At 72.8% G+C, this 107,692-nt stretch carries 110 protein-coding genes and 1 tRNA gene (1 of these 111 running past the window's edge); 40 read left to right on the plus strand and 71 right to left on the minus strand.

Annotation, left to right across the window (positions count from 1 at the left end):
• The 4 genes in view from ACZDWJ_RS04420 to ACZDWJ_RS04435 are tightly spaced (at most 52 nt apart) and all read right to left on the minus strand, a layout consistent with a single transcriptional unit that may run on beyond the window.
• Positions 1–552 carry the 5' portion of a competence/damage-inducible protein A gene (locus tag ACZDWJ_RS04420; RefSeq protein WP_463519706.1) on the minus strand. It extends 726 nt beyond the left edge of the window, so 552 of the gene's 1,278 nt are visible here — the first part of the coding sequence; it begins with the start codon at positions 550–552; its stop codon lies off the left edge, out of view.
• A gap of 52 nt (positions 553–604) precedes the next feature.
• Positions 605–1,327 (minus strand): SGNH/GDSL hydrolase family protein, encoded by a 723-nt coding sequence (locus ACZDWJ_RS04425; protein WP_463519707.1) that lies wholly within the window; start codon positions 1,325–1,327, stop codon positions 605–607.
• Between the two features lie 5 nt (positions 1,328–1,332).
• On the minus strand, positions 1,333–1,626 hold the full coding sequence (locus ACZDWJ_RS04430) for a putative quinol monooxygenase (RefSeq protein ID WP_463519708.1): 294 nt from the start codon (positions 1,624–1,626) through the stop codon (positions 1,333–1,335).
• 47 nt (positions 1,627–1,673) lie between these two features.
• Positions 1,674–3,032, minus strand: a complete 1,359-nt coding sequence (locus tag ACZDWJ_RS04435) for a flavin monoamine oxidase family protein (protein ID WP_463519709.1) — start codon at positions 3,030–3,032, stop codon at positions 1,674–1,676.
• A 97-nt stretch (positions 3,033–3,129) separates the two neighbouring features.
• On the opposite strand from ACZDWJ_RS04435, the gene ACZDWJ_RS04440 reads away from it, so the two are divergent.
• Positions 3,130–4,314: an ATP-binding protein gene (locus tag ACZDWJ_RS04440; protein ID WP_463519710.1), complete on the plus strand. Its 1,185-nt coding sequence runs from the start codon at positions 3,130–3,132 to the stop codon at positions 4,312–4,314.
• Positions 4,315–4,340: 26 nt separating this feature from the next.
• Complete coding sequence (locus tag ACZDWJ_RS04445) at positions 4,341–4,952, plus strand: response regulator (RefSeq protein WP_463519816.1); 612 nt, start codon at positions 4,341–4,343, stop codon at positions 4,950–4,952.
• Here ACZDWJ_RS04445 and ACZDWJ_RS04450 read toward each other — a convergent pair.
• The 6 genes from ACZDWJ_RS04450 to ACZDWJ_RS04475 form a co-directional block, all read right to left on the minus strand.
• Positions 4,922–5,380, minus strand: a complete 459-nt coding sequence (locus tag ACZDWJ_RS04450; RefSeq protein WP_463519711.1) for a hypothetical protein — start codon at positions 5,378–5,380, stop codon at positions 4,922–4,924. The two genes, ACZDWJ_RS04445 and ACZDWJ_RS04450, sit on opposite strands and share 31 nt — an antisense overlap.
• 173 nt (positions 5,381–5,553) lie before the next feature.
• Positions 5,554–5,928, minus strand: coding sequence for a hypothetical protein (locus ACZDWJ_RS04455; protein ID WP_463519712.1), 375 nt, complete (start codon positions 5,926–5,928; stop codon positions 5,554–5,556).
• Positions 5,928–6,212 (minus strand): YiaA/YiaB family inner membrane protein, encoded by a 285-nt coding sequence (locus ACZDWJ_RS04460; RefSeq protein ID WP_463519713.1) that lies wholly within the window; start codon positions 6,210–6,212, stop codon positions 5,928–5,930. The genes ACZDWJ_RS04455 and ACZDWJ_RS04460 overlap by 1 nt, the downstream gene beginning before the upstream one ends.
• 136 nt (positions 6,213–6,348) lie before the next feature.
• The gene (locus ACZDWJ_RS04465; RefSeq protein WP_463519817.1) at positions 6,349–7,230 is read right to left on the minus strand and encodes a metal ABC transporter permease; all 882 of its coding nucleotides are present in this window, start codon (positions 7,228–7,230) and stop codon (positions 6,349–6,351) included.
• Between the two features lie 2 nt (positions 7,231–7,232).
• Complete coding sequence (locus ACZDWJ_RS04470; protein ID WP_463519714.1) at positions 7,233–8,051, minus strand: metal ABC transporter ATP-binding protein; 819 nt, start codon at positions 8,049–8,051, stop codon at positions 7,233–7,235.
• 1 nt (position 8,052) lies between these two features.
• A complete protein-coding gene (locus ACZDWJ_RS04475; RefSeq protein WP_463519715.1) occupies positions 8,053–8,985 on the minus strand; it encodes a metal ABC transporter solute-binding protein, Zn/Mn family in 933 nt (310 codons plus the stop codon).
• A gap of 139 nt (positions 8,986–9,124) precedes the next feature.
• Here ACZDWJ_RS04475 and ACZDWJ_RS04480 point away from each other — a divergent pair, with 139 nt between their 5' ends.
• The 4 genes from ACZDWJ_RS04480 to ACZDWJ_RS04495 all read left to right on the plus strand — a co-directional run bounded on the left by ACZDWJ_RS04480 (position 9,125) and on the right by ACZDWJ_RS04495 (position 13,256).
• Complete coding sequence (locus ACZDWJ_RS04480; RefSeq protein WP_463519716.1) at positions 9,125–10,030, plus strand: aminoglycoside phosphotransferase family protein; 906 nt, start codon at positions 9,125–9,127, stop codon at positions 10,028–10,030.
• A 280-nt stretch (positions 10,031–10,310) separates the two neighbouring features.
• Entirely contained in the window at positions 10,311–11,441 is a 1,131-nt protein-coding gene (locus ACZDWJ_RS04485) for a tyrosine-type recombinase/integrase (protein ID WP_463519717.1), read from the plus strand.
• Complete coding sequence (locus ACZDWJ_RS04490; RefSeq protein WP_463519718.1) at positions 11,434–11,787, plus strand: helix-turn-helix domain-containing protein; 354 nt, start codon at positions 11,434–11,436, stop codon at positions 11,785–11,787. The genes ACZDWJ_RS04485 and ACZDWJ_RS04490 overlap by 8 nt, the downstream gene beginning before the upstream one ends.
• Positions 11,788–12,071: 284 nt before the next feature.
• The gene (locus tag ACZDWJ_RS04495; protein WP_463519719.1) at positions 12,072–13,256 is read left to right on the plus strand and encodes a hypothetical protein; all 1,185 of its coding nucleotides are present in this window, start codon (positions 12,072–12,074) and stop codon (positions 13,254–13,256) included.
• A gap of 85 nt (positions 13,257–13,341) precedes the next feature.
• Here ACZDWJ_RS04495 and ACZDWJ_RS04500 read toward each other — a convergent pair whose 3' ends face one another.
• Genes ACZDWJ_RS04500 through ACZDWJ_RS04510 form a run of 3 tightly spaced genes read right to left on the minus strand, consistent with a single transcriptional unit; the run spans position 13,342 to position 14,539 of the window.
• Positions 13,342–13,662 (minus strand): DMT family transporter, encoded by a 321-nt coding sequence (locus tag ACZDWJ_RS04500; RefSeq protein WP_463519720.1) that lies wholly within the window; start codon positions 13,660–13,662, stop codon positions 13,342–13,344.
• The gene (locus ACZDWJ_RS04505; RefSeq protein WP_282429410.1) at positions 13,662–14,015 is read right to left on the minus strand and encodes a DMT family transporter; all 354 of its coding nucleotides are present in this window, start codon (positions 14,013–14,015) and stop codon (positions 13,662–13,664) included. The genes ACZDWJ_RS04500 and ACZDWJ_RS04505 overlap by 1 nt, the downstream gene beginning before the upstream one ends.
• A complete protein-coding gene (locus tag ACZDWJ_RS04510; RefSeq protein WP_463519721.1) occupies positions 14,012–14,539 on the minus strand; it encodes a TetR/AcrR family transcriptional regulator in 528 nt (175 codons plus the stop codon). Before ACZDWJ_RS04510 ends, ACZDWJ_RS04505 begins: the two co-directional genes overlap by 4 nt.
• Before the next feature lie 657 nt (positions 14,540–15,196).
• Between ACZDWJ_RS04510 and ACZDWJ_RS04515 the strand changes: the two genes are divergently transcribed.
• Complete coding sequence (locus tag ACZDWJ_RS04515) at positions 15,197–15,487, plus strand: hypothetical protein (protein WP_463519722.1); 291 nt, start codon at positions 15,197–15,199, stop codon at positions 15,485–15,487.
• On the plus strand, positions 15,487–15,666 hold the full coding sequence (locus ACZDWJ_RS04520; RefSeq protein ID WP_463519723.1) for an alpha/beta fold hydrolase: 180 nt from the start codon (positions 15,487–15,489) through the stop codon (positions 15,664–15,666). The genes ACZDWJ_RS04515 and ACZDWJ_RS04520 overlap by 1 nt, the downstream gene beginning before the upstream one ends.
• A 42-nt stretch (positions 15,667–15,708) precedes the next feature.
• Here the strand turns inward: ACZDWJ_RS04520 and ACZDWJ_RS04525 are convergent, their stop codons facing one another.
• Together ACZDWJ_RS04525 and ACZDWJ_RS04530 are read right to left on the minus strand one after the other, a co-directional pair.
• Positions 15,709–16,212 carry a hypothetical protein gene (locus ACZDWJ_RS04525; RefSeq protein ID WP_463519724.1) on the minus strand — a complete coding sequence of 168 codons (504 nt, stop codon included), beginning with the start codon at positions 16,210–16,212 and terminating at the stop codon, positions 15,709–15,711.
• A 105-nt stretch (positions 16,213–16,317) separates the two neighbouring features.
• Positions 16,318–17,139 carry a phosphotransferase family protein gene (locus ACZDWJ_RS04530; RefSeq protein WP_463519725.1) on the minus strand — a complete coding sequence of 274 codons (822 nt, stop codon included), beginning with the start codon at positions 17,137–17,139 and terminating at the stop codon, positions 16,318–16,320.
• A gap of 76 nt (positions 17,140–17,215) precedes the next feature.
• Between ACZDWJ_RS04530 and ACZDWJ_RS04535 the strand changes: the two genes are divergently transcribed.
• The gene (locus ACZDWJ_RS04535; RefSeq protein WP_463519726.1) at positions 17,216–17,536 is read left to right on the plus strand and encodes a hypothetical protein; all 321 of its coding nucleotides are present in this window, start codon (positions 17,216–17,218) and stop codon (positions 17,534–17,536) included.
• Between the two features lie 13 nt (positions 17,537–17,549).
• Here ACZDWJ_RS04535 and ACZDWJ_RS04540 read toward each other — a convergent pair whose 3' ends face one another.
• Positions 17,550–18,107: a TOPRIM nucleotidyl transferase/hydrolase domain-containing protein gene (locus tag ACZDWJ_RS04540; protein ID WP_463519727.1), complete on the minus strand. Its 558-nt coding sequence runs from the start codon at positions 18,105–18,107 to the stop codon at positions 17,550–17,552.
• A 38-nt stretch (positions 18,108–18,145) separates the two neighbouring features.
• A complete protein-coding gene (locus ACZDWJ_RS04545; protein ID WP_463519728.1) occupies positions 18,146–18,319 on the minus strand; it encodes a hypothetical protein in 174 nt (57 codons plus the stop codon).
• Positions 18,320–18,564: 245 nt separating this feature from the next.
• Between ACZDWJ_RS04545 and aspS the strand changes: the two genes are divergently transcribed.
• Entirely contained in the window at positions 18,565–19,869 is a 1,305-nt protein-coding gene (aspS, locus tag ACZDWJ_RS04550) for an aspartate--tRNA(Asn) ligase (RefSeq protein WP_463519729.1), read from the plus strand.
• 58 nt (positions 19,870–19,927) lie between these two features.
• On the opposite strand, the gene mraY is transcribed toward aspS, so the two are convergent.
• From mraY to ACZDWJ_RS04565, 3 genes are all read right to left on the minus strand, one after another.
• A complete protein-coding gene (mraY, locus tag ACZDWJ_RS04555; protein ID WP_463519730.1) occupies positions 19,928–21,013 on the minus strand; it encodes a phospho-N-acetylmuramoyl-pentapeptide-transferase in 1,086 nt (361 codons plus the stop codon).
• Between the two features lie 106 nt (positions 21,014–21,119).
• Positions 21,120–23,486 (minus strand): ATP-binding cassette domain-containing protein, encoded by a 2,367-nt coding sequence (locus tag ACZDWJ_RS04560; protein WP_463519731.1) that lies wholly within the window; start codon positions 23,484–23,486, stop codon positions 21,120–21,122.
• 4 nt (positions 23,487–23,490) lie between these two features.
• A complete protein-coding gene (locus ACZDWJ_RS04565) occupies positions 23,491–23,982 on the minus strand; it encodes a DinB family protein (protein WP_463519732.1) in 492 nt (163 codons plus the stop codon).
• Positions 23,983–24,163: 181 nt separating this feature from the next.
• On the opposite strand from ACZDWJ_RS04565, the gene ACZDWJ_RS04570 reads away from it, so the two are divergent.
• Genes ACZDWJ_RS04570 through ACZDWJ_RS04585 form a run of 4 tightly spaced genes read left to right on the plus strand, consistent with a single transcriptional unit; the run spans position 24,164 to position 27,317 of the window.
• The gene (locus ACZDWJ_RS04570) at positions 24,164–25,279 is read left to right on the plus strand and encodes a Leu/Phe/Val dehydrogenase (RefSeq protein WP_463519733.1); all 1,116 of its coding nucleotides are present in this window, start codon (positions 24,164–24,166) and stop codon (positions 25,277–25,279) included.
• A gap of 59 nt (positions 25,280–25,338) precedes the next feature.
• Entirely contained in the window at positions 25,339–26,268 is a 930-nt protein-coding gene (locus ACZDWJ_RS04575; RefSeq protein WP_463519734.1) for a serine/threonine dehydratase, read from the plus strand.
• A gap of 34 nt (positions 26,269–26,302) precedes the next feature.
• Complete coding sequence (locus tag ACZDWJ_RS04580; protein WP_463519735.1) at positions 26,303–26,707, plus strand: DoxX family protein; 405 nt, start codon at positions 26,303–26,305, stop codon at positions 26,705–26,707.
• A gap of 13 nt (positions 26,708–26,720) precedes the next feature.
• Positions 26,721–27,317 (plus strand): YczE/YyaS/YitT family protein, encoded by a 597-nt coding sequence (locus tag ACZDWJ_RS04585; RefSeq protein ID WP_463519736.1) that lies wholly within the window; start codon positions 26,721–26,723, stop codon positions 27,315–27,317.
• Here the strand turns inward: ACZDWJ_RS04585 and ACZDWJ_RS04590 are convergent.
• Positions 27,283–28,161 carry an aldo/keto reductase gene (locus tag ACZDWJ_RS04590; RefSeq protein ID WP_463519737.1) on the minus strand — a complete coding sequence of 293 codons (879 nt, stop codon included), beginning with the start codon at positions 28,159–28,161 and terminating at the stop codon, positions 27,283–27,285. The two genes, ACZDWJ_RS04585 and ACZDWJ_RS04590, sit on opposite strands and share 35 nt — an antisense overlap.
• Before the next feature lie 106 nt (positions 28,162–28,267).
• Between ACZDWJ_RS04590 and ACZDWJ_RS04595 the strand changes: the two genes are divergently transcribed.
• The 3 genes from ACZDWJ_RS04595 to ACZDWJ_RS04605 are packed head-to-tail and all read left to right on the plus strand — an operon-like array spanning position 28,268 to position 30,530.
• Entirely contained in the window at positions 28,268–29,200 is a 933-nt protein-coding gene (locus tag ACZDWJ_RS04595; RefSeq protein WP_463519738.1) for a quinone oxidoreductase family protein, read from the plus strand.
• Positions 29,197–29,679 (plus strand): GNAT family N-acetyltransferase, encoded by a 483-nt coding sequence (locus tag ACZDWJ_RS04600; protein WP_463519739.1) that lies wholly within the window; start codon positions 29,197–29,199, stop codon positions 29,677–29,679. Before ACZDWJ_RS04595 ends, ACZDWJ_RS04600 begins: the two co-directional genes overlap by 4 nt.
• Positions 29,680–29,738: 59 nt before the next feature.
• Positions 29,739–30,530: an Fpg/Nei family DNA glycosylase gene (locus tag ACZDWJ_RS04605; protein ID WP_463519740.1), complete on the plus strand. Its 792-nt coding sequence runs from the start codon at positions 29,739–29,741 to the stop codon at positions 30,528–30,530.
• Positions 30,531–30,545: 15 nt separating this feature from the next.
• Here ACZDWJ_RS04605 and ACZDWJ_RS04610 read toward each other — a convergent pair whose 3' ends face one another.
• Together ACZDWJ_RS04610 and ACZDWJ_RS04615 are read right to left on the minus strand one after the other, a co-directional pair.
• Positions 30,546–32,975, minus strand: coding sequence for an SCO7613 C-terminal domain-containing membrane protein (locus tag ACZDWJ_RS04610; protein WP_463519741.1), 2,430 nt, complete (start codon positions 32,973–32,975; stop codon positions 30,546–30,548).
• 30 nt (positions 32,976–33,005) lie between these two features.
• Positions 33,006–33,872 (minus strand): acyl-CoA thioester hydrolase/BAAT C-terminal domain-containing protein, encoded by an 867-nt coding sequence (locus tag ACZDWJ_RS04615; RefSeq protein WP_463519742.1) that lies wholly within the window; start codon positions 33,870–33,872, stop codon positions 33,006–33,008.
• Positions 33,873–34,000: 128 nt separating this feature from the next.
• On the opposite strand from ACZDWJ_RS04615, the gene ACZDWJ_RS04620 reads away from it, so the two are divergent.
• A complete protein-coding gene (locus tag ACZDWJ_RS04620; protein ID WP_463519743.1) occupies positions 34,001–34,720 on the plus strand; it encodes an MOSC domain-containing protein in 720 nt (239 codons plus the stop codon).
• Here ACZDWJ_RS04620 and ACZDWJ_RS04625 read toward each other — a convergent pair.
• The gene (locus ACZDWJ_RS04625; protein WP_463519744.1) at positions 34,713–35,318 is read right to left on the minus strand and encodes a GrpB family protein; all 606 of its coding nucleotides are present in this window, start codon (positions 35,316–35,318) and stop codon (positions 34,713–34,715) included. The two genes, ACZDWJ_RS04620 and ACZDWJ_RS04625, sit on opposite strands and share 8 nt — an antisense overlap.
• Before the next feature lie 168 nt (positions 35,319–35,486).
• Between ACZDWJ_RS04625 and ACZDWJ_RS04630 the strand changes: the two genes are divergently transcribed.
• Entirely contained in the window at positions 35,487–35,648 is a 162-nt protein-coding gene (locus ACZDWJ_RS04630; RefSeq protein WP_463519745.1) for a hypothetical protein, read from the plus strand.
• 34 nt (positions 35,649–35,682) lie between these two features.
• Here the strand turns inward: ACZDWJ_RS04630 and ACZDWJ_RS04635 are convergent, their stop codons facing one another.
• Positions 35,683–36,699: a zinc-dependent alcohol dehydrogenase family protein gene (locus ACZDWJ_RS04635; RefSeq protein ID WP_463519746.1), complete on the minus strand. Its 1,017-nt coding sequence runs from the start codon at positions 36,697–36,699 to the stop codon at positions 35,683–35,685.
• A gap of 128 nt (positions 36,700–36,827) precedes the next feature.
• On the opposite strand from ACZDWJ_RS04635, the gene ACZDWJ_RS04640 reads away from it, so the two are divergent.
• From ACZDWJ_RS04640 to ACZDWJ_RS04655, 4 genes are all read left to right on the plus strand, one after another.
• Positions 36,828–38,354: a UDP-N-acetylglucosamine 1-carboxyvinyltransferase gene (locus ACZDWJ_RS04640; RefSeq protein ID WP_463519747.1), complete on the plus strand. Its 1,527-nt coding sequence runs from the start codon at positions 36,828–36,830 to the stop codon at positions 38,352–38,354.
• A 59-nt stretch (positions 38,355–38,413) separates the two neighbouring features.
• Positions 38,414–39,253, plus strand: a complete 840-nt coding sequence (locus tag ACZDWJ_RS04645; RefSeq protein ID WP_463519748.1) for a glycerophosphodiester phosphodiesterase — start codon at positions 38,414–38,416, stop codon at positions 39,251–39,253.
• Complete coding sequence (locus ACZDWJ_RS04650; RefSeq protein ID WP_463519749.1) at positions 39,232–40,611, plus strand: MFS transporter; 1,380 nt, start codon at positions 39,232–39,234, stop codon at positions 40,609–40,611. The genes ACZDWJ_RS04645 and ACZDWJ_RS04650 overlap by 22 nt, the downstream gene beginning before the upstream one ends.
• Positions 40,612–40,787: 176 nt before the next feature.
• Entirely contained in the window at positions 40,788–41,168 is a 381-nt protein-coding gene (locus ACZDWJ_RS04655; RefSeq protein ID WP_463519750.1) for an RNA polymerase-binding protein RbpA, read from the plus strand.
• Positions 41,169–41,198: 30 nt separating this feature from the next.
• Here the strand turns inward: ACZDWJ_RS04655 and ACZDWJ_RS04660 are convergent, their stop codons facing one another.
• From ACZDWJ_RS04660 to ACZDWJ_RS04675, 4 genes are all read right to left on the minus strand, one after another.
• Positions 41,199–41,663, minus strand: a complete 465-nt coding sequence (locus ACZDWJ_RS04660) for an FxsA family protein (RefSeq protein WP_463519751.1) — start codon at positions 41,661–41,663, stop codon at positions 41,199–41,201.
• The gene (locus ACZDWJ_RS04665; protein WP_463519818.1) at positions 41,663–42,397 is read right to left on the minus strand and encodes a polyprenol monophosphomannose synthase; all 735 of its coding nucleotides are present in this window, start codon (positions 42,395–42,397) and stop codon (positions 41,663–41,665) included. The genes ACZDWJ_RS04660 and ACZDWJ_RS04665 overlap by 1 nt, the downstream gene beginning before the upstream one ends.
• A 26-nt stretch (positions 42,398–42,423) precedes the next feature.
• The gene (gene lnt, locus ACZDWJ_RS04670; RefSeq protein ID WP_463519752.1) at positions 42,424–43,944 is read right to left on the minus strand and encodes an apolipoprotein N-acyltransferase; all 1,521 of its coding nucleotides are present in this window, start codon (positions 43,942–43,944) and stop codon (positions 42,424–42,426) included.
• A 487-nt stretch (positions 43,945–44,431) separates the two neighbouring features.
• Complete coding sequence (locus ACZDWJ_RS04675; protein ID WP_463519753.1) at positions 44,432–45,037, minus strand: TetR/AcrR family transcriptional regulator; 606 nt, start codon at positions 45,035–45,037, stop codon at positions 44,432–44,434.
• Positions 45,038–45,124: 87 nt separating this feature from the next.
• Here ACZDWJ_RS04675 and ACZDWJ_RS04680 point away from each other — a divergent pair, with 87 nt between their 5' ends.
• Genes ACZDWJ_RS04680 through ACZDWJ_RS04700 form a run of 5 tightly spaced genes read left to right on the plus strand, consistent with a single transcriptional unit; the run spans position 45,125 to position 51,070 of the window.
• Positions 45,125–45,871: an enoyl-CoA hydratase/isomerase family protein gene (locus ACZDWJ_RS04680; protein ID WP_463519754.1), complete on the plus strand. Its 747-nt coding sequence runs from the start codon at positions 45,125–45,127 to the stop codon at positions 45,869–45,871.
• Entirely contained in the window at positions 45,864–47,318 is a 1,455-nt protein-coding gene (locus ACZDWJ_RS04685) for an AMP-binding protein (RefSeq protein ID WP_463519755.1), read from the plus strand. The genes ACZDWJ_RS04680 and ACZDWJ_RS04685 overlap by 8 nt, the downstream gene beginning before the upstream one ends.
• Positions 47,315–48,928, plus strand: coding sequence for an amidohydrolase (locus ACZDWJ_RS04690; protein ID WP_463519756.1), 1,614 nt, complete (start codon positions 47,315–47,317; stop codon positions 48,926–48,928). The genes ACZDWJ_RS04685 and ACZDWJ_RS04690 overlap by 4 nt, the downstream gene beginning before the upstream one ends.
• The gene (locus ACZDWJ_RS04695) at positions 48,925–49,551 is read left to right on the plus strand and encodes a GNAT family N-acetyltransferase (protein WP_463519757.1); all 627 of its coding nucleotides are present in this window, start codon (positions 48,925–48,927) and stop codon (positions 49,549–49,551) included. Before ACZDWJ_RS04690 ends, ACZDWJ_RS04695 begins: the two co-directional genes overlap by 4 nt.
• Before the next feature lie 52 nt (positions 49,552–49,603).
• Positions 49,604–51,070, plus strand: a complete 1,467-nt coding sequence (locus ACZDWJ_RS04700; RefSeq protein WP_463519758.1) for a KamA family radical SAM protein — start codon at positions 49,604–49,606, stop codon at positions 51,068–51,070.
• A gap of 109 nt (positions 51,071–51,179) precedes the next feature.
• Here the strand turns inward: ACZDWJ_RS04700 and ACZDWJ_RS04705 are convergent, their stop codons facing one another.
• A complete protein-coding gene (locus ACZDWJ_RS04705) occupies positions 51,180–51,644 on the minus strand; it encodes an Lrp/AsnC family transcriptional regulator (protein WP_463519759.1) in 465 nt (154 codons plus the stop codon).
• An 85-nt stretch (positions 51,645–51,729) separates the two neighbouring features.
• On the opposite strand from ACZDWJ_RS04705, the gene ACZDWJ_RS04710 reads away from it, so the two are divergent.
• The gene (locus ACZDWJ_RS04710; protein WP_463519760.1) at positions 51,730–52,674 is read left to right on the plus strand and encodes a 5'-3' exonuclease; all 945 of its coding nucleotides are present in this window, start codon (positions 51,730–51,732) and stop codon (positions 52,672–52,674) included.
• A 36-nt stretch (positions 52,675–52,710) separates the two neighbouring features.
• Positions 52,711–53,370 carry an SDR family oxidoreductase gene (locus ACZDWJ_RS04715; RefSeq protein ID WP_463519761.1) on the plus strand — a complete coding sequence of 220 codons (660 nt, stop codon included), beginning with the start codon at positions 52,711–52,713 and terminating at the stop codon, positions 53,368–53,370.
• A gap of 12 nt (positions 53,371–53,382) precedes the next feature.
• On the opposite strand, the gene ACZDWJ_RS04720 is transcribed toward ACZDWJ_RS04715, so the two are convergent.
• From ACZDWJ_RS04720 to ACZDWJ_RS04800, 17 genes are all read right to left on the minus strand, one after another.
• Entirely contained in the window at positions 53,383–54,030 is a 648-nt protein-coding gene (locus ACZDWJ_RS04720) for a GNAT family N-acetyltransferase (protein WP_463519762.1), read from the minus strand.
• A complete protein-coding gene (locus tag ACZDWJ_RS04725) occupies positions 54,027–54,512 on the minus strand; it encodes a PHP domain-containing protein (RefSeq protein ID WP_463519763.1) in 486 nt (161 codons plus the stop codon). The genes ACZDWJ_RS04720 and ACZDWJ_RS04725 overlap by 4 nt, the downstream gene beginning before the upstream one ends.
• 43 nt (positions 54,513–54,555) lie before the next feature.
• Positions 54,556–57,345: a DEAD/DEAH box helicase gene (locus tag ACZDWJ_RS04730; RefSeq protein WP_463519764.1), complete on the minus strand. Its 2,790-nt coding sequence runs from the start codon at positions 57,343–57,345 to the stop codon at positions 54,556–54,558.
• A complete protein-coding gene (locus tag ACZDWJ_RS04735; RefSeq protein ID WP_463519765.1) occupies positions 57,342–57,773 on the minus strand; it encodes a hypothetical protein in 432 nt (143 codons plus the stop codon). Before ACZDWJ_RS04735 ends, ACZDWJ_RS04730 begins: the two co-directional genes overlap by 4 nt.
• Positions 57,770–58,603 (minus strand): twin-arginine translocase subunit TatC, encoded by an 834-nt coding sequence (gene tatC, locus ACZDWJ_RS04740; protein ID WP_463519819.1) that lies wholly within the window; start codon positions 58,601–58,603, stop codon positions 57,770–57,772. The genes ACZDWJ_RS04735 and tatC overlap by 4 nt, the downstream gene beginning before the upstream one ends.
• A 43-nt stretch (positions 58,604–58,646) precedes the next feature.
• On the minus strand, positions 58,647–58,907 hold the full coding sequence (tatA, locus tag ACZDWJ_RS04745) for a twin-arginine translocase TatA/TatE family subunit (RefSeq protein WP_463519766.1): 261 nt from the start codon (positions 58,905–58,907) through the stop codon (positions 58,647–58,649).
• A gap of 67 nt (positions 58,908–58,974) precedes the next feature.
• The gene (locus ACZDWJ_RS04750; protein ID WP_463519767.1) at positions 58,975–59,979 is read right to left on the minus strand and encodes a helix-turn-helix transcriptional regulator; all 1,005 of its coding nucleotides are present in this window, start codon (positions 59,977–59,979) and stop codon (positions 58,975–58,977) included.
• A complete protein-coding gene (locus tag ACZDWJ_RS04755; RefSeq protein ID WP_463519768.1) occupies positions 59,976–60,950 on the minus strand; it encodes a helix-turn-helix transcriptional regulator in 975 nt (324 codons plus the stop codon). The genes ACZDWJ_RS04750 and ACZDWJ_RS04755 overlap by 4 nt, the downstream gene beginning before the upstream one ends.
• A gap of 25 nt (positions 60,951–60,975) precedes the next feature.
• Positions 60,976–61,911 carry an FKBP-type peptidyl-prolyl cis-trans isomerase gene (locus tag ACZDWJ_RS04760; protein WP_463519769.1) on the minus strand — a complete coding sequence of 312 codons (936 nt, stop codon included), beginning with the start codon at positions 61,909–61,911 and terminating at the stop codon, positions 60,976–60,978.
• 93 nt (positions 61,912–62,004) lie between these two features.
• Positions 62,005–63,366: a Pup--protein ligase gene (gene pafA, locus ACZDWJ_RS04765; RefSeq protein ID WP_463519770.1), complete on the minus strand. Its 1,362-nt coding sequence runs from the start codon at positions 63,364–63,366 to the stop codon at positions 62,005–62,007.
• A gap of 24 nt (positions 63,367–63,390) precedes the next feature.
• Positions 63,391–64,083 carry a proteasome subunit alpha gene (gene prcA, locus ACZDWJ_RS04770; RefSeq protein WP_463519771.1) on the minus strand — a complete coding sequence of 231 codons (693 nt, stop codon included), beginning with the start codon at positions 64,081–64,083 and terminating at the stop codon, positions 63,391–63,393.
• The gene (gene prcB / locus ACZDWJ_RS04775) at positions 64,080–64,949 is read right to left on the minus strand and encodes a proteasome subunit beta (RefSeq protein WP_463519772.1); all 870 of its coding nucleotides are present in this window, start codon (positions 64,947–64,949) and stop codon (positions 64,080–64,082) included. The genes prcA and prcB overlap by 4 nt, the downstream gene beginning before the upstream one ends.
• Entirely contained in the window at positions 64,946–65,143 is a 198-nt protein-coding gene (locus ACZDWJ_RS04780) for a ubiquitin-like protein Pup (RefSeq protein ID WP_463519773.1), read from the minus strand. Before ACZDWJ_RS04780 ends, prcB begins: the two co-directional genes overlap by 4 nt.
• A 97-nt stretch (positions 65,144–65,240) precedes the next feature.
• Complete coding sequence (gene dop / locus ACZDWJ_RS04785; protein ID WP_463519774.1) at positions 65,241–66,755, minus strand: depupylase/deamidase Dop; 1,515 nt, start codon at positions 66,753–66,755, stop codon at positions 65,241–65,243.
• A 408-nt stretch (positions 66,756–67,163) separates the two neighbouring features.
• A complete protein-coding gene (gene arc, locus ACZDWJ_RS04790) occupies positions 67,164–68,918 on the minus strand; it encodes a proteasome ATPase (RefSeq protein WP_463519775.1) in 1,755 nt (584 codons plus the stop codon).
• Positions 68,919–69,087: 169 nt separating this feature from the next.
• Positions 69,088–70,065: a tRNA (adenine-N1)-methyltransferase gene (locus tag ACZDWJ_RS04795; protein WP_463519776.1), complete on the minus strand. Its 978-nt coding sequence runs from the start codon at positions 70,063–70,065 to the stop codon at positions 69,088–69,090.
• A 72-nt stretch (positions 70,066–70,137) separates the two neighbouring features.
• The gene (locus ACZDWJ_RS04800; protein WP_463519777.1) at positions 70,138–71,286 is read right to left on the minus strand and encodes a site-2 protease family protein; all 1,149 of its coding nucleotides are present in this window, start codon (positions 71,284–71,286) and stop codon (positions 70,138–70,140) included.
• Positions 71,287–71,374: 88 nt separating this feature from the next.
• Between ACZDWJ_RS04800 and ACZDWJ_RS04805 the strand changes: the two genes are divergently transcribed.
• The gene (locus ACZDWJ_RS04805) at positions 71,375–72,256 is read left to right on the plus strand and encodes a RecB family exonuclease (RefSeq protein ID WP_463519778.1); all 882 of its coding nucleotides are present in this window, start codon (positions 71,375–71,377) and stop codon (positions 72,254–72,256) included.
• A gap of 4 nt (positions 72,257–72,260) precedes the next feature.
• Here ACZDWJ_RS04805 and ACZDWJ_RS04810 read toward each other — a convergent pair whose 3' ends face one another.
• Positions 72,261–72,998 carry an HAD family hydrolase gene (locus ACZDWJ_RS04810; RefSeq protein WP_463519779.1) on the minus strand — a complete coding sequence of 246 codons (738 nt, stop codon included), beginning with the start codon at positions 72,996–72,998 and terminating at the stop codon, positions 72,261–72,263.
• 92 nt (positions 72,999–73,090) lie between these two features.
• Between ACZDWJ_RS04810 and ACZDWJ_RS04815 the strand changes: the two genes are divergently transcribed.
• Entirely contained in the window at positions 73,091–73,501 is a 411-nt protein-coding gene (locus ACZDWJ_RS04815; RefSeq protein WP_463519780.1) for a VOC family protein, read from the plus strand.
• Between the two features lie 85 nt (positions 73,502–73,586).
• Here ACZDWJ_RS04815 and metH read toward each other — a convergent pair whose 3' ends face one another.
• Complete coding sequence (gene metH, locus ACZDWJ_RS04820; RefSeq protein WP_463519781.1) at positions 73,587–77,324, minus strand: methionine synthase; 3,738 nt, start codon at positions 77,322–77,324, stop codon at positions 73,587–73,589.
• A 140-nt stretch (positions 77,325–77,464) separates the two neighbouring features.
• On the opposite strand from metH, the gene ACZDWJ_RS04825 reads away from it, so the two are divergent.
• Positions 77,465–78,313: a PAC2 family protein gene (locus tag ACZDWJ_RS04825; RefSeq protein ID WP_463519782.1), complete on the plus strand. Its 849-nt coding sequence runs from the start codon at positions 77,465–77,467 to the stop codon at positions 78,311–78,313.
• Positions 78,314–78,337: 24 nt separating this feature from the next.
• Here the strand turns inward: ACZDWJ_RS04825 and mshC are convergent, their stop codons facing one another.
• From mshC to ACZDWJ_RS04850, 5 genes are all read right to left on the minus strand, one after another.
• Positions 78,338–79,576 carry a cysteine--1-D-myo-inosityl 2-amino-2-deoxy-alpha-D-glucopyranoside ligase gene (gene mshC / locus ACZDWJ_RS04830; protein WP_463519783.1) on the minus strand — a complete coding sequence of 413 codons (1,239 nt, stop codon included), beginning with the start codon at positions 79,574–79,576 and terminating at the stop codon, positions 78,338–78,340.
• Positions 79,577–79,650: 74 nt separating this feature from the next.
• Positions 79,651–80,436, minus strand: coding sequence for an SCO1664 family protein (locus tag ACZDWJ_RS04835; RefSeq protein WP_463519784.1), 786 nt, complete (start codon positions 80,434–80,436; stop codon positions 79,651–79,653).
• Entirely contained in the window at positions 80,426–81,001 is a 576-nt protein-coding gene (locus tag ACZDWJ_RS04840; protein ID WP_463519785.1) for a DUF3090 domain-containing protein, read from the minus strand. The genes ACZDWJ_RS04835 and ACZDWJ_RS04840 overlap by 11 nt, the downstream gene beginning before the upstream one ends.
• Before the next feature lie 12 nt (positions 81,002–81,013).
• Positions 81,014–81,745, minus strand: a complete 732-nt coding sequence (locus tag ACZDWJ_RS04845; RefSeq protein WP_463519786.1) for a histidine phosphatase family protein — start codon at positions 81,743–81,745, stop codon at positions 81,014–81,016.
• A 37-nt stretch (positions 81,746–81,782) separates the two neighbouring features.
• Positions 81,783–82,976, minus strand: coding sequence for an NAD(P)/FAD-dependent oxidoreductase (locus ACZDWJ_RS04850; protein ID WP_463519787.1), 1,194 nt, complete (start codon positions 82,974–82,976; stop codon positions 81,783–81,785).
• A 106-nt stretch (positions 82,977–83,082) separates the two neighbouring features.
• Between ACZDWJ_RS04850 and ACZDWJ_RS04855 the strand changes: the two genes are divergently transcribed.
• The gene (locus ACZDWJ_RS04855) at positions 83,083–84,063 is read left to right on the plus strand and encodes a magnesium and cobalt transport protein CorA (RefSeq protein WP_463519788.1); all 981 of its coding nucleotides are present in this window, start codon (positions 83,083–83,085) and stop codon (positions 84,061–84,063) included.
• 99 nt (positions 84,064–84,162) lie between these two features.
• Here ACZDWJ_RS04855 and ACZDWJ_RS04860 read toward each other — a convergent pair whose 3' ends face one another.
• A complete protein-coding gene (locus ACZDWJ_RS04860; RefSeq protein ID WP_463519789.1) occupies positions 84,163–84,417 on the minus strand; it encodes a hypothetical protein in 255 nt (84 codons plus the stop codon).
• Positions 84,418–84,580: 163 nt separating this feature from the next.
• Positions 84,581–85,405: an undecaprenyl-diphosphate phosphatase gene (locus ACZDWJ_RS04865; protein ID WP_463519790.1), complete on the minus strand. Its 825-nt coding sequence runs from the start codon at positions 85,403–85,405 to the stop codon at positions 84,581–84,583.
• A 59-nt stretch (positions 85,406–85,464) separates the two neighbouring features.
• Between ACZDWJ_RS04865 and ACZDWJ_RS04870 the strand changes: the two genes are divergently transcribed.
• Positions 85,465–86,412: an aldo/keto reductase gene (locus tag ACZDWJ_RS04870; protein WP_463519791.1), complete on the plus strand. Its 948-nt coding sequence runs from the start codon at positions 85,465–85,467 to the stop codon at positions 86,410–86,412.
• A 24-nt stretch (positions 86,413–86,436) separates the two neighbouring features.
• On the plus strand, positions 86,437–86,655 hold the full coding sequence (locus ACZDWJ_RS04875) for a DUF5703 family protein (RefSeq protein WP_463519792.1): 219 nt from the start codon (positions 86,437–86,439) through the stop codon (positions 86,653–86,655).
• A gap of 7 nt (positions 86,656–86,662) precedes the next feature.
• On the opposite strand, the gene ACZDWJ_RS04880 is transcribed toward ACZDWJ_RS04875, so the two are convergent.
• The 4 genes from ACZDWJ_RS04880 to ACZDWJ_RS04895 all read right to left on the minus strand — a co-directional run bounded on the left by ACZDWJ_RS04880 (position 86,663) and on the right by ACZDWJ_RS04895 (position 91,867).
• On the minus strand, positions 86,663–88,009 hold the full coding sequence (locus ACZDWJ_RS04880) for a M20/M25/M40 family metallo-hydrolase (RefSeq protein ID WP_463519793.1): 1,347 nt from the start codon (positions 88,007–88,009) through the stop codon (positions 86,663–86,665).
• A 75-nt stretch (positions 88,010–88,084) separates the two neighbouring features.
• Positions 88,085–89,425, minus strand: coding sequence for a methyl-accepting chemotaxis protein (locus ACZDWJ_RS04885; protein WP_463519794.1), 1,341 nt, complete (start codon positions 89,423–89,425; stop codon positions 88,085–88,087).
• A complete protein-coding gene (locus ACZDWJ_RS04890) occupies positions 89,422–90,012 on the minus strand; it encodes a PAS domain-containing protein (RefSeq protein ID WP_463519795.1) in 591 nt (196 codons plus the stop codon). Before ACZDWJ_RS04890 ends, ACZDWJ_RS04885 begins: the two co-directional genes overlap by 4 nt.
• 58 nt (positions 90,013–90,070) lie before the next feature.
• A complete protein-coding gene (locus ACZDWJ_RS04895; protein ID WP_463519796.1) occupies positions 90,071–91,867 on the minus strand; it encodes a BCCT family transporter in 1,797 nt (598 codons plus the stop codon).
• 151 nt (positions 91,868–92,018) lie between these two features.
• On the opposite strand from ACZDWJ_RS04895, the gene ACZDWJ_RS04900 reads away from it, so the two are divergent.
• Entirely contained in the window at positions 92,019–92,915 is an 897-nt protein-coding gene (locus ACZDWJ_RS04900) for a glycosyltransferase family 2 protein (protein ID WP_463519797.1), read from the plus strand.
• A 16-nt stretch (positions 92,916–92,931) separates the two neighbouring features.
• Here the strand turns inward: ACZDWJ_RS04900 and ACZDWJ_RS04905 are convergent, their stop codons facing one another.
• From ACZDWJ_RS04905 to ACZDWJ_RS04930, 6 genes are all read right to left on the minus strand, one after another.
• Positions 92,932–93,699, minus strand: coding sequence for an isocitrate lyase/PEP mutase family protein (locus ACZDWJ_RS04905; protein ID WP_463519798.1), 768 nt, complete (start codon positions 93,697–93,699; stop codon positions 92,932–92,934).
• A gap of 111 nt (positions 93,700–93,810) precedes the next feature.
• A complete protein-coding gene (gene katG / locus ACZDWJ_RS04910) occupies positions 93,811–96,054 on the minus strand; it encodes a catalase/peroxidase HPI (protein WP_463519799.1) in 2,244 nt (747 codons plus the stop codon).
• Positions 96,055–96,091: 37 nt separating this feature from the next.
• Positions 96,092–96,541 (minus strand): Fur family transcriptional regulator, encoded by a 450-nt coding sequence (locus ACZDWJ_RS04915; RefSeq protein ID WP_463519800.1) that lies wholly within the window; start codon positions 96,539–96,541, stop codon positions 96,092–96,094.
• A gap of 228 nt (positions 96,542–96,769) precedes the next feature.
• Positions 96,770–96,854 (minus strand) — tRNA-Leu (locus ACZDWJ_RS04920).
• A 53-nt stretch (positions 96,855–96,907) separates the two neighbouring features.
• Complete coding sequence (locus ACZDWJ_RS04925) at positions 96,908–98,197, minus strand: DUF1501 domain-containing protein (protein ID WP_463519801.1); 1,290 nt, start codon at positions 98,195–98,197, stop codon at positions 96,908–96,910.
• A complete protein-coding gene (locus ACZDWJ_RS04930; RefSeq protein ID WP_463519802.1) occupies positions 98,194–99,639 on the minus strand; it encodes a DUF1800 domain-containing protein in 1,446 nt (481 codons plus the stop codon). The genes ACZDWJ_RS04925 and ACZDWJ_RS04930 overlap by 4 nt, the downstream gene beginning before the upstream one ends.
• Before the next feature lie 131 nt (positions 99,640–99,770).
• Here ACZDWJ_RS04930 and ACZDWJ_RS04935 point away from each other — a divergent pair, with 131 nt between their 5' ends.
• The gene (locus ACZDWJ_RS04935) at positions 99,771–100,364 is read left to right on the plus strand and encodes a LysR substrate-binding domain-containing protein (protein WP_463519803.1); all 594 of its coding nucleotides are present in this window, start codon (positions 99,771–99,773) and stop codon (positions 100,362–100,364) included.
• A 23-nt stretch (positions 100,365–100,387) separates the two neighbouring features.
• Complete coding sequence (gene galK / locus ACZDWJ_RS04940) at positions 100,388–101,545, plus strand: galactokinase (RefSeq protein WP_463519804.1); 1,158 nt, start codon at positions 100,388–100,390, stop codon at positions 101,543–101,545.
• Positions 101,546–101,575: 30 nt separating this feature from the next.
• Here galK and ACZDWJ_RS04945 read toward each other — a convergent pair whose 3' ends face one another.
• The 3 genes from ACZDWJ_RS04945 to ACZDWJ_RS04955 form a co-directional block, all read right to left on the minus strand.
• A complete protein-coding gene (locus tag ACZDWJ_RS04945) occupies positions 101,576–102,310 on the minus strand; it encodes a hypothetical protein (RefSeq protein ID WP_463519805.1) in 735 nt (244 codons plus the stop codon).
• Positions 102,311–102,501: 191 nt separating this feature from the next.
• A complete protein-coding gene (locus ACZDWJ_RS04950; protein ID WP_463519806.1) occupies positions 102,502–103,716 on the minus strand; it encodes an acyl-CoA dehydrogenase family protein in 1,215 nt (404 codons plus the stop codon).
• Positions 103,716–105,101 carry an acyl-CoA dehydrogenase family protein gene (locus ACZDWJ_RS04955; RefSeq protein WP_463519807.1) on the minus strand — a complete coding sequence of 462 codons (1,386 nt, stop codon included), beginning with the start codon at positions 105,099–105,101 and terminating at the stop codon, positions 103,716–103,718. The genes ACZDWJ_RS04950 and ACZDWJ_RS04955 overlap by 1 nt, the downstream gene beginning before the upstream one ends.
• Positions 105,102–105,228: 127 nt before the next feature.
• On the opposite strand from ACZDWJ_RS04955, the gene def reads away from it, so the two are divergent.
• On the plus strand, positions 105,229–105,825 hold the full coding sequence (def, locus tag ACZDWJ_RS04960; RefSeq protein ID WP_463519808.1) for a peptide deformylase: 597 nt from the start codon (positions 105,229–105,231) through the stop codon (positions 105,823–105,825).
• Positions 105,826–106,069: 244 nt separating this feature from the next.
• On the opposite strand, the gene ACZDWJ_RS04965 is transcribed toward def, so the two are convergent.
• Positions 106,070–106,894 (minus strand): TrmH family RNA methyltransferase, encoded by an 825-nt coding sequence (locus ACZDWJ_RS04965; RefSeq protein WP_463519809.1) that lies wholly within the window; start codon positions 106,892–106,894, stop codon positions 106,070–106,072.
• 4 nt (positions 106,895–106,898) lie between these two features.
• Positions 106,899–107,618, minus strand: a complete 720-nt coding sequence (cobA, locus tag ACZDWJ_RS04970) for a uroporphyrinogen-III C-methyltransferase (RefSeq protein ID WP_463519810.1) — start codon at positions 107,616–107,618, stop codon at positions 106,899–106,901.
• Positions 107,619–107,692: the final 74 nt, after the last annotated feature.

Here is a 107,692-nt window from a genome sequence, read left to right on the forward strand (position 1 = left end):
CACCGCGCGCACGGGGGCGGACGCGACCGCGTCCTCCCACATCGGCTGCAGCTCGCTCGGCGGGCCGGGCAGCACGACGACGGGCACGCCGCCACCGGGCGGGGTCACCACGAGGCCCGGCGCGGTGCCGACCGGACCGAGCACCACGGCGTCCTCGGGCACCAGGGCCTGCTTGCGCACGGCGCGCTCGGTGACCTCGGCCGGCGGGTTCCAGCCGCGGCGGGCGTTGAGGGCGGCGACGATGGCGGCGATGCGGGCCTCGAGCTCCTCGTCGAGGGTCACGGTGCGCCCCTGCACCTCGGCGACGACCTCGGCGGTGAGATCGTCCTCGGTCGGCCCGAGGCCACCGGTGGTCAGCACGAGGTCGTGGTCGGCGAGCAGGAAGCGCAGCGAGGCCACGAGGTCCTCGCGCCGGTCGCCGACCACGACGGTGCGCCCCACGTCGATGCCGAGTCGCCGCAGCGACTCGGCGAGGAAGGGGCCGTTGAGGTCGGTGACGCGGCCGGTCAGGACCTCGGTGCCGGTGACGACGATCGCTGCGCGTGCGGACATGGCGCGATCGTAGGCACGCTTCGCGCGGACGCCGGGAGCCGGAGGGGGTGGGTCAGCGGCCCTCGGCGAGCAGGCCGTCGCGCAGCGCCCGGTGCACGACCGGCGCGATGGCGTCGGCCAGCGCCTCGTACCCGGCGTCGTTGGGGTGGAACATGTCCGCGGCGATGCGGCCCTTCCAGCTGTCGGGGCCGGTGGTGCGCAGGTCGATCACCCGGATCCGGCCGACGGCCGCCTCGATCGCGCGGTTCGCCGCGCGTGCGGCGGCGCGCGGCTGGGGGAGCGTCGCCACCACGGAACCGTCCGGCAGCCGGTCCATCAGGTCGCGCATGGCGCCGGGCAGCGCGCTGCTGTGCACGCGTCCACCGAAGAGGTCGTTGGAGCCGATCACGACAGCGACGCCCGCGACGTCGTCCTCGGCGAGCAGGGCGTCGAGCACCGGCAGCTGCTGCGCCAGCACGTCGGGAACCCGGGCGCCGGTCGCGGAGAGGTTAATCAGGTCCAGCTCCTGGCCCGCGGCCCGCAGCCGAGTCTCGACGACGCCGGCCCACCCGCGCTCGGGAGCCGTGGCACCGACGCCCTGCGCCATCGAGTCGCCGAGCACGACCCAGCGTCGGCCGGGACGCGCCAGCACCGCGCGGTTGTGAGCGGCCCAGTGGTCGGCGCACGGCCCGGCCTGCGCGCGGACGCGCCGGACCCCGGGCAGCACGAGGCCGAGCGCGGTGACGCCACGACCGGGCGGGCGCCCGGTGCGGTTGTCGTAGGTCAGGTCCACCACGGCGCTCAGGCGTCGACCGGCACCAGCGGGTGGATCGCGACCTCGCCGGCGAGGCCGTCGCCGACGGCCGCGAACGCCGCGGCGACGTGCGGCGTGGTCATGTGCGCGTCGAGCGAGGCCTGGTCGGCCCACTCCTCGACGGTGACGAAGACGCCGGGTGCGGCGCCGGACTCGAAGAGGTCGTAGGCCAGGCAGCCCGACTCCTGGCGGGTCGCGGCCACGAGGGTCTGGAGGGCCTCGCGCAGCGACGCGGCGGCCTCGGGCTTGGCGGGGATGGTGGCGATGACGCGCAGGCTCATGTCGTGATCGTAGAGCGGCGCTCCACGCCGGGGGCGCGCACGGAGGATCAGACGCCGATCGCGCGAGCGACGCGCAGGCCCGAGAGGTAGGCGCCGTGCACGGTCGCGTACGACGACCCGTGGGTGGCCTCCCCGGCCAGGTGGATCCGCCCGTCGACGGGCTCCCGCAGGGCCGCCCGGTCCTCCGGGGAGGAGCCGACCTCGTAGCAGGAGTAGGAGCCGCGGGCCCACGGGTCGGCGGCCCAGCGCGTCACCGCCGACGCCGTCGGCGCGGGCACCGAGCCGTACATGCCGCGCAGCCGCTGCATCGCGGCCTGCACGGTGTCGGCGTCGGAGAGCCGTTCGAGGGCACGGGCGTCGTCGGCGGCGTTGAAGCCCATGAGGATCGGCGCCCCGGTCGGCCCGGACAGGTCGACCCACTGCGCCCAGCGTCCGGCCGACTCCGCGGGGCCGACGTGCTCGATCCAGTCCGAGCGGTCCCAGAAGCGGCGCGGGAAGCGCAGCACGCACTTGTCCAGCAGCCCGACGCCGAGGCGCTCGACCGCCCGCTCCGTCCGCGCGGGCAGCTCGAGCTCGAGATCACCGCGCTTGAGCACCCCGAGCGGCACCGTGACGACGACGTGGTCGGCCCGCAGCCGCCCACTGTCGGAGATGATCGTCACCCCGTCACCGTCCCGGGCGATCGAGCGCACCGGCGCCCGCAGCCGCACGTCGAGTCCCCGCGCGAGGTGCTCCGGCAGCGCCACGTAGCCGCCGGGCAGCAGCACGTCGCCCCCGCGCAGCACGGCGTCGTCGTCGAACCAATATGCCGAGAGCGCGTCGGCGCTGCCCGCGTACTCCTGCTCGACGTCGTTGATCGCGTAGGCCACCATCGCCCGGTCCTCGGCGCTGAGGCGCGCCCAGCCGAGCCCACGCTCGACCACCGACCGCACGCTCGCGTCCTCCTCGCCCTCGTCCTGGAAGCGTGCGACGACGGCCTCGGCGCGCGACTGCCAGGCGTAGAGCCGCTCCAGGTACGCGGGGGAGGCGACCGCCCCGCCGGCCAGCCGCACCGTGGTGTCGTCGGCGTCGGTCGCCACGGTGCGCGCTCCGGCCGCCCGCGCCAGCGGCACCAGCGGGTTGCCGGTGACGCCGTGGATCCACGACGCCCCCAGATCCACCGGCGTCCGGCCGAGGCGCGCGGTGTGGATGCGACCGCCGATGCGGTCGCGCGCCTCGAGCACCGTCACACCGTGCCCGGCGTCGTGGAGGGCGCGGGCGGCGGCGAGTCCGCTCATCCCTGCGCCGACCACGACCACGCGCTGCGGCTCGACGACCTCCGAGCAGCCGCCGAGGGTCGACGCCACGCCCACGGAGGCCCCCAGCGACACGGGGCCGGCGAGCAGGGTCCGCCGCGAGATCCGCATGCCCTGCTCCCTCCGCTCCGACGACCGGCCGACCGACTGCGCTGAACCTAGCGCCGCGGCAGGGGCGGCGCGGGCGATCGACGTGCCAGGATGACGTGTGCCTCTCGGACCCCGCGTCGTGTCGTCGCCGGCCGCGGCGCCGGCCCTGCGCTCCGAGCTCTTCGGCGTCCTCGCGATCCTGCGCCTCCTGCTCGCCGCCTACGTCGTGCAGCTCGACCTCGGTCGGCTCGATGACTTCCAGCGTCCGGCCCTGGCCCTCGCGGCCGTCGGCGTCGTGGTGGTCTGGTCGTTCCTCGCCGTCCTGGCCTACCGCACGCCGTGGCGCGACACCTGGGCGCTCCAGCTCACCGACCTCGGCATCGTGCTCGGCCTCATGCTCCTCAGCCTGGCGACCCATAGCGACGTCATGCGGGCCGACCACGCCCCGACTCTCGTGTCGTTCTGGTCGTGCGTCCCGGTGCTCGCGATCGCCGCCTCCCGCGGAGCTCTGCCAGCGGCCGGCGCCGCGCTGGCCGTCGCCGCCGCCGACCTCGCCACCCGCGTCGACCTCGACGCCGGCGTCATCCGCACCCTGATGCTGCTGCTGGTCGCGGCCGTGATGGTGGGGCACGGCGCACGCCTCATCGATCGCACGGCGGCCGCCGAGGTCGCCGCGGAGGCCCAGCGCTCCGCGTTCGCCGAGCGTGCCCGGGTCTATCGCGACATCCACGACGGGGTGCTGCAGGCCCTCGCGCTGGCGGGGCGCATCGCCGACGCCCACCGCGACGTCCACCCCGACCTCGCCGCCCTCGCGCAGGAGGCGCGCACCCAGGAGCGCGCCCTGCGCCACCTCATGCAGGAGGCCGACCGCGGCCCCGGGCCCGCCTCGTCCGAGGCCGCGACGAGCATCGACCTCGTGCCGGCGCTGGCCGACCTCGCCGCCGGTCCCCGCGTCGAGCTCGCAGCCCCCGCCCACGCCTGCCCGGTGCCGACGCCGATCGCCACCGAGCTGCTCGCCGCCGCCCGCGAGGCGCTTGCGAACGTCGAGCGCCACTGCCCGCCGGGCACCTCGGCGTGGCTGTTCCTGGAGTGGTGCGCCGACGCCTGCGCCCTGAGCATCCGCGACGACGGACCGGGCATCGCCCCGGGCAGGCTCGGCCGCGCCCTCGACGACGGCCACCGCGGCGTCGCCCACTCCATCCAGGCCCGCCTGCACGATCTGGGCGGCGAGGCCCGCCTGCACACCGGACCCGACGGCACCGAGTGGGAGCTCAGCGTGCCCCTGCCCCAGGAGACCTCGTGACCGACGCCCCGACCCCGCTGCGGGTGATGGTCGTCGACGACCACCCGATGTGGCGCGACGCCGTCAGCCGCGACCTCGAGGCCGCCGGGCTCGACGTCGTCGCCACCGCCGCCGACGGACCGGGCGCCGTCGCCCGGGCACGGGCCACCCGCCCCGACGTCGTCGTGCTCGACCTCAACCTGCCCGGCCTCGACGGCGTCGCCGTCACCGCGGCGGTCGCCACCCACAGTCCCGAGACCCGCATCCTGATCCTGTCGTCCTCCGGCGAGCAGCAGCACGTCCTCGACGCCGTGAAGGCCGGCGCCACCGGCTACCTGGTGAAGTCGGCCTCCGCCGAGGAGCTGCTGGAGGCGGTGCGCGCCACCGGCGCCGGGGAGAGCGTGTTCACGCCGGGACTCGCCGGCCTGGTGCTGGGGGAGTATCGCGCCCAGGACGACTCAGGCCCTCGGCTCACCGAACGCGAGACCGAGATCCTGCGTCTGGTGGCCAAGGGCCTGGGCTACAAGCAGATCGCCGAGCGGCTGGTGCTCTCGCACCGCACGGTGCAGAACCACGTGCAGAACACGCTGCGGAAGCTGCAGATGCACAACCGCGCTCAGCTGGTGCGCTACGCGATGGAGCGAGGGCTCACCGACTGACGCGGCGCGTTGCGTCGGGGGGCGAGGCTGAGCCCCAGCGGCGCCAGGGCGATGAGCACGGCGAGCACCACCATGCCGGCGGCAGCGACGCTGTGGGTGCCGATGCGGGGGATCGTCAGCGTCAGCGCGCAGACGCCGCCGATCACGCCCACGACGGCGGTGTAGACGGCGGCCGCTCGAGCCACCCGGTGCGCGTTCGGCGCTGTCGAGGGCCCGCCCGCGACCGCGAGGAGGAACGACGGGAGGAGCCAGGTGACGCTGGCCATCGCGAAGACGATGTAGCCGATCAGGTCGAGGCCGTCGGAGACGTAGCCGGGCTCGGCGTAGGAGTCGACGAAGTAGGCCTGGACGACGAGCGCCGACGCGACGACGAGGGCCAGGAACGATGCCCAGCGGAGGGCGACGGGACGGAGTGTCGGAGCGGACATGAGGGACCTCGGTTCGGTGGGGCTGGACGGGTGACCCGTCCAGCCTCACCTCGCCGGTCCGCCAGCGCCTGAGCACGCGTGCTCAGATCCCTCGGCCCCGGACGTGACGAAGGGCCCTCGCGTCCCGAGATCGCGAGGGCCCTTCGTGGGGGTGGGGAGTGGATGAGGCGAGATCAGCGGCCGGTGGCCACCCAGCCGCGGGGGACGGCGGTGCCGGAGGGGATGCAGTCTCGATCGCCCTGGTCGGGGCGGGTCTTCGTCGTGCTCAGCGGCTCGATCTCGACCCAACGCCAGCGCCCGTCGCAGTCGAGCGGGCGGTTGCCGAGCGGGTCGAGGTGGGCGCCGGAGGGAAGCGCCTGCCCCGGGGCGAGGCACTGGCTGCCGCCCTCGTCGAAGTAGACCGGACGCTCGCCTTGGGAGCAGTACCACTCGTCGATGATCCCGCCGTTGTGCTTGACGAAGACCAGCCCCGCGGCGACGGTGCCGAGCACCAGGATCATCGAGGCGACGATGCCGAAGCCGATCGCCTGCGCACGGCGGGAGGCCATCAGATGCTGCCCAGCAGGTCGTGCTCGGAGAGCAGCTTGTCGACGCGGGCCTGGTCCATGCGGGAGGCGATGTACTTCTCGTCCTGCGCGTCGCGGATGACCTTGGCGAGGGTGAAGGCCGAGGAGACGAGGAAGAGCGTCGTCATCGCGAAGAAGGCGCGGACCCAGGGGTCGACGGGGACGTAGAGGATGGCCCAGACGAGGCCGAGGAGGGAGACCGCGAAGGCGATCCCGGCCTGGAGGGCGAAGGCGGGGCTGTTCTTGGTCGGAGCAGGAGCGGACATCGTCGAATCCCTTCTAGGAGCGGTGCGTCCGGCTCGGACGCCGGCCTGACTGGCCTGCGTCCAGCCTCTCCTTCAGGTGACCCCCGGCACATGAGTGCCGATACTCAAACCCGCTCCGTCGACCGGGTCGCGGCACTCAGGCCGCGACGACCGCCTCGCGCGAGACCCGGCGCAGCGACCGCTCGCGGCGCGAGCCCACGATGCGGCACACGACGTAGATCGTGAAGGCCAGCGTCGTGACGTAGGGGCTGATCGGGATCGTGGTGCCCAGCGCGAGGAGGATGCCGCCGACCATCGAGACGAACGCGAAGGTCATCGAGAGCACCGGCACCCAGAACGGCGACGACGTCACCTGGAGGGCGGCTGCGGCCGGGGTGCAGAGCAGCGTCAGGATCAGCAGGGCGCCGATCACCTGGATCGACACGGCCACCGAGCAGCCCAGCAGCACCACGAACAGCGGGCCGAGCAGCCGCACCGGGACGCCGCGGGCGGCTGCGACGTCGGGGTCGACGCTGGCGAACATGAGCGGGCGCCAGATCGCGACCAGCACCGCCAGCACCGCCACCGACGTGCCGACCAGCACGTTGAGGGAGGTGTCGTCGATGGCGACGATCTGCCCGGTGAGCAGGCCGAACTTGTTGGCGGCTCGGCCCTTGTAGAGGGCGAGGAAGAGGATGCCGAGGCCCAGCCCGAAGGGCATGAGGACGCCGATGATCGAGTTGCGGTCCCGCGCCCGCAGCCCGAGGACGCCGAGGGCCACCGCCGCGAGCAGCGACCCGACGAACGACCCGACGACCACGCTCGCGCCGAGCAGGAGCGCACCGGAGGCGCCGGCGAAGGAGAGCTCGCTGATGCCGTGGACTGCGAAGGGGAGGTCGCGCGTCATGACGAACACGCTGACCAGGCCGCCGACGATGCCGAGGACGGCGCCCGCGATGAGCGAGTTGCGCACCAGGGGGAGCAGCTCGCCGTAGTTGTCGAAGTTGACGACGTCGGTCCAGGTGACGGAGGCGACCATGCTCATGCCGACACCGGGAGCGTCGGGTCGCAGTGCGGCGCCGGAGCGGCGTCGGCGCCGATGACGATGATGGAGTCCTTGCGGCGGATGACCTCGACGGGGGAGTGGTAGAGGTCGGTGAGGACCTCGTTGGTCATCACCTCATCCGGGGTGCCGGCCCGGAAGCGGCCGTCGTTGAGATAGAGGACGGTGTCGGTGACCGGCAGGACGGGGTTGATCTCGTGGGTCACGAACAGCACGGCCGTGCCGCGCTCGTGGCGCTGCTCGGCGATCAGGTCGACGACTGTGCGCTGGTGGCCGAGGTCCAGGGACAGCAGCGCCTCGTCGCACAGGAGCACGGCGGGCTCGGTGGCCAGCGCCTGGGCGACCCGGAGCCGCTGCTGCTCGCCGCCGGAGAGGCGTCCGAGCGGGCGATCGGCGTAGGAGGTGGCGCCGACGCGCTCGATGAGCTCGTCGACCCGGCGGCGCAGCGCGGCCGAGCGCCAGGGGCGGGCGATGCCCCACGTGCTGCCGTCGACGCCGAGGCGGACGAGGTCGCGCCCCCGCAGCGGGACGTCGGCGGCGAAGCCGACCTGCTGGGGGATGTAGCCGATGTTGCGGTTGCCCCGCCGCGTCGGCTGGCCGCAGACCTTCGCCGTGCCCTCCGAGAGCGGCACCAGCCCGAGCAGCGCCTTGAGCAGCGTCGACTTGCCGGAGCCGTTGGACCCCAGGACGGTGACGAACTCGGCAGGCGCGACGGTGAGGTCGAGGTGCGACCACAGCGTGCGGGAGCCGAAGGAGATGCGGGCGTCCGAGAGCTCGACGACGGGAGGCGGCGTCATCTCAGGCGAGGGCCTTCGCGATGGCGTCGATGTTCTTCTGCATCCAGCCAACGTAGTCCAGGCCCGCCGGCATGGTCTCGGTGACTCCGACGACCGGCACGCCGGCGCTCTTGGCGGCGTCGAGGACGCGCTCGGTGATCGGGCCGCTGGTCTGCTCGTTGTAGACCAGGACGTCGACCTTCTTGGTGGCGTAGAGGTCCTCGGTCTGCTTCAGCACGGCCGGGGCGACGTCGTCGCCCTGCTCGATGGCCTCGCTGAACTTCTCGGGGGTGCGGTTGACCAGGCCCATGGCCGCGGTGAGGTAGAGCGGCACCGGCTCGGTGATGCCGACGCCGTCGCCGGCGTCCTTCTTCTTCGCCGCGGCCTCGTCAGCGATGAGCCCGTCGACCTTGGCGTTGAACGCCTCGGCGTTCTTGGTGAAGGTGTCGGCCTGGTCGGGGTCGATGGTGCCGAGCTGCTCGGCGATGCGGGTGGCGATCTTCTGCACGCTCGGGAGGTCGTACCAGACGTGCTCGTTGAGCTCGCCGCCCGCGGGAGCCTTCTGGCCGGAGATCTCGACGGCGTTGAGCACCTCGGCCTTCGAGCCGTTGGAGTCGAGCAGCTGCTCGACGAAGTCGTCGTAGCCCCCGCCGTTCTCGATGACGACCTGCGCCTTCTTGATGGCCAGCGACGTGGTGGCGTTGGCCTCGTAGGAGTGGGGATCCTGGTCGGGGTCGGAGATGATCGAGGTGACGTCGACGGCGTCGCCGCCGACGCTCTTGGCGACGTCGCCCCAGACGTTGGTGGAGGCCACGACGCCGATCGCGCCGCCGTCGGCGGCCGACCCGGAGTCGGACCCGCAGGCGGTGAGCCCGGCTCCGGCGAGGGTGACGAGGGTGGCGAGCGCGCCGACGCGGAGGCGGCGGCTGCTGGTCGAGACGACCGTGTTCCTCATGCTGGTGACCTTCCCGATCAGACGTGCGACGCCGGTCCGACGCCGGCCACCAGATGATAATCGTTCTCATTGCGATCAACGAATCCGGGTGCGGAAAGGCGGTCGACCGGGGGAGCGGCCGACGGCTAGCGTCCCGCGCATGGACGGGCTCCCGGGGATCGAGGTCGCCCGAGCGCTGCTGCGCGAGCAGGTGCCGCACCTGGCGGATCTGCCATTGGCGCCGAGCCCGGCCAGCGGGAGCAGCAACGTCGTCCTGCGGCTGGGGGAGCAGCTCGCGGTCCGGCTGCCGCGCACCGACGCCTACGCGGTCGACCTCGCGAAGGAGCTGACCTGGCTGCCGCGCCTCGCCGGCTCGCTGCCGGCGCCCGTGCCGGAGATCGTGCACGCGGGGGAGCCGACGACGGCCTTCGACCGGCCCTGGAGCGTCGTCACCTGGGTGCCCGGGGACATGCCGGGCGATCTGGACCCTGACGCGCAGACGCTGTTCGCCGCCCAGCTCGGCGCCTTCCTCGCCGCTCTCCATGCAGTGGACGTCGGCGATGTCCCGAGCGGCCCCGAGCACTGGGGCTACCGGTGCGGAGAGCCGGTGACAGCGCAGATCGACGGCTGGCTCGACGAGGCGGCCGACGACCTGGCTGACCTGCTCGATCCGGCGCAGGTGCGTCGCGCCTGGGCCCTGCTGCGCGACGTGCCCGAGGCCAGCGAGCCGCCCTGCTGGGCGCACACCGACGTCTCCGCGGAGAACGTGCTCGTGCATCCCGACGGCCGGCTCGCCGGCGTCATCGACTTCGGCGGGCTCGGCGTGGGGGACCGCTCGATCGACCTCCTCTACACCTGGAGCCTGCTCGACGCTCCTGCCCGTCGGGCGCTGCGCGAGGCCTCAGGCGTCGACGAGGCGACGTGGCTGCGAGCACGGGCCTGGGCGTTCGTCGGCCCTGGCCTGCTCACGATCAGCGACTACCGGGCGACGATGCCCGCTCGCGCCACTCGACTGCTGCGGATGGTCGAGGCGGTCGCGGGCGAGGTGGGCGTGCGACTGAGATGAGCGACTCGCGGACACGACCCGGATCCACGTGCGGGCGAGGTCGAGAGTAGGCGTCTCAACCAACACTGAATGACATAATGTCGCTTATCGGCGCAGAACTCCGACGAGTTCAAACAGATGAGAGAACTCGTCGCACACGGCCAAAGGCCTGTTTCCGCAGGTCACAGGCAAGATCCCTGGCCGCGACCAGGTTCCTCCGGGTGTCCCGACCGCTGCGTTGTGACTGCTCAGCACGGGTTACTCTCGTTTATTGAGAGGTTCTCGCGTACGGTGTGCGCTCGTGGAGCTTGTTCCTGGACGGATCCCCGACTATCTGCTCGACGACTCGATCGGGCTGCTGCGGGCTGATGACCGCGTGTTCGAAGCGATGCTGGACGGCTGGCGTGCGCAACAGCTGGCGCGTGGCCTGACGACGGCCCACATCAAGACCTCGTCCCGGATGGTGACGCGATTCCAGGCGCACACCAACGAGTACCCGTGGACTTGGATGGCTCATCACTTCGAGGAGTTCCTCGCCGACTTGCGCACCAGTGAGCCGCCGTTGAAGGTCTCGACGCTGCGTTCCTACACCACGGCGATCCGGGCGTTCACGCGTTATGTCAGCGATACCCGGTACGGCTGGGTGGCGTTCTGCGACCGAGTGTTCGACGACATCCCAGCGCAGATCGTCTTCGACTGGAACAGTCCACGCCACAGCACCGACGACGACGTGCCCACCGCGCGACGGGCCCTGACGCGCCACGAGATGCAGAGCCTTTTCGACGCTGCCGACGACTTCGTCGATGCCGAGTACGCCAAGGGCACCAAGCGGTGGCTGCCGGCCCTGCGTGACTCGACCGCGCTGAAGGTCGCCTACGCCTACGGACTGCGCCGACGCGAGCTCACCAAACTCGAGTACGTCGACTTCGGCCCCAACCCGAAGGTCCCCGCGTACCGGAACTTCGGGGCGGTACAGGTGCGCTGGGCCAAGGGCATGCGGGGCTCCGGGCCACGACGGCGCACCGTTCTCACCACACCGGAGTTCGACTGGGTGGTCGACCTTCTCCAGCATTGGCTCTCCCCGGCCGGCCGGGGACTCTTCCCGACCGCCGACCGGTCCCGGTGTCTGTGGCCATCGGAACGAGCCGGCGCCGCGAGCCTGCGAACCTTCGAGCGCGCCTTCGCTCGCGCACGCGAGCAAGCCGGCCTTCCCCAGGAGCTCACGCTGCACTGTCTGCGCCACTCGTATGTGACGCACCTGATCGAAGCCGACTACGACCCGTTCTTCGTCCAGCAGCAGGTCGGCCACCAACACGCCTCCACCACGTCGCTGTACACATCGGTGTCGTCGGACTTCAAGCAAAAGACGATCCAGCAGATGATCAACCGGCGGCTCCGACTCGACAACCAGGATGGTGGTCACGATGGCTGAGCAACGACGGGTCGGCTACCACTGGCGGCTGCGCCAAGTGATGGCCGAGCACAACCTCTGGAAGACCACCGAGCTCATCCCGCTGCTCAAGTCGCGTGGCGTGAACCTGTCCAACGCCCAGGTGCACCGGCTCGTCACCCAGGCTCCCGAGCGGATCCCAGCACGCACCTTCGCAGCCCTGTGCGACATCTTCGACTGCACCCCCAACGATCTCTTCGAGCCCTACGTGGAAATGCGCGCCGCTGCCACGGCCAACGCTCCCAAACGGCCCGAGGACCTCGGCATCAAACCCGGCAGCCCCATCGCCCGACGAGTCCGCGTCGTTCCCGACGAGCCCGACGACTGATGGCGCGTCCCAGGAAGCCAGGCGACCCAGCCGCCTGGCCGGATCCCTGTGCGCGCTGCCATGAGCACCACCCGACCGCCGCATGGTGGCCCGACGGGCGAGTCTGTGGCTACTGCTACCAGGCCGCCAAGCGTCACCGCGGCCGATGCGCTTGCGGCCACGAAGGTGTTCTTCCCGGACGGACCGACGGCAGACCGACTTGCCGCACCTGCTCAGGTGTCACCCTCAACATCGACTGTGTCGCCTGCGGCGCCGAAGCCGAGCTCTACCGCGGTGGACGCTGCATGCACTGCGAGCTGAACCTCGTCGTCGACTCGATGCTGGCCGACCCGGTCACCGGGCAGACCGCGCCCGAGCTCGTCGCCATCAGCGAAGCCATGAAGAACATGAAGCGCGCCAACAGCGGCCTGACCTGGATCAAGCAACCCCACGTGCGCGCGTTCTTCGAGCAGGTCCGCGGCCGCCGCAACGTCACCCACGAGCTGCTGGACTCCCTGCCCCCCACCCGGACGCGCGACTACGTTCGCGGGCTCCTGGTCGAACATGGCGCGCTCCCCCGCAACGACGTCTACCTTGACCGCTTCAACGACTGGGCGCCCGGCGCCATCGAACGGCTCGAGCACCCAGACGACCGTGAGGTCATCACCCGCTTCATCCGCTGGCACATCCTGCGCCGGATGAACGAAACCGAAGCCACCAGCCGCGGCACCTTCCTCCGCTCCAAGCAGACCGTCACCGTCGCCATCGACTTCGTGACCTGGCTCCGCGCACGGGGTGTTCGCCTCGACGACCTCACCCAAGGTGACCTCGACGCCTGGCAGGCCGGCGGAACCACCACCCGCGGCATCGCCAGCCGATTCCTCGGCTGGGCCATCAAGACCAGACTCGTTGACCCAGACCTCCGACTCACACCCCACCGCCGCGGCACGAGCCCCAAGCTCGACAGCCAGGCGCAGAACGAGGCCATCGACGACAACGTCCACAACGCCGACATACCCGCCAGACACCGGGCCATCGCGATCCTGCTCCTGGTCTTCGGGCAGCCACTCGAGCGACTCGTCGCCCTGACGTGGGACGACGTCGACATCGCCGGTGATCCCGTCACGATCAGGCTCGGCGCAACCGCTGACATCGAGCTGCACCCGCCCCTCGACGAGCCGTTCCGCCAACTCGCTGCCCAGCCGCACAACCACCAGACCGCCGCCCACCCCAACAGCAACTGGGTCTTCCCCGGCTACTCCCCCGGCAGACATCTCGACGCCGGTTACATCGCCGGCCGACTCCGCGCCACGGTCGGCGCACGCGCCGCACGCTTGGGCACACTCCATGAACTGAGCAAGCTCGCTCCCACCGCCATCATCGCCGAAGTCCTCGGCTACTCCCCCGCCACGATCGAGAAGCACGCAATCGGATCAGCCGCGAACTACGCGACCTATATCAAGGCCAGGCTCGACACTGGTGGTTCCTGATCCTGTGGCCGCCGCCAGACGCGCTCAACGCGGCAGATCCGGACGTTGCCTAAAGCGCCGCGGACGGTAGTCGGGTAAGGCGGTCCTAGTGGGTGGCGCCCAGTTCGACCATGAGCACGCCGCCGATGATGAGGGCGATGCCGCCGAGCATGATCGGGGTGAGGGGTTCCTTGAACAGGATCTTGGATGCGACTGCGGTGAGGGCGACGCCGGAGGCTGCCCAGATGCCGTAGGCGACGCCGAGGCCGAGGCCTTCGTTGAGGGTGAGGGTGAGGAAGCCGAAGGCGAAGAGGTAGCCGACGGCGACGGCGCCGTAGTAGGCGCGTTGCCCAGTGGCGGCCATGCGCAGAGAGATGGTCCCGAAGACCTCGAAGACGATGGCTCCGATGAGGAACAGCCACTGCATCAGATGGACTCCTTCGTGTGAGCGTTCTTGTGCGCGGCTTGGGAGCCGAGTTCGACGGTGAGGACGCCCGCGATGATGAGGGCGATGCCCAGGCCCATGAGGGCGGTGAGCGCTTCGTCGAAGATGAGGGCGGACATGACGGCGGTGAGGGCGACGCCGAGCGCACCCCAGATGCCGTAGGCGACGCCGAGGGCCATGCCTTGCTTCAAGACCAGGGCGAGGAGCGTGAATGAGGCGAGGTATCCGACGGCGACGACGGCGTAGAGCGCGGGGTGGTTGAGGGCGCCCTTGAGGGACAGGGAGCCGGTGACTTCGCTGCAGATGGCTGCGGCCAGGAGGAGCCACTTGGTCATGAGTTCTCCTTGAGGAGTTGGTGGGCGAGTGCTTGGACTGCGTCGCGGTCTTGGTCGGTCAGTGGGATGCCGTTGCTGGCGGCGTTGAGCCAGATGCCGTCGGCGATGAGCCGCACGGCGTGGAACCGGGCGCGTTCGTGGGCAGGGAGGGTCTCAGCGATGTCGACCCATGCGCCCATGCGTTCGTTCCAGCGTTCGCTCAGTGGCTCGCGCAGGCGGGGGTCGGTGAACATGACGAGGTCTCCGAGGTCGAAGTGCCCGTCGCACACCCAGTCGAGGTAGGCACCGAGCCGTGCAGCGGTCGTCCTTGCTGTGGTGTCACTAGTCGGAAGCCGGGTGGTGATTTCATGCTCGTACTGGTCCATCAGATGGTCGATGACCGCTGTCATCAACGCCTGCTTGGTCCGGAAGTGGTACATCAGCCCCGCCTTGGTAACCCCGGCGGCGCGGGCGGCGGAGTCCAGCGAGACCGATGCGCCGGTGCGCGCCAGCGTCAGGGTGCTGGCGACCATCTCGTCGCGCATGGAGGGCCGGTGCGCTGGAGCCGGGGCGGATGACATCACTTCGTTACTATACCTACCGGTTGGCTAACTAACCAAAGCGGCGGCACGGCTCTTCGAGAGGGGCCGCATCACACGCTCATCGGCATGTGAGTGCGATCAGAGGCACACACGGGGGAAGACAAGACAGACCCGTCGTCGCCTAGCGCCCACGACTCGTCGCCCTTCCACATGTCGCTTCGCCAGTTTCGCCCGGGGACGTTTTCGGGTCCGCCGCCCGTGGTGGACGGCGGACCCTGGGGCCTGGCCCGACTCGAACGGTGCTGTCATCCCTGAGTTCAGTGACGCCCAGTACCAGCGCTGGGCGTTGAGCAGGCTGGCTGCCAACGGTACGGAGAGACGTGCTGTCGAGCACGCGGTCTCAGGACCAGATGCAGGTGATCCAGGGCGAGGGCTAGGACCAGATGCGGATGATCCAGGGCGAAGGTTCGGTGGTCTGGTGGGCGGCTGCGAGGGAGTCGACTTCGGCGCGGCGGACGCCGGCTGGGAAGAAGCCGCGGGAGAAGTGTCCGACGCGGCCGGCGTTGAGGCGTCGCGCTTCCTCGGCGTCATCTCGGTAGCCCTTGGTGGTCGTGGCACAACGGGTTCGCTCGGCGCCAGGCGCGCTAAGAGGGTGGGCGGGTGACCATCGAGATCGCCGACTCCGGCGACCATCGGCTCGCGGTCGACATCAGCGGCGAGGGCGCCTGGCGCACGGTCACGGTGTTCGAGCCGCCCCTGTTCGCCGCGGGCCCGGCGCTTCGTCCCGTCATCGGGCGCCATCGTGCCGAGGTCGAGCATCGGCGGTACGCGACGGCGTCGTGGCTGTTCGCCGCCGACGTCGCGCGGATGCCGCTGGAGCTCCTGGGCTCGAGGCCGGCGACACCACCGACCTCGAGCGGTGGGGTGCCATCGCTGCCCCGCTGCTGCTGATGCAGGGCGGAGAGTCCTGGAGGCCGATCCCCCAGACCACGGCGGCGCTGCGTCGCGTGCTCCCGGAGAGCAGCAGGCACGTCGTGCTGCCCGGGCAGTCGCACTTCGCGAGCCACACCGCGCCACGGGAGTTCGCCGCGACGCTGCGCTCGTTCTTCGACGCCGAGGCGATCACCTAGCTGCGTGTCGCTGGATGATCGCCTCGGCGCGAGCGGACTGCGTCAGCAGCCGCAGGTGTAGAAGACGACGTCCCAGTGGCTGCCCTCGTTGGCATAGACGTTGCCGGAGGCGGCCTTGTACTGGGCGGCGCCGTCGCTGCGCAGGCCGATGTAGGAGTAGGTGCCGGTCACCCAGGAGTCCAGGCAGGTGGTGCGGCGGAAGTCGAGCTTGTAGCCCGTGCCGTGGCTGTACGTGCCGCCGGCGTGGCCGGTCTCCGTGCCGCCGGTGATCGTCAGGGCGCAGCCGCTGGCGTTCTTCAGGGTGATCGCGCCGTCGATGGTGGCCTGGCGGATGCCGTCGAAGGACGTGCAGGTGGAGTTGGTGCGGTCGGTGCAGCCGCCGGACGACGTCCAGGTGATGCCGGCGGCGCGGAGCTGGGCCGCGGCGTCGGCCTGGGTGACGGCCGAGGCGGGACCGGCGAGGCCGAGCGCGGCGATCAGCGAGACGAGCAGGACGGCGAGCGCGGCGACGCCGCGACGCGTGGAGGTTCCCGAGAGAGTGGTCATGCGCCCATCCTGTCGAGATCGCCCGGCGGTGTCTCCCCCAGGCTCGGAACCGGTCGGTGAACTCCGGCTGAGGTCGAGCCCTGGCCAGCGGGCGGCGTCCTTCCGTCAGTCTGGGACTGAGAGCAGTCGGTCCGCCCACGCATCCATCCGGGCGCGGAGCACGGTGGCGTCCAGGTCGGCGAGCCCGACGCCGAGGTAGTTCGGTGACCAGGTGGTGACGACGTCGACGGCCTGGGCGGCCGCCTGGACGTCCCACGAGCGAAGGTCCGCGACCTCGAGTCCGGTGGCCTGGCGATAGTGGTCCACCACGAGGTCGGCGGCCGCGAGTCGCCCCTGGAGGACGAGGTCGAGCCGGAGCCAGGCGAGGTCGACGCCCCGTGGCGCACTGCGCGCTCCCGACCAGTCCACGACGCCCACCAGATGCTCGCCGCGCCAGAGCGTGTTGCCGGTCCAGAGGTCGTAGTGCGTGAGCACCCTCCCGCCGAGGTCGAGGCGGTCGAAGTGCTCCCGGGCGAGGCGCGCGATCGCCCTCTCCCCCGCCGCCGGGCCCGATGGGACCGGACGCAGGCCACTGCCGTCGAGATCGTGGATGCGCGCCAGCGCTGACGCGAGCTCTGAGGCCAGCCGCTCATCTGAGACGGCACCGGGCGGGTCGCCGTCCACGAGCTCGGTGACGAGCAGGTCACCAGCGACCTCGTTCACCTCCATCGCGAGCAGCCGCGGGGCGAGCCCGTCCAGGCCGGTCAGGCGCTCCGCGCCGATGGCCTCGTGGCGGCCGGCCGGATCACCTGGCGGGAACCGGCGCACGACGACGTCGCCTGACCGGTCGCCGACCACCGTGGTGCGCGCATGGGTGCCGCCGATGAGGACGCGGCGCAGGGTCAGCTCGGGACGGCCGAGGAGGCGCGCCGCGGCGACCGCGTCCACGTCCGGAGTCCCCGAGCCCACCCGGCCATCCTCTCCTGCGGCCGTGCGCGGTCCGCCACGGCCTACCCTCGGAGACGTGGACCTGCTCGACCTCCCGGAGACCGACGACGGCGGATCCGCCGCCGAGGTCTACCTCGTCGGCATGGAGCCGCGGCGACGCGGTCGCCTTCGCACCACGATCTACGCCGTCCTCGACCTGTGGTGTGCGCTCTCCGGTGGCTCGATGGAGCTGAGCCGCGGCCTCGACGTCGTCATCCGTCTGCGTGAGGACGGCGGCCTGGTGCGGCGAGTACCGGTGCGCGACCCGGCCGAGGCGGCGGTCGTCGTCGAGCAGGTGCGCACCCAGCTCGACGGCCTCACTCCGGCGGAGTTCCGATCTTTCTGGGACCTTCCCTGAGGGCGGGTCGACGTCACATCGCCGCGAGGAGCGACGCCAGCGGACGCGGCAGCGCGCCGAGCGGCAGCTCCTCGGCCAGCAGCCGGGCGTAGCGAGCCTTGTAGCCCGACCGCGCGCTGATGAACCGGTGCAGCTGACGGTGCTGAGGCCACGAGCGCTGCACCGGCTGGTGCTGCAGGCGGCGGAACGACGCGAGATCGCCGTGGGCCTCGAGGACCTCCAGCATCCGCCGCTCCCCCACGGCCCGGATCAGCTCGTCCTCGAGGTCGTCGACGCAGGCGAAGAAGCCGAGTCGCTCGAGATCGCTGCTGTCGGCGACGGGTCCGCGGCCGAGCTCGCCCAGGGCCCGTGCGACGAAGCGCTGCTCGGCGCGGTCGTAGAGGCCGGTCAGGCCCCAGCCGACGCGGCCCTCCAGGAGCTCACGCAGATGGCGCCGGATGTTCGTGGCACCGTCCATCACCGAGATCAGCACGCCTTCGGCGTCGAGGTCGCGCCCGGTCCGGCGCGCGAGGACCTCGATCGCGATGCGATCGCTCTCCCCTTCGACGAGGACCAGGCGCGGAGCGCTCATCGCTCCAGTGTGCCCGGGTCGTCATGGACCGGCGCGGATCAGCCGACGCCGCCGCGATAGCCCGTGGACGACGGCGGGTCGTCGCGATCTGCCGCGCGGCGCACGTCCTGAGGTGGTCGACTCAGATCCTCGAGCTCCCGGCGCGCCCGAGCGTTGGCCACGACGGCGCACGCGATGAGGACGAGCACGGCACAGAGCGCCAGGAAGATCACGTTCCCACGCTAGAGCAGCTACCTCGTCCGGTGGCGGCGATAAGCAGATGCGAGGAGCACTCGCCCGCGTCTAGCGTCGACCTCGGTGACCGCGAGGGAGTGACGCCCCTCGGCCGCGAGGCGAGCGGGCGCCCGCGCGTCCGGCGTCACCGACGAGAGGCCGACGACTCATCGGCGAAGGTGTGGTGGCACCGCGATCTGGCCCCCGCCCGCACCTCCAGGGCTCCCACTTCCTGGAGGACGAGATGAGACCACCCGAGCCCGCCCGCACGCTGACCGCCGACCTGCCTCGCGTGGCGCCCGGCTCCACCGTCCGACTGCAAGGCCACGTGCATCGCCGCCGCGAGCTGGCCACGGTGGCCTTCCTCGTGGTGCGCGACCGCTCCGGAACGGCCCAGGTGGTCGTGCGCCCGGAGGATCACTCCCCCGCGGACGCATCCCTGCCGCCGGAGGAGACGCCGGTGAGCATCGTCGGCGTAGCGACGCCGAACCCGCAGGCGCCGGGCGGCGTCGAGGTCACCAGCCCGCGGATCAGCGCGCTGAGCGAGCCCGCGGACACCCCGCCCGTCGAGCTGTGGCGCCCGAGGCTCGCCGCGGGACTGCCGACGCTGCTCGACCATGCCGCGGTCACCTGGCGCCATCCCGCGCGCCGAGCCGCGTGGACGCTGGCGGCCGCGAGCCTGCGCGGCTTCCGCACGACCCTGGACGCCCAGGGCTTCACCGAGGTGGCGACGCCGAAGCTCGTGGAGTCGGCCACCGAGTCGGGAGCGAACGTGTTCGGCGTCGACTACTTCGGGCGTCCCGCCTTCCTCGCCCAGAGCCCTCAGCTGCACAAGCAGCAGCTCGTCGGCGTGTTCGAGCGCGTCTACGAGGTCGGTCCGGTCTTCCGCGCCGAGCCGCACGACACCGTCCGGCATCTCGCGCAGTACCTCTCCCTCGACGTCGAGCTCGGCTTCATCGACGACCATCGCGACGTCATCCGCGTGCTCCGCAGCGTGCTGGCCGGCATGGTCGAGGCGGTGCGCGAGGAGTCCGACGCCGTCGCGCGGCTCGGCGTGAGGCTGCCGGTGATCCCGGAGGAGATCCCGGTGATCCACTTCGCCGACGCCCTCGCACTGGTCGGCGCACCTGCCGACGAGCCGGACCTCGCACCCGAGCACGAGCGCGCCCTCGGAGACTGGGCGTGGGAGAGGCACGGCTCGGAGGTGCTCGCGGTCGAGGGCTACCCGATGGTCAAGCGACCGTTCTACACCCATCCGCAGCCCGACGACCCCCGCTGGAGCAACAGCTTCGACCTGCTCTTCCGCGGACTCGAGCTCGTCACGGGCGGTCAACGGCTGCACCGGCACGCCGACCACCTCGCCGCCCTCGCCGTCCGGGGTGAGTCGCCCGAGGCGTACGCGACCTACCTGCAGGCCTTCGCCCACGGCATGCCCCCGCACGGTGGCTTCGCCATCGGTCTGGAGCGGTGGGTGGCGCGGCTGCTCGAGGCCACGAACATCCGGGAGGTCACGCTGTTCCCGCGCGACCTCCACCGGCTGGCGCCGTGACGACCGCGAGGTCGGACCGCCGACGCGGCGGTCCGACCTCGTACCGGTGCGGTCGTGGTCAGATCAGCCAGACGCCGTAGAACACGCCGAGGCCGCCGGCGACGAAGAGACCGGCGACGATCCAGAAGCGGATGACGACGGTGACCTCGTCCCAGCCGAGATGCTCGAAGTGGTGGTGGATCGGGGCGATGCGGAAGATCCGACGCCCGGTGCCGGTGAGCCTGCGGGTGACCTTGAAGGTGCCGACCTGCAGCATCACGCAGAGCACCTCGACGACGAACAGCCCGGCGATCAGCGCCATCAGCAGCTCGGTGCGCGAGAGGATCGCGAACCCGGCGACGGCCGCGCCGATGGCCAGCGAGCCGACGTCACCCATGAAGATGCGCGCCGGCTTGGCGTTCCACCACAGGAAGCCGACGCACGCCGCGGAGATCGCCGCGGCCAGCACGGCGAGGTCGAGGGGGTCGCGCACCTCGTAGCACTGCGACGCGACCAGCGTCGGCCGGGAGGATCCGCACAGCTGGTTGTTCTGCCAGATGTTCACGATCACGTACGCACCGAGGATCATCGCCGAGGCACCGGCGAGAAGTCCGTCGGCGCCGTCGGTGAGGTTCGCGCCGTTCGAGGTGCCCGTGACGATGAACCAGATCAGCACCAGCGTGACGACCAACGGCAGGCGGACGCCCCAGTCGTGGGTGGTCGAGAGGTGCTGCGAGGCCGGGTGGACACCCCGCTCGTCGGCGAACAGCTGGGTGGCGAGGTAGCCGAAGGTGACGGCGACGACGGTCTGGCCGAGCATCTTCAGCCGTCCGGGCAGGCCGGCGTTGTTCTGCGTGTAGACCTTGAGGAAGTCGTCGAGGAAGCCGATGACGCCGCAGCCCACGAAGAGCAGGAGCAGCAGCCAGGCGCTCGCGCTCGGCGCCGAGCCGGAGGCGAACGTCGCGATCAGGTACGCCAGCACCGACGCCACCACGATCACCAGGCCACCCATCGTGGGGATGCCGCGCTTGACGTGGTGCGTGGTCGGGCCGTCCGCGCGGATCGGCTGACCGAAGCCCCGACGGACGAACCAGCCGATCGCGACTCTGGTGCCGAACAGCGCCAGGATCCCGCCGAGCGCACCGCTGAGCAGGATGGCCCTCATCGGCTCGGCTCCTCTCGTCGGTGGTGGCGGTCCCCCGAGACGTGGAGGCGCGGCTGGACCCTACCGGCGCCCGGCCCCGACCCCCGAGTCGACGCGCGGCGGGTGCTCACCCCGCGACGTACCGCGCCAGATGCTCGCCGGTGAGGGTGTCGGCGCGCGCCACCAGGTGGTGCGGGGTGCCCTCGAAGACCACCTGTCCGCCGTCGTGGCCGGCGCCGGGGCCGAGGTCGATGATCCAGTCGGCGTGCGCCATGACGGCCAGGTGATGCTCGACGACGATGACCGAGCGGCCCTCGTCGACGAGGGCGTCGAGCAGCCGCAGGAGGTTCTCGACGTCGGCGAGGTGCAGGCCGGTGGTGGGCTCGTCGAGGACGATGACGCCGCCCGGATCGGCCATCCGCACCGCCAGCTTGAGCCGCTGCCGCTCGCCGCCGGACAGGGACGAGAGCGGCTGGCCGAGCCGCAGGTACCCGAGCCCCACGGAGGCGAGGCGCTCGGCGATCGCGGCCGCAGCCGGCACCCGGGACTCGGGTGCGGCGAGGTAGGCGACGGCCTGCTCGACCGGCAGGTCGAGGACGTCGGCGATGGAGCGGCCGCCGAGGTGGAGCTCGAGCACCGACGGCTGGAAGCGGCGTCCGCCGCAGTCCTCGCAGACGGTGGCGACGGTCTCCATGAAGCCGAGCTCGGTGTAGATCATGCCGTTGCCCGTGCACGTGGGGCAGGCGCCCTCGGAGTTCGCGCTGAACAGCGCCGGCTTGACGCCGTTGGCCTTCGCGAACGCCTTGCGCAGCGGCTCGAGCAGCCCGGTGTAGGTGGCGGGGTTGCTGCGTCGTGAGCCCCGGATGGCGGTCTGGTCGACCACGATGGCGTCGGGCCGGGTGGCGATCGAGCCGTGCACTAGCGAGCTCTTGCCGGAGCCCGCCACACCGGTGACGACGCACAGCACGCCCAGCGGGACGTCGACGTCGACGTCGCGCAGGTTGTGGCGGGTCGCGCCACGGATCTCGAGGGCCCCGGTGCGCTCGCGCACCGCGGGCTTGAGCGCAGCGCGGTAGGCGAGGTGACGGCCGGTGAGGGTGCCGGAGGCCTTCAGCCCCTCGAGCGTGCCCTCGAAGCAGATCGTGCCGCCGGCCGAGCCCGCCCCGGGGCCGAGGTCGACGACGTGGTCGGCGATCGCGATGGTCTCGGGCTTGTGCTCCACCACGAGCACGGTGTTGCCCTTGTCGCGCAGGCGCAGCAGCAGCCGGTTCATCCGGTCGACGTCGTGCGGATGGAGTCCGACGGTGGGCTCGTCGAAGACGTAGGTGACGTCGGTCAGCGCCGAGCCGAGGTGGCGGATCATCCGCAGTCGCTGGGCCTCGCCACCCGACAGGCTGCCGGAGGGACGCTCGAGCGCGAGGTAGCCCAGGCCGATCTCGTCGAGGGAGTCGAGCAGGTCGAGCAGCGCCGTGCGCAACGGCGCGACCGAGGGCTCGTCGAGCTCGCGCAGCCAGGCGGCGGCGTCGCTGACCTGCCACGAGCAGACGTCGGCGATGCTGACGCCGCGGATCAGCGAGGACCGAGCCGCGGAGCTCAGGCGCGTGCCCTCGCACTCGGAGCAGCGACCGAAGGTGGCCGCGCGCTCGACGAAGGCCCGCACATGAGGCTGCAGGGAGTCGGGGTCCTTGGAGAACATCGACCTGCGGATCTTCGGGATCAGGCCCTCGGCGGTGACGTTGACGTTCTCGACCTTGATCTTGCGGGGCTTGCCGTGGAGGAGGTCGTCGCGCTGGGCGCGGGTCAGGTCGCGGATCGGGACGTCCGGGGGCACCATCGCCTTGAACGCCGCCACCATCCAGCCGTCGGCGGTGTACCCGGGCACGAGGATCGCGCCCTCGACCAGCGAGCGGGTCTCGTCGACGATGGCGGTGAGGTCGAGGTCGGAGACGGTGCCGCGGCCCTCGCACTGGGCGCACATGCCGCCGAGGTAGACGACGTCGCGGACGCTGGTGCGCTCGACGCGGCCGCCCTCGCGCTCCACCGACATGACGCCGCTGGCCCGCCGGGTGGGGACGTTGAACGAGAACGCCGTGGGCGGACCGACGTAGGGGTCGCCGAGCCGGCTGAAGAGCGTGCGCAGCAGGGCGTGGGCGTCGGTGACGGTGCCGACGGTGGAGCGCGCGTTGGCGCCCATCGGCTCCTGGTCGACCGCGATGGCGGTGGTGAGCCCCTCGAGCCGGTCGACGTCGGGGCGGGCCAGGCTGGGCATGAAGCCCTGCACGAAGGCGCTGTAGGTCTCGTCGATCATCCGCCGCGACTCCGCGGCGACGGTGGCGAAGACCAGCGAGCTCTTCCCCGAGCCGGAGACGCCGGTGAAGACCGTGAGCCGGCGCTTGGGCAGCGTCAGCGAGACGTCGCGCAGGTTGTTCTCCCGCGCGCCCTCGATGCGGAGGCGGTCGTGGCGGTCGGCGGGATGGGGCGAGGCGTCGACCACCGGCTCAGCCCATCGACTTCGCGCCGTCGAGGGACTCGCGGATGATGTCGGCGTGCCCGGCGTGCTGGGAGGTCTCGGCCAGGACGTGCCACAGCACCCGGCGCACGGTCCAGGAGGTGCCCGGCGGGAACCACGGGGCCTCGGGCAGCAGGTGCTCGGCGTCGAGGTCGGCGTCGGCGAGGAAGGCGTCGGTGTCAGCGGCGACGGCGTCGTAGTGGGCCAGGAGCACGGGCACCGTGTGCTCCTCCCCCAGCAGGAAGCGGGTGTCCTCGCCGCTCCAGGACTCGGTGCCGGGCATCGTGCCGGTGCGCGCGAAGGCGATCCAGCCAGCCTCGGTGTCGGCGACGTGCTTGATCAGCGAGGCCAGGGACAGCTCGCTGGCGCTCGGGGTGCTGCGGGCCTGCGCCTCGTCGAGGTCGCGCAGCGTGCCGCGGAGGAGGCCGCGGTGCTGGTGGAGGGTGGCCGCGAGGTCGCGGCGTTCACGATCGGTGCTCATGGCGGGCTCCTGGAGGTCGTCGGTCGCCCGAGGCTAGCGGTCGCCGCCGACAGTCCGCGGTGGTCGCGTCGGCGTGCGGTGGGACCGCCGCCGGCCCTACGCTGGGGTGACCCGCACCACACCCGCGGGCACAGCGCGAGCCACCACCCCGGCTCCTGATCACCGAAGGACGGGTTCACCCATGACCCAGCAGAGCACCCCGACGCGCGCCCTCGACCTCCTCGAGGCCGCCCACGAGCACGAGCAGGTCGTCGTCGCGAACGACCCCGCCACCGGACTGCGCGCCATCGTCGCCATCCACTCCACCGCCCTCGGCCCGGCGCTGGGCGGCACCCGCTTCTACCCCTACGCCTCCACCGACGCCGCCCTGGCCGACGTGCTCGACCTCTCCCGCGGCATGTCCTACAAGGCCGCGCTGGCCGGGCTCGACCTCGGCGGCGGCAAGGCCGTCATCCTCGGCGACCCCGCGCAGGTGCGCGCCCGCGGTGGCGCCGAGGCGCTCTTCCGCGCCTACGGCCGGTTCGTGCAGTCCCTCGGCGGCCGCTACTACACCGCCTGCGACGTCGGCACCTTCTCCCCCGACATGGACGACATCGCCCGCGAGTGCGACTTCGTCACCGGCCGCACCGTCGCCCACGGCGGGGCCGGCGACAGCTCGGTGCTCACCGCGTTCGGCGTCTACCAGGGCCTGCTCGCCTCGGCCCAGCACGCCTGGGGCAGCACCTCGCTGGAGGGCCGCACCGTCGGCGTCGCCGGCGTCGGCAAGGTCGGACGCCACCTCGTCGGTCACCTGCTCGCCGACGGCGCCCGGGTCGTCGTCACCGACGTGCACGCCCCCGCCGTCGACCGCCTGCGCGAGGAGCACCCCGCCGTGGTGGCCGTCGAGAGCACCGAGGCGCTGGTGTCCCAGCAGCTCGACGTCTACGCCCCCTGCGCGATGGGCGGTGCGCTCACCGACGAGGTCGTCGAGACCCTCACCGCGAGGATCGTCTGCGGTGCCGCCAACAACCAGCTGGCCCACGCGGGCGTCGAGAAGACCCTGCTCGAGCGCGGCATCGTCTACGCCCCCGACTACTGCGTCAACGCCGGCGGCCTCATGCAGGTGGCCGACGAGCTCGACCCCGCCGGCTTCCGCTTCGAGCGGGCCGAGCAGCGGGCGCGCGGCATCTTCGACACGACCGCCTCGGTGCTCGAGCTCGCGGCGAGCGAGGGCGTCTCCCCCGCCGTGGCCGCCGATCGCCTCGCCGAGCGCCGGATGCGCGACGTCGGCCGGCTGCGCGGCATCTGGCTGCGCTGAGCCACCGGCCCGCGCCGGTCGCGCGCTGCCGCCGACTCGGCACGGGCGATGATGGCGTCGTGCTGCTGACCGCCGACGACGTCGTCCTCGCCCGTGCCCGGCTCGGCTCCGCCGTCCGCCGCACTCCCCTGCTGGAGGTCGGCGACGGAACCGTGCTCAAGCTCGAGCTGCTGCAGCACTGCGGGGTCTTCAAGACCCGCGGCGCGCTCAATGCGCAGCTCGCGGCGCAGGAGGAGGGCCGTCTCGACCACGGCGTCGTCGTCGCCTCCGGCGGCAACGCCGGCCTGGCGCAGGCCTGGGCCGCGCGCCGGCTCGGGGTGCCCGCGGTGGTCTTCGTGCCCACCGGCGCGCCGCAGGTGAAGGTCGACCGGATCGCCTCCTACGGCGCCGAGGTCCGACGCGTCGGACGCGAGTACGCCGAGGCAGCGGACGCGGCGGCCCGCCACGCCGCGGACACCGGGGCCCTGCTGGCGCACGCCTACGACCAGACCGACGTCGTCGCCGGCGCGGGGACGCTCGCGCTGGAGCTGCTCGAGGACTCCGAGGTCGACACGGTCGTGGTCGCGGTGGGAGGCGGCGGCCTCTACGCCGGGGTCGCGGCCGCCGTGCGCGGGCGGGCCCGCGTGGTGGCCGTGGAGCCGGAGCGGGCGCCGACCCTGCACGCGGCGCTCGCGGCCGACGGCCCCGTCGACGTCGCCGTGGGCGGCGTCGCCGCCGACTCGCTGGGCGCGCGACGGCTCGGGGACCACGCCTGGGCGGCGATCGCCGCGGAGCCACCCGTCACCGTGCTGGTCGGCGACGAGGCGATCCTCGAGGCGCGGCGACGGCTCTGGCGCGAGCACCGCCTGGTCGCCGAGCACGGCGCCGCGACGGCTCTGGCAGGGCTCGGCGGGGGCGGATACGAGCCGCGGCCCGGCGAGCGGGTCGCGGTGGTCGTCTGCGGCGCCAACACCGACCCGGGCGACCTCTCCGACGCCGCCGGGGTGTGACGCCGGCCGCGAGCCGGCTCCTAGGCTCGCCGCCATGAGCGCACCCCGCACCCTCGGCCGCCTCGTCCTCGGCGGCTTCATGGTCACCGCCGGCGTCCTGCACCTCACCGTCAAGCGCCAGGAGTTCCAGGCCCAGGTGCCCGACTGGTTCCCGGTCGACGCCGACCTCACCGTGCTCGCCTCGGGCGTCGCCGAGGTGGGGCTGGGCGCGGCGTTCGTCGCGCTGCCGCGCCACCGGGGCCGCGTGGGCGCGCTCCTGGCTCTGTTCTACGTCGCGATCTTCCCCGGCAACATCGCCCAGTACGTCGAGGGCACCGACGCGTTCGGCCTCGACTCCGACCGGGCCCGCCTCCTCCGGCTGTTCTTCCAGCCCGTGCTCATCGCCTGGGCCCTGTGGGCCGGGGAGACCCTGCGCGACCGGCGTCGCGACCGCACCTGATAGGCATGCGCGCGTGCGCGCTCTCGGTCTGGTCGGCTCCTGCGTGGTCCTCGGCGTGGGCGTCGCGCTCGTCCTCACCGCCGGGCTGGGGTCCGACGGCTACTCGACGCTGCTGAGCGGCCTCAACCGCGCCACCGACGTCGACTTCTGGATCGTCAGCGTGGTCGTCGGCGGTGCGCTCGTGCTGCTGGCGGCCACGCGCCGCCAGCTCCCCGGCGTCGGGACGCTGGTGCAGCCGGTGGTCTCCGGCGTCACCGTCTCGGTGCTCCTCGGGATGCTCGAGCAGCCCGACTCCCTCGCCGTGCGGATCCTGCTGCTCCTCATCGCCTTCCCGGTGCTGGCGGTGGGCGTCGCGGGCTACCTGTCGGTGGGCCTGGGCGCCGGTCCCACGGAGGGCGCGGCGCTCGCGTTCGATCCGCCTCTGCCCTTCCGCTGGGCCTACCCCGTGGTGCAGGCCCTCGCCGCGATCGTCGGCTGGCTGCTGGGCGCGGCGGTGGGCCCCGGCACGCTGCTGGTCAGCCTCGGCCTGGGGCCGTTCGTGGGCTGGCTCGGGACGCGCGTGCCCGTGCTCGCCGTCAGGCGTCGAGACGCGCCAGCTCGTCGGGGCTGAGCACCAGCTCCGCCGCGGCAGCGGAGTCGACGACCGAGGCGGGCCGCTTGGCGCCCGGGATCGGGACGACGCACGGCGACTGCGCGATGGCCCAGGCGAGCGCGACCTGCTGCGGTGAGACGCCGCGCTCGGCAGCGATCTCGGCGAACGCCGGGTGCTCGGTGCCCAGGCCCTTGGCGTTGCCGAGGCCGCCGAGCGGGCTCCACGGCAGGAACGTCAGGCCGAGCTCCTCGCAGACCTCGATCTCCGGCGCGCTGGTGCGGAAGGCCGGGGAGAACTGGTTCTGGACGCTGACGAGCGCGTCGCCGAGCACCTCGTGCGCCAGGCGGATCTGCGCGGGGTCGGCGTTGGAGAGCCCGACCATGCGGACCTTGCCCGAGGCGTGCACCTCGCGCAGCGTCTCGAGCACCTGCTCGTACGGGACGGCCGGGTCAGGCCGGTGGTGCTGCCACAGGTCGATGACGTCGACCCCCAGGCGCTCGCGGCTGGCGTCGACCGCGCTGCGCAGGTGGTCGGCGGAGCCGTCGAGGCCCCAGCCGCCGTCGTCGGTGCGCACGTGTCCGGCCTTGGTGGCCACCAGCACGCGGTCGCGCACCCCGAGCTCGTCGAGCAGCGAGGCGAGCAGACGCTCGTTGGCGCCCTGCGCCTGGAGGCCCAGCTCGGCGGGACCGTAGGCGTCGGCGGTGTCGAGCAGCGTGACACCGGCGTCGAGCGCGGCCCGCAGCGTGTCGAGGAGCTGCTCGCGCGGCACCTCCTCGGTCTGGGTGAAGGTCATGACGCCGAGGCCGATCACGCCGATCTCAGTGCGTCCGACGGTGTCGTTGCCGAGGGTGCGGGTCTGCATCCCTCAGTCCTACCCGATGCGAGGACGTCAGGCTCACCGCCCCCACTCGGGGTGAGGCGACGGGACCGGACGGTTGAGCCCGTGGGCGCCGTGGAAGGCTGCGACCATGCGCGATCTCGGGACGACACGAGTCTGGGTGGCCCGACGGCCCGGCGGGCTCGAGGTGCTGCGGCTGGTCCAGCAGGAGGTGCCCGCGCCCGGTCCCGGTGAGGTGACGATCCTCGTGCGCGCGGCCGGGGTGAACCCCGCCGACGCCAAGCACGTCGCCCGGGGGCGGTTCACCGAGCCGCGTCCGGTCGGCTACGAGGTCTCCGGCACCGTCGAGGCGGTGGGCGTCGAGGTCGAGGGCCTGGCCGTGGGCGACGAGGTGGTCGCCTTCCGCGTGCAGGGCGGGTACGCCGAGCGGCTCACGGTCGCGGCCAGCGCCGTGCTCCCCAAGCCCGTGGGCCTCTCGTGGGAGGCCGCCGCCAACCTGCTGCTCGCCGGCACCACCGCGGCCGAGCTGCTCGAGGTGAGCGGCGCGACCGCCGGCGCCACCGTCGTCGTCCACGGGGCGTCCGGGGCCGTCGGCACGAGCCTGTGCCAGCAGGCCCGCGACCTCGGCATCCGCGTCGTCGGCACGGCCAGCCCCGCCCGTCACGACCTGCTGCGCTCCTACGGCGCCGTCCCGGTGGCCCACGGCCCCGGCCTGCTCGACCGCCTGCTCGCGCTCGCGCCGTCCGAGGGCTACGCCGCCGCGCTGGACGCCGCCGGCACCGACGAGGCGATCGACGCGAGCCTGCTGCTCGTCGGCCCGGCCAGGGTGGTCACGGTGGCCGCTCAGCACCGCGTGGCGCCCGACGGCATCCGCGCCCTCGCGGGCTCCGACCCGGTCAGCGCCGCCTTCCGCGACGCCGCCCGCCCCGCCCTGCTGGCCGCGGCCGGCGAGGGCCGGCTCGAGGTCCCGGTGGCACGCACCTTCCCGCTCGACGAGGCCGTCGCCGCCCTCGCCCTGCTCGCCGAGGGCCACCCCGGCGGCTCGTTCGCGCTGCTGCCGTGAGCGACCTGCCCGCACGGCTCGACCTCGGTCGCGCTCAGGTGCTCGTCGAGCGCGCCCGGCGCGAGGACGTCGCCGCCATCCGGGCGCTCCTGCTCGACGACGAGCTGGGCCGGCATCGCGAGAGCGCGGAGCTCGCGCCGTACCTCGAGGCCTTCGACCGGCTCGACGCCGACCCCGACGAGCTGCTCGTCGTCGCCCGCCTCGACGACCGCGTGGTCGCGACGGCGCAGGCCACGCTGCTCGTCGGGCTCAGCCGCGGCGCGACCCTGCGCTGGCAGATCGAGGGCGTGCGCGTCGCCTCCGACCTGCGCGGCGGCGGCCTGGGCCGCGCGCTGCTCGAGCTGCTGCTCGATCTCGGTCGCGGGCGCGGCGCGACCCTGGCGCAGCTGACCTCCGACGCCTCGCGCTCCGGTGCGCACCGCTTCTACGCCGACCTCGGGTTCCGGGCGACGCACGTCGGGTTCAAGCGCACGCTCTGAGGCGGGGCGACGACCCGGTCCGCGAGGGCGGCTTGGGCGGGCCCGTCACGATGAGGGGCGTGCCAGAGGGACACACCATCCACCGACATGCGCGCGCCCAGCGTCGCCTCTTCCGCGGCAAGCAGGTGCACGTCGACAGCCCCCAGGGCCGCTTCGCCGAGGGCGCGGCCATCGTCGACGGGCAGGTGCTCGACGACACCGACGCGTGGGGCAAGCACCTCTTCCACCGCTACGACGACCTGTGGGTGCACGTGCACCTGGGGCTGTTCGGGAAGTTCCGGGACGGGCCGCTGCCGGCGCCGGAGCCGAAGGGCGCACTGCGCATGCGCATGGTCTCCGACGACCACTGGCTCGAGCTGCGCGGCCCCACGGCCTGCGAGGTGCTCACCGATCCCGAGCGCGACGCGATCCTCGCCCGGCTGGGGCCGGACCCGCTGCGCCGCGACGCCGACGTCGAGAGGTTCGTGACCCGGGTCGGACGCAGCCGGGCGCCGATCGGCGGGCTGCTGATGGACCAGGCGGTCATCGCCGGGGTCGGCAACGTCTACCGCGCCGAGGTGCTCTTCCGACACGGCATCGAGCCCCACCGTCCCGGGCGCGAGGTGCGCCCGGAGGCCGTGCAGGCGATGTGGGACGACCTCGCCGAGCTGCTGCGCGACGGCGTGCGGGTCGGCCGCATCATCACCACCGAGCCGGGCGACCGCGAGCGTCCCAGCGGCCGGGTCCGCCGGGTCGACGCGCACTACGTCTACGGTCGCGCCGGGCTCCCGTGCCGCCGCTGCGGCACCGAGGTGGTCGACGAGGAGATGGTGGCGCGACGGCTCTTCTGGTGCCCGTCCTGTCAGGCCTGACCGGCCCCGTGGACCTCAGCCGAGCGTGCGCAGCCAGGCCGTGAGGTCGCGTCCGGCCGCCACGGACCGCTCCCACGTGATCGCGAGCGTCAGCACCGTGGCGCCGGCCGCGATCAGCAGCAGCCAGGCGGGCACGTAGGCGAGGTACGGGCCACCGCGGGTGATCGCGACGACGACCAGCGTGCCGCCGCCGAACAGCACCGGCGTGCGCAGGTCGCGCGCGATCCCGAGCGTCAGCAGCACGATCGCCGCGACGACCAGCAGCACGAGGCGCAGTGCGTCGCCCTCCCCGAGGGCGAGTGTCAGCGACGGCAGGACGGCGACGCTGAGCGCAGGGCCGAGGCTCACCGTCGAGGTCGGCCGCGGGTGGCCGGCGGCACGGGCCCGTCGCATCTGCGCGGCCGCGACGCCGAGCAGCAGGGCTGCCAGGGGCAGCGTGTAGACCTCGATCAGGCCCGCGCCGAGGTGCGCGGAGACGACCCACGTGGACGACGAGAGCAGCACCGTGCCCGGGTAGGCCAGGAGCAGGCGTCCCGGAGCCGAGGCGTAGCCGAGCACGCCGAGGCCGAGCAGCACCAGGAGCACGGCGAGCGTGGCCCAGGCGTCGTCGTGGAGGTCGACGACCGCGGAGCCGATGCCCAGGCCGCCCAGCACGAGGAGCGGCAGCGCCAGCGAGATCTCCAGGGTCACCCAGGTGCTGCGCTGCAGCGTGCGCGAGGACGCCCGGGCGGCGAGCGTCGACGCCGGGAGCGCGGCGAGCGTCGCGGGCACCAGCACCACCCAGGCGGCATCGAAGGGCCGCACCGCCACGAGGGCCAGCACCAGCCACGTGGGTCCGACGGCCGCGGCCCAGGGCTCGCCCGCCCGTCCGTGGTCGAGGACGGTGCCGAGCACCGCGACGACGAGCACCGCGACGATGCCGACGAGCTCGGCGGCGAGCGGGAGCGTCCCGAGGGTGCCCGTGCGATCGAGGTGCCCCAGATCGGGGACGCCCTGCCGGGACAGCACCAGCACCGTCAGCGCCGAGGCGGGGGTGAGCAGCTGGACGAGCAGCCCGCCGACCACCGCGTACGGCCCGAGCTCGCGCAGGCGACCGAGGATGATGCGGACGCCGCCGGCGGCGACCGCCAGCACCAGCGTGACGCCGACCCAGCCGACCCGCGGCACGTCGAGGAGGGCGGGCCCGAGAGCCAGGAGGCAGCCGGGGACGAGCAGCGCGGGCGTCCACCGCAGATGGCTCTCGGCGCCGCTGCCGATCGCGCGGGCGCGGGAGCGGGCCGATGTCTCGACCTCCCAGCGCACGAGCGCGAGCAGCACGAGGAGGAGCAGCAGACCGGCTCCGTAGCGGGTGGAGCGAGCCGTGCCGGCGACGTCGTACCCGAGTCGGAGGTCGAGGGCCAGACCGCTGAGCCCGAGGACGAGCGCGGACGCCCCGGCGACCGCGGTGGCGAGCACGAGCCCGGCACGCTCGCGCGAGCGCTCCGGAGCGGTGCGCGCGCGCTCGCGCAGGAGGAGCAGGAGCACCCCGGAGAGCACCGCGGCGCCGAGCAGCACGACCACCGCGCCGAGGCCGCCCAGCGCCGAGGTGCGGACGGCCTCCGCCAGCGCTCCGGCGCCGACGGCCCCGGCCGCGAGCGCGGCAGGGAGCAGCGCGGCGACCCGGCCTTGGGCCCCGCGATGCACCGCCAGGAGCACCACGACCGCCAGGGCACTCGCCGCCGCGGCGTACCAGGGCCCAGGCACCCCGCGCAGCCCGAGGAGGTCGAGCCTCCAGGCGGCGTCGGCGTCGATGAGCAGCAGGCCGACGCCGATCACGGTCAGGGTCTCCGAGGCCCCCGGCAGGCGGGGCGCCAGGCTCACCGCGGTGCCGAGCGCGGCGATCGTCAGCGCGAGCATGATGATCGCCTGTCCGACGACGCCGACGAGCAGCCACACGGCGACGACGAACACCGACGCGCCCGCGAGCAGCAAGAGCCCGGCGAGCGTGTAGAGGACGACCTGGAGGGCAGGGCGAGGCGCACGCATCGGCGGGGCCGCCGGACCCACGAGCGGACCCAGCAGTGGACCCTCGCCGAGCGGCGCGCCGGCCGCGGGGAAGCGCGGGATCCACGACGTGCCGATGGTCGTGCCGTCCGTCGCGCCGTCGGCCTCGCGGTCGGGCGTCGCCCCCATCGGGCTCGGCGCTGGATCGCCAGGGTCGCCGGGGCCGGCGGATGGTCGAGCCTGGCCGGACTCTGGCGCCTCGGCCTGGGTCTGGGCCTCCGCCTGCAGCCGCGTGACCAGGCCGACCCGCTCGTCGGTGAGCGCCGCGATCTCGGCGTGGATGGCGCGCAGGCGATCGGCGGCATCGCCGACGAAGCTCACCCCGCAGTGGGGACAGGCGGCCGGGCCGGCGGGCACGGCCTCGGCGCAGGCCGGACAGGCGTAGCTCGGCTGCTCGGTCATCGTGCTCCTCGGTCCCGGGAGATCGCGACGCTACTGCACCGCGGGGCCGCCCTGCAGGCTCCTGGGCGACGGCAGGCCGAGCAGGTCGAGCAGCGCCGGCCAGGCCTGCCGCCCGAGTGCGAGGTCGTGCTCGGGCGCGCCGCCACGCCGCATCGAGGCTCCCCCGGCGACCGGCTCCTCACCGGGGAGCACCACCCGGTGCCCGGCGAGCGGATGGTGGACGTGGCGGGTCGAGAGCCCGCGCCGGGCGCGACGCTCGACCAACCGCGGCGCCCAGTCCCCTGCCGGCCACACCTGGTCGTCGCCCCCGGTGACGAGGAGCAGCTCGGGCGAGCCCTCGGCCACCAGCTCGGCTCGGGCGGCGTCGCCGCTGCTCTCGGCGGCGGCGAGCGAGACGGCGTAGAGGTCGCGGTAGGCCGGCGGGCGCTCGTCGGTGGACCACTCCTCGTCGAGGCGGACGAACGGCAGCGGCCGCCCGCTCACGGTCCAGTGGGAGGTCTGGGTGCCGTCCGCCCGCACCCCGGCCCACACGTGGGCCGGCGGCGCCACGGCGACGACGCCGTCGAGCGGCGTGAGCCCCGAGTCCGCCAGCGCGAGCGCGAGCTCGGCGCCGAAGGAGGTGCCCAGCACCACCACCCGCCGATGCTCCTCACGCAGCGCCCCGACGACCTCGGCGGTGGGCTCGAGCGGGACCTCGACCGGAGCCGTCGGCTGCCCCGGACCGCCGAACCAGAGGTGGGCGCGGGCGGTGACGCCGGTGTCCGCGAGCAGCCGCGCCCGCGGAGCCTCGAGCCGGCCGCTGGAGCCGGAGAGGACGACCACCGCGGTCGTCGCGCCTGGGACGCGCCAGGTGCTGCCGGCGCGGTCGTGCGTCGGCTCGATGCCCGACATGCTCATGGTCCGTCCCCCGGGTGGTCGACCGGCCCGATGTCGGTCGCCGCTCTTCCTACCGCACCCGGCCGACACGCCGGTGAACGGGGGGTCAGCGGCCTCCGCGGCGCGGGTCATGCCCCAGGATGACGGGCATGACGACGGTTCTCGAGGAGCTGTGGCACCACCCCGTGAAGGCGATGATCGGCGAACGGGTCGAGCGGATCCGGCTCGACGCCCGCGGGCTCGTCGGCGATCGTCTCTGGGCGGTCTACGACGAGGACGGTCGCATCGCCAGCGGCAAGAACAGCCGCCGCTTCCGGCGCTACGACGACGTCCTGCGGCTGCGGGCCCGCACGGTCACCGCCGGACCCGGTGAGCCGACAGCCGTCGAGGTCGACGACCCCGAGGGCGCGCCCGGGCGCACCGTCCGCGTCGGCACGCCCGAGGCGGACGCCTGGCTGAGCGATCGGGTCGGCGTCCCGCTCGTGCTGAAGCAGGAGGCCGAGATCCAGCACCACGACGACTCCCCCATCCACCTCGTCGGCACCGCGACGCTGGCCTGGCTGGCCGAGCGCTTCGGCGGCACGCCCGACATCCGCCGGCTGCGGGCCAACCTGCTCGTCCGCACCACCGAGCCCTTCGAGGAGGAGGGCTGGGCCGTCCTGAGGGTCGGCGACGTCGAGCTCACCGTCGGCGAGCGGGCCCCGCGCTGCCGGATGCTCGATCTCGTCGAGGGACGCCCCCTCGACGACCGCTGGCTGCCCGGCGTGACCCGCGAGCGCGACATGCACGTCGGGATCTACGCGACGGCGACGACGCCCGGCGAGGTCGCGCGGGGAACGACGGTGGAGGTCGTCGACTCGGTCAGCTGAGACCGGTCGCGGCGAAGAGCCGGCCGTAGATCTCGCGGACCACCGACTCCTTGCGCAGGTTGTAGTCCATGCCGTGGCCCCCGTCGACGCGGGTGGCCTCCGACGCGCTGCGCTTGGTGGCGGCGTAGAGCTCGCGGTCGGCGGCATCGCCCCGCAGCCAGTCGCGGAAGAGCCGGTGGCGCACCGGCTCGGGGGCCTCGGGTCCGAAGACGTGCAGGTGGCAGGCCGGCTCGAGCAGGCGCAGCATCCGATGCTCGTACCACCAGGGCTCGCGCACCCGCAGCTCGAAGCCGAGGTCGACGAGCGCCGGGAGCCAGTGCTCCTCCTCGGCGGGGGCGGCGACGACGAGGTCGAGGTCGATGATCGGCTTGGCCCACAGACCGGCCACGGAGGTCGAGCCGACGTGCTGCAGGTCGAGCACCCGCCATCCCAAGGCCCCGCGGACGCGCCCCATGAGCTCCTCGGCCACGTCGGGCCAGGCGGGGTCGGGCGGGACGACGTCGATCGCCTGGGACGGGCCTGCTCCGGGCACGTAGGCGGACGTGCCCGCCGGGGGCTCGCCGTCGTCGAAGGTGGTCAGGCTCCCGCGGGTCGGCATGGCCGCAGGCTAGCCCGACACGCGGTCCGGCCGGACCATGCCCCATGGCCCGTCCGGGCCACACGGCCGCGCGCGTCCTGACAGTCCTGTGGAGTTCGCCTCAGGCCGGCGCCCGATCGTCCGTACGGTCGAGGACACGCCGAATCCGCGAACTCGAAGGAGCACGTCATGTGGGACACCGTCCGCAGTGACGACCATCCGCTGTCGCACGACCTGCCGTGCCAGCGCTGCGGCCACGCCATGCACACCTACCTCGCCTGCGACGCCGGATGCGACTGCGTCCCCGTCAGCCCGCCCGGCGCCGCCGAGCAGCGCGCCCGCGTCGCCTGAGCGAGACCCGCGACCGCCGCCCGGACCCCTTCTGTCAGGGCTGCAGCAGCACCTTGATGGCCCGACGCTCGTCCATCGCCCGGTAGCCCTCGGCCACCTGGTCCAGCGGCAGCGTCAGGTCGAAGACGGGGCCCGGGTCGAGGGTCCCCGCAAGCACCCGCTCCAGTAGATCCGGCAGGTAGCGCCGCACGGGCGCCATGCCGCCGAGCAGGCCGACGTTGCGCTGGAACATCTTGCGCACCGGCAGCTCCACCCCGTGCGGAACGCCGACGAAGCCGACCATCGCGCCCGGCCGGGCCACGGCGAAGGCCGTGCCCATCGCGTCGTCGGTGCCGACGCACTCCAGCACCGCGTCCGCGCCGACGCCCTGCGTCAGCTCCTTGATCCGCGCCGCGGCCTCCTTGCCGCGCTGCTCGACGACGTCGGTGGCGCCGAAGCGACGCGCGACCTCCTGCCGGCTGGCGTGACGCGACATCACGATGACGCGCTCGGCGCCCATCGTGGACGCCGCGAGGACGCCGCACAGCCCGACGGCGCCGTCGCCGACCACCACGACGGTGGAGCCGGGCTGGACGTTCGCACTGACGGCGGCGTGCCAGCCGGTGGGCATGACGTCGGAGAGCGCCATGAGCGCCGGCACGAGCGCCGGGTCATGATCGGCGGGGATCCGCACGAGGCTGCCGTCGGCCTGGGTGACGCGGGCGTACTGCGCCTGGCCGCTGACGGTCATGCCGAGGTTGTCGCAGGCCGAGTGCATCCCGAACGCGCAGTGCGGGCAGGTGTTGTCGCAGTGGTCGAACGGGACGACGACGAGGTCGCCGACCCGGACGTCGCGCACGTCGGCGCCGATCTCCTCGACGACGCCGAGGCACTCGTGGCCGATCGTCTGGCCGGGGGTGATCGGGTTCTCGCCCCGGTAGGGCCACAGGTCCGAGCCGCAGATGCACGCGGCAGTGACGCGGACGATCGCGTCGGTGGGCAGCTCGAGGGTCGGGTCGGGCACCTCGGTGAAGCGGATGTCGCGGGTGTCGTGGAGGGTGGTGGCGCGCATGAGGGCATCTGACACCCACGCGCGGCGCGGCGTCCAACCCGGCGTCGGACGCGCCTCTCGGGCACGCTCACGACTCACCCGTCCGGCGTGTTGCGTCGATATCTCACATGTGAGTTAACGTAGGCGGCATGACGGACGGATACAAGGGTCGCATCGGGAACCTCATCCGCGATGCCCGCAAGCACCGCGGGCTCACGCAGCACCAGCTGGCCGAGGTCCTCGGCACCAGCCAGAGCGCGATCAACCGCATCGAGAAGGGTCAGCAGAACCTCTCGCTGGAGATGATCGCCCGCATCGGCGCCGCGCTCGACTCCGAGATCGTGGCGCTCGGCGCCGGGCCCACGCACCTGCGCATCACCGGCCCCACGACGCTCTCGGGCTCCATCGAGGTCAAGACCTCGAAGAACGCGGGCGTCGCGCTGCTGTGCGCCTCCCTGCTCAACCGGGGTCGCACCACCCTGCGCAAGGTCGCGCGCATCGAGGAGGTCAACCGGCTCCTCGAGGTGCTCGGCAGCCTCGGCGTCCAGACCCGCTGGCTCAACGACGACAACGATCTCGAGATCGTCCCGCCCAAGGAGCTGCGCCTCGACGCCATCGACGAGGTCGCGGCCCGCCGCACCCGCTCGGTGATCATGTTCCTCGGTCCGCTGCTGCACCGCGCCGACTCCTTCGACCTCCCCTACGCCGGCGGCTGCAACCTCGGCACCCGCACCGTCGAGCCGCACATGACCGCGCTGCGGCCCTTCGGCCTGGAGGTCAAGGCCACCGACGGCAGCTACCACGCGTCGGTCGATCGGGCCATCGAGCCGGGGCGTCCGATCGTGCTCACCGAGCGCGGCGACACCGTCACCGAGAACGCCCTCATGGCCGCGGCGCTGCACCCGGGCACCACGGTGATCCGCAACGCCTCGTCGAACTACATGGTCCAGGACCTCTGCTTCTACCTGCAGCGCCTCGGCGTCACGATCGAGGGCGTCGGCACCACCACGCTGACCGTCACCGGCCGCAGCGAGATCGACGTCGACGTCGACTACGCGCCCTCGGAGGACCCCATCGAGGCGATGTCGCTGCTGGCCGCGGCGATCGTCACCTCCTCGGAGATCACCATCAAGCGGGTGCCGATCGAGTTCCTCGAGATCGAGCTCGCGACGCTGGAGGAGATGGGCTTCCGCTACGACCGCTCCGAGGAGTACGTCGCGCTCAACGGCGAGACCCGCCTGGTCGACCTCACCACGCACCCCTCCGACCTGCGGGCTCCGCTCGACAAGATCCACCCGATGCCGTTCCCGGGTCTCAACATCGACAACCTCCCGTTCTTCGCCGTCATCGCGGCCGTCGCCAGCGGTCAGACCCTGCTGCACGACTGGGTCTATGAGAACCGCGCCATCTACCTCACCGAGCTCACCAAGCTCGGCGCGCAGGTCAAGCTGCTCGATCCCCACCGCGTGATGATCGAGGGCCCGACGCACTTCTCCGGCACCGAGATCGTCTGCCCGCCGGCGCTGCGTCCGGCGGTGGTGATCCTGCTGGCGATGCTGGCCTCGAAGGGCACCAGCGTCCTGCGCTCGACCTACGTGATCCACCGCGGCTACGAGGACCTCGCCGAGCGGCTCAACGAGCTCGGCGCCTCGATCGAGACCTTCCGCGACATCTGAGCCGTCCCGCTCGCGAGGCGACGCCGGCGGACCGGCCGGTGCGTGGCATGCTCCCTCAGGTGTCCACCACCTCCGGTCCGCCGCGCACCGGCTGGGCCTATCTCGACGCCGTCCGCGAGCAGGCGGGCGCCGTGCTGGCCTTCGCCCACCGCGGCGGAGCCACGCACCCGGAGATCGCCGGGCTGGAGAACACCCGCGTCGCCTTCTCCCACGCCGTGGCGCTGGGCTACGGCTACCTCGAGACCGACGTCCACCTCACCCGTGACGGCGTCCTGCTGGCCTTCCACGACGGCGTCCTGGACCGGGTCACCGACGGCGTCGGCGCGGTGCGCGACCTCACCCTGGACGAGATCCGTCAGGCGCGGGTCGGTGGGCGTGAGCCGGTGCCGACGCTGGTGGAGCTGCTCGAGGACCATCCCGACGTCCGATTCAACATCGATCTCAAGTCCGACGACGCCGTCGGCCCGCTGGCCGCCCTCGTCGAGGAGCGCGGCCTGCACGACCGCGTGCTCATCGGCTCCTTCTCGCCCCTGCGACTGCGTCGCTTCCGACGGCTGACCGCCGGCCGCGTCGCCACCTCCGCGCACCCGGTCGAGGTCGCGGTGTTCGTGCTGTGCCCCAGCGCCGCCCTGGCGCGGCGCATCACCGGCGGCCGGGTGGCCGCGCTCCAGGTGCCGCGGCACCGACGCCTCGGACCCGTCACCGTGCCGGTGGTCACCGCCGCGCTGGTGCGCCGCGCCCACGCCGCGCGCGCCCACGTGCACGTGTGGACCGTCGACGAGCCCGCCGAGATGCGCGCGCTGCTCGCGCTCGGCGTCGACGGCCTCATGACCGACCGCACCGACGTCCTGCGCGACGTGCTGCGCACCGAGGGTCGATGGCTGGAGCCGGCGCGATGACCCCGCTCGACGACCCCGTCGCCCGGCGCCGCGAGCAGCGGGCGTGGAACTGGTACGACTGGGCCAACTCGGCGTTCTACACGACCGTGCTGACGGTGCTCTTCGCGCCGTACATGATCACCGTCGCCGGCCGCGCGGCCGGCTGCACGGACGCCGACGACACCTGTCGGCGCACGCTCTCGGTGCTCGGGATCGACGTCGCCGCCGGCTCCCTGCCGGCCTACCTCACCAGCTTCGCGACGATCGCCAGCGCCGTCGTCCTCCCGATCGTCGGTGCGATGGTCGACCGGTCGGCCCGCAAGCGCCTCCACATGGCCGTCTTCGCCTGGGCGGGCGCGGCCTGCGCGGCCCTGCTGTTCCTCATGAAGGACGATCACTGGCAGATCGGCGCGATCGCCATCGTCGCCAGCTCGATCCTCGCCGGCTGCTCGCTGGTGAGCTACTACGCGATCCTGGTGGAGATCTCCACCGAGGACGAGCGCGACGAGGTCTCCAGCCGCGGCTGGGCGTGGGGCTACCTCGGCGGCGGGCTGCTGCTCCTGGTGAACCTCGTCGTGGTGCTGGGCAACGACGCCTTCGGGATCTCCACCGAGACGGCCGTGCGGGTCTCGATGCTCTCCGCGGCGCTGTGGTGGGCCGGCTTCACGCTCATCCCCTACCTGCGTCTGCGCGACTACGAGCCGCGCGCGGTCGTCGAGGTCGAGGGCGGGCTCCTGCAGCGCAGCTTCGGCCAGCTCGGCCGCACGCTCAAGGAGGTGCGCGGCTACCCGATGATGCTCACCTTCCTGCTGGCCTACCTGTTCTACAACGACGGCATCCAGACGGTCGTCGCGAGCGCGTCGACCTACGGCTCCAAGCAGCTCGGCTTCGGCGACTCCGTCCTCATCGGCACCATCCTGCTCATCCAGTTCGTGGCCTTCGGCGGCGCGCTCTTCTTCGGCCGCCTCGCCCGCACCCACGGCGCCTACCGCTCGCTGCTGTGGGGCACCGGCGCCTGGATCGTCATCGTCGTGCTCGCGATCGCGCTCCCGGCGGGCGACGTCGCGCTGTTCCTGGTGGCCGGCGTCGCGATCGGTCTGGTCATGGGCGGCACCCAGGCCCTCTCGCGCTCCTTCTTCTCCCAGCTCATCCCCCGCGGACGCGAGGGCGAGTACTTCGCCCTCTACAACGCCGCCGAGCGCGGCACCTCCTGGTTCGGGACGCTGCTCTTCGGCGTCGTCTTCCAGGTCACCGGCTCCTACCGGCCGGCGATCTTCGCCCTGGTGATCTTCTTCGTGCTCGGCGGTCTGCTCCTGCTGCGGCTCGACCCCGAGCGCGGCATCCGCGAGGCCGGCAACCGCGCACCCGAGGTCGTCTGAGGCCGGATCCACCTGAGAGCAGGCTGTGAATGGAGGGCCCCGGCCACCCCTTCGTCGCTTTCCGGAATCCTCGGCCGATCGCTACCGTTGAACACTTGACGGCCCGCGACGACGGTCCGGGGCGAACCCCCGGCGCGACGGGTCGCATGGGGGAATGCAGAGAACGGAGGTGCCTCATGGCTGAGCGCACGTTGCGCGGAGCGCGACTCGGAGGACAGAGCTTCGAGGACGAGCGCGGCATCGAGTTCGCCGCGCGGCAGCAGGTGGGCTACCGATGCCCGCAGCAGCACGAGTTCGAGATCACGATGTCGGTCGAGGCCGACGTCCCCGCGACCTGGGAGTGCCCGCGGTGCGGCGCCGAGGCGCTGAGCACGGCCGGCATCGAGCCGGAGCAGAAGGTCGAGAAGCCGGCCCGCACGCACTGGGACATGCTCCTGGAGCGCCGCTCGGAGAAGGAGCTCGAGGACATCCTCAAGGAGCGCCTGGAGCTGCTGCGCGGCGGCGAGATCGGTCCGGCGCACCTGCACCGGGCCAACGCCAAGCGGCGTCCCGCCTGATCCACTCCGACGACCTCGTCCGCGGACGGATCAGTCGTCGAGCACCTCGCCCCGGACGACCGGGCCCCCGGGCCCGCGTCCGGGGCGATTCGCGTTCGGGACCCCCATCACGACCAGGCGCGAGGCCACGGCCCGCGCCAGCAGCCCGCGGAACAGCGGGCGGGTGAGCGGCAGGATGAGCAGGATCGCGACGACGTCGCTGACGAAGCCCGGCGTCAGCATGAGCGTGCCGCCGATGAGGATGAGCGCGCCGTCAGCGAGCTCGGTGGCCGGCATCCGGCCGTCGCGCAGCGCCGTGCGCAGCGCCTCCCAGGCCCGTCCGCCCTCGCGCCGCACCAGCCAGGAGCCGAGGAGGCTGTCGGCGATGAGGAGCAGCACCGTCCACCAGGCACCGATGACCTGCCCGACCTGGATGATCACGTAGATCTCCACGATCGGCACCAGCACGAAGGCCAGCACCAGGATCGACGCCAGCCGGCGACGGCGTGAGGCCATCAGGCAACCCGCTCCCGCTCCCGGCGTCGGGTCGCGCGCCGGGCACGGCGCTCGCTGAGGCCCCAGCGGGTGACCAGACGCAGCGACTCCAGGGCCACCGCGCCGGACATCTTGGAGTCGCCGCGCTCGCGCTCGACGAACTCGATCGGCACCTCGGCGACGGTGAGCCCGGCGTGGAGGGTGCGGGTGACGAGGTCGGTCTGGAAGACGTAGCCGGTGGACTGCACCTCGTCGAGGCGGATCTTCTCCAGCGTGCTGCGACGGAAGAGCCGATAGCCGGCGGTGGCGTCGCGGACGTCGATGCCCAGCAGGAGACGGACGTAGAGGTTGCCGCCGCGCGAGAGCACCCGGCGCCGCATCGGCCAGTTCACGACCGAGCCGCCGGGCACGTAGCGCGAGCCGATCACGAGGTCGGCCGAGCCGAGGGCGGTGAGGAGCCGGTCGAGCTGCTCGGGCTGGTGGGAGCCGTCGGCGTCCATCTCGCCGATGACGTCGTAGCCGGCCTCGAGGGCCACGGCGAAGCCGTGGAGATAGGCGGCGCCGAGGCCCGCCTTCTCGGTGCGGTGGAGCACCCGGACGGCGGGGTCGGCCGCGGCGAGGGCGTCGGCGATGTCGCCGGTGCCGTCGGGCGAGCCGTCGTCGACGATGAGGACGTCGACCCGGGGCTGGGCAGCGCGGAGCCGACCGACGATCCAGCTCAGGTTGTCGGCCTCGTTGTACGTCGGGACGACCATCACGGCCCGTCCCAGCTCATCGATGCTCACGCGCGCATTCCTTCTTCCGTGCTGGGGGCAAGACTGCGCAGCCTGCGGTCACGACGATACGCGACGGTGACGAGCAGGAGGCCGACGAGCGTCGCACCGATGCACATCCGTCCGATCCACAGCCCCAGTCGCATGGCAGGCGTCGCTCCCGGCGAGAGACCGACCTCCTGGTCGAGGACGGCGGTGGTGCGCTTCGCGGCCCGCTCGACGACCTCGCCCTGGGGGTCGATGACGCCGCTGATGCCGTTGGTCGAGGCGACGACCGTCCACTTGCCGGTCTCGATGGCGCGCAGGCGGGTGATCGCGAACTGCTGCTCGACCTGGTGGGTGAAGATGAAGGTCGCGTTGGAGGTCTGCACGGTGAGCATCTGCGCGCCGCGCGTCATCTGGTCGCGCACGACGTCGTCGTAGGCGATGTCGAAGCACAGCGCATCGGCGACCTTCACCCCCGCGATGGTCAGCGGTGTGCGTCGGGTGCCGGGAAGCATGTCGCGGCTGATCCGCGCCAGCTGGCCGAACTGCGCGTTGAAGAGGCTGCGCATCGGGATGTACTCGCCGTAGGGCACCGGGTGGCGCTTGGTGTACCGCTCCCCCGCGCCCTCGCCGGGCGTGTACACGATGCCCTGGTTGTAGGCGTACTTCGGGCCTCCGTCGACGATGGCGCCGACGAGCACCGGGACGTCGACGGCGGCGACCGCGCGATCGATCCCCTCGCGGGTGAGCACGTCGGTGAACGGGTCGACGGCCGTGGAGTTCTCCGGCCACACCACGAAGTCGGGCCGGGGCGCGTCACCGGCCGCCACCCGGGCCGCGAGCCCGACGGTGGCGTCGACGTGGTTCTGGGTGACCCGGCGGTAGTCGTAGAGCACGTCGTTCCCGGGGCCCGGCACGTCGCCCTGCACCGCCGCGACCGTGGCGGTGCCCCGCTGCGCGAGGTGGTACGGATGCACGACCGGGACGGCGAGCAGGAGCACCAGTGCGGCGAGGCCGAGGACGCCCGCGCGGCGCGGGCCGGTGGTGAGCACCAGCCAGGCCAGGAGCATCCCCGACAGCGCGAGCGCGAGGCTGACGCCGACCATGCCGACGTAGGGCAGCGAGCGCTCGACGGGCGTGTCGACGACCGCGAACGCCAGCCTGCCCCAGGGCATGCCGCTGAAGGGCCACTGGCTGCGCCAGACCTCCATCGTCACCCACGCGGCCGCGCACCACAGCGGCCAGCGACGCCGTACGACCAGCGCGGCGACCGCACTGCCGAGCAGGCCGTAGAAGAGCGCCTCGATGCTCGCCAGGGCGATCCAGGCCGCCGTGGCCACCGCCCTCATCCAGACGATGTGCACGAAGTAGAAGCCCACGCCGAAGACCAGCCCCGGGATCCAGCCGCGCTTCGGGGAGAGCCCGTGCACGGAGAGGACGAAGCCGGCGACCGCGAACGGCAGCACCCAGGGCAGGGTGACCGGCTCGAAGGCCAGCGACAGGACGACGCCGGCGACGAGAGCGAGGACGACGCGGCGCAGCACGACGTCACGGTACCGGGGCGGTCGCGGGATCCGCCGCGACGGCGCCCTGCAGAGCACCGGGAGGATCCCCGCACGCCTTCGGTCCACCCCTGGTACCGGCTGGCTGCCGGGGTCGGGCTGTTGTCTAGGGGGTGGGGGATCCTCCCGTGCCCGCTCTCGTGGGGTGGACCGACCTCCGCGAACAGCGTCGGACAGGTGCTGGCACCTCACCCTCCGACACGGCCACTCGGACGTCGGTTCACCGGCCACGTTCTGCATGAGCGGTGGGCCTACCCTCACGAAGGCGACAGGCCCCTGTCAACCGGGCGCTGACCTGCGGAGACGTCCGTTCTCGCAGGTCAGCGGCCCCCCGCCGTTCACCGGGGATTCGCCGGATTCCCGCATCGTGGAGACCCTCCGTCCCTCGACGCGGGACGCCCGTGACGGGCGGTGCGGGTGGGACGAGTGTGACGTGGCGCACTCCTCCGATCGGGAGCCGCCGAGATGCTCAGCGCCGCTGCGCGCCCACCAGCCGCAGGGCCAGGTCGGCATGAGCGTCGGCGAGCTCGTCGAGGGAGAGGGCGCCGTCGACGCGGTACCAGTGGGCCACCCCGGTGCACATCTCGAGCAGCGCACGGCGCTGGAGCCCGAGGTCGACGTCGGGCACGCGCCCCGCGGCGGCGGCGTCCTCGAGGCACCGGCGCCAGACGTCCTCGTAGCGATCGCGCAGGGCGACGACCTCGCGCCGCGCCGACTCCCCCAGCACCCCGATCTGGTCGTCGACGACCCGGGTCTCGCGCGGCCGCTCGGCGTGCTCGCGCACGTGCATCCGCACCAGCGCGGCCAGCCGCTCGAGGGGATCCGGGATCTCGCCCAGGCGCACGGCCAGGCCGACCAGTCGCTCGAGGCCCTCGCGCATGAGGGCGACGAGCAGCTCCTCCTTGGTGCCCATGTAGTGGTAGAGCGTGGCCGACGAGACGCCCGCGTGCTCGGCGAGCTGGCGGATGCCGGTGCCGTGATAGCCGCGCTCGGCGAACAGGTCGAGCGCCGCCTCACGTACGCGCTCGGCCGTCGGGCCGGGCGCGACGACGGGCGCGGCCTGCTCGGTGCCCATCGGTGCCCCCTGGTGCTGATAGCGTCCCGATCGATCGATCGATCGATCGACACCGTAGCCGATCCCGCCACCCCGAGGAGCGCACCCGTGAGCGTCGAGTACGTGAGCGACGGCGTCGTCGCCACCATCCACCTCAACCGCCCCGAGCGGCTCAACGCCGTCGACGCCGCGCTGCCCGCGGAGCTCGCCGCCTCGCTGCGGCGCGCCACCGCGGAGGGCGTGCGGGCCGTCGTGCTCGCCGGCCGTGGCCGGGCGTTCTGCGCCGGCCACGACCTCAAGGAGCCGCCCGCGGTCGAGACGGTCGAGCAGACGCGCACCCGCCTGGAGGACATCCAGGACGTCACCCGGCTCATCCGCCGCTTCCCCGGTGTCGTCGTCGCCGCCGTGCACGGCTACGCCCTGGGCGCCGGCGCGGAGTTCGCGCTGTGCTGCGACGTCGTCATCGCCGGCGAGGACGCCGCATTCGGCTTCCCCGAGGTGGGCGTCGGGCTCTCGGTCACGGGCGGCATCTCCGTGCTGCTGCCGGCGCTCGTCGGCTGGGCCCGCGCCAAGGAGCTGCTCCTGCTCGGCGAGCGGGTGTCGGGACCGGAGGCGGCGGCGATGGGCCTGGTGGCTCGATGCGTGCCCGCCGGCACCCACGAGGAGGCCGCCCTCGACGTCGCCCGGCGGATCGCCGAGCGCCCCGCCACCTCGGTCTCGCTGGCCAAGCAGGTGCTCGACCAGGGCCTCGGCGCGGACCTCGAGACCGCGATGGGCCGCGAGGTCGAGCACGCCGTGCTCACCTCGGTCTCCGGCGAGGGCGCCGCACCGCGCGAGGAGTTCGTCCGTGGCTGAGCAGACCCTGGTCGGGCTCCTCGACGCCGCAGCCGAGCGTCACCCCGAGCGGCCGCTGTGGACCATCGACCTGCCCGACTCCCTCACCGAGCTCTCCTACGGCGCCACCGCCGAGCGCACCCGCGACCTCGCCGGCGCACTCGCCGCGCAGGGGGTCGTGCCCGGCGACCGGGTCGGCGTCATGCTCGGCAACAGCGCCGAGATGCTGCTGACGTGGTTCGCGCTGCAGCGGCTGGGCGCGGCGATGGTGCCGCTCAACGTCCGGTACCGGGCCGAGGACGCGCGCCACGTGCTCGCCGACGCCGAGGCGCGCCTGGTCGTCGCGTGGGAGGAGCACCGACCGCTGCTCGCGCCGCTGGCCACCGTGATGACCCCCGCCGAGCTCGACGCCGGCCCACGCGGCTGGTGGAGGCCGGCCGACGAGCCGGGCCGCACCGTCAGCGTCCAGTACACCTCCGGCACCACCGGCCGCCCCAAGGGCTGCGTGCTCTCCCACCGCTACTGGACCACGCTCGCCGGCTCCCTGGTCGACGGATTCCCGCATCTGGGCCCCGACGACGTCCTGCTCACCGCGCAGCCGTTCCACTACGTCGACCCGCAGTGGAACGCGGTGGCCGCGCTGATGGCCGGCGGCCGGATGGTCGGCCTCGACGGCTTCCACCCCTCGACGTTCTGGGCCAAGGCGCGCGAGCACGGCGCCACCTACGTCTACTGCCTGGCCGCCATGCCGACCCTGCTGCTGCGGATGCCGCCCGACCCGCGCGACCGCGAGCATCGGGTGCGCGTCGTCCAGTGCTCGGCGATCCCGCCGGCGCTGCACGCCGACCTCGAGGCCCGCTGGGGCGTCCCGTGGTTCGAGGCGTTCGGCATGACCGAGACGGGCGCCGACCTGCGCGTCACGCCCGAGGAGCACGACGAGCTCGTCGGCACCGGCTGCCTGGGCCGTCCCGCCGCCCACCGCGAGGCACGTCTCGACGACGCCGGCCAGCTGTGGCTGCGCGGTCCGGGGATGATGGACGGCTACCGCGGCCTGCCCTCGCCCTTCGACGCCGACGGCTGGTTCCCCACCGGCGACCTCGCGCGACGCGACGACGCCGGCCGGCTCTACCTCACCGGCCGCCTCAAGGACATGATCCGGCGCGCCGGGGAGAACATCGCGGCCCAGGAGGTCGAGGAGGTGCTGCTCACCCATCCCGGCGTGCGGCTGGCCGCCGTCATCGGCGTGCCCGACGAGATCCGCGGCGAGGAGGTCATGGCGCTGCTGGTGGCACCCGGCGTCACGCCCGAGGAGCTCACGACGTGGTGCGCGGAGCGGCTGGCGCCCTTCAAGGTGCCCTCCCGCTGGGAGCTGCGCGAGAGCCTCCCGCTCACCGCCTCCCAGCGGGTCGAGAAGGGCACGCTGTGCGCCGAGATCGCCGCCCGCACGAGCGCGGAGCAGCGCGCATGAGGGCCGACCTGCTGCTCACCAACGGGCGCATCCGCACCCTCGGCGGGCCCGCGCACGAGCAGGTCGCCCGCAGCCTGGCGATCTGGCAGGGGCGAGTCCTCGCCGTCGACGAGGAGATCGACGCGCACGAGGTCGTCGACCTCGAGGGCGCCGTCGTGACGCCCGGCTTCCACGACGCCCACAACCACATGGCGTGGTTCGGACTCACGCTCGAGGAGATCGACCTGCGGGTCGCCTCGCTCGACGACCTCTACGCCGCCGTGGCCGAGCGCGCGGCCCGGACGCCGGGCGAGGCCTGGATCGTCGGCGCGGGCTACGACGAGAACAAGATCGGCGGGCACCCCACCCGTGACGGCCTCGAGCGCGTGGCGCCCGGACGTCGCGTCTGGCTGCGGCACACCTCGGGGCACATGTGCGTCGTCAGCGACGCCGTGCTCGGCGACCTCGACCTGCGCGAGCGCCCGCGCGAGGTCGTCGGCGGACGCGTGAGCGTCGACGCCGACGGCCGGCCGAACGGGCTGCTCGAGGAGCAGGCCCAGCAGCTGCTCTCCCCGCTGGTGCTCCCCTACCCGCTCGACACCCTCGTCGACGCCATCGAGCGCGCGGGTGCGGTCTACCTCTCCCAGGGCCTGACGTCGGTCGTCGAGGCCGGCATCGGCGGCGGCTGGATCGGCAAGAGCCCGGTCGAGGTGCTCGCCTACCAGCGGGCGCGCGACCAGGGCCGCCTGCCGGTGCGCGTCGAGCTCATGGTGGCCGCCGACGCCCTGCACCCGATCGCCGGCCACGCCGACGACGACCTCGGCCTGGGCCTGGACCTCGGGCTGCGCACCGGCCTGGGCGACGATCGACTGCGCATCGGCCCGGTCAAGGTCTTCTCCGACGGCTCGCTCATCGGCCACACCTGCGCGATGACCGAGGACTTCGCCGACACCCCGGGCGAGTCCGGCTACCTGCAGGACGACGCGGAGGCGCTGCGCGCGCGGATCCTCGGCGCCCACCGCTCGGGCTGGCGGGTGGCCACGCACGCCATCGGCGACGCCGCGATCGACCTCGTGCTCGACGTCTACGAGGAGGCCCAGCGCCGCTGGCCCCGGCCCGACGCCCGCCACCGCATCGAGCACTTCGGCGTCGCCCGACCCGATCAGGTCGCGCGGTGCGCCGCGCTCGGCGTCGTGCCGGTGCCGCAGGGCCGCTTCATCGGCGAGATCGGCGAGGGCATGCTCCGCGCCCTCGGCCCCGAGCGCAGCGGCTGGGCCTACCGGGGCCGCAGCCTGCTCGACGCCGGCTGCATCCTGCCCGGCAGCTCCGACCGGCCCGTCGTCGACGGCGCCCCGCTGCGCGGCATGCACGACCTGGTCAACCGGCGCACCGACGCCGGCAGCCCGGTCGGCCCCGAGGAGGCGATCAGCGGCCTGGAGGCGCTGGTGGCCTACACCCTCGGCTCGGCCCTCGCCTCCCATCAGGAGCACGAGCGCGGCACGCTGACGCCCGGGCGCCTGGCCGACCTCGTCGTGCTCTCCGACGACCCCGCCACCTGCGCCCCCGAGCGCATCGCCGACATCGAGGTGCGGGCGACGTACCTCGGAGGAGAGGAGGTGTGGCGCGCATGAGTCGACCGCTCGCCACCGTCGCATGGACCGACCTCGACGAGCCCGCCCGCGCTCGCGTGCGGGAGATCTACGGCGCCTCGTTCCCCGAGGAGCTGACGGCGCCGTTCGAGGACCTCCTCGTCGATCGGATGCTCGGCCTGGTCTCGCCGGAGGAGGGCGTCGTCGGCCTGGCCCTCGTCCGGGACCTCGGCAGCGGCGACGCCGACACCGGCTGGACGTTCCTGCGGTACTTCGCCGCCGGCCCGCGCGGCCGCGGCGTCGGGTCCGCGATGCTGGCCGCCCTCGCCGTCACGCTCCGCGGCGAGGGACGCAGCGTCCTGCTCTGGGACGTCGAGGATCCCGACGAGCCGGGCATCGACGAGGAGTCGGTCGCCGAGCACCGTCGTCGCATCGCCTTCTACCAGCGCGGAGGCGGGCTCCTGCTCGACGTGCCGCACTGGCGTCCGCCCCACGAGGACGGCCACGAGCCGCACCTGCGTCTGATGGCGCTCCCCCTCGGCGAGCAGCCCCTCCCCGGGCTCGACGATCTCGTGCGTGGCGTGCTGCTGCACCGCTACGGCTGCGACGCCCACCATCAGGCGACCGTCAGGACGCTGGAGTCCCTGCCGCGGCAGAAGCCGTAAATCGTCCGGCCAGATGGTCAGGAGTCCGTAAGTCTTGCGTTACCCTGCTCACATGAGCATCGAGACCTCCATCGCCCGCCTGGTCGAGGACGAGACCGGGCAGCCCTACCCCTACCGCCGCGTCGAGCTGGTCGAGCCCGACTGGACCCGCTTCCCCGGCTGGCGCGACGTCACCGCCGCGGAGTGGGAGTCCGCGCAGTGGCAGCGCTCGCACTGCGTCAAGAGCGTCGCGCAGCTGCGCGAGGTGCTCGGCGACCTCGTCGACGACCGGTTCTACGAGGACCTCCAGCGCGACCAGGCCGAGCGGGCGACGATGTCGATGCTCGTGCCGCCGCAGATGCTCAACACGATGGCCCCGCACGCCGTGCCCGGCGGCGCCGGCTCGCTCACCGAGGCGTTCTACGCCGACCCGGTGCGCCACTACATGATCCCGGTGCTCTCCGACCGTCGCACCGACTGGGCCTCCCACCCCTACGCCACGCGCGACTCCCTCCACGAGCACGACATGTGGGCCACCGAGGGCCTCACGCACCGCTACCCCACCAAGGTGCTCGCCGAGCTGCTGCCGACCTGCCCGCAGTACTGCGGCCACTGCACCCGCATGGACCTCGTCGGCAACTCCACGCCGACGGTGGAGAAGCTGAAGTTCCTCGCCAAGCCGAACGACCGGCTCGGCGACATGCTCGACTACCTGCGGCGCACCCCGCAGGTGCGCGACGTCGTGGTCTCCGGCGGCGACGTCGCGAACATGCCGTGGCCGCGTCTCGAGGCGTTCCTGACCTCCCTGCTGGAGATCGAGAACATCCGCGACATCCGCCTGGCCACCAAGGCGCTCATCGGCCTGCCCCAGCACTGGCTCCAGCCCGAGGTCGTCGACGGCGTCGCCCGCGTGGCCACCCTGGCGCGCAGCCGCGGGGTCTCGCTGGCGATGCACACCCACGCCAACCACGCCGCGTCGATCACCCCGATCGTCGCGAAGGCCGCGGGCACCATGCTCGACGCCGGCCTGCGCGACGTGCGCAACCAGGGCGTCATCCTCAACGGCGTCAACGCCGACCCGCACGCCCTGCTCGACCTGTGCTTCCGCCTGCTCGACGGCGCCCGGATCATGCCCTACTACTTCTACCTCTGCGACATGATCCCCTTCGCCGAGCACTGGCGGATCTCGGTGGCCGAGGCCCAGCGCCTGCAGCACCACATCATGGGCTACCTGCCCGGCTTCGCGACGCCGCGCATCGTGTGCGACGTCCCGTTCGTGGGCAAGCGCTGGGTGCACCAGCTCGCCGGCTACGACCACGAGCGCGGCATCACCTCGTGGACGAAGAACTACCGCACCTCGATCGAGGCCGACGACGCCGAGGCCCTGAGCCGCTCCTACCACTACTACGACCCGATCCACACCCTGCCCGAGGTCGGTCGGGCCTGGTGGGCCGAGCAGCACGGCGACGCCGAGGTCACCCTCGACGCCCGCGCGGCCGCCGAGGCCTCGCGTCGCACCGCTGCGCTGCAGGCCTACTGAGGCACCGGGCCGAGAGCCACACCCTGCCTCGGCGGCGGTCCTCCCTGATCGTCGTCGAGCACCACGGCCGGCACCGTCCCGCCCCGTCGGGGCGACCCGCCCCCCTGGGTCACCCGGCGGTCAGCGGGCCGGTGACCGGTCGGTTCTCGTAGTAGGTGGAGAGCACGATCGTCGTGCGCGTGGAGACGTTGGCCGCCGAGCGGATGCGAGCGAGGAGCTGCTCGAGGTCCTGCGGCGTGCTGGTGCGGACCTTGAGGACGTAGGACTCCTCCCCCGCCACCGACCAGCACGACTCGATCTCGGGGATGCCCTCGAGACGGTCGGGACAGTCGTCCGGGGCCGAGGGGTCGATCGGCCGGATCGCGATGAACGCCGTCAGCGGCATGCCGACGTCGGCGTGGTTGATCGTGGCGCCGTAGCCGAGGATCAGGCCGCGCTGCTCGAGGCGCTTGACCCGCTGGTGCACCGCCGAGGTCGAGAGGCCCGTCGCGCGTCCGAGGTCGGTGTAGGACATCCGTCCGTCGGTGGCCAGCAGCTGGAGGATCCGACGATCCGTGGTCTCGACCTCGCTCACCGGCGACACAGTAGTGGCTGCGCACCCCGCTCGCGGCCGGACGACGGCACGCGGGACCGACGTCCCGGTCTGGTTGACTGCGGCCATGCCCGCCGCGCCGCGCCTGATGCTCCTCGACACCGCCTCGCTCTACTTTCGGGCCTTCTTCGGCGTGCCGCCGATCGAGGCGCCCGACGGGACGCCGGTCAACGCGGTGCGCGGTCTGCTGGAGTTCATCGCCCGGCTGGCCGGGGAGTACCGCCCCACGCACCTGGCCTGCTGCTGGGACGACGACTGGCGTCCGCAGTGGCGCGTCGACCTCGTGCCGACCTACAAGGCGCACCGCGTCGTCGAGGAGCAGCCCACCGCCCCCGACGTCGAGGAGGTGCCCGACCCGCTGGCGGTGCAGGTGCCGCTGATCCGGGAGGTGCTCGAGGCGCTCGGCATCGCCGTCATCGGGGCCCCCGAGGCCGAGGCCGACGACGTCATCGGCACCCTGGCCACGGGCGCCGGCATGCCCGTCGACGTCGTCACCGGCGACCGCGATCTCTTCCAGCTCGTCGACGACACCGCCCAGGTGCGGGTGCTCTACACCGCGAAGGGCGTGGGGCGTCACGAGCGGGTCGACGAGGCCTGGGTGCTGGAGAAGTACGGCGTGCGCGCCTCGCAGTACGCCGACTTCGCCACGATGCGCGGCGACACCTCCGACGGCCTGCCCGGCGTGCCCGGTGTCGGCGAGAAGACCGCGGCGACCCTGCTGCAGCGCTATGACGACCTCGCCGGCATCCGCGCCGCCGCACTCGACGACTCCTCGGCGCTCACCCCCGCCCAGCGACGCCGACTGCTGGAGGCCTCGGACTACCTCGACGTCGCGCCCACCGTCGTCGCGGTGCGGCGCGACCTCGCCGTCCCGCGCGACGTCCTCGCGCTGCCGGCCGCCCCCCGCGATCCGGTGGCCGTCGAGGCGCTCGCCGAGCACCTCAACGCCGCCTCGCCGCTGCAGCGCGTCGTCGACGTGCTGGCCGAGCTGGGCGACCCGACTCTCGGGTGAGACGCCTCCACAGCCGCGCTGCGTAGCGTCGGGGTCATGGCACGCATCGCGATCGTCGGGGGCCACGGCAACGTGGCCCGTCAGCTCCATCCCCTGCTCCTCGCCGCCGGGCACACCCCGGTCGCGCTGGTGCGCAAGGCCGAGCAGCAGGAGGCCCTCGAGGCGCAGGGCGTGGAGGTGCGGCGCATCGACCTCGAGCAGGCTGACGCCGCCGAGTACGCCGACGCCATCGCGGGCGCCGACGCAGTGGTCTTCGCCGCGGGCGGAGGGGCCGACGGGGACATCGAGCGCAAGCGCACGGTCGACCTCGAGGCGTCCTTGAAGTCGCAGACCGCCGCGGCCGCCGCCGGCGTGCGCCGCTTCGTGCAGGTCTCCGCCATCAGCGTCGACGAGCCGCTCGGCGACGACGTCGAGCCGGTGTGGCGGGCCTACGTCGAGGCCAAGCGCGACGCGGACGCCGCCCTGCGCCAGACCGACCTCGACTGGACGATCCTCCGCCCCGGCGGCCTCACCGACGACCCCGCCACCGACGCCGTCGAGCTGGCCGACAAGGTCGAGCGCGGGAGCATCTCGCGTGGGGACGTGGCCGCGGCGATCGTCGCCGTGCTCGACGAGCCGCGGTCGGTCGGGCACCAGTGGGAGCTCGTCGGCGGGTCGCTCAGCATCGCCGACGCCGTGCAGAAGGCGCTGGACTGAGCAGCCGACCGCCTACCCGAACAGCGACCGACCGGCCTCGAGGCCCCGCACCTCGACGGCCGGTCGTGCCGTTCGCAGCGTGTTCCACCGGGCCACGGCGAGCCGGAGCCGGTCCGAGACGAGCATCTCGTCCCCCCGACGGTCGCGGGAGATGCCGTCAGGCTCATAGCCCAGACGCCGCGAGACGCCCTGCGAGCGCATGTTGTCGGGGAAGACCTCGGTGGTGGCGTCAGTGGCGCCGAGGTGGTCGAAGGCCAGCGCCAGCAGCGCGACGCGGGCGAGAGCGCCGAGGCCCCGACCCTGGTGCTCGACGCCGGTCCACGACGACGTCGAGACCTCGCGCAGCACCGCGAAGTTCCGCGCGCGCAGCGTCACCATGCCGACGGCCGTGCCGGCGTCGACGACCGCGAGCCCGAGCCGCCAGTCCGACGGCTCCCAGGTGCCGAGACGCCACCAGTGCCCGCCCAGCACCTCCCGTGCCCGCTCCTGCGGGGTGCCCTCCGCCCACGGCGTGAGGAACGGGCGCTCGTCGGGCGCGTGGACGCCGCGGGCGGCGACGTCGGCCAGCGCCGCCAGCTCCTCCTCGCGGGGCAGCCGGAGGACGACGTCGCCCACACGCAGTTCGAGGTCGAAGAGGGGCCAGTGGTCCGAGAGGGTCACCGGGCCAGCCTTCCGCACGACCGCGCTGCCAGCCACCCGATTCCCTGCCAGGGCTCTGGGGTGCTGGGCGTGCTCAGGCGTGCTCGGCGCAGCAGGGCGTCGGAGCGGGCACCTCGAAGGGCACCAGCAGACCGCCGCTGGCCGGGCGCACGCGCAGCACCAGCCGTCCGCCCTCGACCACCGGCCGCACGAAGGAGCGGGTCTCCGTGGCGGCCGGGGTGGACGAAGACGGTGCCGTGCTCGGCGGCCGGGATGTTCCACTCCGGGCCCTGGAAGACGAGGATGCGGTCCTCCAGCCGCTCGCGGGCCGCGCGGATGTCGGGGTTGACCTTCTCGACGCCGATCTTGGCGTGGGTGACGCTGCCGTGGTCGGTGATGACCATCCAGTCCAGGCCGTACGCCTCGGCGTGCTGCACGTGGTCGATGACGCGGTACATGGCGTCGGGGCTGTACTGCGTGTGGATGTGGTGGTCGCCGGCCAACCACCGCAGGCGGCGCGGAGGCCAACAGTCGGCGAACGAGCCCTCAGTCGGCCAGGGCGGAGTAGGCCACGACGCCGCGACGCATCCGCCGCACCACCTCGCGCGCCGTGGTGCGCAGGGCGGTGTCGCCCGCGGCGTCGGCGATCTGACCCGCGAGGTCGAGCAGCTGCTTCATCCAGCGCACGAAGTCGCCCGCGGCCAGCTCGACCTCGCCGAGCACGTCGTCGAGGTCGTCGCCCTCGCACCAGCGGTAGGCCACCCAGGCGAACCCGAGGTCGGGCGGCCGGAGGAAGTCGAGGCGGTGGTCCTTCTCCAGCGCGTCGAGCTGGCCCCACAGCCGCACCATGCCGCTGATGGCCTCCTGGGTGGGGCCGCCCGGCACGCGCGGGGCGACGGTGTCGTCGGCCCTTCGCGCGGAGTAGACGAGGGTGGAGAGCGCGGCGGCCAGCGCCGAGGGCGAGAGGTCGTCCCAGAGGCCCTCGCGCATCGACTCCGCGGCCAGGAGGTCGAGCTCGGAGTAGATGCGGCGCAGGCGCGCCCCGCGCTCGGTGACCTGGTCGCCCTCGAGGTAGCCGAGGGCGGTCAGCACGTCGCAGACGCGGTCGAAGAGCCGCGCGACGGTGTTCGTGCGCTGCTCGACGCGGCGGCGCAGCGTCTCGGCGTCCCGGTGCAGCTTGAACCAGCGCTCGGCCCAGCGCGCGTGGTCCTCGCGGTCGGGGCAGTCGTGGCAGGGATGACGCCGCATCTGGTCGCGCAGGTCGCGGACCTCGGCCTCCCACTCGCTGGGCTGGGCCGACGCGGAGCGGCGCTGCGCCGAGGGTGGGCCGAGCTCGAGCGTGCGCTGGCGCAGCTGGGCGGCGAGGTCGCGTCGGGCCTGCGGGTTGCGCCCGTCGAAGCGCTTGGGGATCCGCAGGCGCGCGACGGCCTCCACCGGCGTCGGGAAGTCGATCATCGCCAGGCGTCGCGCCTGCCGCTCGAGGGTGACGACGTAGGGCCGCGGGCCCTCGGGCGACCAGCCGGGATCGACGACGACGGCGTACCCGGCGAACTTGCCGGTGGGCACGACGATGACGTCGCCCGCCTTGAGCCGGCCCAGTGACTCGACCGCCTCGGAGCGCTGGTCGGCGCGGCGCGCGCGGCTGGCGCCCTTCTCGACGTCGCTGATCCGCCGCCGGATGCCGGCGTACTCCATGAAGTCGCCGCGATCGCAGGCGGCGGCCTCGGCGTAGCCGTCGAGCGCCTCCTCGGCCTTGCGCAGCTGACGGGCCAGCCCGACGACCGCCTTGTCGGCCTGGAACTGGGCGAAGGACTGCTCGAGCAGCTCGCGGGCGCGCTCGCGGCCGAACTGGTGCACCAGGTTGACGGCCATGTTGTACGACGGCCGGAACGACGAGCGCAGCGGATAGGTGCGGGTGGAGGCCAGGCCCGCGAGCTCGCGCGGGTTCATGCCGGCCTGCCACAGCACGACGCCGTGGCCCTCGGTGTCGAGGCCGCGCCGGCCGGCGCGGCCGACGAGCTGGGTGTACTCCCCCGGCGTGATGTCGGCGTGGTTCTCGCCGTTCCACTTCGTGAGCTTCTCGATCACGACGGTGCGCGCGGGCATGTTGATGCCCAGGGCGAGGGTCTCGGTGGCGAAGACCGCCTTGCACAGCCCGCGCAGGAACAGCTCCTCCACGACCTCCTTGAACACCGGCAGCATGCCGGCGTGGTGGGCGCCGACGCCGCGGGAGAGGCCGTCGAGGAAGTCGTGGTAGCCCAGGACGTGCAGGTCCTCCGAGGGCAGGTGGCGGCAGGACTCCTCGACGAAGGCGATGATCTCGTCGCGCTCCTCCGGCGTCGTCAGCCGCACGCCGGCGCCGAGGCACTGGGTGACCGCGGCGTCGCAGGCCACCCGGCTGAAGATGAAGACGATGGCCGGCAGGAGGCCGTCGCGCTGGAGCCGGTCGATCATGTCGGGACGGCTGGGCATCCACACGCGTCGTCCGTTGCCGACCTGCTTGCCGCCCTGGCGTCCGCCCGGGCCTCCCTTGCCGCGCGGGGTGCGGCGGTCGCGCATGCGGCTGGAGGCCCAGTCGTCCCGAGCGACCTTGAGCAGCTCCTCGTTGACCGGGGCGCCCTCCTTGACGAAGCCCGCCGAGGCGTCGACGTCGGAGGAGGCGAAGAGGTCGAGCATGCGGCGGCCCACCAGCACGTGCTGGTAGAGCGGCACCGGACGCCGCTCCTCGACGATCGTGGTGGTGTCGCCGCGCACGGTGGCCAGCCACTCGCCGAACTCCTCGGCGTTGGACACCGTGGCCGACAGCGAGATCACCGAGACCGACTCGGGGAGGTGGATGATGACCTCCTCCCAGACCGCGCCGCGAGAGCGGTCGGCGAGATAGTGCACCTCGTCCATGACGACGTAGCCGAGCCCGAGAAGCGTGCGCGAGCCCGCGTAGAGCATGTTGCGCAGGACCTCGGTGGTCATCACGACGATGGGCGCCTCGCCGTTGACGACGTTGTCGCCGGTGAGCAGGCCGACCTTCTCAGGGCCGTAGCGGCGCACGAGGTCGGCGTACTTCTGGTTCGAGAGCGCCTTGATCGGCGTGGTGTAGAAGGCCTTGCGGCCCTCGGCCAGCGCGAGGTGGATCGCGAACTCGCCGACGATGGTCTTGCCGGAGCCGGTGGGCGCGGCCACGAGCACCCCGCGGCCGGCCTCGATGGCCTCGCAGGCCTGCTCCTGGAACGGGTCGAGCGGGAAGTCGTGCATCGCGCGGAAGTCGCGCAGCACCGGGTTGCCCTGGGTGCGGCGGAACTCCGCGTAGCGCTGCGCGGGGGTGAGCTCCTCGGTCATCGTCGTCCTTCCGTGGCCGACAGGCGCCACTGGACCGACCAGCGGCGCGGGGAGGCGCCGACGGCGCGGGCCAGCCGCGCGACGGCGTCCATGGTGGTGCCGGCGTCGACGGTGCAGCCGGGCACCGCGAGCGCCAGGCGGGCGGGGTCGAGCGGGCTGGTCAGCAGGCTGACCTCGCCGGAGCGCCAGGCCAGGTGCACCTGCTGGCGCACCGCCTCCGGCGCGACCGGGCGGGGATAGGCCTCGTCGACGGCGAGGAGGTCGCAGGCGACGGGCGCGCCGTCCCCGACCAGCTCGCCGGTGAGCACGTGGGAGCCGGCGGTGCCGACGCAGCCGCGCCACAGCACCTCGTGCGTGCCGAGCCACTCCGGCAGCTCGAACGGGTCGACGTCGCCCCAGGCCTCACCCGGCGCCTGGGACGAGGTCACAGCTCCGAGGCCTCGTCGGGTGAGAGTCCGGCGTTGGGTCGGCGCCCAGCCTTGCGCTTGTCGTTGAACCGCGCGATGAACTCCGAGACGAAGTACAGCAGCACCATCGGCACCGCCATGAAGGTCATCGTGAACGGGTCGGTGGACGGCGTGGCGGCGGCGGCGAAGACGAAGATGCCGACGATGATCCAGGGCCGGTGACGCCCCAGGGACTTCCCGCTGACGATGCCGGCCAGGTTGAGCAGCACCACGAAGACCGGGATCTCGAAGGCCAGGCCGAAGACCAGCAGCGTGCGGGTGAAGAACTGCAGGTACTCGTTGAACTCCACCAGGTTGGTGATGCCCGGCGGGTTGAAGCCGATCAGCACCTCCAGGCCCTTGGGCAGCGTGACGTAGCCGAAGACCAGGCCGATGGCGAACAGCGGCGTGGAGATGCCGACGAAGATGCGGCTCCAGCGCTTCTCGTGGCTGTGCAGTCCGGGCATGATGAACGCCCAGATCTGGTAGAGCCAGAGCGGAGAGGTGCCGATCACGGCCGCGAAGCCGCAGAGCTTCAGGTAGAGCATGAGGCCGCCGCCGGCGCCGTTGGTCGTGGCCTCGGTGGTGCCGGCCGGCAGCTTGGCGGCCGCCTGCTCGTACGGGCCGTAGACGAGGTCGTAGAGCTGGTCGAAGAAGAACAGCGCCACGATCAGGCCCACGAGGAGCACGAGCGCGACCTTCATGACGCGCGCACGCAGCTCGCGCAGGTGGTCGGAGAGCGCCATGCGGCCGTCGGCGCCGACCGGATGCACCGGTCGGCCCCGGAACAGGCCGACGACGCCGGAGATCATCGCCACGGTGTCTCAGGCGGGGTCGGAGGCGGCGGGGCCGCGCTCAGGCGTGGTTCTGGTCGGTGTGGTTCTGCGTCTCCGAGGCGGGGGTGTTCTCGGTGCCCGGCAGCTCGCTGGTGGGCGTGGCGGCCTTGGAGTCGTCGGTCTCGCGCAGGCTCTTGGTCTCGGCCTTGAAGATGCGCAGGGCCTGACCCGAGCTGCGCGCGAGGTCGGGCAGCTTCGCAGCGCCGAAGACCAGCACGACGATGGCCAGGATGACCAGCCACTCGGCGCCCTGCGGCATCGCGATCAGGGGAATGCTCATGGGATGTGCTCCAGTCGTCATCGGTGGTTCCTGCGGACCGTTGCCTAGCCTACGCCGCCGGCGGTCGTCAGGCGTCGTAGAGCCGCGAAGCCGACTCTACGGCGCGGCGGTGATCGGCCCCGAGGTCGGGGGGATCCACGACGCGGGCGTGGGGGGTGAGCCGCAGCAGCAGTCGGGTGAGCCAGGCGGGGTCGGCCACGGGCAGCACGACCTCGAGGGCGCCCTCCTCGAGCTCGCGCACCGACTCGACCGGGTAGTAGTCGACGACCCAGCGGGCGGCCGGCGCGAGGTGCAGGGTGACCGGCGTGGTGCTCTGCGGGCGGGCGAAGAGCCCCTCGCCGAGGTCGCGCGGCGGCTCGGGCTCGCGGAGCACCGGCAGGTCGGTGACCTCGGCGGACTCGATGCGGTCGAGTCGGAAGAGGCGGGGCGCGTCGGCGGCGTGGCACCAGGCGTCGAGGTAGCGGTGGCCACCGGCTCCCACGACCCCCCGCGGGTCGACCACGCGCTCGGTGACCTCGTCGCGGGCCGGCACGAAGTAGGCCAGCCGCACCTGACGGCGCTGCTCCACCGCGGCGGCGAGCCGCTCGGCGAGCACGTCGGCCGCGCGGTCGTCCTCGACGACCGCGCCCGGCTCGACGAGGACGGCGTCGGCGCCCTCCTCGACCGCGGCGTCGATCTTGGCCAGCGTGCGGTCGACGATCTCGCGGGTCTCGGCGTCCGAGCCGTTGCGCAGCGCCCGCAGCGCCACCACGACGGCGCTGGCCTCGGTGGGGGTCAGCCGCAGCGGACGGGCGAGGTACTCGGCGTTCGAGATGCGGATGACGCCGTCGGCGTCGGGGCCCTCGAGGGCGTCGAGGTCGACGTCGATGAGGTCGTCGGGGTAGCCGCCGGGCAGGCCGCACATGAGGAGGACCTTGAGGTCGCGCAGCAGCTGGCGCGGAGCGACGCCGAGGTCGGTGGCGGCCTCGTCGAGGTGCACGGCGCCCCGGGCGTGCAGGTAGGGCACCAGGGCCAGGAGGCGGGCGAGCTGCTCCTTGGACGCGGCGGGGCGGGGCGCCTGCTGCTGGCTCATGCGGGGCTCCCCTCGAGCGCGGCCCGCAGCCGGGCGCGGACCTGGTCGCGCACCGGCGCGGGCTCCTCGACGACGACGTCGGGGCCGTGGGCGAGGACCTCGTCGACCAGGCCCAGGGTGCTGCGCTGGAGCACCAGGCGCTCCCAGTCGGCCCGCCCGTCGGGGCCGAGGACGCCGACGGCGACCGGCTCGGCGCCCGCCCGCAGGCTGTGGCAGGTGCCTGGACGCACCAGGAGCACCGCGCGGTCCGGGGTCGGGGCCGGGGCGAGACGCCGGGCGAGGGCGCGGACGTCGGTGCCCTCGGGCACCTGGAAGGCGCGGCCGGGTCCGACGGCGCGGGCCTCGCCGATCACGCGGGAGAGGCGGAAGACCCGCTCCTCGCCGCGGTCCACGTCGTGGCCCACGACGTACCAGCGCCCGCCTTGGCGCACGACGCCCCAGGGCTGGAGACGGCGGCTCGAGGTGGCGCCGGCCCCGCCGCGGCGGTAGTCGAAGACCACCTCGCGACGGTCCTGCACGGCGTCCCAGAAGACGTCGAAGGACGGCTCGTCGGCGCTCAGGCGCGGCTCGGCGATGTCGAGCGCCCCGAGGTCGACCTCGACGCCGGCCGCCGTCAGCTTGCGGACGGCCTCGCCGGTGGCCTCCGCGAGCTTGGCGTGCTGCCAGACCCGCGCGGCCAGGCCGACGACCGCGGCCTCGTCGGCCTCGAGCGCGATCGGCGGCAGGGCGAAGCGGTCGGGCCGGATGCGGTAGCCCGGCTCGTCGTCGAAGAGCGGGTCGAGCTGGCCGACCTCGATCGGGACGCCGAGCGAGCGCAGCTCGTCCTTGTCCCGGTCGAACATCCGGTCGAAGGCCTCGTCGGAGGCATCGGGGTAGAGGATCGCGCGGATCCGCGACTTCGGGACGAGATGCCGCTGGACGAGCAGCATGATGAGCAGGTTGAGCAGTCGCTCGGTCTTGCGTGCGCTCATCGGACCGCTCCCCCGGCGCCGCGCGTCAGGAGGCCCCCAGCACGTCGATGGCGAACACGATGGTGTCGGTGCCCTTGATGCCGGCCGAGGACTGGCCCTTGCTGCCGTAGCCGAACTTCGGCGGGATGGAGAGGATCACGCGACTGCCGGCGGGCAGCCCCGCGAGCTTCTGCTGCCAGCCCTCGACGACGCCGCTGAGGGCCGTCGGGAACGGCTTCTTGGAGTAGCTCTCGTCGAACGGCTTGGAGGCGCCGTAGACCTGGCCGAGGTAGTTGACCAGCACGTTGCCGTCCTTGGGAACGACCGGGCCGGTGCCCTTGCTGACGACCGTGAGCGTGAGACCCGGGGCGGGCTTCTTCGCCGCGAACGTGAGCTTGGTCGGCTTGCCGTCCTTGTCGACGGTGACGCCGGGGACGGTGCCCTTCGCCGTGGCCGGGAAGTCGGCGGTGGGCTGGTAGGGGCCGAGCACGTCGAGGACGAGCAGGACGGGGTCGTCGTTGCCGATCTTGAGCTGGGTGTTGCCGGCCTCGCCGAAGACGTCCTTCGCGGGGGCGGTGACGGCCACGCGGGAGCCGACCTTGGCGCCGATGAGCGCCTTGGTCAGCGTCGGCAGGGTCTGGGCGTCGGAGAGGTCGACGCTCTGCGCGCCGCTGCCGTCGTCGTAGCTGGAGAAGGAGGTCTTCTCGTCGTAGCCGTTGGCGATCACCAGGCCGAGGTAGGCGGTGTCGACCTTCGTCAGCTCGGGACCGTCGCCCTCGACGAGGGTCTTGGTGTCGGTGCCCGACGCCGACATCTGGCCCTTCCAGTCGATCTTCGGCGCGCTGCCGACGTCGCCCGACACGCTGACGGCCGCGAAGCCGCTCTTGGTGTCGTCGGCCGAGTCGTCGCTGCCGCAGCCCGCGAGGGCGGGGACGAGCAGCACGGGCAGGGCGAGGGCCAGCTTCCAACGGGAGGCAGTCACCGGGAACATCCTTCACATGGTCGGGCGGGCGGACGTCGCGCGTCCGTCAGGGATCCTACGGGTCACGCCGGAGCCCTCGACGACCCGCCGCGCTCACATGCCGTCGATGAGTCGCTGCACCCGCTCGTCGTGGGCCTTGAAGGGGTCCTTGCACAGCACCGTGCGCTGCGCCTGGTCGTTGAGCTTGAGGTGCACCCAGTCGACGGTGAAGTCGCGACGCCGCTCCTGGGCGCGGCGGATGAACTCCCCGCGCAGCCGGGCCCGGGTGTTCTGCGGCGGCACCGACTTGGCCTCGAAGATCGCGAGGTCGGAGGTGACGCGGGCGACCTGGCCGCGCTTCTCCAGCAGGTAGTAGAGCCCGCGGTTGCGACGGATGTCGTGGTAGGCGAGGTCGAGCTGGGCGATGCGCGGGTGCCCGAGCGGGAGGCCGTGCCGGGCGCGGTAGGCCTCGATGAGCTTCCACTTGATGACCCAGTCGATCTCGGTGTCGACCAGGCCGAGGTCGTCGGACTCCACGGCCTTCAGTCCGCGCTCCCACAGGTCGAGGGCGCGGTCGATCACCGGGGTGCGCAGCTCGCGGCGGTCGACGAAGTCACGGGCCTTGGCGAGGTACTCCCCCTGGATCTCCAGCGCGCTGGCCTCGCGGCCGTTGGCGAGGCGGACCTTGCGGCGTCCGGTGACGTCGTGGGAGATCTCCCGGATGGCCCGGATCGGGTTCTCCATCGTGAGGTCGCGCATCACCACGCCCTCCTCGATCATCCGCAGCACGAGGTCGCAGGTGGCGACCTTCAGCAGGGTCGTGGTCTCGGACATGTTGGAGTCGCCGACGATGACGTGCAGGCGGCGGTAGCGCTCGGCGTCGGCGTGCGGCTCGTCGCGGGTGTTGATGATCGGCCGCGAGCGGGTGGTGGCCGAGGAGACGCCCTCCCAGATGTGCTCCGCCCGCTGGCTGACGCTGTAGGTGGCCCCGCGCGGGGTCTGGGTGACCTTGCCGGCGCCGACGATGATCTGCCGGGTCACCAGGAACGGGATCAGCACGTCGGCCAGGCGGCTGAACTCCCCCGCCCGACTGACCAGGTAGTTCTCGTGGCAGCCGTAGGAGTTGCCCGCGGAGTCGGTGTTGTTCTTGAACAGGTAGATCTCGCCGGCGATGCCCTCGTCGTGCAGCCGCTCCTCGGCGTCGAGCATCAGCCCCTCGAGGAGCCGCTCACCGGCCTTGTCGTGGGTGACCAGCTCGACGATGTCGTCGCACTCGGGGGTGGCGTACTCGGGGTGGCTGCCGACGTCGAGGTAGAGCCGGGCTCCGTTGCGCAGGAAGACGTTGCTCGATCGCCCCCAGCTGACCACCTTGCGGAAGAGGTAGCGCGCCACCTCGTCCGGGCTCAGTCGTCGCTGCCCCTTGAAGGTGCAGGTGACGCCGTACTCGTTCTCGATCCCGAAGATCCGGCGGTCCATGGAACGACCCTACGGCCCGGACCCTCAGCCCAACAGGGATTCGAGGCGCGCCGGGCTGAGTCGGCTGAACTTCCTGCGCTGCGGACGGGTGCGGTCGAGCACCGCCACCTCGAGGTCGGCGACCTCGATGGAGCGGTCCTCGGCGTCGGTGTGGCCCAGGGCCGCCACCGCCAGCCGCAGGGCGTCGGAGAGGCTGGCGCCCTCGACGTAGCGCTCCTGGAGATAGCCGGCCACCGAGTCGGCCGCGCCGCCCATGACGGCGTACTGGTGCACGTCGGCGACCTGGCCGTCGTAGGTGAGGCGGTAGATCTGGTCGTCGGCGGCGCGCTCGCCGATCTCGCCGACGAACAGCTCGACCTCGAACGGCTTCTCGCCGCCGGAGGAGAACACCGCGCCGAGGGTCTGGGCGTAGGCGTTGGCCAGGGCCCGGCCGGTGACGTCGCGACGGTCGTAGGAGTAGCCGCGCATGTCGGCGAGGCGGACGCCCGCGATGCGCAGGTTCTCGAACTCGTTGTAGCGGCCCACCGCGGCGAAGGCGATGCGGTCGTAGAGCTCGGAGACCTTGTGCAGCGCCTGCGAGGGGTTCTCGGAGGCGAAGAGGATGCCGTCGGCGTACTGGACCGCGACGACCGACCGGCCCCGGGCGATGCCCTTGCGCGCGAAGTCGGCCCGGTCCTTCATCAGCTGCTCGGGCGAGACGTAGAACGGCATGCTCATGCCGGTGCACCTCCGTTCGTGTCGACGGGACCGGCGGAGCCGAGGGAGGCGACCGGGCCGTTGGGCTGGGACATCCGGGCCGCGACGACGCGGGTGGCGATGTCGGCGACCTCCTGCTCGGTGAGCCGGCGTCCGCCCTCGGCGGTGATGACGTGGACGATCGGGAAGAGGCGGCGACTGACGTCGGGACCGCCGGTGGCGGAGTCGTCGTCGGCGGCGTCGTAGAGCGCCTCGATGGCGATCGTGGCGGCCTCGTCCTCGTCGAGGTCGGACCGGTAGAGCTTCTTCAGCGAGCCCTTGGCGAACAGCGAGCCGGAGCCGACGGAGTGGTAGCCGGTCTCCTCGTAGCGCCCGCCGGTGACGTCGTAGCTGAACATCCTGCCGCGGGAGACGTCGAGGTCGTAGCCGACCAGCAGCGGGACCACCGCCATGCCCTGCATGGCCATGCCGAGGTTGCCGCGGATGAGCGCGGAGAGGCGGTTGGCCTTGCCGTCGAAGGAGAGGACGGTGCCCTCGATCTTCTCGTAGTGCTCGAGCTCGACCTGGAACAGGCGCATCAGCTCGACCGCGAGACCCGCGGTGCCGGCGAAGCCGCCCGCGGAGTACTCGTCGGTGGCGTAGATCTTCTCGATGTCGCGCGAGGCGATGAGGTTGCCCATCGTGGCGCGACGGTCACCGGCGATGAGGACGCCGCCGGGGAAGGTCAGGGCGACGATCGTGGTGCCGTGCGGGGCGGCGTCGTCGCCGACGACGCCCGGGACCGAGCGCCGCGAGGGCAGCAGGTCGGGCGCCTGGTCGGCGAGGAACTCCGCGAACGACGACGTGCCGGGGCGCAGGAACGCGGCCGGCAGACGGGACTCGCTCATTCGCCGCCCTTCTGGATGAAGGACTTCACGAAGTCCTCGGCGTTGGTCTCCAGGACGTCGTCGATCTCGTCGAGGAGGTCGTCGACGTCGGCGTCGAGCGCCTCCTTGCGCTCCGCGACGTCGGTCTCGGGGAGGTCCTGCGTGGTCTCCTCGGTCTCACCGGACCGGCGCGGCTGCTTCTGCTCCTGTGCCATGTCTCCGACCCTAGCCCTCCGGACCACCCGACGCCCGGGCTGCGGTGGGGTTTCGCCCGGTTTCGCCGCAGGCGAACGCGCCGGCGGCCGGGGAGGACTAGGAGCGGGTGCCGCGCGTGAGCCGGTGGAAGAGCTGCTGGGCGGTCTCGGCGCCGGCGATCAGCTCGCCGACGTGGGCCTCGGTGCCCCGCAGCGGGTCGATGGTGGGCACGCGCTGCAGGGACTCGCGGCCGGGCAGGTCGAAGATCACCGAGTCCCAGGACGCCGCGGCCACCGCGTCGGCGTACTTCTCCAGGCACTTGCCGCGGAAGTAGGCGCGGGTGTCGTGCGGCGGCTCGTGCATGGCCGCCTCGACGGCCTCGTCGGTGACGAGGCGCTCGATCCGGCCGGCGGCGACCAGGCGGTGGTACAGGCCCTTCTCGGGGCGGATGTCGGAGTACTGCAGGTCGACGGCCTGCAGCTTGGCGTCGTCCCAGTCCAGGCCGTCGCGGTCGCGGTAGCGCTGCAGGATCTGCAGCTTGGCGACCCAGTCGAGCTCGCGAGCGCACTCCATCGGATCGCGGGCCAGGCGCGTGAGCACCGACTCCCAGCGGTCGAGGACGTCGCGGGTCTGCTCGTCGTCGGCGCCGGTCTTCGCGACGTGGGCGCGTGCGAGCTCGAGGTACTCCCCCTGCAGCTCGAGCGCGGTGATGGTGCGGCCGTCGCGCAGCGTGACGGTCTGGCGCAGCGTGGGGTCGTGGGAGACCGCCCGCAGCGCCGCGACGGGGCCGTCGACGCTGAGGTCGCGGGTGATGAAGCCGTCCTCGATCATCGCCAGGACCAGCGCCGTGGTGCCGACCTTGAGGTAGCTGGAGACCTCGGCGAGGTTCGCGTCGCCGATGATCACGTGGAGGCGACGGTGACGCTGGGGGTCGGCGTGCGGCTCGTCGCGGGTGTTGATGATCGGCCGCTTGAGCGTGGTCTCGAGGCCGACCTCGACCTCGAAGAAGTCGGCGCGCTGACTGATCTGGTAGCCGTGCTCGCGGCCGTCCTGGCCGATGCCGACCCGGCCGGCGCCGCACACGACCTGACGGCTGACGAAGAACGGCGTCAGGTGCTTGACGATGTCGGCGAAGGGCGTGGAGCGCCGCATCAGGTAGTTCTCGTGGGCGCCGTAGGAGGCGCCCTTGTTGTCGGTGTTGTTCTTGTACAGCGCGATGGCCGCCCCGCCCGGCAGCGTGGCGGCCCGCCGGGCGGCGTCGAGCATCACCAGCTCGCCGGCCTTGTCGAAGAGCACGGCGTCGAGCGGGTTGGTGATCTCGGGCGTGGAGAACTCCGGGTGGGCGTGGTCGACGTAGAGCCGGGCGCCGTTGGTGAGGATGACGTTGGCCAGGCCGAGGTCCTCGTCGGTGAGCTGCGAGGGATCGGCGACCTGGCGGGCCATGTCGAACCCGCGGGCGTCGCGCAGCGGCGACTCCTCCTCGAAGTCCCACCGCGCCCGCCGCGCGGTGAGCGTGGCCGTGGCGTAGGCGTTGACGATCTGGGACGAGGCCACCATCGGATTGGCCAGGGGCTGCCCCTGGACGGCGATGCCGTACTCGACCTCGGTCCCCATGACTCGCCGCACCGACATGCGGCGAGCCTACGGGGTCGGGTGGTCAGCGCTTGCGGAGGACCAGCTGGGCGACGTAGACGATGGCCAGGACGAGCAGGACGAGGACGAGGAGCTTGATCATGCGGGAAGCCTCCCCGTCCCCTGGCGGCTCACACGCCCAGGAGGGTGGGCAGCGTCGGCCCACCCGCTCGCCGCGCCTCAGTCGAGGTCGATGCCGCGTCGGGCGTCGCGGCCCATCCACCAGGTCAGCGCCGCGATGACGACGCCGGCTCCCGCCACGATCTCGATGACGCCCATGGCGTGCTCCTCCGGTGCTCTCGGTGCGGACGCGAACGCGCCCTCCCCCACGGTAGACCCGGGGTGGAGGGCGCGTGCGTCGGGGCTCTCAGGCGACCGGGGCCGCCGGGGCCGCCCCGGCCAGCGCCGTCAGAGGTACTGACCGGTGTTGGAGACGGTGTCGATGGACCGGCCGGGCTCGGTGCCCTGCTTGCCCGTGATGAGCGTGCGGATGAAGACGATCCGCTCGCCCTTCTTGCCCGAGATCCGCGCCCAGTCGTCGGGGTTGGTGGTGTTCGGGAGGTCCTCGTTCTCCTTGAACTCATCGACGCAGGCCTGCAGCAGGTGGCTCACGCGGATGCCGCGCTGCTGGTGCTCGAGGAGGTCCTTGATGGCCATCTTCTTGGCGCGGTCGACGATGTTCTGGATCATCGCGCCGGAGTTGAAGTCCTTGAAGTACAGGACCTCCTTGTCGCCGTTGGCGTAGGTGACCTCGAGGAAGCGGTTCTCCTCGGTCTCGGTGTACATCCGCTCGACGGTCGCCCGGATCATGCCGTCGACGCAGGCCTGGGGATCGCCGCCGAACTCGGCGACGTCCTCGGCGTGCAGCGGCAGCCGCGCCGTGAGGTACTTGGAGAAGATGTCGCGCGCGGACTCGGCGTCGGGACGCTCGATCTTGATCTTCACGTCGAGGCGGCCAGGACGCAGGATCGCGGGGTCGATCATGTCCTCGCGGTTGGAGGCGCCGATGACGAGCACGTTCTCGAGCAGCTCGACGCCGTCGATCTCGCTGAGCAGCTGCGGGACGATCGTGTTCTCGACGTCGGAGGACACGCCCGAGCCGCGGGTGCGGAACAGGGAGTCCATCTCGTCGAAGAACACGATGACCGGGGTGCCGGTGCTGGCCTTCTCACGCGCCCGCTGGAACACCAGGCGGATGTGGCGCTCGGTCTCGCCGACGTACTTGTTGAGCAGCTCGGGGCCCTTGATGTTGAGGAAGTAGGACTTCCCCTCCTGGCCGGTCTTCGCCGCGACCTTCTTGGCCAGCGAGTTGGCCACCGCCTTGGCGATGAGGGTCTTGCCGCAGCCCGGCGGGCCGTAGAGCAGGATGCCCTTGGGCGGCTTGAGCTCGTGCTCGGCGAAGAGCTCGGGGTGCAGGTACGGGAGCTCGACGGCGTCCTGGATCAGCTCGATCTGGTTGCCGAGGCCGCCGATGGAGTCGTAGGCGATGTCGGGGACCTCCTCGAGGACCAGCTCCTCGACCTCCGACTTCGGGACCTTCTCGTAGACGTAGCCGGCCCGGCTGTCGAGCAGGAGGGAGTCTCCGGCGCGCACGACCTCGGAGAGCAGCGGCTCGGCCATCTTGACCACGCGCTCCTCGTCGGCGCCGGCGATGACCAGGACGCGCTCGGCGTCGGCCATGACCTCCTTGACCAGGACGACCTCGCCCGTGCGCTCGAACTCCATCGCCGCGACGACGTTGAGCGCCTCGTTGAGCATGACCTCCTGGCCGCGCTGCAGCTCGTCGAGCTCGACGGCGGGGCTGACGCTGACGCGCAGCTTCCGGCCGCCGGTGAAGACGTCGATCGTGTCGTCGTCGTTGCGCTGCAGGAAGGTGCCGAAGCCCGCCGGCGGCTGCGCCAGGCGGTCGACCTCCTCCTTGAGCTTCATGATCTGGTCGCGAGCGTCGCGCAGGGTCTGCGCGAGCCGCTCGTTCTGCGACGTGAGCGCCGCCAGCGAGCGCTGGGCGTCGGAGAGCTTCAGCTCGAGGGATCGCGAGGATCCGGGCGCCTCGGTGAGACGACGGCGCAGATCGCCGACCTCCGCCTCGAGGAACCGCACCTGGCTGCGCAGCTCGTCGGCGCTCGGGCCCCCGGGACCGCCGTACTGACCATCGGTTGTCATGTGCGCACCTCCTGTCCTTCGACCCTACCTGCGCGATCGGGCGATCCGCAGTGAGCCGCGAGGAACTTCTCGGTCACGATTCGACACCGACGGACCCTGCCGCCTGTCGGCGTCCGGGTGCTGGGACGCGGTCCCACCCCTCCGGGTCGGGGCTGCGGGGCGGCCGACCTCAGTCCTGGTCGCCGCCGGCCTCGTGCTCGACGTCGGCGGGACGCGGGCCGGTGTAGTCCGGGCCGTAGGCGCCGGGAGCCGGACGCCGGGTGCGGCGCGGCGGGCGGGCGCCGGGCGCGAGCCGACGGGCGGTGACGAGGAAGGCCGTGTGGCCGATCATCTTGTGGCCCGGACGCACCGCGAGGCCCTCGACGTGCCAGTCGCGGACCAGCGACTCCCAGGCGTGGGGGTCGGTGAAGCCGCCGTGCACGCGCACGGTCTCGACGAAGCGGGAGAGCTGGGTGGTGGTCGCGACGTAGGCGCACACGATGCCGCCGGGCACGAGGGCGTCGGCGGCGGCGTCGAGGCAGTCCCACGGAGCCAGCATGTCGAGGATGATGCGGTCGGCCCGCTCCCCCGAGGCCGGCAGCGCCTCGGCGAGGTCGCCGAGGGTCAGCGTCCACGCGGGGTGGGTCTCGCCGTCGGGGGCGCCGAAGAACTGGTGGACGTTCTTGCGGGCGACCTCGGCGAACTCCTCGCGCCGCTCGTAGGAGGAGACCTTGCCGTAGGGGCCGACCGCGCGCAGCAGCGAGCAGGTCAGGGCGCCGGAGCCGACGCCGGCCTCGACCACGCGGGCCCCCGGGAAGACGTCGGCGAGGGCGACGATCTGGGCGGCGTCCTTGGGGTAGACGACCGCGGCGCCGCGGGGCATCGAGACGACGAACTCCGAGAGCAGCGGCCGGAACACCAGGTACTCCGCGCCGCCGGAGCTCTGCAGCGTGAAGCCCTCCTCGCGGCCGATCAGGTCGTCGTGCTCGAGGTGGCCGCGGTTGGAGAAGAAGCGCTTGCCCGGGACGAGCTCGAAGTTGTGCTTGCGGCCCTTGGCGTCGACCAGACGCACCCACTCGCCCGCGCGCAGGACGCCGCGGTGCACGCCGGACCAGGCCTCGGCGGGGACGTCGTCGACACCGGGCGCGGGGGTCTGGCTGCTCTCCATGGGCGGTCACCCTAGTGTCGTCGGGCCGCAGGGCCGGAAACGACGACGCGCTCCGGCCCGGAGCGGCCGCGATCAGCGCGCCAGCGCCTCGCGGAAGGCGCGGTCGACGTCGTGGGCGACCAGGAGTCCGTAGACCGAGCCGGACTCGTCGAGCACGACGTACTCGGCCGCGGGCGTGGCGGTGAGGGCGTTGACGAGGGCCTCGCCCGCGAGCGCGGCGGAGATGAGGAGTCCGGGCTCCAGACGCCGGGCGACGGTGGAGGTGGCCACCCACGCACGACGCTCCTCGGGGACGGCGAGCAGGGCGGCCTCGTTGACGATGCCCTCGAGGCGGTCGTCGCTGCTGACGGTGACGATGCCGCCGGCCTGGGCGTCGCGGGCGCGGCGGACGGCCTCCGCGAGCGGGAGGTCGGCGGGCACGACGAGGCTGCGGCGCGCGAGGTCGCGGGCGAGGATCGACGGGAGACGGCGGCGCAGCCGGGCCGACTGCAGGGCGGCCGTGGAGCCCGCCCACAGGAACCCGGCGACCAGGACGGCCAGGATGACGTCGAGGAACGTCGACGGGATGCCGAGCAGCTCCAGCGCCAGCGGCCACAGCAGCGCCAGCACCGACACGACGCGACCGCCCCAGGCGGCGACGATCGTGGCCCGGTGGACGTCGCCGGAGGCGCCCCACACGACGGCCTTGAGCACGCGGCCGCCGTCCAGCGGCAGGCCCGGGACGAGGTTCAGGACGCCCACCAGCAGGTTCGCGCCGGCGAGTCCCTCGAGCACCAGCTCCAGGAGCCCGTCGGGCACCACGAACAGCAGGCCGAGGGCGACGACGCCGACGGCCAGCGAGGTGAGCGGGCCGACGATCGCGATGAGGAGCTCCTCGCGCGGGCGGCGCGCCTCCTTCTCGATGGAGGTCATGCCGCCGAGGAAGTGGAGCGTGATCGAGCTGACCGGGAGCCCGAACGCGCGGGCGACGACCGCGTGGGCCGCCTCGTGCAGCAGCACCGAGCCGTAGAGCACGACCGCGAACACCAGGCCCGCGAGGTACTTCCACGGTCCGAGGCCCGGCTCGACCTCGTCGACGCGCGGCGCGATGACCACCGCGATCAGGGCCGCGACGAAGAACCAGGACGTCGAGACGAGCACGTCGCTGCCCGCGATGGAGCCGATGCGGATCGTCCCGGGACGCCGGGCGGTCCGGGGCGACGGCGGCGGCGTTGCGGACACGCCCCGAGGCTAGCCGAGGGACCGAGGCGTCCGGACGCCGAGGCCGGACCGTGCGTGCGCTGTCGGCGCGGCCGGTTAGGTTGCGGGCATGACGACCAGCCCCGCCGAGCGCGTCTCGACGCCCGTCGACGGCGTCGAGGTCGTCGGCGCCCTCTCCCCCAGTCGCGCCTCGGACTTCCTGGCCTGCCCGCTGCTCTACCGCTTCCGCACCATCGACAGGCTCCCGGAGCCGCCGTCGCCGGAGGCCACCCGCGGCACGGTCGTGCACAAGGTGCTCGAGGACCTCTTCGGCCTGCCGGCGGCCGAGCGCACGCCCGAGCGGGCCGAGTCGATGCTGCCGGCGGCCTGGGACGCCGTGCGCGCCGAGCGCCCGGAGGTCGAGGGGCTCTTCGAGGGAGCCGCCCCCGACGCCCTCGAGCGGTGGCTGCGCGGGTGCGCCGGCGTGCTGGCCCGCTGGTTCACCCTCGAGGACCCCACCCGACTCGAGCCGGCCGAGCGCGAGCACTACGTCGAGGCGCTGCTGGAGAGCCGCCTGCTGCTGCGCGGCTTCATCGACCGGCTCGACGTCGCGTCCACGGGGGCGGTGCGCATCGTCGACTACAAGACCGGTCGCGCGCCCGGCCCCGGCTTCGAGGCCTCGGCGCTGTTCCAGATGCGGTTCTACGCCCTCGTGCTGTGGCGCACGACCGGCGTCGTCCCGGCGATGCTGCAGCTGGTCTACCTCGGCGACGGCACGATCGTGCGCTACGAGCCCGACGAGCAGGACCTCCGCGCCACCCAGCGCAAGGTCGAGGCGATCTGGGAGGCGATCAGCGCGGCCCGTGAGAGCGGTGAGTGGCAGCCCAGCCGCGGACGCCTGTGCGGCTGGTGCGCCCACCAGGCGCTCTGCCCGGAGTTCGGCGGCACCCCGCCTCCGCTGCCGCAGACGGACCGGCCGGACCAGCCGAACCGGCCGAACCAGCCGGACTAGACGCTCAGGCGCGGGCCTCGGCGTGCACCACGGCGAGGTCGTGGGGCGTCAGGCCCGCGAGCGTCTCGCGGAAGACGCGGCGCTCGCCCTCGGGCACCGGCACGTGGTTCGGCACCACCATGACCGAGCACCCGGCCGCCACGGCGCTCGCGACGCCCGGGCGGGAGTCCTCGACGGCCACGCAGTCGGCCGGGTCGACGCCGAGTCGCTCGGCGGCGACCAGGTAGGGCTCGGGGTGCGGCTTGCCGTGGGTGACGACGTCACCGGTGACGATCGTCGCGAACGTGCCCTCGGGCAGGTGCTCGAGGATCGGCTCGACGAAGCGCGTCCACGACATCGTCACCAGCGCGCAGGGCACGCCGGCCTCGTGGAGCTCGGCGAGGAGCTCGCGGGCGCCCGGCAGCCACGGCACCGACTCGCGGATCCGGGCGACGACGCCGTCGAGGAGCTCCTCGACGATCTCCTCCGGGGAGAGGTCCAGGCCCATGTGCTCGCGGATGTAGCGCCCCGAGGTGATCAGGTCGTTGCCCACCAGCGCCAGCGCGTGCTCGTGGCTCCAGGTCGCGCCGTGACGCTCGGCCAGGGCGAACTCCGTGGCGATCCAGTAGGGCTCGGTGTCGACGAGGGTGCCGTCCATGTCCCACAGCACGGCCGCCGGAGCGGTGGTCGTGGCGGGCTGCTCGAGGGCGGCGGAAGCGGTGGTCAGGACGTCCTCCTGGGGCGCGGCGGGGGTCGTCTCCACCCTAGGCGGCCGCCGCCGCTCGAACGACGTGACGTCGGTCCCAGGCCGCCACGGTGATCGAGCCTGTCGAGGTCCCCTGGCAGGCTCGGGCCATGACCACACCACTCGTCACTGCCGAGCATCACCTGCGGATCGCCCGCCCCTCCGCTGATCTCGCGGCGGCCGAGCGATTCTGGTGCGAGGGCGTCGGCCTGGCGGTGCAGTGGCGCACTGACGCGGAGGCTCAGGGCGGTCACGCCCTGCTGATGATCGGAGCGCCCGGAGCCGCATGGCACCTGGAGCTGGTGGCGGACGCCGAGCAGCTCGCCGCCCGACCGCCGGGTCCGGAGGACCTGCTGGTGCTGTACCGCGCCGTCCCCCTGGACGACGCCGAACGCGCCCGGCTCGAGGCCGCCGGCGGCAGCGTCGTCGCGTCCCGGAACCCGTACTGGGACGAGCACGGCGTCACCATCCGCGACCCCGACGGCCACCTGCTCGTCCTGAGCCACCGCACGTGGGGCTGAGCGGACTCCGCGCAGGCGTCGGGGATCTCGACAGGCTCGATCACCATCCGGGGCCGCGCGGCCGTTCCGTCGACTGTCGCAGGAATCAGTCGTCGGGGTCGTAGCCCAGGCTCGGGGAGAGCCAGCGCTCGGCCTCCTGGATGCTCCAGCCCTTGCGCTCGGCGTAGTCGGCCACCTGGTCGCGGCCGAGGCGGCCGACGACGAAGTACTGCGCCTGCGGGTGGCTGTAGTAGAAGCCGGAGACCGACGCGCCGGGCCACATCGCCATCGACTCGGTGAGCGTGATGCCGGTGGTCTCCTCGACGTCGAGGAGGTCCCACAGCAGCAGCTTCTCGGTGTGGTCGGGGCAGGCGGGGTAGCCGGGTGCGGGCCGGATGCCGGTGTACTTCTCGGCGATGAGGTCCTCGTTGCTGAGCTGCTCGGCGGGCACGTGGCCCCAGAACTCGGTGCGCACGCGCTGGTGGAGCCGCTCGGCGAACGCCTCGGCGAGACGGTCGGCCAGCGACTCCAGGAGGATCGCGGAGTAGTCGTCGTGGGCGTCCTTGAACGCCTGCACGCGCTCGGGCAGGCCGATGCCGGCCGTGACCGCGAACGCGCCGAGGTGGTCGGCCAGGCCGGTGGACTCCGGCGCGACGAAGTCGGCCAGGGCGCGGTTCGGGATGCCGTCGCGGTGCTCGCCCTGCTGACGCAGGTGGTGGAGGACCATCCGCTCGCCGTCGCGGGCGTCGTCGTAGACCACGACGTCGTCGCCCCGCGAGGCGGCGGGGAAGAGCCCGTACACGCCGTGCGCGCTGATCCACCGCTCCGCGATGAGGGTGTCGAGCATCGCCTGGGCGTCCTCGTAGAGCCGTCGTGCGGCCTCGCCCGCGGTGGGGCTGTTGAGGATGTCGGGGAAGCGCCCCTTCATCTCCCAGGCGTTGAAGAACGGCTGCCAGTCGATGTACTCACGGAGCTCGGCGAGGTCGTAGTCGCGCAGGACGTGGACGCCGTGCTGCCGCGGCGCCGGCGGCTCGTAGCCGCTCCAGTCGATGCGGGTGGCGTTGGCCCGCGCGGCTTCGAGGCTCAGCTTGGGCCGCTCGGACTTCGAAGCGTGCCGCTCGCGCAGGGACGCGTAGTCCTCCGCGACGTCGGCCAGCAGCGCCTTCCGGCGCTCGGGGTGGAGGAGCGCGGCGGCAGTGGGCACCGACCGGGAGGCGTCCTTGACCCACACCACGGGCCCCTCGTAGCGCGGGGCGACCTTGACGGCCGTGTGGGCGCGCGAGGTGGTGGCGCCGCCGATGAGCAGCGGGATGTCGAGCCCGAGGCGCTGCATCTCGGTGGCGATGGTGACCATCTCGTCGAGCGAGGGCGTGATCAGGCCCGACAGGCCGATGATGTCGGCGCCGACCTCCTGCGCGGTGTCGAGGATCTTCTGCGGCGGCACCATGACGCCGAGGTCGATGACCTCGAAGTTGTTGCACTGCAGCACGACGCCGACGATGTTCTTGCCGATGTCGTGGACGTCGCCCTTGACCGTGGCCATGACGATCGTGCCGTTGGAGTCCTTCGCGGTGGCCAGCGCCGGGTTGGCGGCCTTCTCCTCCTCGATGAACGGGATGAGGTAGGCCACCGCCTTCTTCATCACGCGAGCGGACTTCACGACCTGCGGCAGGAACATCTTGCCGGCGCCGAAGAGGTCGCCGACGACGTCCATGCCGGCCATGAGCGGGCCCTCGATGACCTCGATGGGCCGTCCGCCGCGCTCGGCGATGAGGGCGCGCAGCTCCTCGGTGTCGGCCTCGACGTGGGCGTCGATGCCCTTGACCAGGGCGTGGGTGATGCGCTCCTCGACGGGCCGGCCACGCCACTCCTCGGCGCTGACCTCGACGGCGGAGGCCGCGGCGTTGTGGGACTCCGCGATCTCCAGCAGCCGCTCGGCGGCATCGGGCCGACGGTTGAGCACGACGTCCTCGATGCGCTCGCGCAGCGCAGGGTCGACCTCGTCGTAGACCGCGAGCGCGCCGGCGTTGACGATGCCCATGTCGAGGCCCGCGCGGATCGCGTGGAAGAGGAACACGGCGTGGATCGCCTCGCGCACCGGGTTGTTGCCGCGGAAGGAGAAGGAGACGTTGGAGATGCCGCCGGAGACCTTCGCCCCGGGCAGGTTCTCCTTGATCCAGCGGGTGGCCTCGATGAAGTCCAGGCCGTAGGAGGCGTGCTCCTCGATGCCCGTGGCGACCGCGAAGACGTTGGGGTCGAAGATGATGTCCTCGGCCGGGAACCCGACCTCCTCGGTGAGGATGCGGTAGGCGCGCGAGCAGATCGCGATGCGCCGCTGCAGGTTGTCGGCCTGACCGTCCTCGTCGAAGGCCATGACGACGGCGGCCGCGCCGTACTTGCGGCACAGACGCGCCTGGGCCCGGAAGGCGTCCTCGCCCTCCTTCATGGAGATCGAGTTGACGATCGGCTTGCCCTGCACGGTCTTCAGACCGGCCTCGATGACCTCCCACTTCGAGGAGTCGACCATCAGCGGCACGCGGGAGATGTCGGGCTCGGCGGCGACCAGCTTGAGGAAGCGGTCCATCGCGGCGACGCCGTCGATCATGCCCTCGTCCATGTTGACGTCGATGACCTGGGCGCCGCTCTCGACCTGCTGCGCGGCCACGGAGAGGGCGGTGTCGTAGTCGCCGTCGCGGATGAGGTTGCGGAAGCGCGCCGAGCCGGTGATGTTGGTGCGCTCGCCGACGTTGACGAACAGCGAGTCCGCGCCGATGGCGAACGGCTCGAGGCCGGAGAGGCGCATCGCGGGGGCGATCTCGGGCACCTGGCGGCGGGCGACGCCGTCGACCCGCCTCGCGATGGCGGCGATGTGCGCGGGCGTGGTGCCGCAGCAGCCCCCGACGAGGTTGACCAGGCCGGCGTCGGCGAACTCGCCGACGACCGCGGCGGTCTCCTCGGCGGCCTCGTCGTACTCGCCGAACGCATTGGGCAGGCCGGCGTTGGGGTAGCAGGAGACGAAGGTGTCGGCGATGCGGGAGAGCTCGGCGATGTAGGGACGCATCTCCCGCGCGCCGAGGGCGCAGTTGAGCCCGACGGCGATCGGCCGCGCGTGGCGCACGGAGTTCCAGAACGCCTCGGTGACCTGGCCCGAGAGCGTGCGGCCCGAGGCGTCGGTGATGGTGCCGGAGATGATCACCGGCCAGCGGCGGCCGGTCTCCTCGAAGAGGGTCTCGACGGCGAAGATCGCGGCCTTGGCGTTGAGGGTGTCGAAGATCGTCTCGATGACGAGGATGTCGGCCCCGCCGTCGACCAGACCCCGCGCCGCCGTGCCGTAGGCCTCGACGAGCTGGTCCCAGGAGACGTTGCGGGCCCCGGGGTCGTTGACGTCCGGGGAGATCGACGCGGTGCGGGTCGTCGGGCCCAGCGCGCCGGCGACGTAGCGCGGGCGCTCGTCGGTGGAGAACTCGTCGGCCACGCGTCGCGCCAGCCGGGCCGACTCGAGGTTGAGCTCGTAGGCCAGCTCCTCGAGGCCGTAGTCGGCCAGCGAGACGGAGTTGGCGTTGAAGGTGTTGGTCTCGAGGAGGTCGGCGCCCGCGCGGAGGTACTCGCGGTGGATCTCCTCGATGATCTGCGGCTGCGTGAGCGTGAGGAGGTCGTTGTTGCCGACGAGATCGCTCGGGTGGTCGGCGAACCGCTCGCCGCGGTAGCCGGCCTCGTCGGGCCGGTCGCGCTGGATGGCCGTGCCCATGGCGCCGTCGATCACCAGGATCCGCTGCCGCAGAGCAGTGGTCAGGGACTCGGTGGCGTCCGGACGCCAAGGCGCCCCGACGATGGGCTCGGTCACGCGCATCTCCTTCCGGGTCGGCCTCTGCCGATCCTCCCTCCACGGTACGGAGGGGGTGTCCGATGGGTGGACCCGTTTCCCAGATCGTGACACCGCTCGAACACCGGAGCGAAATCGGGACGGGTGACTAGGCTGGGCGCGTGATCGAGCTCGAGCACGCCCAGGACCTCGTGGATCCCATCGTCATCGCGGCCTTCGAGGGCTGGAACGACGCGGCCGACGCGGCGTCCGGCGTCATCGACCACCTGATGGTCGCCTGGAACGCGCGCGTCGTCGGCGCGATCGACCCCGAGGACTTCTACGACTTCCAGGTCAACCGACCGCACGTCGGCACCGACGAGCAGGGCCACCGCCGGATCACCTGGCCCAGCACCCAGATCGCGGTGGCCTCTCCCCCGGACCTCGGCCGCGACATCATCCTGGTGCGCGGCATCGAGCCGAACATGCGCTGGCGCCAGTTCTGCGCCGAGATCCTCGCGGCCTGCGACGACCTCGGCGCCGAGCTCGTCGTCACCCTCGGCGCGCTGCTGGCCGACACGCCGCACACCCGGCCGATCCCGATCAACGGCACGGCGTCCGAGCCCGAGCTCGTCGACCGGCTCAAGCTGGAGCACTCCACCTACGAGGGCCCCACGGGCATCGTCGGGGTGCTGCAGGACGCCTGCGTGCGTCTCGACATCCCCGCCGTCTCCTACTGGGCGGCGGTGCCGCACTACGTCGCGCAGCCGCCCTGCCCGAAGGCGACGCTCGCGCTCATCGGGCAGCTGGAGGACCTGCTGGAGGTCTCCATCCCGCTCGGCGACCTGCCCGAGGACGCCCGCGCCTGGGAGCGCGGCGTCGACGAGCTCGCCGAGGAGGACGAGGACGTCGCCGAGTACGTCCGCTCCTTGGAGGAGACCCGCGACACCGCCGACCTCCCCGAGGCCTCCGGCGAGGCGATCGCCCGCGAGTTCGAGCGCTACCTCAAGCGTCGCCAGGACGGCGACTGACCCTCCCGCGCTGGCTTGAGGAGATCAGAGCGCCAGGCCGAGCGTCGCGTCGATGAGCCGCGCGATGATGAGCGAGGCGTCGGCGTCGGTGGTGTCGGCGAGCCCGTCGGTGCCGAGCGTCGCGCGCACCCAGGCGTCGACGGCCGCCACTGCGCGCGGCGCGTCGAGGTCGTCGGCGAGGGCCGCGAGCACCTCCGCGACCACGGGCGCGCTGGCCGCACCGGCCCCGAGCGAGAGCGCGCGGCGCCAGTCGGCGAGGGTGTCGACGGCGTCGAAGAGCTGGTCGTCGGTCCACTCCCAGTCGCTGCGGTAGTGGTGGCGCAGCAGCGTCAGGCGGATGGCCATGGGGTCGACGTCGGAGTTGCGCAGCGCGGAGACGAAGACCAGGTTGCCCTTCGACTTCGACATCTTCTCGCCGTCGTAGGCCACCATGCCGGCGTGGGAGTAGACCCGCGCGAAGGGCGTGCCGGGCTCGGCGACCTGCGCGTGGCCGGCGCACATCTCGTGGTGGGGGAAGACGAGGTCGCTGCCGCCGCCCTGGACGTCGAAGGCGCCGCCGAGGTGCTCCATGGCGATGGCCGCGCACTCGATGTGCCAGCCCGGGCGACCGGGGCCGAAGGGGCTCTCCCAGGACGGCTCGCCCTCGCGGTGCGCGCGCCAGACCAGCGGGTCGAGCGGGTCGCGCTTGCCGGGACGGTCGGGGTCGCCGCCGCGCTCGGGGAAGATCTCGAGCATCTGCTCGCGCGTCAGCCGCGACTCCTCGCCGAAGGCGGCGTCGGCGGAGACGGAGAAGTAGAGGTCGTCGTCGACCCGGTAGACCGCGCCGGCCTCCTGGAGGCGCTCGATCAGGGCGATGACCAGCGGGATGGACTCCACGGCGCCGATGTAGGCGTCCGGGGGCAGGACCCGCAGGGCCTCCATGTCCTGACGGAAGAGCTCGGTCTCGCGCTCGGCCAGCTCGGTCCACTCCACGTGCACCTTGGTGGCCCGCTCGAGCAGCGGGTCGTCGACGTCGGTGACGTTCTGGACGTAGCGCACCTCGTGCCCGGCCGAGCGCCACGCGCGGTTGAGCAGGTCGAAGGCGACGTAGGTGTTCGCGTGGCCCATGTGGGTGGCGTCGTAGGGCGTGATGCCGCAGACGTAGAACCGCGCGACGCCCTCGGGGCTCAGGGTCACCGGCCCGCCGGAGGGGGTGTCGTGGAGGGCCACAGCCGGGCCGTCGACGGACAGGGTGGGCACCTCGGGGGCTCGCCACGCACGCATGTCGAGCACCCTATCCGGGCCCGGCCGGGGCCCGGCCAGAAGGGCTGCTCAGAAGGTCTGCTCAGAAGGTCTGCTCAGAAGGGCGGCCAGGGGATCGCCGGCCAGTCCCGCGGCTGGGGCAGGACGCCCGCGCGGAGCAGCCGGTCGCAGCGTCGCGCGACGCAGTCGACCTCGAGAGGGTCGATGAGCTCGAGCAGCCGCTCGCCGAGCGGGCCGCCGAGGCCCTCGCGCACCGCGGTGACCGCGGCGATCTCCTCCTCGCGCAGGGGCTCGCCGGCCCAGCCCCACAGCACCGTGCGCAGCTTGTTCTCGGCGTGGAAGGCGATGCCGTGGTCGACGCCGCGGCGCGAGCCGTCGGGCATCTCGAGCACGTGACCGCCCTTGCGGTCGGCGTTGTTGAGCACGACGTCGAGCACGGCCATCCGGCGCAGCTCGAGGGAGTCCTCGTGCACCAGGGCGATCGGCTGGTCGCGGGCGTCGACGCCGTCGAAGACGTGGAGGTAGCCCGGCGGCACCTCGCCCTCAGGGACGAGCGTCACCGCCTCCTGGTCGGGATCGGGCTCGCACCACAGCTGCACCATGCCCGGCCCGTGCGGCCCCTCGCGGACGACGGTGGGCGGCACGAGGTCGCCGCCGAAGACCACCGACACGAGATAGGCGGCCTCCTCGCGCTGGGCGAGCACGGCGCCGGGGAAGTCCCAGAGCGGCCGCTCCCCCTGCACCGGCTTGTAGACGACCTGCACGCCGGAGCCCGTGACGCGTCCGATGAAGGTGGCGTTCGACGCCGGCATGATCCGGCCCTCGAGCTCGAGGTCGCCCTCGAGCAGGGGGCCGACGGCCTCGGAGACCTCAGGGGTCACGCCGCTTGAATCCGTTCGCCCGGACGCAGAGGTGGCCGTCGGCGTCGATCGGCTCGGCGCAGAACGGGCAGGTCGGACGGCCGGCCTCGAGGACCCGCTCGGTGCGGGCCACGAAGGCGCGGGCCTGTCCCGGCTCGAGACGCACCACGAGCAGCTGCTCGGGCTCGGGCTCCTCGAAGTCCTCCTCGACCTGGTCGGGCGCGACGACGGCGGCCTCGCTGAACGGGAAGACCTCGATGACCACGCGCTCGTCGTCGGCGTCCCAGGCCAGCGTCATGGTGCCGGCACGGAACTCCTCCTCGATGGGCTGGTCGAGCGGGTGGTTGTCGTCGAGCGCCAGCGGGGCGACCGCGGGGACGACCCCGGAGGTGCTCTCGCTGCTCATGACCTCGTCGAGGAGCTCGTCGACGCGCTCGGCGAGCGCGGCCACCTGCTGCTTCTCCAGGGCCACGCTGACCAGCCGGACGCCGTCGCGGGCCTGCAGGAAGAACGTGCGCTGGCCCGGAGGTCCGACGGTGCCGGTGACGAACCGCTCCGGCGGGTCGAAGCCGTGGATCAGAGGCATGTCGTCACCCTCTCACGCACCCGCGGAGGCCGCGGGGGTCGGTCCGGCACCACCGCCGACGGCGGCGTCGCTGCTGCTGCGACGACGTCCGCGGCCCTTGCGCGGCGGCGGGTTGAGCCAGGCGAGGTCGCCCTCGTGCGTGTTGGTGGCCAGCACGTAGGGGCGGCTCTCGGAGTAGCGCACGATCGAGATCGACGCGGGGTCGACGTTGATGCGCTGGAAGAGGTCGAGGTGCATGCCGAGCGCGTCGGCGAGGATCGACTTGATGATGTCGCCGTGGCTCACCGCCACCCAGACGGCGTCGTCACCGTGCGCGGCGGCGATCCGGGCGTCGTGGCCGCGGACCGCGCTGACCGAGCGGGCCTGCATCGTCGTCATCGACTCACCGCCGGGGAACACCGCGGCTGACGGCTGGCTCTGCACGGTGCGCCACAGCGCCTCCTTGGCGAGGTCCTTGAGCGGACGCCCCTGCCACTCGCCGTAGTCGCACTCGGAGATGCCGCGCTCGGTGACGACCGTGGGCGCCTCCTCGCGGCCGGCCAGCAGCAGCTTCGAGGTCTGCTTGCAGCGCTCCAGCGGCGAGCTGACGACCTCGGCGAGCCGCACCGCCGCCAGGCGCGCTCCGGCGCGCTCGGCCTGCTGGCGCCCGACGTCGTCGAGCCGGACGCCGGGGGTGCGGCCCGCCAGGACGCCGCTGGCGTTGGCGGTGGTGCGGCCATGACGCACGAGGACGACGGTTGCCATGGCCGTCAGCGTAGAGGGGTGCCCGTAGCGGTCCGGCTCACCCGATGCGGCCGCGGAGCTCGGCGGGGTCGCTGGGACGCGGCTCGCTGAGCACCTTCTTCGCGGCGTCGGTGGAGTCCCAGACGTTCCAGAGCAGCACGCCACGCACCCGGTCGTCGTCCAGGTAGTAGACGACCGCTCCGTCATCGGTGTGGTCGACGACGGTCTCCAGCCGGCTGGAGAGGGTGCCGACGGCCTCGTAGCCGAGGTCGCGCACGTCGGACCAGAAGATGGGCGTGTGGTCGTAGGCGTCGGTGGCGCCGGCCATGGTGCGACCGGCGGCGTCGCCCTGCGTGGTGGCGTTGTCGACGTGCTCGACGCGGGTGCGGCCGAGGATCGGGTCCGGGTAGACCGCGATGTCGCCGGCGGCCCACACGTCCGGGGCGGAGGTGGCGAGGTGCTCGTCGACGAGTACGCCGCCGTCGTCGTCGAGGTCGACGACGCCCTCGAGGAAGCGCGTGGCCGGGCGCACGCCCAGGCCGATGACGGCGACGTCGCCCTCGGCGGTGGCGCCGCCCTCGAGGTGGAGCCGCACGCCGGCGTCGGTGAGCTCGCCGCGCTCGACGCCCGCGCCGCCGCGGACGCTGACGCCGTGGGAGGTGAGCTCGCCCTCGACCTGGCGGGCGATCTCCTCGGGGAAGACGTGATCGCCGACGATCGAGCCGGGATGCACCAGCTCCACCTGGGCCTCGGTGCGGCTCAGCGCCGCCGCGATCTCGGTGCCGATGAAGCCGGCGCCCACCACGAGGATCCGCGGGGCGGGGGTGGCCTCGGCCAGCGCGCGCAGGCGGCGGTAGTCGTCGACGCTGCGGAAGGCGATGACGCGCTCGCCCTCCTCCAGTCCCTCGACCTGGCGCGGCACGCCGCCGGTGGCGATCAGCAGCGCCCCGTAGGAGTGCTCCTCGCCCGACTCGGTGCGCACGGTCTTGGTGCCCACGTCGAGGGAGGCCGCGGCGTCGCCGAGCAGCAGCGTCGCGCCGGTCTCGCCCGCGGTGTCCTTCAGGGCACCGGCTCCGTCGCGGTCGTCGGTGGTCCAGAGGTCCTTGCTCAGCGCCGGACGCTCGACGGGCGGGTCCTGCTCGGCTCCGAGGATCGCGATCGAGCCGGTCGCGCCCTGGGCGCGGATGCCGCTCGCCGCCGCGTGGGCGGCCATGCCGGCGCCGATGATCAGGAAGTCGTGGTGGGTGGGCACTGCGATCGCCTCCGAGGGCTTGAGGGGTGGGTCCTCTCCCACCGTCCCTCGCCGCGCCGGGCCGGGCACCCACCAAAGGGACGGGACGCGGCGCTAGCGTGGCCCGGTGATCGTGAACAGCGGCGTGTATCGCGACGGGACCCGGGTCGACGTGGCGTGCGACCACGCCGACTACGCGACGCTCCGGGAGCGTGCCCGCGAGACCTCGGGCTTCGTGTGGGTGGGCCTCCACGAGCCCGACCGCGCCGAGATCGACGCCGTCGCCGTGGCCTTCGACCTGCACCGTCTCGCCGTCGACGACGCCCTCTCGGCCCACCAGCGTCCGAAGGTCGAGGCATACGGCGACCTGCTCTTCCTCGTCCTCAAGACCCTCTGGTACGTCGACGAGGAGGACGCCGTCGAGACCGGCGAGATCTGCCTGTTCATCGGGCGCGACTTCGTCGTGAGCGTGCGCCACGGACGCGGCTCGGAGCTCGCGTCGGCCCGCCGCGATCTCGAGGCCCGGGCGTCGGTGCTCACCCACGGGCCCTCCGCCGTGCTGTACGCGGTGTGCGACCGCGTCGTCGACGGCTACACCGCGGTGGTCGCCGAGCTCGAGATCGACGTCGACGAGGTCGAGGAGTCGGTCTTCTCCCCCGCCCGCACCAACGACTCGATCCGCATCTACACCCTCAAGCGCGAGATCGCCGAGGTGCGGCGCGCCGTCAACCCGCTGCGCGAGCCGATGCGGCGCTTCGTCGCCGGCGAGGTGCGCGGCATGGAGGAGGGCGCGGCCCCGTTCTTCCGCGACGTCCTCGACCATCTCAACCTCGCCGCCGAGATCGTGGAGAGCCTCGACGGGCTGCTCTCCACCGCCTTCGACGCCCACCTGGCACACATCTCGGTGCAGCAGAACGAGGACATGCGCACCATCTCCGCCGGCGTCGGCCTGGTCGCCGTCCCCACGCTGATCGCCGGGGTCTACGGCATGAACTTCACCCACATGCCCGAGCTGTCGTGGCGCTACGGCTATCCGATGGCCTTGGCGCTGATGGCGCTGTGCTCCTACGGGCTGTGGCGGTTCTTCAAGAAGAGCGGCTGGCTCTGAGGGGTCGGACGATCGTCAGGACAGGGTCGCCCCATCCGCGATCACCGACGATCCCGTGCAGCTCCACCTGGGCTTCCGCCCCCGGGCGTGCGCGGTCGCCTACGGCTCGAGGTCCACTCGGCCAGCCGGATGCTCCGTCACGTCGAACTGGAGATCGCCGGCGGGACCGACGGACACCTCGAAGGCGATCCTGTCTCCTTGCACGCCCGTGCCGGGCAGGTAGCAGGCGAGCCAGAGGCGTCCCCGGTCCAGCATCTCGGCCCGGAAGATCGACACGTCGCTGACCGCGACGTCGTCCAGGGCATCTCCGCGCCGGAGCCTCACGCGCCGGGACACACCAGATTCGTGACTCACGCCGACGACGCTAGTGCAGGTCGGAGCAGAGTCGAGCCCTGACGATCGTCGTCGTGGACGACGGAACCTTTCGGTGGGCGTTCGAACCTTCGAACGCCCACCGTGCGTTCTGGCGGCTGACCGCCGAAGCTTCAGCGGTCGGCCGCTGAACCTTTCACCGGCCTCACGCAGCGATCGCGCCGCCGGCGACCAGCAGCAGCGTGAGCGTGCCGAGGCCGACGCGGTAGAGCACGAACGGGGTGTAGGAGTGCGTGGAGACGTACTTCAGGAGCCAGGCGATGGCGGCGTAGCCGACCACGAAGGACACCACGGTGGCGGTGATGGTGGGGCCCCAGCCGTAGGGGTTGTCGGTCTGGCCGATGTCCTTGAGCTCGAAGATGCCGGCGCCGACGACGGCGGGGATGGCCAGCAGGAAGGCGAAGCGGGTGGCGGCCTCGCGGTCGTAGCCCAGCAGGCGGCCGGCCGACAGGGTGGCGCCGGAGCGGGAGACGCCGGGGATGAGCGCGGCGGCCTGGGCCAGGCCCATGTAGATCGCGTGACGCATCGTCAGGTTCTTGATCTGGCGGTCGGTGCCGCCGATGCGGTCGGCCAGGCCGAGGATCAGGCCGAGGACGATCAGCGTGGTGCCGATGATCCAGAGACTGCGGAAGTCCTTCTCGATGACGTCCTTGAGCAGCACGCCGAGGACGACGATCGGCAGCGAGCCGACGATGACGTACCAGCCCATGCGGGCGTCGAGGTGGCCGCGGTACTCCGGCTGGTAGAGCGAGCGGATCCAGGTGGTGGCGATGCGCCAGATGTCCTTGCGGAAGTAGAGGAGCACGGCGAGCTCGGTGCCGATCTGGATCACCGCGGTGAACGCCGCGCCCGGGTCACCCCAGCCGAAGATCTCCGGGAAGATCCGCAGGTGCGCGCTGCTGGAGATGGGAAGGAACTCGGTCAGGCCCTGGATGAGGCCGAGCACCACGGCCTGGAGGAAGTCCACCACGCGCCGCATCCTACGGAGCCTCCCACCGGTTCCGGCGCTCTATCGCTACGGTGAGCCGCATGCAGCAGCGTCGGGTCGGTCACAGCGGGCTCCGGGTCTCCCGGCTGGGACTCGGGACGATGACCTGGGGACGCGACACCGACGAGCACGAGGCCCGCGACCAGCTCATCGCCTTCGCCGAGGCCGGCGGGACGCTCGTCGACACCGCCGCGGCCTACGCCGAGGGCCAGTCCGAGCGGATGATCGGCGCACTGATCGGCGACGTCGTGGCGCGCGACGAGATCGTCATCGCCACCAAGGCCGGCCTCGAGGCCCGCGACGGCCGCCTGCGCTACGACACCTCGCGCCGCGCGCTCCTGGCCGCCCTCGACGCCTCGCTCGCGCGCCTCGGCGTCGACCACGTCGACCTGTGGCAGGTGCACACCTGGCACGACGGCATCCCGCTCGAGGAGACCCTCGCGGCGCTCGACCACGCCGTCAGCACCGGCCGCACCGCCTACGTCGGCATCTCGAACTACACCGGCTGGCAGACCGCCCAGGCGGCGACGTGGCAGCGCGCCGTCCCCGGCCGGTCACCGCTGGTCTCGACCCAGGTGGAGTACTCCCTGCTCAACCGGTCGATCGAGGACGAGGTGATCCCGGCCGCGCAGGCGCTCAGCATGGGCGTCCTGCCGTGGTCCCCGCTCGGACGCGGCGTCCTGACGGGCAAGTACCGCACCGGGACGCCGTCGGACTCCCGCGCGGCGACGTCGCAGTTCTCCCGCTTCGTGGGCCACTACCTCGAGGACCGCTCGGCGGCCATCGTCGAGGGGGTGGCCCGCGCGGCCGACGGCCTGGGCTGGAGCCCCGCCGAGGTGGCCCTGGTCTGGGTGCGCGACCGCCCCGGCGTCACGGCCCCGATCGTCGGCGCGCGCAGCGCCGCCCAGCTGCGTGCCAGTCTTGCGGTGGAGGAGCTCGCCCTGCCCCCGGAGATCGCCGAGGCGCTGGACGACGTCTCCGCCGACTGATCCCGAGCACCCAGGAGGAGCCTGTTGTCCCGAGCGCACCGCCGACCGTCCGCCTCCGGCGCGGAGTGGGAGTTCGACCGCATCACGCTCTCGCGCGAGCTCTCACGCAACGTCGTGACGCGACTGCTCACCGATCGCGCCGAGTACGGCGGCTGGGAGCTCGACCGGGTGCGGATCACCGCTGACGGCACCCGCCGCGTCATCCTGCGCCGCAAGATCATCAAGGCCGTGAGAACGGCCTGACCCCGCCTCAGCCGGCGATCGGGCCCGCGGCGTCGTCGAGGAAGCGGTCGAAGACCCGCGAGCCGAACTCCAGCGCGTCCACCGGCACCCGCTCGTCGACGCCGTGGAACAGCGCGGTGAAGTCGAGGTCGGCGGGCAGCCGCAGCGGGGCGAAGCCGAAGGACGACATGCCCAGGGTGCGGAAGTGCTTGGCGTCGGTGCCGCCGCTCATGAGGTACGGCGCGACGATCGCGTCGGGGTCCTCGGCCAGCAGGGAGCGGGTCATGGCGTCGACGAGGGCGCCCTCGTAGGGGGTCTCCCACGGCTGCTGGTGGCTGAGGTGCTCGATCTCGATGCCCTCGCCCACGAGCTCGGCGAGGGTCGCGAAGAACTCGTCCTCGTAGCCGGGCAGGAAGCGGCCGTCGACATGGGCGGTGGCCTCGGTGGGGATCACGTTCACCTTGTAGCCGGCCTGGAGCATGGTCGGGTTGGCGGTGTTGGTGAGCACGGCGCCGAGCATCCGCGCGGCTCCCCCGAACTCCTCGACGAGGGCCGGGGCGTTCTCCGGGGTGGCCTCGACGCCGGCCAGCTCGCCGACCGTGGCCAGCAGCACCTCCATCGCGGGCGTCAGGCGCACCGGCCAGGGGTGCGCGCCGATGCGCGCGACGGCGCCGGTGAGCCGGGTGACGGCGTTGTCGGTGTTGATCATCGAGCCGTGGCCGGCGCGACCGCGGGCGGTCATCCGCATCCAGGCCATGCCCTTCTCGGCGGCCTCGATGAGGTAGACCCGCCGGCCGCGGACCGTCGCGCTGAAGCCGCCGACCTCGCCGACGGCCTCGGTGACGCCGTCGAACTGCTCGCGGTGCTGCTCGACGAGCACCTGGGCGCCGAGGTGGCCGCCGGCCTCCTCGTCGGCGGTGAAGCAGAGCACCACGGGACGAGACGGCGCGCGTCCGGTGCGCTGGCGGTGGCGGACGACGCTGAGCAGCATCGCGTCGAAGTCCTTCATGTCGACCGCGCCGCGACCCCACACGTAGCCGTCACGGACCTCGCCGCTGAACGGATGCACCTGCCAGTCCTCCGCGGCCGCCGGGACGACGTCGAGGTGGCCGTGCAGCAGCAGCGCGCCACGCGGGTCGGAGCCGGCGTCGCCACCCCAGTGCGCGATGACGCTGGTGCGGCCGGGCTCGGACTCCACGAGCCGCGAGGCGATGCCCACCTCGTCGAGGAGCGACGCGACGTGCTCGGCGGCCTTGCGCTCGCCGGGACCGTCCTGGTCGCCGTAGTTGGAGGTGTCGATGCGGATGAGGTCGCTGCACAGCTGCACGACCTCGTCTGCGGGGCTCCCGAGGGACTCGGCGGAGGGCGTCGTCATGGGGCCAGCATGTCATCTGCTCCCGACGCCGCCGCTCCCCCTCCGAGGCGGGCTCGACCGCGGCGCAGGATCGCCTCAGCGGATCTGGGACAGGAAGTCCAGCACGTGGGTGCGCAGGTCCGAGCTGAGCCGGGCCAGCTCGAGGGCGGCCGAGGTCATCTCCCCCGCGCCGACGCTCGTCGCCTCCGTGGCCGCGCCGATGGCGCCGATCTCCTGGGTGACCTCGGAGACCGCGCGCGCCGCCTCGGAGGTCGTGCGGCTCAGCTCGGCAGCCGCCTCGCGCTGGCCCTCCACCGACGAGGCGATCCCGCCGAGGTTGGCGCCCACCGTGCGGATGGCGCGGGCGATGCCCTCGATGGCGGTCAGGACGTCGCCGCTGGCGGTCTGCATGGAGGTGACCTGCTGCTCGATGCGCTCGGTCGACTCCGCGGTCTGCGAGGCCAGGCTCTTCACCTCGGCCGCGACGACGGCGAAGCCCTTGCCGGCCTCACCGGCCCGCGCCGCCTCGATGGTGGCGTTGAGGGCGAGGAGCCTGGTCTGGCTGGCGACCTGGCCGATGAGCCCGAGGACCTCCCCGATCTCCTGCGAGGCGGTCGCGAGATCCTGCGCGGTGACGCGGACCTCGTCGGCCTCCTCGACGGCGAGGTTGCCGGCACGGTCGGACTCGGTGGTCTGCGCCTCGATGCTGCGCACCGTGGCGGCGAGCTCCTCCACGGCCGCAGCGGAGCCGGTGACCGCGTCGGAGGCGGTGAGCGAGCTGGTGGAGACCTGCTGGGCCCGGACGGCCGTCGACTCGGCGGTGCTGGCCAGGGTCCGGGCCGCGGACTCCATCTCGATCGACGCCGCCGCCACCTGGTCGGCGAGGCCGAGCACGGCGCGCTCGAAGCCGTCGGCCAGCTCGATGCGGCGCGCCTGCTCCTCCTCGAGTCGTCCGTGGGTGAGGGCCATGGCCGAGATCGCGGCGTTGATGGTGCCGGCACCGGCCTGGAAGCTGCCGAGCATGCCCCGGGCGATGAAGCGACGGTAGAAGCGGGCCTCGCTGGCGTACTCCAGGGAGGCCGAGGACTCGCGCACGTAGGCGTCGGTGAGGTCGAGGAGCTGGTTGAGCGCGTCGCGCACGGCGTCGACGTCATCGGACCCATCGTCGTCGGCACGGTCGCGGTCCTGCGCGGGGACGCGCACCTCGAGGTCGCCGGTGGCGGCGGCCTCGCAGACGGCACGGACGGCGGCCATCGCCTCGCGCAGGCGCGCGGCCTCGGCGACCGCAGCGCCCCCCGCGGCCGCGGACCGCTGGAGGTCTGCGAGCTCGGAGGCCGCCACCAGCACCGGCGCCGAGGCCCGCGCGGGCGCCTCCGCGGACGTCGGGTCGACCATGGGCTCGGTGGTCGGCGCGGGGCCCACCTCGACGGCGGTCATGCCGCCGCCTCCGCGTCCAGACCCCAGACCCACTCGTCGTAGGTCAGGCCCGCCTCGGAGAGCCGGCGCTGCAGCAGCGCCTCGCCGGCGGCCACGGCCTCGCTGGCCCCGCCCGCGGCGCGCTCGGCGGCCAGCAGGTCGGCATAGAGCGCCCGGACCGGTCCCAGCGCGACCGCGGACGGCGTCCGACGGTTCGAGTGGAACCCGACGATGGTCCCGGCGCCGTCTCGGGTGGGCGTCACGTGAGCGAGCACCCAGTAGTGGCCGCCGTCGGCGCTGAGGTTGACGACGTAGGCGAAGATCTCCTCGCCGGAGGCGATGCGCTCCCACAGGAGCCGGAAGACCGAGCGCGGCATGTCCGGGTGGCGGATCACGTTGTGCGGGCGGCCGATCAGGTCGGACTCCGCGTACCCGCTGATGTCGACGAAGAGGCGGTTGACGTAGGTCAGCCGGCCCTGCGGATCGGTCTTGCTGACGATGATCTGGTCGGGGCGGAAGGTCTTCTCCACCCCGGTCGGCACGACGGCTCCTGGACGCATGCCGTCGCGATCGGCGACGACCACGACGACCTGTGCCGTCCGCGTCACGACGGGACGCACGACCGGCCGGATCGGGACCTTGGTCCCGACCCGGCCGGAGCGAGGCTCAGACCTGCTGGTCGTGCGCGTCGGGATCCTTCTCGACGGCGAGCACGAAGTCGTCGCCGTGCTGGGTGACGCCGCTGACCACGGCCGCCTCGACCGCGTCGACGGCGTACTGGCGACGCACCACGAGCGGGTCGTTCTGGAGGTCCTTCACCAGCGAGACCGCCAGGCCGATCATGACGATCACGAACGGCAGGGCCGCCACGATCGTGATGGTCTGCAGGCCGGTGAGCGCGTCCGAGCCGCCCACGAGCAGCATCACCGCGGCGACGGCACCGGTGAGCACGCCCCAGAACACGACCGTGCGACGACGCGGCTCGGTGGTGCCGCGCTCGGAGAGCGTGCCCATGACGATCGAGGCGGCGTCGGCGCCGGAGACGAAGAAGATCGCCACCAGCACCATGACGACGACGCTGGCGACGGTGGCGAGCGGGAACTGGTCGAGCACGGTGAACAGCTGCGACTCGGTGCTGCCGGCACCGCCGATGTCGGTGCCGTTCTGCTGCAGGTGGATCGCGGTGCCGCCGAAGATGGCGAACCAGATCAGGGAGACGACGCTGGGCACCAGCAGGACGCCGGTGACGAACTGGCGGATGGTGCGGCCGCGGCTGATGCGGGCGATGAACATGCCGACGAACGGCGTCCACGAGAGCCACCAGGCCCAGTAGAAGATCGTCCACGACTGCAGCCACGCGTTCGCGTCCGGGCCCTCGGCGCCGGTGCGAGCCGCCATCTCGGGCAGGTCGGCGAGGTAGGAGCCGAGCGAGGTCGGCAGCATGTTGAGGATGAAGACCGTCGGGCCGAGCACGAAGACGAACAGGGCCAGCGCGAGGGCGAGCACCATGTTGATGTTCGAGAGCCACTGGATGCCCTTGGCGACGCCGGAGACGGCCGAGAGCACGAACGCCACCGTGAGCACGGCGATGATCGCCACCAGCACCGCGTTGCCGATCGAGCCGATGCCGCCGACGATCTGCAGGCCGGACTTGATCTGCAGCGCGCCGAGGCCCAGGCTCGCGGCCGAGCCGAACAGCGTCGCGAAGATGGCGAGCATGTCGATGAGGCGGCCGCCGAAGCCCTGCGCGTGGCGACCGAGGAGCGGCTCGAACGCCGAGGAGATCAGCTGGGTGCGGCCCTTGCGGTAGACGCCGTAGGCGATCGCGAGGCCGGCGACGGCGTAGATGGCCCACGGGTGGAGCGTCCAGTGGAACAGCGTCGTGGCTATCGCGGCCTCGGCGTCGCCCTGGGACACGCCCGGCGGCGGGCTGGAGGTGAAGAAGCTGATCGGCTCGGTGACGCCGTAGAACATCAGGCCGATGCCCATGCCGGCGCTGAACATCATCGCGACCCAGGAGACGGTGGAGAACTCCGGCTCCTCGTCGTCGCGGCCCAGCGGGATCCGGCCGTAGCGGCTCATCGCGAGCCAGATGACGAACACGACGAAGCCGCTGGCCGTGAGCACGAAGAGCCAGCCGGTGGACTCCATGACCCAGTCGAGGGCGGCCTGCGAGGACGAGGCGAGGCTGTCGGTGCTGACGAAGCCCCAGACGAGGAAGGCGACGGCGATCGCGGCCGGGACGCCGAAGACGAGACGGTCCAGGCCGCCCTGGTCGGGCTCGGCCTCGGGGATGTCGAGGTCGAGCGCCGGGTGGGCCCCGGTGTCGGTGGAGGCGTCGGTCGAGGCGTCGGTCGAGGCGCCGATCGAGCCGGTCGACCCGGTCGAGACGCCTGAGGGGCGCGTCCCGTCGGGGTTCTCGGGGTCGGGTGCGGTGGTGGGTCGTTCCTGGTACGTGGTCACGACGGGGCGCCGAGGCGCCTCCTCCTTCGCTCGGGTACGGGGGGTCGGCTCCCGAGAGCCATGAGGACTCATGCCCGTCCCACCCCCCGTCACGAACAACCGAAAGGGTGGGGCGGCTCCTAGGCTGGTGCCCCCTCACGTCAGGACGCCCATGCCCTCCGCCCCGCCGCCGTCGCCCTCCGCGGGCTCAGCCGTCCGCATCGTGCTCCCGGTCCGCGGGCGTGCGGAGGACGTCGTCCCGGCGCTGCGCCTCGTGCTCGATCAGCTCGGACCGGAGGACTCCGTGGTGGTGGTCGACGACGCCTCCCCGGCGCCGATCAGGCTGCCGGCCGACGTCGGCGACCAGCGGATCACGGTGCTGCGTCTCGAGGAGCCGGCCGGGCCGTACGTCGCGCGCAACCGGGGCGCCGCGCTCGCGGGCGACGGCCCGCAGCCCACCGTCCTCGCGTTCGTGGACGGTCGGTGCCGTCCCCGGGAGGGGTGGCTGCAGGCGGTCCGCGACGCGGCCGAGCCGGGCGTCCTCGTCGCAGGGGCGGTGAGCATCCTCCAGGGACGCACCGCGGTCGCCCGCTGTGCGGGTCGACGTCCGATCTTCGACCGCTCCAACCTCGAGCGCGCGATGTTCCTGCCCTACGCCGTGGGCGCGAACCTCGCCCTCCCGTCCGCCCTGTTCGACGCCCTGGGCGGATTCCCCGCCGTGCGATCGGGCGGCGACGTGGAGCTCTCCTGGCGGGCCCAGCTCGAGCAGGGAGCGACCGTCCGCTACACCGAGCCCGGCGTCGACTGGGTGCCGCGATCGCGCTGGCGCGACTGGTGCGAGCAGCACCACCGCTACGGACGGGGCACGGTGCGCATCTGGCGCGCCTTCGCCGACCACGGGGCGCCCGCACCGGGCCCACGGACCGTGCGGTCGTGGCTCCGGTGGGGCGCCACCGTGATCGGCCGCCCGGTGCGATGGCGTGATCGCCCGGCGGCGCTGGCCGGCAGCGTCGCCGACGTCGCCTTCCTCCTGGGGATCCTGCGCGAGCGGCTGCTGCCCCGCTGGTGAGGCGGCCCGGACGGCCCTAGTTCAGGATGCGCATCGACGAGGGGACTCCCCCGCCGTCGTGCACGGCCTCGACCAGCTCCGCCAGCGCCGTGAGGGCGACGTTCTGCGACATCGGACCGTAGGAGACCCGCGCGACGCCGAGCTCCTGCAGGCGGGCCAGCGATGGGATGCCGGGGATGCCGATGACCGTGAGGCGCTGGGGACCGTAGGCGTCGACGAGGGTCGTGACCTGCTCCTCGTCGAGGCGGCCGGGCACGAAGACCACGGGGGCGCCGGCCTCGAGGAACGCCTTGCCGCGGGTGACGGCCTCCTCGAGCGGGTTCTCGGCCTGACGCGGGAAGGCGTCGGTGCGGGCGTTGAGCACGAAGTCCGGGACGCCCTCGGCCTCGGCGGCCTTCATGATCGCCTCGACCTGGCGGGCCGCCTCGGCCAGCGGCTTGAGCTGGTCCTCGATGTTGGCGCCGACGACGCCCAGGCCGATGGCGCGACGCACGGTCTCGGCGGCGTCGCCGTACCCGCCCTCGAGGTCGGCGGTGACGGGCAGCTGCGTCTGGGCGACGATGCGGCGCACCTCCTCCAGCATCTCGTCGAGCGGGATGTTCTCGCCGTCCTCGTAGCCGCGGGAGGCGGCGATGGAGTGGCTGGCGGTGGCGAGGGCCTTCGTGCCCGGGATGTCGGCGACGACGGTGGCGCTGATGGCGTCCCAGACGTTGACGACGGTGAGCAGCTCGGGGGCGCGGTGCAGGGCCAGCAGCTCGCTGGCGGCATCGGGGCGTGAGGTCATGCCCTGAGTCTGCCGACCGCGGGCCCGAGGGTGGGCCCCGGTGGGGTGAGACGGCGACAGGCCCCGGGGAGTCCTCCCCCGGGGCCTGTCGTCAGGTGCCGTCAGACGGCGTCAGCGCACGTCGAACCGGTCCAGGTCGGAGACCTTGGTCCAGGCGGCGACGAAGTCGCGGACGAACTTCTCCTGGGCGTCGTCGGAGGCGTAGACCTCGGCGAGCGCGCGCAGCTCGGAGTTCGAGGCGAACACCAGGTCGGCGCGGGTGCCGGTCCAGCGGGCCTCGCCGGTGGCGCGGTCCTTGCCCTCGAAGGTGCTGGAGTCCTCCGACGTCGCCGTCCACACCGTGCCCATGTCGAGCAGGTTGACGAAGAAGTCGTTGGACAGCACGCCGACGCGGTCGGTGAGCACGCCGTGGGTGGAGCCGCCGGCGTTCGCGCCGAGCACCCGCAGACCGCCGACGAGCACGATCATCTCGGGCGCGCTGAGGGTGAGCAGGTTCGCCTTGTCGACGAGCTGGAACTCCGCGCCCAGGCGCAGGCCCTTGCCCTCCCAGTTGCGGAAGCCGTCGGCGCGGGGCTCGAGCCAGGAGAACGACTCGACGTCGGTCTGCTCCTGGGTGGCGTCGGTGCGGCCCGGGGTCACCGGGACGGTGATGTCGACGCCGGCCTCGCGCGCGGCCTTCTCGATGCCCGCGGCACCGGCGATGACGACGACGTCGGCGAAGGAGACGCGCTTGCCGTCGGTGCGGCCGGCGTTGAAGGTCTCCTGCACGGTCTCGAGGACGCGGATGGCGCCGGCGAGCTCGTCGGGGTCGTTGACGGTCCAGCCGGCCTGCGGCTGCAGGCGGATGCGGCCGCCGTTGGCGCCGCCGCGCTTGTCGCTGCCGCGGAAGGACGACGTGGCGGCCCAGGCGGTCTTGACGAGCTGGCCGACCGAGAGGCCGGAGTCGAGCGCCGCCTGCTTGAGGGTGGCGATGTCGGCGTCGTCGACGAGCTCGTGGTCGACGGCCGGGACGGGGTCCTGCCACAGCAGGGTCTCCGAGGGCACCTCGGGACCGAGGTAGCGCTGGATCGGGCCCATGTCGCGATGGGTGAGCTTGAACCAGGCGCGGGCGAAGGCGTCGGCGAACTGGTCGGGGTTCTCCCAGAAGCGGCGGGAGATCTCCTCGTAGACCGGGTCGACGCGCAGCGCGACGTCGGTGGTCAGCATGCTCGGGGCGATCTTCTTCGACGCGTCGTGGGCGTGCGGGACGGTCTCGGCGCCCGCGCCGTCCTTCGGCGTCCACTGCCACGCGCCGGCGGGGCTCTTGGTGAGCTCCCACTCGTACTCGAAAAGGTGGGTGAAGTAGTCGTTGGTCCACTGGGTCGGCTTGGTGGTCCAGGTGACCTCGAGGCCGCTGGTGATGGCGTCGGCGCCGACGCCGGTGCCGAAGGAGTTCTTCCAGCCGAAGCCGGCCTCCTCCAGGCCCGCGCCCTCGGGCTCGTCACCGACGTACTGGTCGGGGTCGGCGGCACCGTGGGTCTTGCCGAAGGTGTGGCCGCCGGCGACCAGGGCGACGGTCTCCTCGTCGTTCATCGCCATCCGGCGGAAGGTCTCGCGGATGTCGCGGGCCGCGGCGAGCGGGTCGGGCTGGCCGTTGGGGCCCTCGGGGTTGACGTAGATCAGACCCATCTGGACGGCGGCGAGCGGGTTCTCCAGCTCGCGGTCGCCGGTGTAGCGCTCGTCGCCGAGCCACTCGGTCTCCGGGCCCCAGTAGACGTCCTCGTCGGGCTCCCAGACGTCGGCACGGCCGCCGGCGAAGCCGAAGGTCGAGAAGCCCATCTCCTCGAGCGCGACGTTGCCCGTGAGGACGATGAGGTCGGCCCAGGAGAGGTTCTGGCCGTACTTCTTCTTCACCGGCCACAGCAGACGGCGGGCCTTGTCGAGGTTGCCGTTGTCGGGCCAGGAGTTGAGCGGGGCGAAGCGCTGCTGGCCGGCGCCGGCGCCGCCGCGTCCGTCCTGGACGCGGTAGGTGCCCGCAGCGTGCCACGCCATGCGGATCATGAACGGGCCGTAGTGGCCGAAGTCGGCCGGCCACCACTCCTGGGAGTCGGTGAGGACGTGGGCGATGTCCTTCTTCACCTCGGCGAGGTCGAGGCTCTCGAAGGCCTGGCCGTAGTCGAAGTCACCGCCGAGCGGGTTCGCGACGACGGGGTTCTTCGCGAGGATCTTGAGGTTGAGGCGCTCGGGCCACCAGCCGCGGTTGCCGCCGCCCTGGGTCGGGTACGGGGCGCGCTCGGTGCCGTGGACGACGGGGCACTTCGCCTCGCTCTCGCTCTCGTTCATGTCGGCGACGCGGGTCTCGTGGTTCTCGGTCATGACTTCCTTCCCGGACTTCGCAGGCGTGACCGGACGGTCACGCGGTGGGGGTGGTGCTCTGGCTGGTGGAGCGGGTGGAGCAGGAGGGGCACAGGCCCCAGAACACGACCTCGGCCTCGTCGATGACGAAGCCGTGGTCCTCGGAGGGGTCGAGGCAGGGGGCCGCGCCGACGGCGCAGTCGACGTCGACGACGGCGCCGCAGGAGCGGCAGACCAGGTGGTGGTGGTTGTCGCCGATGCGCGACTCGTAGCGGGCCGTGGATCCGGCCGGCTGGATGCGGCGGACGAGTCCGGCGTCGGTGAGCGCCCGCAGGACGTCGTAGACGGCCTGGTGCGACACCTCGCCGATGTCGTCGCGGACGGCGCCGATGAGCGTCTCGGTGTCGGCGTGCGGGTGCTGGTGGACCGCCTCGAGGACGGCCAGCCGGGGACGCGTCACCCGCAGCGACGCCTCACGGAGCGTGCGTGCGTGATCGGGAGCGGCCATGGCGCGAGCCTGCCGCACTTTCTTGAATGATTCAAGAGAAGACACGCCGGACACCTCCATCCCGAGAGAAGCGGGGCCGCGACGCGGTCGTCGTGACGCCCGTCTCCGAGCCTGACACCCCCGGAGGATCCGCCCAAGCAAGGCAGCACTGGCTCACCTGCTCGGCTCCTGGGCGCGCGACCCCGGGAACGCAGAAGGGCGGCCCCGCAGGACCGCCCTTCTGATCTGTGTCCGAGGGGGGACTTGAACCCCCATGCCCAATAAGGGCACTAGCACCTCAAGCTAGCGCGTCTGCCAATTCCGCCACCCGGACGAGTGCGGTGGAACCGTACCAAAGCACGGCCGGAATCACCGCATCGGGGGCCCTCACCTCATGAACCCCAGGGGCCTCAGGCGTCCCGCATCGGGGAAGACGCGGGAGCGGTCGACCTCCGGGAAGCGCCGATCGACGATCTCGGCGAGCACGTGGCGGTAGTCGGTGGTGACGGCGAGGTCCCCCGCGACGCGCTCGTCGGCGTCCAGCCCCGGCCAGCGGGCGTGGTAGCCGCCGCGCACCCCGGCCCCGAAGACGAGCACGGCGTTGCCGTAGCCGTGGTCCAGCCCGCCGGCGCCGTTCTGCTGCACCCGTCGTCCGAACTCGCTCAGCGTCACGAGGGTGACTCGCGCGGCGTCCGGTCCGAGGTCGGCGAAGAAGGCCGCGACCGAGGAGGCGAGATCGCCGAGGCTGCGCTCGAGCCGGCCGGAGAGCTCGCGGTGGTGGTCCCAGTCGCCGGAGTCGACGGTGATGGCCCGCACGCCCACGCCGCTGCGGATCATCGCCGAGGAGGCACGCAGCGCCTGGCCCAGCGGGCTGGCGGGGTAGCGGACCCCACGGCGCACGCCGCGCTCGTAGGTCGTGCGCACCGTCGCCCCGCGCGCGACGGCCGCGAGGGCCTCGCGTCCGGCGGCGGACGGCCCGCTGGCGAGGCCGGCCGACGAGCCGTGGAGCGTGCGGAGGGCCGAGCTGACCGCCGCTCCCCGGGCGCTGCCGGCGAAGGGCGTCACGAGCGACGACGGGTCCTCCATCGCCAGCGTGTCGGCCGCGCCCCGCAGCGACGCGGGCAGCAGCGTGGAGCCCATCTGGACGCCCTCCATGGCCCCCGCCGGCGAGGAGAGTCCGGACACCAGGCGGTTGAGCCAGCCGCTGCGACTGCGGCCCCGGGGGTCGGCGTCCTCGACCTCGAGCAGCGCGTCGAAGTGCGACCGGTTGGGCGCGTGGAGGCCGACGGCGTGCAGCGCCGCCATGCGGCCGTCCTTCCACAGCGGCAGCACCGGCCGCAGCGCGGGGTGGAGCCCGAAGGTCGCGTTGGGCACCAGCAGACGCGAGCGCGCCACCGCGATGCCGGGCCGCGCCGCGTAGTAGGCCTTCTCCGCGTGCGGCACGACGATGCTCAGCCCGTCGGAGCCGCCGCGCTGGGAGAGCACCACCAGCACGCGGCCATCGGAGGTCGCACCGTAGGTCGGGGTCATCACCGCGTCGGCGAGCACGCCGCCGCCGGCGAAGGCCATCGCGCCGGCGGCGCCCTGGAGGAGCCGGCGACGGTCCAGTGCGGCGCGGGTGCCGTCGTCGCAGGCGCAGCTCCCGGCGTCGCTCGGCCGGCTCGTGAGGTCGGTCATCGCAGCAGTCCTGACGGGTCGTTGAGCACGGTGCCGCGCAGCAGGTGGTAGGTGTCGTCGTCGACGGCGGCCGCCGAGGCGAAGGAGTGCTGGGGCGAGAGCCGCAGCGCCTGGCCGACCGCCGTGACCAGCCGGTCCCCCGCGCGCCGGCCGAGCAGCAGCTCGGACTGCTGGCGGGTCAGGGACGCCAGCGTCTGCGGCCAGGTCGCGGGCAGCTGATCGGCCTTGTCCGGGGCGAGCACGGCCTTGGAGCCGTCGCTGGCCAGGCCGGCGAGCAGGTAGTGCGCCTCCCAGCCCTGGAGCATCCGCGACGCCCCGAGGTAGCGGCCGCTGGTCTCGGGCCAGCCGTCGGGCGCCGGCCACCGGTAGCTCATCTGCCCCATCGACCACCCCAGCTCGACCAGTCGGTGCACGAACGCGCCGGGCTGGGCTCCGATCGGGCGCAGCCCGAGCACCCGCGCCGCCCGGACGACGTCGTCGGCAGGCGTCAGGCGCAGGGCGTCGCGTGAGGCCCGGAAGGACGGATGGGCGACGAGCGTGCGCACGCACGCGCGCAGGTCGCCGTCGGTGCGCCGGTAGGTCCGGGCCACGGCGTCGACGATCGCGTGGTCCGGGCTGTCGGCGACGAAGCGCTGGCACAGGCGCGTCGCGACCCGTCGGGCCGTGGCCGGGTGGCGCGCGAGATGGTCGAGCAGCGCGCGCACGGCCGGACGCCCGTCCGCGGAGGAGTTCGCGTGCGTCCAGCCGACGATGCGCACCCGTCCGGTCTGGTGCCGGGCGGGGTCGTAGCCGGCGACGTACCCGGTGGTGGCGGGGTCGACGGTGAAGCCGGTGAGCAGGCGGGCGAGGTCCTTCACATCGCGCTCGACGTAGGTGGCGCGCCCGACGGTGTGCAGCTCGAGCAGCTCGCGGGCATGGTTCTCGTTGATCGCCCCGCGCGCGTTCTGGTCGCCGTCGAGGAACGTCAGCATCGCCGGGTGGACGGTCGCGGCCCGCAGCATCGTGCGGTAGGAGCCGAGGACGTTCGCGCGCACGACCTGGTCGTCGAAGTGGGCGCGCCAGGCGAAGGTCCGACCGCCCAGCGCCGGGATGTAGAGCAGGTTCGACAGCGCGTCGACCATCCGCTCGCGCACCTGGCGCTCGCTGAGGATCCGGCGCGCGATGGTGCGGGCGATCACCTCGGTGTCGACCTGGAAGGCCGGCCGCGCTCCGCTCTGGTTGAGCCGCTGGGCGAGCGGGGGCGGATTGCCGAGCGCGGCGAACCAGGCCGGCACGAGCGCGGCGGCCGTGCCGTCGGAGGCGGCGCCGGAGAGCTGCCGATCGAGCCAGCGCGAGGCCGAGCCGGCCGCGCGCACCTGCTGGGCGAGCGCGGGCGTCACGCCGTAGGAGAACCGCTCGACGAGGTGTCGGTCGGCGCTGGGGAGGCGTGGGGATGAGGTCACGGGGGTGACTCCTGGGGCGGCGGGGGGTGGAGCGAGGGAGGGAGTGGCCCGGGGGCGCGGCCTGGCCGGATACTAGGGGTCTCCGGGACCGCCGCGGGCGGACTTGGCCGTAGAGAGGTGTGATCGACCGCATGAGCTTCCGACTCGGCTTCGTCGAGGGGGCCACCCCGGACAAGTGGGCGCGCATCTGGCGCGAGCGTCGCACCGACGCCCTCGAGCTCGTCCTGCTCGCCACCGCCGATCAGGACCGGGCCCTGCGCGACGGCGAGGTCGCGATGGCCCTGGTGCGGCTGCCCGTCGACCGCGACGGCGTCCACTGCATCCCGCTCTACGAGGAGCATCCGGTGGTCGTCGCCGGGCGCGAGCACCTGATCGCCGCGGCCGACGACGAGGTCACCCTCGCCGATCTTGACGACGAGCAGCTCGTGCGTCCGCTCGACGCCGGCCACGCCTCCTCATGGCGCCCCTCCGCCGAGCAGCTCGCCTGGCCGGAGATGTCGGCCAAGGACGCCGTCGAGACCGTGGCCGCCGGCACCGGCGTCGTGGTCCTCCCGATGTCGGTCGCGCGCCTCCACGGACGCAAGGACGTCGTGCAGCGGCCGGTCGCCGACCTCGACCCGACCCGCATCGGCCTCGCCTGGCTCATCGAGCGCGACGACGACCCGCGCGTGCAGGACCTCATCGGCATCGTGCGCGGGCGCACCGCCCGGTCCTCCCGGGGCTGACCCGCGGCCCTAGGCTCTGCGCCGTGGCCTTCCTCACCGCCGGCGATCCCGTCCGCACCGCCTCGCTCCTGCGCACCGACTTCGCCCGCCGCTTCGGCGCCGAGGCCGAGTCGGGCGCCCGCGCTCCGGGCCGGGTCAACCTCATCGGCGAGCACACCGACTACAACCGGGGGCTCGTCCTGCCGCTGGCGCTCCCCCACGCCGCCGTCGCCGTGGTGCGTCGTCGCTCCGACGACGTCGTGCGGGCCGCGAGCACGGGCGTCGACGAGACGTGGGTCGGCCGCCTGACCGATCTCGAGCCCGGCGCGGACCGACCCGGCTGGGTCGGGTACGCGGCCGGCGCGGCCTGGGCCCTGGGACGCAGCACCGGGTTCGACGTCCTCGTCGACTCCACGGTGCCCCTCGGCGCGGGACTCTCGAGCTCGGCCGCCCTGGAGTGCGCGGTCGCGACGGCCCTGTGGCTCGCCGAGGGCGAGAGCCTCGACGCCGAGGCCCGACGCACCCTCGCGGCCGCCGCGATCCGCGCCGAGACCGAGGTCGTCGGGGCCCCCACCGGCGGCATGGACCAGACGATCTCCATGCTCGGCGTCGCCGACGCCGCCCTGCTCATCGACTTCGACGACGACTCCGCGCGACCGGTGCGACTGCCTGGCGCGGCGTGGGCCTGGCTGGTCACCGACACCCGCGTGAGCCACGCGCTCGTCGACGGCGGCTACGCCACGCGTCGCGCCGACTGCGAGGCCGCCGCGGCCGCCCTCGGCGTCGCGTCGCTGCGCGCGGCGACGCTCGAGGGCGTCACCGCGCTCGAGGACGAGCGGGTGCGTCGCCGGGCCCGGCACGTCGTCACCGAGATCGAGCGGGTCGAGGACGCCGTCGCGGCCCTCGAGGGGCACGACCCCGACGCGCTCGGCACGCTCATGGTCGAGTCGCACGTCTCGATGCGCGACGACTTCGAGATCTCCTGCCCCGAGCTCGACGCCGCCTTGGAGGCGGCGCTGGCCGCCGGCGCGGCCGGCGCCCGGATGACCGGCGGCGGCTTCGGCGGCTCGAGCGTCGCACTCGTGCCGGCCGACAGGATCGACGAGGTCGCCGCCGCGATCGACGCGCGCTTCGCCGCGGAGGGCTTCGGCGCGCCCCAGCACCTGAGGGCGATCGCGTCCGCGGGCGCGCACGCGCTCTGAGACGGCAGCGCCGCGGCTCGGTGGTCCCGCCTAGAGATCCTTGCCCAGCGCGCAGCGCGTGCGATCGGACGCGGCGATGATGCGGTACTCGGCGTAGCGCTGGGCGGCGCGAACCCGCCGGGCGCCGAGGTCGCCGTGCCCATGGTCGTCGAGCGTGACGACGGCCGTCCGGACGCTCGGCTCGGAGTCCGCCTGCGAGCGCTTGATGGCGAACGAGACCGTGAGCCGGTCACCGGGAGCTCCGTCGTCGATCCGCGCGCTCACGCGGCGCGAGCCATCGGAGAAGTTCTGCACCGTCGTGCGGATGACGCCACCGTGCGAGCAGCGCTTGGCTCGATGGACCCGCGGTGGCCCTGCGCGGAGAGGGATGGCACCCGAGGCTGCGTCGCAGGTCGCCCCGCCATCGTCGAGGACGCCGCGGAACGACGGGTCGTCGCTCGATGCGGAGAGACCGACGATGACGTCCTCGGTGCTGTCGCCCTGCTCGTCGAGCTGCGGATACCACTCGACGTAGCCCTCGCGACCCGGCTGCGTGACCCGGTAGGTCAGTCGATGTCCCGGCGGGCCGCCGCGCAGGGTCAGGTACAGCGTGGCCTTCGCCGGGGTGTCTCGATGCACGCGTCCGATCAGGTGGCCGAGCGGGCCGCAGTCGGCGTCGATGAGCCGCGTGGACGGATCGGCTCCGCGTGACGACGTCGGGGCGCTCAGCGCCGGCGCGGAGCCGGTGGCTGCGAGGAGCAGCGCGGCGGCCGGGAGCAGGAGCATGGCGGGACGCGGCGAGCGGAGCACGAGACCTCGATTCCGAGAGGGTGGGTCGCAGGCGACGCTAGTGCCGATCGCGCGCCGGCGTGGCCGAACCGTCAACCCGCGCCCATGGCCCGAGCCGAACGACGACGGCCCGCCCCCGAGAGGGACGGGCCGTCGACGATGGTGCTGGGACGTGCTGGGTCAGGCGCTCACTTCAGCTCGGCGCTGGAGAGACCGAGGATCCGGCGCGCCACGATGAGCTGCTGGATCTGCTGGGTGCCCTCGAAGATGTCGAGGATCTTGGAGTCGCGCGACCACTTCTCCAGCAGCTCGGTCTCGGAGTAGCCGAGGCCACCGGCGAGCTCGACGCACGAGAGCGTGATGTCGGAGCCCACGCGGCCGGCCTTGGCCTTGGCCATGGAGGCCTCCAGCGAGTTGGGCTGGCGGTTGTCGGCCATCCACGCCGCCTGCATCATCAGCAGCCGGGCGCCCTCCCAGTCCGACTCCATCTGCAGGTACTTCGCAGCGGCGGCCGACTGGTTGTAGGCGGGACGGTCGTAGTCGATCGTGACGCCGGCCTGCTCGAGCAGGTCGCGGGTGAGGTCGAGGGCGGCGCGGGCGCAGCCGACGGCCATCGAGGCCACCAGCGGCCGGGTGTTGTCGAAGGTCGCCATGGCGCCGGCGAAGCCCTGCTTGACGTCGATGTCCGGCGAGCCGAGCAGGTTCTCCTTCGGCACGCGGCAGTCGTCGAAGATGATGACCGCGGTGTCGGAGGCCTTGATGCCGAGCTTGTGCTCGAGCCGCTCGACGCGCATGCCGGGCGTGCCCTTCTGCACGACGAACGACTTGATCGCCGCACGCCCCAGGGACTTGTCGAGGGTGGCCCACACGACGACGGAGTCGGCCCGGTCACCGGAGGTGACGTAGATCTTCTCGCCGTTGAGGACGTACTCGTCGCCGTCGAGGACGGCGGTGGTGGAGATGTTGGCGGAGTCCGAGCCGACGGCCGGCTCGGTGATCGCCATCGCGGCCCACGTGCCCTCGAAGCGCTTGAGCTGCTCCTCGTCGGCCACGGAGGCGATCGCGGAGTTGCCCAGGCCCTGGCGGGGCATGGAGAGCAGCAGGCCGACGTCGCCCCAGCACATCTCGGCGATCGACATCACCGAGGCGAGGTTGGAGCCGTTCTTGTTGCCGGCCGGCTCGCCCTTGTCGTCACGACGCACGCCGGCGGCGCCCGCACCCTCGCCCGCGCCGGACTCGGAGAGCCCGTCGATCATCGCGGCGAGCATGTCGAGCTCCTTGGGGTACTCGTGCTCGGAGAGGTCGTACTTGCGCGAGATGGGGCGGAGCATGTTCATGGCGACCTGGTGGGCCTGGTCGCGCAGCGGGCGGAACTTCTTGGGGTCCTCGAGGTGGATGGCCATCAGACCAGCACGCTCCCTTCCATGACTCCGATGGCCCGCAGGTCGCGGTACCAGCGCTCGACGGGGTACTCCTTGGTGAAGCCGTGGCCACCGAGCAGCTGGACGCCGTCGAGGCCGATCTGCATGCCCTTGTCGGCGCATGCCTTGCGGGCCAGGGCGACCTCGCGGGCGAAGTCCTGGCCGGCCGCCGCGCGTCCGGCGGCCTTGTAGGTGAGCAGGCGCATCGCCTGGAGCTCGATGGCGATGTTGGCGACCATGAACGCCACCGACTGGCGGTGCGCGATCGGCTCGCCGAAGGCCTGGCGCTCCTTGACGTAAGGAGTGACGAAGTCGAGCACGGCCTGGCCGGTGCCGACCGCGAGGGCGCACCACCCGAGGCGGGAGAGCCGCACGCACTCGGTGTAGGTGGAGCCGTCGATCTCGCCGAGCACGGCGTCGGCCGGCACGGTGACGTCGGTGAGCGTGAGGCGCGTCAGGGAGGCGGCGCGCAGGCCCATCGACGGGTCGGCCTCGATCTGCAGGCCCTCGGCGGAGGACTCGACGAGGAAGAGGACGGGCTTGCCGTCGAGCTGGGCGCCGACGACGAACAGCTCGGCCTCGGCGCCGCGGACGACGGCCGACTTCAGGCCGTTGAGCACGTAGCCCTCGCCGGAGCGGGTGGCGGTGGTGGCCGGGCTCAGCACGTCGAAGAGGACGGTGGGCTCGGTGAGCGCGAGGGCGGCGGCGGGGACGTCGTCGCCGGCGAACGCGGGCAGGTAGGTCTTCTGCTGGGCCTCGGTGCCCCACAGGCCGAGCGCGGTGGCGACGGCACCGGGCGCGAGGACGGCCAGCGCCAGGCCCATGTCGCCCTTGGCGAGCGCCTCGGCGACGAGGGTCCCGGCGACCGCGGAGCGCTGCTCGGCGATGCCGCCGAGCTCCTCCGGCACGCCCAGGATCGGCAGGCCGATCTCCAGGCTCGCCTTGAGGAGCTCCTCGGGGGCGGCGCAGGCCTCGTTGGCCTCGGAGGCGGCCGGGTAGAGCACCTCGGCGGCGTACTCGCTCACGACGTCGACGAGCATCTGCTCGTCCTCGGTGGGCGTGAGGTCGAACTGGCCGGTCTTCGGCGCGGAGTCGACCCGGACGCCGGGCTTGCTGCTGGAGCCGACCTTCGCGAACTGGCGACCGGCCGCCGTGGCGGTCTTGAAGCCGTTGCGGGTGACGGTGAAGACGACCTGCTCGGTCTGCTTGCGCAGGCCGACGCGGTCGAGGACGTCGCTCTGCGCCAGCTTGTTGAGGGCGGCGACGGCGTAGCCGATGGGGTCGCGGGACTCCGTGCTGGAGAGTCCGTGCCTGCCGCCGGGTCCCCAGCCCTTCGGCAGCTTCGGAAGGCTCTTGGAAAGGCTCATGGACAGAACTGTAACTCAGAGTTACACGCGCGACTACACCTGTGTTCGTGCGGCAGGTCACAGCCCGGCCGCGCGCCGACCGCACGGGACTGCGATCCCTCCGGGCGGGGTCCGTAGGATCCCCGCCATGTCGCTGCCCACCGACCCGCCCGAGCACACCCCCCACGGCCCGCTGCCCGAGGGCGGGACGGTGCGACCCATCACCCGCTGGGGCACCCCGGTGATGCACCGGCCGCAGGAGCGCGTGACCACCTTCGACGACGAGCTGCGCGCGCTCGTGGCCGACATGGTCGCCACGATGTACGCCGCCGACGGCGTGGGGCTGGCCGCGTGCCAGATCGGCGTCGACCGCGCGGTCTTCGTCTTCGACTGCCCCGACGCGAGCGGTCGTCGCACCGCCGGTGTCGTCTGCAACCCCGAGCTGACGCTGCCCGAGGGCAAGGACCGTCGGCTCGACGACTCCGAGGAGGGCTGCCTCTCCTTCCCCGGCGCCTTCGTCGAGTGCGCCCGGCCCGACGTGGCCTCCGTCCGGGGCCACGGCCTCGACGGCGCCGAGGTCGAGTTCTCCGGCGACGGCCTCCTCGCCCGGTGCCTGCAGCACGAGACCGACCACACCGCCGGCACCGTGTTCGGCGACCGGCTCGCGGCCAAGAAGCGCAAGCGGCTCCAGAAGGAGCACGACCGGCTCGCGGCCGAGTACCCGGCGTCCTGGCCCGCCTCCTGATCGGCGTCCTGCCCGACGCCCTCAGCACACGAAAGAGGCCCGCAGGTCCCTCCCCTCACGGGGGACCTGCGGGCCTCGTCGTTCGGCGAACGCTGTGGCGACGTCCGGCGAGTCGGCGTCCGGGTCGTGCTCCCGTCGGCCTGTCGATGAGATGAGCCTAGGCGCCGTGACTGAGAGGCCTCTGAGCGTGCCGTGAGCGGAGACTGCGAGATTCCCGAGCCGGATCCTCCGAGACCGCCGGGGTCTAGGGCTGGCCGCGCCCCGGGCGCAGGGCGTGGAACGCGACCGCCGAGCTCGCCGCGACGTTGAGGGAGTCGATGCCCGCCGCCATCGGGATCACGACCTCGAGGTCGAGGAGGCGACGGGTGCGCTCGGTGAGCCCGTGGCCCTCGGTGCCGAAGACCAGCGCCAGCCGGTCGGGCAGGTCCGCGGCCAGGTCGTCGATGGCGACGGACTCCGGCGAGAGGCTCATGCCGGCCACCACGTAGCCGCGGGAGCGCAGGTCCTCCAGGCCGGCGACGAACGGGTCGAGACGCGTCCAGGGCAGCTGGAGGGTGGCGCCCATCGAGACCTTCACGGCCCGGCGGTACAGCGGGTCGGCGCAGCGCGGGTCGAGCAGCATCGCGCCCACGCCGAGGGCCGCGGCGTTGCGGGCCAGCGCGCCGACGTTGGCGTGGTCGACGATGCCCTCGAGCACCGCGACCCGCGCCGGCAGGGCGGCGAGGACGTCGTCGAGGCTCGGCAGCGGGCGGCGCTCGAGCGAGGCGAGGGCGCCCCGGTGCACGTGGAAGCCGGTGACCTGCTCGGCGAGGTCCTCCTCGACGACGAAGCACGGCACGTCCGGCGCGAGATCGAGGACGTCGGCCAGCCCGTCGAGCCAGCGCGGGGCCATGAGGAAGGACCGGGGACGGTGCCCGGCGAGCACCGCTCGGCGCACGACCTTCTCCCCCTCGGCCAGGAACAGCCCGTGCGCCACCTCGAGGTGGCGGCGCAGCTGGACGTCGCGCAGGTCGCGGTAGTCCGCGAGGCGCGGGTCGGCGGCGTCGTCGACGTGGACCAGGTGGGCCACGGCGTCAGGCGAACCGGTCGGGATGGGCGACCGCGACGACCTCGCCGACGACGATGATCGCCGGCGGGCGCACCTGCTCGGCCTCCAGCACCTCGGCGAGGGTCTCCAGCGTCGCCAGGACGGTGCGCTCCCCCGGCATCGTGCCGTCGCAGACGACGGCGACCGGAGTGCGTCCAGGACGACCGCCGGCCAGCAGCTCCTCGGCGATGCGCGGCGCGTTCTCGACCGCCATCATCAGCACGAGCGTGCCGCGCAGGCCGGCCACGGCGTCCCAGCGGGTCAGCGACTCCGGGTGGCCCGGGGGCAGGTGCCCGGAGATGACGGTGAACTCGTGGGCGACTCCGCGGTGGGTGACCGGCAGGCCGGTGACGCCGGGCACCGCCACCGGGCTGGTGACGCCGGGGATCACGGTGACGGGGATGCCCTCGGCCCGGCAGGCGATGATCTCCTCGTAGCCGCGCCCGAAGACGAAGCTGTCGCCGCCCTTGAACCGGGCGACGACCTTGCCCTCGCGGGCCTTCTCGACGATGACCCGGTTGATCTCCTCCTGGCTGGCCGAGCGACCGCGCGGCAGCTTGGCCACGTCGACGAGCTCGACGTCGGCCGGCAGCTCGCCGAGGAGCTCGCGCGGCGCGAGCCGGTCGGCGACGACGACGTCGGCCTCCATCAGCGCGCGGCGTCCGGCGACGGTGATGAGGTCGGGGTCGCCCGGACCGCCGCCCACCAGCACGACGCCGGGGGCTCGGGCTGCAGGGCATGCCTAGCTCGCCGGCCGCCCACCGCGGCCCCGATCGGTGG

The organism is Nocardioides sp. B129/18, from assembly GCF_055282735.1.

What these genes read in the sequence shown, in the direction of transcription:
- ACZDWJ_RS04540 (WP_463519727.1), bottom strand. Translation starts at nt 18,107, where the DNA reads ATGAGCGCTCCGCGCCTGGTCCTCGTCGAAGGGGAGAGCGATCGCATC.
- katG (WP_463519799.1), bottom strand. Translation starts at nt 96,054, where the DNA reads ATGACCGAGAACCACGAGACCCGCGTCGCCGACATGAACGAGAGCGAG.
- ACZDWJ_RS04455 (WP_463519712.1), bottom strand. Translation starts at nt 5,928, where the DNA reads ATGGCCTCCCGCCGTGCGCAGGCGATCGGCTTCGGCATCGTCGCCTCG.
- ACZDWJ_RS04495 (WP_463519719.1), top strand. Translation starts at nt 12,072, where the DNA reads ATGCACTGCGAGCTGAACCTCGTCGTCGACTCGATGCTGGCCGACCCG.
- ACZDWJ_RS04665 (WP_463519818.1), bottom strand. Translation starts at nt 42,397, where the DNA reads ATGGTCGTCCCGACGTACAACGAGGCCGACAACCTGAGCTGGATCGTC.
- ACZDWJ_RS04730 (WP_463519764.1), bottom strand. Translation starts at nt 57,345, where the DNA reads ATGACCGAGGAGCTCACCCCCGCGCAGCGCTACGCGGAGTTCCGCCGC.
- ACZDWJ_RS04955 (WP_463519807.1), bottom strand. Translation starts at nt 105,101, where the DNA reads ATGAGCCTTTCCAAGAGCCTTCCGAAGCTGCCGAAGGGCTGGGGACCC.
- ACZDWJ_RS04595 (WP_463519738.1), top strand. Translation starts at nt 28,268, where the DNA reads ATGCGCGATCTCGGGACGACACGAGTCTGGGTGGCCCGACGGCCCGGC.
- ACZDWJ_RS04660 (WP_463519751.1), bottom strand. Translation starts at nt 41,663, where the DNA reads ATGGCCTCACGCCGTCGCCGGCTGGCGTCGATCCTGGTGCTGGCCTTC.
- ACZDWJ_RS04450 (WP_463519711.1), bottom strand. Translation starts at nt 5,380, where the DNA reads ATGTCCGCTCCGACACTCCGTCCCGTCGCCCTCCGCTGGGCATCGTTC.
- ACZDWJ_RS04640 (WP_463519747.1), top strand. Translation starts at nt 36,828, where the DNA reads ATGACGGACGGATACAAGGGTCGCATCGGGAACCTCATCCGCGATGCC.
- ACZDWJ_RS04840 (WP_463519785.1), bottom strand. Translation starts at nt 81,001, where the DNA reads ATGCCTCTGATCCACGGCTTCGACCCGCCGGAGCGGTTCGTCACCGGC.
- ACZDWJ_RS04795 (WP_463519776.1), bottom strand. Translation starts at nt 70,065, where the DNA reads ATGGAGAGCAGCCAGACCCCCGCGCCCGGTGTCGACGACGTCCCCGCC.
- ACZDWJ_RS04780 (WP_463519773.1), bottom strand. Translation starts at nt 65,143, where the DNA reads ATGGCACAGGAGCAGAAGCAGCCGCGCCGGTCCGGTGAGACCGAGGAG.
- tatA (WP_463519766.1), bottom strand. Translation starts at nt 58,907, where the DNA reads ATGAGCATTCCCCTGATCGCGATGCCGCAGGGCGCCGAGTGGCTGGTC.
- ACZDWJ_RS04755 (WP_463519768.1), bottom strand. Translation starts at nt 60,950, where the DNA reads ATGAGCGCACGCAAGACCGAGCGACTGCTCAACCTGCTCATCATGCTG.
- ACZDWJ_RS04610 (WP_463519741.1), bottom strand. Translation starts at nt 32,975, where the DNA reads ATGACCGAGCAGCCGAGCTACGCCTGTCCGGCCTGCGCCGAGGCCGTG.
- ACZDWJ_RS04615 (WP_463519742.1), bottom strand. Translation starts at nt 33,872, where the DNA reads ATGAGCATGTCGGGCATCGAGCCGACGCACGACCGCGCCGGCAGCACC.
- ACZDWJ_RS04750 (WP_463519767.1), bottom strand. Translation starts at nt 59,979, where the DNA reads ATGAGCCAGCAGCAGGCGCCCCGCCCCGCCGCGTCCAAGGAGCAGCTC.
- pafA (WP_463519770.1), bottom strand. Translation starts at nt 63,366, where the DNA reads ATGGACCGCCGGATCTTCGGGATCGAGAACGAGTACGGCGTCACCTGC.
- ACZDWJ_RS04925 (WP_463519801.1), bottom strand. Translation starts at nt 98,197, where the DNA reads ATGACCGACCTCACGAGCCGGCCGAGCGACGCCGGGAGCTGCGCCTGC.
- ACZDWJ_RS04475 (WP_463519715.1), bottom strand. Translation starts at nt 8,985, where the DNA reads ATGAGGAACACGGTCGTCTCGACCAGCAGCCGCCGCCTCCGCGTCGGC.
- ACZDWJ_RS04880 (WP_463519793.1), bottom strand. Translation starts at nt 88,009, where the DNA reads ATGACGACGCCCTCCGCCGAGTCCCTCGGGAGCCCCGCAGACGAGGTC.
- ACZDWJ_RS04625 (WP_463519744.1), bottom strand. Translation starts at nt 35,318, where the DNA reads ATGCCGACCCGCGGGAGCCTGACCACCTTCGACGACGGCGAGCCCCCG.
- aspS (WP_463519729.1), top strand. Translation starts at nt 18,565, where the DNA reads ATGAGACCACCCGAGCCCGCCCGCACGCTGACCGCCGACCTGCCTCGC.
- ACZDWJ_RS04805 (WP_463519778.1), top strand. Translation starts at nt 71,375, where the DNA reads ATGACGACCAGCCCCGCCGAGCGCGTCTCGACGCCCGTCGACGGCGTC.
- ACZDWJ_RS04950 (WP_463519806.1), bottom strand. Translation starts at nt 103,716, where the DNA reads ATGGCCATCCACCTCGAGGACCCCAAGAAGTTCCGCCCGCTGCGCGAC.
- ACZDWJ_RS04675 (WP_463519753.1), bottom strand. Translation starts at nt 45,037, where the DNA reads ATGGGCACCGAGCAGGCCGCGCCCGTCGTCGCGCCCGGCCCGACGGCC.
- ACZDWJ_RS04945 (WP_463519805.1), bottom strand. Translation starts at nt 102,310, where the DNA reads ATGCTCCTGCTCCCGGCCGCCGCGCTGCTCCTCGCAGCCACCGGCTCC.
- ACZDWJ_RS04580 (WP_463519735.1), top strand. Translation starts at nt 26,303, where the DNA reads ATGAGCGCACCCCGCACCCTCGGCCGCCTCGTCCTCGGCGGCTTCATG.
- ACZDWJ_RS04630 (WP_463519745.1), top strand. Translation starts at nt 35,487, where the DNA reads ATGTGGGACACCGTCCGCAGTGACGACCATCCGCTGTCGCACGACCTG.
- tatC (WP_463519819.1), bottom strand. Translation starts at nt 58,603, where the DNA reads ATGATCTCCGGCGTCGTCGGCCTGTTCCGGGGCCGACCGGTGCATCCG.
- prcA (WP_463519771.1), bottom strand. Translation starts at nt 64,083, where the DNA reads ATGAGCATGCCGTTCTACGTCTCGCCCGAGCAGCTGATGAAGGACCGG.
- ACZDWJ_RS04935 (WP_463519803.1), top strand. Translation starts at nt 99,771, where the DNA reads ATGAGCTTCCGACTCGGCTTCGTCGAGGGGGCCACCCCGGACAAGTGG.
- ACZDWJ_RS04900 (WP_463519797.1), top strand. Translation starts at nt 92,019, where the DNA reads ATGCCCTCCGCCCCGCCGCCGTCGCCCTCCGCGGGCTCAGCCGTCCGC.
- mraY (WP_463519730.1), bottom strand. Translation starts at nt 21,013, where the DNA reads ATGAGGGCCATCCTGCTCAGCGGTGCGCTCGGCGGGATCCTGGCGCTG.
- ACZDWJ_RS04845 (WP_463519786.1), bottom strand. Translation starts at nt 81,745, where the DNA reads ATGGCAACCGTCGTCCTCGTGCGTCATGGCCGCACCACCGCCAACGCC.
- ACZDWJ_RS04510 (WP_463519721.1), bottom strand. Translation starts at nt 14,539, where the DNA reads ATGCGCGACGAGATGGTCGCCAGCACCCTGACGCTGGCGCGCACCGGC.
- ACZDWJ_RS04700 (WP_463519758.1), top strand. Translation starts at nt 49,604, where the DNA reads ATGAGCATCGAGACCTCCATCGCCCGCCTGGTCGAGGACGAGACCGGG.
- ACZDWJ_RS04690 (WP_463519756.1), top strand. Translation starts at nt 47,315, where the DNA reads ATGAGGGCCGACCTGCTGCTCACCAACGGGCGCATCCGCACCCTCGGC.
- ACZDWJ_RS04500 (WP_463519720.1), bottom strand. Translation starts at nt 13,662, where the DNA reads ATGCAGTGGCTGTTCCTCATCGGAGCCATCGTCTTCGAGGTCTTCGGG.
- ACZDWJ_RS04435 (WP_463519709.1), bottom strand. Translation starts at nt 3,032, where the DNA reads ATGCGGATCTCGCGGCGGACCCTGCTCGCCGGCCCCGTGTCGCTGGGG.
- ACZDWJ_RS04590 (WP_463519737.1), bottom strand. Translation starts at nt 28,161, where the DNA reads ATGCAGACCCGCACCCTCGGCAACGACACCGTCGGACGCACTGAGATC.
- ACZDWJ_RS04915 (WP_463519800.1), bottom strand. Translation starts at nt 96,541, where the DNA reads ATGGCCGCTCCCGATCACGCACGCACGCTCCGTGAGGCGTCGCTGCGG.
- prcB (WP_463519772.1), bottom strand. Translation starts at nt 64,949, where the DNA reads ATGAGCGAGTCCCGTCTGCCGGCCGCGTTCCTGCGCCCCGGCACGTCG.
- ACZDWJ_RS04710 (WP_463519760.1), top strand. Translation starts at nt 51,730, where the DNA reads ATGCCCGCCGCGCCGCGCCTGATGCTCCTCGACACCGCCTCGCTCTAC.
- ACZDWJ_RS04635 (WP_463519746.1), bottom strand. Translation starts at nt 36,699, where the DNA reads ATGCGCGCCACCACCCTCCACGACACCCGCGACATCCGCTTCACCGAG.
- ACZDWJ_RS04655 (WP_463519750.1), top strand. Translation starts at nt 40,788, where the DNA reads ATGGCTGAGCGCACGTTGCGCGGAGCGCGACTCGGAGGACAGAGCTTC.
- ACZDWJ_RS04505 (WP_282429410.1), bottom strand. Translation starts at nt 14,015, where the DNA reads ATGACCAAGTGGCTCCTCCTGGCCGCAGCCATCTGCAGCGAAGTCACC.
- ACZDWJ_RS04465 (WP_463519817.1), bottom strand. Translation starts at nt 7,230, where the DNA reads ATGGTCGCCTCCGTCACCTGGACCGACGTCGTCAACTTCGACAACTAC.
- ACZDWJ_RS04525 (WP_463519724.1), bottom strand. Translation starts at nt 16,212, where the DNA reads ATGACCACTCTCTCGGGAACCTCCACGCGTCGCGGCGTCGCCGCGCTC.
- ACZDWJ_RS04480 (WP_463519716.1), top strand. Translation starts at nt 9,125, where the DNA reads ATGGACGGGCTCCCGGGGATCGAGGTCGCCCGAGCGCTGCTGCGCGAG.
- dop (WP_463519774.1), bottom strand. Translation starts at nt 66,755, where the DNA reads ATGTCGGTGCGGCGAGTCATGGGGACCGAGGTCGAGTACGGCATCGCC.
- ACZDWJ_RS04905 (WP_463519798.1), bottom strand. Translation starts at nt 93,699, where the DNA reads ATGACCTCACGCCCCGATGCCGCCAGCGAGCTGCTGGCCCTGCACCGC.
- ACZDWJ_RS04490 (WP_463519718.1), top strand. Translation starts at nt 11,434, where the DNA reads ATGGCTGAGCAACGACGGGTCGGCTACCACTGGCGGCTGCGCCAAGTG.
- ACZDWJ_RS04695 (WP_463519757.1), top strand. Translation starts at nt 48,925, where the DNA reads ATGAGTCGACCGCTCGCCACCGTCGCATGGACCGACCTCGACGAGCCC.
- ACZDWJ_RS04445 (WP_463519816.1), top strand. Translation starts at nt 4,341, where the DNA reads ATGGTCGTCGACGACCACCCGATGTGGCGCGACGCCGTCAGCCGCGAC.
- ACZDWJ_RS04870 (WP_463519791.1), top strand. Translation starts at nt 85,465, where the DNA reads ATGCAGCAGCGTCGGGTCGGTCACAGCGGGCTCCGGGTCTCCCGGCTG.
- ACZDWJ_RS04715 (WP_463519761.1), top strand. Translation starts at nt 52,711, where the DNA reads ATGGCACGCATCGCGATCGTCGGGGGCCACGGCAACGTGGCCCGTCAG.
- ACZDWJ_RS04430 (WP_463519708.1), bottom strand. Translation starts at nt 1,626, where the DNA reads ATGAGCCTGCGCGTCATCGCCACCATCCCCGCCAAGCCCGAGGCCGCC.
- ACZDWJ_RS04470 (WP_463519714.1), bottom strand. Translation starts at nt 8,051, where the DNA reads ATGACGCCGCCTCCCGTCGTCGAGCTCTCGGACGCCCGCATCTCCTTC.
- ACZDWJ_RS04520 (WP_463519723.1), top strand. Translation starts at nt 15,487, where the DNA reads ATGCAGGGCGGAGAGTCCTGGAGGCCGATCCCCCAGACCACGGCGGCG.
- ACZDWJ_RS04885 (WP_463519794.1), bottom strand. Translation starts at nt 89,425, where the DNA reads ATGACCGCCGTCGAGGTGGGCCCCGCGCCGACCACCGAGCCCATGGTC.
- ACZDWJ_RS04460 (WP_463519713.1), bottom strand. Translation starts at nt 6,212, where the DNA reads ATGTCCGCTCCTGCTCCGACCAAGAACAGCCCCGCCTTCGCCCTCCAG.
- ACZDWJ_RS04570 (WP_463519733.1), top strand. Translation starts at nt 24,164, where the DNA reads ATGACCCAGCAGAGCACCCCGACGCGCGCCCTCGACCTCCTCGAGGCC.
- ACZDWJ_RS04815 (WP_463519780.1), top strand. Translation starts at nt 73,091, where the DNA reads ATGACCACACCACTCGTCACTGCCGAGCATCACCTGCGGATCGCCCGC.
- def (WP_463519808.1), top strand. Translation starts at nt 105,229, where the DNA reads ATGTCGCTGCCCACCGACCCGCCCGAGCACACCCCCCACGGCCCGCTG.
- ACZDWJ_RS04650 (WP_463519749.1), top strand. Translation starts at nt 39,232, where the DNA reads ATGGCTGGAGCCGGCGCGATGACCCCGCTCGACGACCCCGTCGCCCGG.
- ACZDWJ_RS04620 (WP_463519743.1), top strand. Translation starts at nt 34,001, where the DNA reads ATGACGACGGTTCTCGAGGAGCTGTGGCACCACCCCGTGAAGGCGATG.
- mshC (WP_463519783.1), bottom strand. Translation starts at nt 79,576, where the DNA reads ATGCGTGCGTGGCGAGCCCCCGAGGTGCCCACCCTGTCCGTCGACGGC.
- arc (WP_463519775.1), bottom strand. Translation starts at nt 68,918, where the DNA reads ATGACAACCGATGGTCAGTACGGCGGTCCCGGGGGCCCGAGCGCCGAC.
- ACZDWJ_RS04565 (WP_463519732.1), bottom strand. Translation starts at nt 23,982, where the DNA reads ATGAGCACCGATCGTGAACGCCGCGACCTCGCGGCCACCCTCCACCAG.